Source organism: Bradyrhizobium sp. RT6a, from assembly GCF_040547675.1.
In the GTDB taxonomy this organism is placed as follows: domain Bacteria; phylum Pseudomonadota; class Alphaproteobacteria; order Rhizobiales; family Xanthobacteraceae; genus Bradyrhizobium.
This window is the reverse complement of the sequence record NZ_JBEPQC010000002.1, coordinates 1,350,640-1,459,784: the sequence shown is the minus strand read 5'-3', so window position 1 is coordinate 1,459,784 and position 109,145 is coordinate 1,350,640. Positions and strand designations below refer to the sequence as shown.

The following is a 109,145-nucleotide window of genomic DNA, read 5'->3' as shown; positions in this document are numbered from 1 at the left end:
TAGCCATCCATCGTACCGATCAAGGATCCGTTGACAACCATCAGTTGCTCCAACTGGATCCTCAAATCTATTAGATTGCTGCGGGCCTTACGCGCGGCCGCGGCGTCATATCCCTGCACTCCAAGAGCAGTGAGGTGAGCAATGCTATCACCAAATTTGGACAAAGCTTCTGCGGACTTCGCCAGAAGGTCACCCAGGGCTGCTATCAAAGCAATCTTTTCATCCGTGGATGCCGCCGCTCTTGCCGGCCCTGCGAATGATCCATAAAGCAAAACTAAAAGGCCGAACTTCAGTAAGTCTCGGCGCTTAACGATCATTGCGGCCTTCCTAATCGACAGTCCCTCGCGATATTCACGCAACCCTATCATAAATAGTAGAAACCTTGCGCAGAATCCTTCGACGAACTTCTGCATTTGGGCCCAAGCCGTCCTTACCACCACCACTCGCCTCCGGTCCGCTTCCGGCTGGAAATCGGACCTTCCCTTCGCAGTCCTGAGGGGAGCGCACGCGCTAGGGCTGCACCACTACAACGCATTCGGCCGTCACAGTGGGCTGGAGAATGCTGAAGGGCGCGCTGCTGCCGCCTTGCGCTATACCGTTGAACGACGCGCTCGAAGCGCCTTGAGACGCTGAGAGGTTATTGTAACCGGCGTGACCGAAGGCGCCACCGCCACCAAGGCCGCCGCCGCCAGAGTCGCTATAGACGTAACCGGCGGCCCCGTTGATAGTGATCGCGCCATTCGAAATCGAGATTGTTCCGGACGGAGTATACGGCGGCAAATTCGAGAGATTCAGATTGCGGGTTTCATTTTGGTTGGCGCTCGCTGCGTTAATCGCATTGAAGCCGGTGCCATAGACTGTGCTGGTAAAACGACCAGCCGTATTGCCAAGAGGCGCGTCTCGTCCGGCTATCCCGCGCCCTCGGCAATCCTTCACCCCGACCGTCGTGTTGCTGCCACCAGAACCATATCCCGTCGTGAACACCGAGATGGGTTGTGCTCCATTGGCAACCGCCGTCTGCGACATCACTATCGTCGTGCTGGTCACGCTCGTGATCGTGGTGCCGGCCTGCACGCCGGTGCTCTCGACCGGCATGCCAGGTCCAAGACCATCGGTATTGGCTACGCTTGTGATCGTATTATTGCCAGCGGTCAGCGTGCCGGACTGAGTTCTCGTCACCGCCGTCGTGTATGCCGGGTAAGTGGATCGAGCTATGGCCTGGCCGTAACCATAAAGCGTCTTTGGCGGCAGCGTCGCGTAGTCGCCGTACAACACAGTGGCAAGCGGGACAGCTGGATTCGTGACCGCGGAACCGTCGGCCCTAGTGATGCTTATTAATTGCCAGTTGCCGCTCCCGAGATAGAGCGCGTCGGCGATATCACCAGGCGACGTGGTGTAACTCTGTGCGCCGGGAACGATCAGTGAACTCGCATTGTACGTCAGAGGCGTCGCGGAATTGAACCTGAGCGTTTTGCGGATGCCGACGGCCGCACAGGTCGAACCAAAGCTCGTAATTGGTGTGCTCCCGGAGACATTGTGAACGGCCGCAGGCGCCGCGCAAATGTCGGTAGTGCTATTCGCCGTGACGCTCGCAATGCCGCCGCCGACTGGAGGCGACCACAAATGGTTTGCCGCATCGATCGCGCCAAGAACGATCCATGCCGTCCCGTCATATTGCTTCAGCAGATTGGGGGTGACCGAGGTGTCGACCCAGAACTGACCTTTGACAGCGGCGCCGCTGCAATCCGTCGCCGGCGCCGATGATCCGGAGTTGCTCGAGATCAGCGCTGCCAAGCCGGCGTTGATATCCTGCGCAAACGTCAACCCCGACACAGTACCCGTAGTCGGCATGCAGCCGGAGCCTTGTGCCGCGATCGCGGGCGAGCTCAGCACGAAAAGTGCAGCGATAGCGAGAATTGTTCGGATCTTCATGGACGGATGTCCCATTTGCATTCGCTGAGCGTCGTGTTGAGATAGTCGGGGCAGCCCTGCACCGAGGGCTGCGGCCAATGGACGACCGCGGCGACGGCGAGAACTCCGAAGAGGCCGAGCAGCATAAGTGTGCGCATGTGTTCACCCTCTGTTGAGATGGCCGCGCGAGCGCGTCGCGTGGCGGATTTCCTCTTGTGCGACCTGGATCATGGTCTGGGGACCGAGCGCGCGATCGCCGCGGCATCCGTCGGCGACGTGCCTTCCGGACAGAACTTTGAATGCCACCGTTAAAGTGGATCTCGCCGCCGCCTGAGGATCCAGCGCTCGACGCTCCGCGGTCCCGTGGAGGCTTACGCCGAGCCGCCCGTCGGAGCCGCGGCGGAGTGGCATCACTGCCTCTGGCCCGGCTTCACCCATGAGGCCTGTGCCGCCGTTTGCCATTGGGAAGAGCGTCGACCTTGGCCTTGGCCGCGCGGACGTAACCGCCAGAATGCCGTCGACCGTCACCCTCAGGCTGCTCAATGCGACGCCGGCATTAGCGCACCTCCGGGATATTGCCGGCGGCGGCCTGACTGAGAAGGACCGCCGCCGGCTCAGCGCCAGCCTCACCGGCCCGCGTGCCAGTAAACCGGATTGGAGGCGGCAGCTGTGGATGTCGAACGTTGATGGCTTCAATTCCGCCGTCGGTCGACCTGTCGATCTCGAATTCGACGATCAGCCCTTTATGCGGATGCCCGAGCCCGGCAACGTGAAACCAGATGGACCTGCATAGAACGTCGTGGTCTCGACTTTTGCCGGCCGGCGTGAGCAGCACCAGACGATAGGCTTCACTTTCAAATGAGACAGTCCCGATGATACTCATCGCACCACCGCCGGCTTGCGGCGCAGGCTCGACCTCGGCCGGCATGCCTCGACGCGCTGCTCGGCGTCGGCGAGAGCCTTAGCCTTCGCACGACGGCCCATCCTGGTGTCAGCCTGCACCCGTAGGAGATGGCGCAACGCAGCAGCCATCGCTCGATTGTCCTGAGGCATCAGCGCCGCGCCTCCGCATCCAAGATTGCTCGATAGTGATCGCCAGGCGCCGGATTTTTTGCCCGTTCCTCGGCCATGATCGATCGAAATGCGGCACTCGATCTTCCGGATGCAGTCGCTTGCGAGGCGGATATCGCGGTTTCGATCGAGCCGATTTGATCCACCATTCCAACCGCTTTTGCGGCCTCGGCGAGAAGGCAGCTTCCTTGACCAAACCGATCCGCGACGACAGATGACGTCACCTCACGGCCGCGCGCGACCGTCGTGACGAATTTCCTCGCAATGGCGTCGATGTCGGCTTGCTCTCGCTTTCTCGCCTCGGGATCGAGCGGCTGATAGGGATTCCGATCGGCTTTTCGCGGAGAAACCTTACTTGTTAGATAGGTCGGCTTTACTCCAGCCTGCTTCATTGCCTCGCTGAAGTCCATGTGTAGCGCAATGACGCCGATGCTGCCGGCTGCTCCACTCGGAGTGATGGTGATCGTGTCGGCCTGGCTCGCGATCCAGTAAGCCGCGCTAGCCACCAGCCCGTCGCAGTAAGCGACGACGGGCTTGGTCCGTTTGGCGCTCGCGATCGCGGCCGCTGTTTCCTCGCAGCCTGTCACCACGCCGCCGGGGCTGTCGACGAACAGCACGATTTTGTCGACCGACCTATCGACAACGGCCTGCGCGACCAAGGAGCGGATCCGGTCATATGATGCGAAGCCGAACAGCTCGCTTAGGAAGGAGCCGCGCTTCATCAACGGCCCGATAATCGGAATCATCGCTACGTTTTGCGCAGGCGCCGCCGGCCGCTTTGACGTTGCTGGGGCGCTCGCTTGGTGCGCCATGCGCGCAACTATGCCGTCGAAAGCCCGCGGATCTAAAGCCCAAATGTCGCCTTCCGCGCGAAGCAGGTCAAATGCGGTCCGGACTTCAGTCATCGGAAGACCTACTGTCGTGTTTCGCGATGCCGAATGGAGCACTCCAGCCTCTTTCGGGGTGCGCTTTGGGACGGCCCTCATACCAAGTGTCGCCACGGCCGTAACTGCTCTGTCCGCCAGTCGATCGATGCTTCTCGTGAAACTTAATTCTGCCTTCGACGTGATAGTTTGCCGCTTCGAGCATCAAATCGCTTAACGGGTGGCCCTCGCCATAAGGCCGATGCTGCGCGGCCAAATGCGCAGCCCAACGCTCGCGGAGCGCCGCCAGTTCGTCGCGCGTCGGCGACTTGTTCGTCGCCTCGAACGCGTCGAAACAGTCTTTGCCAATCTTCTCGCCCGAGACTCTGGCATCGTTTTCCCGGCTCATGGACGTGCTCCGATCACTGATCAATAAATCCGACGTGCTGCCCCCAGCGGATCCATTCGCTACCGAGCGAATTCGGCAGGCCCAGCAATGCCGACCGCCATGCCCCTCCAAAATTGGGGAGATAGTCGACACCCGGCATCTCAGCTAAAAAATCGATGTGGATCTGCTGCTCAGCGGCGACAGCCTTGCTCAATGTTTCCAGGGCTTTCGCAATTTCGCGCACCGCCTTTTTGTGGCGCGGCTGATATGTCGCCGCGACTTCCAGTGCGCGCCGATCGCGACAGATGCGCACGCGTTCGCGCGCAGCATCGAGGTGCGGCCATATCTCTTCGAGTTGATCTTCGGCTTGATCAATCTGAACTATTGCGCGCCGCTCGTTCCGCGCCAACCCGCTGTATTGTTCAGCACCGGCGTAGGCGTCCGGGCCGGCGTCGCGATTTTTGCCGTGCCGCTTTATGGCGATCGCGAGCTTGATTCCGTCGCGCATCGCGATCAGTTCGTTGAAGCGTTGCGTGACCTGCTCGAGGGCAGCAACCTCGAGGTCGAGATCGAGCGGCTCGGACAACATTGCTGCGCCGTTGAGCGCGTCGGGGTGTTCGTGTAATTGGTTGTCGGTGGCCACCGAGAGTTGCTCCTGCACCGCTCGATCGCGGCACCAACAGGCCCGCTACGGCGACGCTCGAATCGTTCGGTGATTTGCCGGTTAAAATGAATAGCGTTGCAAATTAACCGCGGAGAACCGTCTTCACGTAGGCTGCGGACTTGACACCTCCGAGCTTGAAGATCGCGAACAGGTCACCCGTCTTCGTGCCGCGATACCGTTGGGGCGTTGAGCCTAGGTGCTGGTGAACACGCCACAGGCCGGCGCGATATCTTGCCCCTTCTGCTGCGATCATATCAGAGGCGCTCCGTTCTGACAGTCTAGAATGCCAGCGCGCTCTGTACTTTCGGATAAGCACTGCGCAATCGAATTTGGTCTCGTCCGGCGGCGGCTTCAGTCCCGACGTGAGATAGATCAAAACCCACTGCATCTCCTCGGGCGGCACCTTCTCGATCGCATTGATCGCGCGGAGCGCAAGCCGGCGTCCGGTGATCATGTTCGGTCATCCTTCAGCGGCACCTCGCGCGCTCGACCGGCTCGTGGCCGCCTGGCGCACACAGCGCGCGATCCAAGAGACTGCAATAGTGGTGCGGATCGCGCCACTGCACGCTGTCAAGGCCCGCGACGCAAGCCCTGACGTACTCTAGATTGATCTGCGGCCGCTGCTCACGTCGGTCTATCGCGATCGCAAACACCGCTTCCAGCTTAGCCGCAGCGAATCTGCGCGCTTCCGGCGCCCAGCTCGGATTGTTGATGATCTTCAGCAGTCCCTTGGGATCGACTTCCGTGAACACGCGGTCGATGTCGCCGCGGACGACGACAAGACGTACCTCGTCTTGGCAGTCGTCAAGCTCTACACCGCGATGATTTCCATCCTTCGGGATAGTGTCTCCGCTCATGCTCGGCCTCCATTTATGATTTTCAAGGCCCTGCGCGTGACGGCGTCGAGCTCGGCGGTTGGCGGCTCGCTTGTTTGCCGGTTCGTGCTCCCTGGCTTCCGAAGTTCGCGTACTGCAGCGAGTCGAGCCGCCGCCGGCGCGGAGCTGTCCGCCGCGATTTCTCGGAGAATTTGCTCAGGGTCGACCCCTGAGAGATCGACGCCCTTCAGGGCTTTTTTGCTCGCCGCCGCTCGGGTCGGCCGCCCGCGTTTGCGCTTGCCAGGCCGCTTCGTGGTCTTCGCCATATTTTCTGCTCCGTTGGATTTTCTGCGTTTTCGATTCCGCGCGCGCGTGGTGCGCCCGTGCGACCCATAGCGGTCGGCGCCCCTACGTTCGATCGGGAAATTGATGCCCCACCCCTCACCTCGCCCGACGGGGTCGCCGGTAGGCTGTTCAACCCACACCGCGCTTCCTCCCGGAGATATCGAGAGTAGTGTGGGTTTCCCCACCATGGCCTGTAGTGTGGGGTTCCCCACTATGGACTGGTTGTTTTCGGTGGGGGTTTTCCACCCTGAAACTTGGTATTTTCCCACACTGGGATTTTGTTTTTTTGGGCCGCTTGGCTGCTCGAGCACATCTGGCGATCTCGGCCGCCTCCTCGATCGACTGGATCCGCCGCCACTCGTTAGTGCCGTACCCTCGTTCACCCTTGCTAGGTCGATAGGTCAATCTGAACAGGTTCGGCTGCCGCCACTCCGCGTTGCCAGCCCTGCCCTCCTGGGTGATCTCCGTGAACCCCAGGCCGATCGCTTCTTGAATGGCCGGCCTAATCGCCTGCCGGTCGATCCCGTACTCTTGGAACTGATCGTACGTGACTGGTAACCGACCGTTTTGCTGCGGCTGCCCGCCGTGATGGGCGAGTTCGATTTCGAGGCGATCTAAGACCCGACGTCCGGACAGGCTCAGGACACGCCAGGCAGGCGACTCCAGCATCTCGATGGTCCGAGGAGCAAACTGCCCCTCGATGCTTCTGCGGCGTTCCCTTGCCATCAGCGACTGCCTCCAGGCGCGTCCATCACGGTGCGCCAGAGTGCCGTTCGGATGGCAGTTTCCATGCACCGCGCCTCACGGAGGATTAACTCCTCGCCAATGCCTTTGCGCCGCATTGCATCGACCTGGATCTGGACCTGATGGCGGACGTGGCGCTCGCCAGCGTCAGCATTGAGTTCTGCTGCGCGCATCGCTTGGCGCTCGATAAAGGCCCTCCGGTGGATGTAGGGGAAAGGCACGATTCTGGCGGTGGTCACCGCTTGGCTTCGTTCCGACACGACCAAATTCTCCTTTCGGTTCAATGTGCGCCCGAAAAGGGGGAATATCGGAATGGCGATTGAGACTGCTGCCGCTACCGCAGACTTTTAATCACGGGGTCCTGGGTTCGAGCCCCAGCGCGCTCACCAAGCAAAATCAAGCGCCTAGCCGAGAAAACAAACCTCCTACCCTCCTCCCGAAAATCTCATGTGCACACACCATGCACACGGGAGAGCAGCTTTGACAGCGCTCGTGGGGCTCATCCGTCGGATGGTGCGGGGTCGTGTGCGAACTCGCGAGCAGATGGAGCAAGTCTGCCGTGAATGGGCTGAGAGGATTCAGCACGAGCCGAGTCGAGCTGCGCTTCTGGAAGTTGCCGAGAACTATCGCAAGGCCACCTGCTAGGACAGAGCCCAAGTTATCGTCCGTGCAACAATGCTCCCTAAAAAGTACAGCCAAGCCGCCATGGAAAAAAGGATACCGAACCCGAAAGTTAGGGCGATGGCTATGTCCGTCAATCTGGCCTTTGATGATGTTTCCGGCGCTGCCTCGCCGATCTGTTCCAAAGCATTCATTACGCCACCCCCGCGCGATCGGGAAAAAGCGGCAACCGGGAGGAAAGCAGTTCGTTCCTAAAGCAGTTGAGTAATCACGGGTAACGCCTCGGTGAATGAAACCATTCGCCGCTTCCGCGAAGCACTGACGAAACATTGGGGGCTCAGTCTCCCCTCGCTCACGAGGGGATCTCAAAATGATCGTATTCAACACCTTTGCAGTCGTTCTTGGTGCCGGCGTCCTTTTCACGATGTACTCCGGTGACCTGGGCACGGACGTGGTTCTCGCCATCGCCGCCTGCTTTGCATAAGGCCCGCCGGCGTGAATCTCGTCCATACGAGAGGCCGCCCACTGAGGCGGCCTTACCTTCCTCCCGTCACGACACGAAAACGACGGGCCGCCAGTTTGTCAGGCGGCACGCGAACCGGATTGAACTTTGTATCGTTCCGCTGAGCGCGCTTGCAGTGGGGGCAGACGAAAAGGTGGGCGATGATCTCTTCCTCTTTGCCGCGGACTAGCTCCGAGCGAAACCATCTCATGGTGACGCGGCAATTCGGACACTCCGGGGGTTCAAGTTGCTCCATTGCTTTCTTTAGTAGGTCCATGCCACGCCCCCTGTTCGGGAAACAGTAGCAAAGCGTATCCGAGCGCGACGTATCAAACGATACAAAGGGGCGATCCTGAACGCGAAAACTTCTGACTCCAAAATAACAATTGTTGTGGCTGGAACATAGGCGACCGGGAAAACTAGGCAAGCGGGTGAGCCTGCCGATTGTGAAATAGATCATATTGCGAGCCAGAGATGCCGCGATACGATCATCGCACCGGGGCTGGCTGCATATTTCACTAAGACCTTTTTCACTCGGCTTTTTTGACAATGAGGCCGCAGCAGCTCCCTGCTGCGGCCTTCGTGTTCACGGCGCTTAGTACCAATGAGTTCGGCGTTCTGTGCCATGGAGAAGGTATTGTGTCCAAAGAGAAAAATTGCTTGATCGTTCGTGCTGCCGGAAGACAGCTGGATCTTTTGCGCGGCGAAGCCTCCCGCATCGCGAAAGGCAGTAACGTCGATTGGTGGATCGATCAGGCGGAGATCGGCACTCGCTTCTGCTTCGAAGATGCAAAGGCAAAAGAGTCATTCGCTCTCGCTTGTGACAACTTCGGTATTCCCTGCCAAGACGCCTAGCCCCCGCTTTGGCAACTGACGAGTAGGCCCACCAGCGTGAACCGGCGGCCCTGTGGCACGGGCATTGCTCATATCTAGTTGGCTGGGGATTAAGAGGACCCAGTTTGGTACAGGGCGCCGCCGGGACGCTTCATTTCGAGCCCGGCGGCGTATCTTTCTGGAACATCAAAGGCGATGCAGCGCTTGCTGAGCAGAGCAAGGTACATACTGGCCCTTAGGGCGTAGCGGGTCAGCCGCAACCGGTAGCGCATGAGCAGGAGCTGGATCAGGCGCATGGAGGCTCCCCATGCCAAGCGGCTCGGTAGTTGCGCTCCAGCTTGTCCAACATTTCGGACAAGTGAAACACGGCAAAGCACAGCTCTGTCCGCTCGCTGGACCCGTGAAACTGCTCACAGGCGATTGCGTAGCCGGTACGGCCTTGGGCCGGAACGATCGTCCGGCCGGACGATTGCTTCCTCTTTGAGTAGGAGTTGCGTCATGCGTCATGCGCCGTCGATTGTGCCGCTGGATCGTCTCGACCGGGACATTTACCTGGTGCTGGAAGACTTCGGCGCACGCGCCGGCTGCTCCTGGCGCGAGACCGACGAGCAGGACACCGACGTCGAGACCATCATCCGCGACCTGCTCTCCGGGCAGTACGCCTATCCGGTCCGTATTGTCGCCTTCAACGCGATCGAGGGCCGATCTCGCGATGCCACCAGCGAGATCGCAGATGAGCTTGCCGAGCGTGTCACGAGTAGCGAGATCACGCCGGCCTTGCAGGCCTTCGTCCAAGCAAATGCTTCCCGACCTTTTGCTGTACAACTGGCGCTGCCTCTACGGGGAGCCGCCTGACATCAAATCTGTGATCGTGATGTTGCGTGGCAACGCAGTGACGGTGCACGACAGGCACAGTCGTCGGAAGTTCGCGCTTCCCCTTGGCTTTATTTTCTGGTACCAAATAAAATGAAACCAGCAAAAAAGATTCGTACCCAAAAACATCGCGGCCGCCCCGCTACTGGTCAGGGCGTCCAGATCGGCACGCGCTGGCCGGAATCGACTGTCGCTCAGATCGACGCATGGGCGTCGTGGCAGGAAGACACTCCGGCTCGCTCTGAATCCATTCGTCGGCTGGTCACGATTGGCTTGGGCAAACCCGCCCCGGCCGTCGCGGTCACGTCGGCCGCCAAGGCCTCCTCCGAGCGGGCTCGGGAAATGGCGGGTAAGGCGATCGACAAGCTCAAAGACAACAAAGCGAGCCCGGATGACCAGGCCAGCCGCAAGGGGCGGCTCGTCAAGGGGCCCGAGGGATTCCAGAACGTTCGACGCGACCGGCCAAATCGAAAATAAATTGACCGGCGACCGCTTGGTCAATCTCGGCCTGAAGGCAATAAGCAAATGATCAAACCCAAACGGTCGGCCGAGCAACAAGTCGCGGACGAAGCCAATCGAAAGACCCTCAATCCGATAGGATCGAGACAGACCATAGCGGACAGTCAAGCCACTCCGGAGTTTCAGGAGAACCTCAAACGCCTGAAGTCCGAGCGGCTGGAGCGTGAGGCTAGACTGAATCCGAAGCGCAAGGTCTGATTCGAGCTCATCGACCTTTCGCCTCGCCTGATTGGGCCGGTCAGGCGAACGGGCCGCGTTGGATGGAGGGTGCAGAAGGTCATGGGAATGTTGAAGCGACGGTGGATGATCTTCCTGCTGGTTTCCGTGGTGCTTGTTTGCTCGATCTATGCAAGCGCTCGGTACTATCTCAGCAAATGTCATGGCATGGATGCGTGCGCGGCCGCCGAAGCCGAGAACCATGAGCGTGATAAGCCAGCCGAGCCACAATAGTTTTCGGGTGAAAAGCCGGCTGCAAAGGCGGCGCCTGGGCCGCGGCGGTACAAGGTCGACGGTCACTCGGCCGGGGTGAAACCTCAGCTATTCACATCGGGTTCATGCGTTCCAAGTCACTCTGCGATCTCTGGAGGCTTCCGATGATTATGACCGTTCTTGCAGCCGCATTGATGATGGGACCGGCCACGTCCGATACGGGCCCCCGACCTTCCATCCAGCAGATCCAATATGGTATCCCCAGACACCCGCCCCCGTGCGGTCACGGCTGGGATCTGAGTTCGCGCGACGGGCTTTGCTATCCGAATGGCGCTCTGCCACCAGAGGAGCAAGCCGGGCGCCGGCCCTACTACTATCGAGGCGATGGAGGATACGGCTATCCCCGCTACGGCTCCGGCAGATACCCGGTGCCCTGCGGCGGCGACGGCGTCGATCTCGACGTTCGAGACGGCCAATGCTACCCAACGGGAACAGTGCCCCGGCGCTTTCAGAACAGGCCGCATTATTACTACCGGTATTGAGCCATGGCGTGGCCCGCCAGTGTGAACCGGAGCGCAGATTAAGGTTGGTCCATCTTGCGTCGGAGCTACTCGACGACTGCTCGTTGTTCCTCGACCCCACACACCCGCACCACCTGGTTTGCTTCCGCCCCACTGAGCGCGTGCGCCCGACGGATACCGAACCCGAGTCGCGGCCGGTCCAACGTCGAGGGTGCTAATCCACCGTTTTACAACATGGGGAAAACTGCCTGCAGGTCAGCGCGCCTGCATTTTTCGAATCGCCCGTGCGTGCTCGCTGCCTGAGCGTGTTCTGGTTGTGGAGGGGCGCGTGAGCCAGTTTTTGTCCGTGCTGCTGCTGGCGACCGCCATGACTCTGACCCTGTGCTTGGGGGTGGCAGCGTGGCGCCAATCGGCAGTGAAAGACGTCGATATCACTGCCACCATTGCTCATCAGGAAAACGGCTGGCGAGCCAGGCCGACGAACTGAACGTTTTAGCCGGCAACCGTGATCAACGTAGAATGGTGGTGACTCCTCCGCTAGACATGGTGGCGGGCGATGCGATCATCGAGGTCCTGGTTGACTCCCGGGTTCACCCACGGCCGAAGACCGACACGCCGCCTGCACCCTTGCCAAACTCAGGATAGGCCTGCCAGCGTGAACCGGCGGGCCCAATTGCTGCGTGAGCAAGTCAGGATTTAATCGTCTCGGTGCCTCTAATCGTGCCTCAACCGCAGCTTTCACACGTTGCTCTATGGATCGCGCAAAATCGGTGAGGCCCACGAATTGAGCACCTACCAGAACATCCCGAGATCGTCACCCCAGCCATCGGTGATCACCCACTCGTCATGCAGGCTGGGGAGCTTGTATCTCAGATCCTTAAGTGAAGCCCAGAAGCCGTGGGTCACGCTGTCGCCTACTCAGCGCGATGCACGCTAAGCGTACCGGCGGGCCCCGCTACGATGCTCTCCTTTTGGTAGAAGCTCGCGATGCAGTCGTTCGGAAGTCGGCTGGGGTCATTGGTCACATCGCTGTTCATCAACGTCGTTGGGTGAACCGTGTGCTGCGCCACCACCAGCCGTTGCTCAGCTGACAGGGTCAGACGCGCATGACGCTCCATGCTCTCAAGCCAAAAGACACCGAAGCTGTCTCGCTCCGACCGAATTTGCGTGCCGACTTTGCTGTAGTTCAACGCTACTGCCAAGCTGGCGCCGAATATCAAAGGCACAGCAATACCCATGACCGATGGAGGCAAAGGTGAGGCGGCGAGGAGCTTCGAAATTCGGTCTCGATGCGATCGGGCAAAAAGTGTGGCGCTCATGGTCAGACTAAATAGCACGAATGCCAGCACCTCATTCTGCGCCCTCTCCACAAGACGATTCCCGGTCGCATATTGGTGCACGAAATATCCGAAATAGGCGCCGCCTATACCAATGAACGCAACTCCTACGGCCAAGAACTTTCTGTTTCTCGAATCCACGTATTTCGGCTGCGGCAATGCGGTGGTGACCAACGCTACAAACAAAAGCCACGTGCCCGTCGCGGGCTCTCTAAACAGGCGACCTAAGCCGATCAAGCCGAAAAGAAACGCCTCCCTTCAGTGAGTTCGAAAAATCACCCGCCATCGGAAACTGACTCATGCGCACGGAATTGCCAGGCGCCGAGACTACGACGGCGAGACCAGTGAGGATCGCGAGACCAATCCACGAATGTGCAGCGACCTGGAGGCGTTGCGTAAATAACCAGCGAGCCAGTAGCGAGCAGGAGATCATGCCTATCAGCCAAGCCGCCGTGAACTCATTGCACATAGCCGCGACCAAACCACCGAATGCCATCATCGCCGTCGATGCGCGCGAGAGATTTACTCCATTTTCCGTGGCATTTATGAGTTCAGCAAACATCAAGAGGACGATCGCCGCAGCAACGGTGTAACAAGCGACACCTGGCAACCAGTAGAACATTTGCTGCAGGCTCGGAGCCTCGCTCCCGAGCACAGCCGCGAAGGCCAGCCCGAGCGCAATCTGCTGCAAGATGGTTGTGTCAGGCTGAATCCGTCGCGCGAGAAATATCATCGACACCACAAAGGTGACCATGAAAGCAACCATGATCAGCACGTAGCAGATGAAAAGATCTATGCCTGTCAAGGTGCGGAGGACAGCAGGAAGCTGCATCAGCAGCAACGGCGTGATACGCCCTATCGCGCTGTGGTAGAATACGGAGACCGTTCCGACGAGGCCGTATTGGTTGTTCGTATAAAAGAAGCAAAAATCGTCGGACTCTGGGATCGAATATAGCGCCAAGCTTAGTAGCTTCAGGATGAACGCGCCCGCTACAACAACGACAATGGTCCACGCAGCCAGTTGCAAACGCGCACATCGAGCATCGGCGTATGCAAAATTGACGTTGGTGTGCATGCATTGTTCTTTGAAAGAAATCGCACTTCTGGTTGTTCAATGACGCATGACAGCGCCTAAAGGTTGAGCTGTCAATAAGGGCGTACACTCTTACACAGTGCATGAGCCGCGTTGCCACGCCTAGCCGTGCATGCAGGCGGGGCCGGCCGCGTTTGCTGCTGGAGCGGGTATTGCTCAAAACTACTCGCAGTGATACACGCGCATCCTGAGATTGAGGAAGGCCAATGGATTCCAAGTTGCCTGGCATTCAGGTTGGTCGCGCGATCGCCGCGATCTCAGTGTTCTATTTTCATTCCTACATCGGCCTGACGTATTTTGATAAGGTAAGCCTCCACACCTTCGACTGGCTGGCCGTGCAGGGCGGATCTGGGGTAGATTTGTTCTTCGCGATTTCTGGGTTCATCGTCTGCTATGTGGCGGCACGGCCCGACTTCACAACCGGCTCTTTCCTGTTAAAGCGGTTCTTCCGCATCTATCCACTGAACGCGCTTGTCACGCTGATTGTGGCCGCCATCTGTTTTGCCAACATCCGGATATCTGACGATACCAGCTTCTCGCATATCATTTGGTCCATCCTGATCCTGCCGCAGAAAGCACCGGTCAACTCCGTCGGATGGACTTTGGAATACGAGGTGGCGTTCTACCTTGTTGCAGCCATCCTTCTGCCGCGCGGCGGGCCGGCGGTCCTTCTTGCCTACTGCGCCGCCTCTTACGAGCTATACTATCTGGTGCTGCCGGAAAGCCCGTTTATCCTGCGCTTTGTCACTGAACATCACGCGGCTTTCGGCGCCGGCGTATTGGCGTTCATGATTATCACCCGACTCCCTGTGTTGCCTATCATGGCAAGATGGTTGTTGTCGGCGGCGCTTGCGGCAGCCGGTGTAGCGGTATTTCTATGGGCATACAATTTTTTCAACAGCCCGTTGATCAGGCCGGCTGCGTGCATGCTTGCCGTGATTGGCGCCGCTCTTTTGCCGTCTGCCCCGAGATGGGCCGTGCGCTTGGGAGATATCTCATATGGATTCTATTTATTGCATTGGCCAGTGGTCTGCATTTCCTATTGGACGGCCGCTTCCATCGTTAAGCCAAACCCCGCGGCCGGTGAACTTTGGCGCTGGGGCTTGTTTCTCGTGGTGCTGGCATTGGCCAACCTCTCGTGGGTGTTTTTCGAGAAGCCTCTAAATCGTATGGCGCGCCGCCTAACAAATCGCACCGTAAACTCAGAAAACGGTGTCGGCGATTATGTAGCCAGTAGTCGCCGCACCGGAATTGTTCAGCGTGTTGGTGCAGCCGACTGACATGCCGATGCCGATGACGTTGACCTTGGCAATCGGACCACCTTGTCGCGTTAGCAACCGGACAAAGCCCCCCCCACACACACCGCGCCGCATCTGCGGATGAAGTCGCGGCCGCGAGCGAAGTCAGGAGACCGCGACGGCGGATTACACCACGCCGCCGAAGTCGATGCCTTCCTTGGCGAGCGCCTCAGCTTCCTCGGCGGACGCTGTCGGCTTCGTCTCGAGGTAGGGGAGCTCAGTTGCTGGCAGAATGGTGCGGATGTTCTGGCCGTCTGTCCGCGTGATGCGAGCAACCCACCGCTTGGGCTCGTGCTCAAACCGTTCGATATGGTACTGCTTGTACGTAATCATGGCTTTCGGACGCAACTGACGCTGACACAGGCTTTGTTGTATCCAACATAGCACCGCCGTCCAACAGTTTCTTAAAGCTAGGTTAAGACCCGCGCGCGTGGACCGCCGGATATCAGGCAAAAAAGCGGCCTCAGGGACACCCCCGAGGCCGAGAAGGCGATTTGCTCGATCTGACTTCAGCTCTCCGGGGCCGAAACTGGAGCAGGCACACTCAGCGGCGCACCCCCCACCGAAACCGGCCCTATATATTTCGGCTGCCGGGCGATCCGTTTGCGGATCGCTGCGGACAGTCCATAGCGCGCATGCGCTCTTCGAACGGAGGACGTGACGTCCGACATCATGGCATTTTGCAGCGAGTCGATCTTCGCAATCAGCGTGGACAGCTGCGAAGATACCTTCCTCACATCGACCCGTTCGTCCGTGATGCTCTGTCGCAGCGAAAGCAGCACCATCGAATCCGCCTGCAGCACAGCCGCGTTTTGTTGCAATGCCTGATTGCTCTCCTGCAGCGAAGCCGTGTGTTGCTGCTGGGTCGACTGAATATCCTTCAAGGCAGCGACAACCGGATCCGGCTTTGGCGCCGAAGCTTCTTGCCGCGGCAGCAGATCAGCCAGGCTGCTCAGATTCAGCGATGGCAAGCCGGACGGCCATGTGTAGATCGCCGCCGCGCCGTTGATGGCCAGGGCACACACCGATAGCGCCATGATCGACGTCCGGCTGGACCGCTTGATCGGTTCTGGAGCGTCCAAGATTTCGGGTTCGTGGGCCGCGATGGCCGCAGCAAGTGCTGCAGGGTCGAGCTGTTCGACAAGGCCTTGGCTTTCGAAAGTCGTGGTCATGGCATTGACCCCAATGAGCGAGCAACAGGAAGCCGTCGCCGGAACGTCCTCGCGACGGCTCCCTTACGCAGCACCCATCTACAACTGTCTAAAATTGTGAGCTTTTCAGCTTAATTCCACGTTAGCGGCCGCGGCCCGCTGCAGACTCCGCACCCCGGCCGACTACGGGGGTCTGTGCGACGGACATGACTCGCATGCCGGTGCAAGAGCTCCTCAGATCCCGGGACGCCGTCGTGGGCCTGATGCGGATTCTCCGAAGTTGGCAACTTACCCCCGTTTTGCCCGACGAGTCAACCGGCGTCTCCGCCGGATGCAAGACCGCTTTGTGCCAAAAAGAAAGCGTTGCGCCAGCGGGACTTAGCTACTGTGCATGGGGTTGTTTTCGCGTTTTTGACCGGCGCCTGCTCGTGCGCCGGGCCCCTGCCCCAAAAGCCGCGAGACAACCCGCTCAAAAAGTGTAGGATTCGACAAAACAGGGAGGAGCGGCATGTTTGAAATCAGCGGTTTCGACACGGCAGGAATCGTCAGCCTCAAGCGGCTGTCACTCACCGCCGCCCTCAAGAAGGCGAAGGAGCTTATCGCCGACGGGTGCTGGGGCGTTCAGGTGATTGGTCCAGGGGGCCAGGTCTACACCTCGTTCGAGGAGCAAGCCGCCTAGTCGCCCGCCTTCTGCATCAGCCTTCGGCATCATTCGGAAAGCACCGGACCGATCGCGCGTCGCGCGCTCTGCTGTTGCGGTGATCGACGTGAAAACCCCAGCGCCTGGTGGAGCGCCGGGGCGTTTTCAAAATATCAATTGGTCAAGCAATGAGGCCTTCGTAGCAGCGATCTCGACCATTGCTTGTGAACTGCTTCACACAGGCTTCGATCTTTCCACACCTTGACGACGCTCAACTGCCGCGCGCCGTGCCGTTGCCAATCAACTCGTTTGGGAGCACGCTCTCTCCAGGCGCGCAGACGCCGCTCAGGGAGAAAGCCATGAAGGACACGGGCCTGGATCATCGCCACCGCGACAAGGATGGCGCGATCAGCAAGAAGCACGGCAACACGCTGGTCGGTACGTTGCGCAAGATCTACGGCAAGGGTTTTGCTGCCGGTTATCCGGATACGACTGAACTCAGCGAGGTCTTGCACCAGCTGAACGAGACGTCGCTGAGCCAGTTGCGTCGAGATCACGACACCGGGCATCTCGGCCACAAGATCGACCACGTCCCGAAGTGACGGACCTCCCTCGTCCCAACTTCAGGTAGATGAATTCAACTTCGCTGCCGGTCGACTCGGCGAATTTGCCGTTTGAGCCCTCGCAGAGCGAGCGCTAGGATGAGCCTTTTACGGAGGCTCATTTGAAACAGTTCATTATCATCACCGCCGTTGCACTCGCCGTGACGGCTCCCGCCCGCTCGCAGGCGCTCGTCGATCCCAACAAGGTTGCTCCCGAATACCGCGAGGCGGCCGAGAAGCGGAGGGCCGAGCAGATGCGGCAGCGCGAATGCGCGCTGAAGGCGGACCTCGAGAAGGTGCTGCCCAGGGATCGCACCGTCTATCTCAACCATTGCCTGGACACGATAGCGGCGAAGCAATAGCGGCTGATCGAGCGGCATGAAGTCGCCGACGCGTTCAAGCTTTCTTCAGACAATTGGGGTCACCTGACGATCCATTTCCATCAGTCATTGTCGATCGACCGCGCATGAGTTTCGTCCAGATTCAGTGCACGCGCTGCAAGACCGTATTCCGCGACCGCGCGGGACGGTTGCAGGACGGCTATTTCAGGCAATGTCCGAGCTGCGAGGTGGTGCTGTTCTTCGCGGAGGATTCGCCGAACCCTCAGGTCAAGCAGGCCATGAAGCGCGCGCGCAAGGCCCGCAAGGAGCAGCGCGAAACCGAAATGGCCAGGGTATCCGCGCCGCAAGCGCGCGGCAATTTCTCGCGGGCCGTCGCCGGACGGATACAGCACTCGTCGGAGGACGACGAGGCCTAGCTCACCCGCGCTTCCGCGGAAACAGGCGGTCGCGGATATAGCGCGAGGTCGGCGTCAGGCGGATGCCGCGCGGCTTCTGCCAGACGGCGCGGTCGATCTCGTTCTTGTCGCCGATCGCGAGCCTGCCCTTGGCGCCCTTGGCGATGAAGATCGCGTCGCTCATCTTGCGGCCGGAGCGCTTGTTCCTGGCCGTCACTTCCTTCCAGAGGCTGATCCGGCCAAGCTTCAGCTTGGGCAGCTCCTCCTTGATCTCCCGCCGCAAGCAGTCCTTGTCCGACTCGCGCGCGCGCTTGCGGCCGCCCGGGAACATCCACAGGCCGTCCGACCGGCGTCTGACCAACAATACCTTGCCGCGCTTGGCGGCAACCAGTTTGGAAGACTTCGCCATGTCCGCCGTAATCGAAAAAAGAATCGAGCCCATGGTAACTTGTCTAGTTGGATAGACAAGTTCCGGATGGATCTTGATCTCACGGGCAAGGCCATCAGGTCTGATTGGACCCGGCAGGCCGATCCCGCCGTTCGAGGCGCCCGGTCAGCCCTCGCCCGCCGCTGGCCCCGCTCTTGACCCCGCCTCGGCCCGGTCCTCCGTCCTGATCCAGGCCATCATCATCTCCCAGGCCACCGACAGGATGATCGGGCCGATGAACAGGCCGACGATGCCGTGGGCGAGCGTGCCGCCGATCACGCCGACGAAGATAACGATGGTCGGCGTGGTCAGGCCGCGCCCCATCACCAGCGGCTTCAACATGGTGTCGAGGAAGCCGACGACGACGAGAAACACGGTGAGCAGCAGCGCGGTGGTGACGTCCTTGGCGGTCCAGATCCAGATGATCACCGGCAGCAGCACCAGGAAGGCGCCGATCTGCACGATCGAGAGCAGCAGCACGATGAAAGCGAGCAGGCCTGCGCTCGGCACCGCGGCAAGCTTGAAGCCGATGCCGGCGAGCAGTGCCTGCACGATCGCGACGCCGATCACGCCTTGCGCCACGGCGCGGATCGTCGCGCCGGCGAGCCCCAGAAAATGCTCGGTTTGTTCGGGCACGATGCGAAACAGGAAGCCGCGGCCGGCCGCGACCAGCCTCGGCCCGTGCGGAAACAGGAAGCCGGCCACGAACACCGAGACCAGGAACTGGAGCGTGCCGACGCCGGCGTCTCCCGCGAGCCCAAGCAACGGTCCCGCCAGCGGCTGGAGATACGGCGCTACCTCGCGCAGCACCGCGCGGATGTTGTTGTAGGCCTGCTCCCAGAGGTCGAATAGCCAGGGGCCAACGAGCGGCCACGACTTGAGCTGCTCCGGCGCCGACTGAAGCGCGAGGTCGCCGGTGCCGAGCTGGTGCGCCAGTTCGCGCACGCCATCCACTGCGCTGATTCCGAGCCAGGTCGCAGGACCGATGACGATCCCGAGCGTGATCAGGGTCAGGATCGCCGCCGCGGTCTTGGGCCGGCCGCCGAGGATCTTGGCGACCCAGCTGAAGGCCGGGTAGAACGCGACGGCGAGCACGCCGCTCCAGGCAAGGATCGGCACGAAGGGGCGGATGATCAGGAAAGTCCAGATGATCAAAAGGCCGAGCAGGCCGACGCGGATCACGAGCTGGATGATGTCCTCGCCGGTCAGGAGCTGACGCAGACTTTTCACGGGCACGGCTTTCCTTGCGGCATCGACGCGGGTTCCGGCACTTGCGCGGTCCAGCGTTATTGCCAGCCGCGCACCCGGCGTCAAGACGACGGGGCCGGCCCGAGCCGGCGATTAGGAACGCATCGGGCCATTCCGCATTCCGAGACGATGGCACGCCGTCCCAGAGAGCCTGGCGCACATGCGGGAATTCACCGCGGCATCCACTTTTCGCTGAAGCCAAACGCCGCACCGGGCTATTGGCGCTACGCCTATGCCGTCGGCGACAGAGCCCGCTCCGGGCGCGTGCAAGGCAGGCTGCCCTTGCTCGCCATCAGGCGCGTACAGATGCGCATCGACCGGGACATGCGGAGCATCCGGCCCGGCGATGCGGCGGCGCCGCGCGTCGAGCGCCGGCAAGGCCCGCAACCGACGGCTGGCTTGGCTAACAACGATTAACCGGATTTCGGCCGACCGGTTTACGCTGTTGCAAAGGCGGGCATCTACGCTTCCATCGAGGTCCCCCAAACCACTTTCGGTGCAATGGCCAATACCATCTGGACGATCGAAGAATTCACCTGCGCGGGTTGCAGCATGAACTACACCGCGACAAGGGAGGAGCACGCCGAAGCGCATTCCGGCAGCTTCAAGTGCAGCATCTGCAGCGGCGTGGTGCACACCTGGTCCGGCAAGCACCATTTCTTCGGTTGGGAAGCGGTGAAGACCAAGCCACCCGTGTTCGGAAGGCGCTGGGCCGGCGCGGGCTGGTAGACTGCTTCCAGCGGACCCAGACCCGCTACTCCCGTCAACGCTGCCTGCCCGAACTGCGGCTTCTGCTACTTTGCGGCACCGGTTAAACTCCCCGCCCCGCAACTGAAGCCGATACGCAATGACCGCAGCTTTCGTTCCCCAGATTGCCCTTTACCGCACCTGGCTCGCCGAACAGCGCGGCCTTACCTTCGCCAGCTACGAGGACATGCGGCAATGGTCGGTGCGCGATCTTGACGGCTTCTGGCGTAGCATCTGGGACTATTACGATCTGCAATCGCCGACGCCGTTTGCGGCCGTGATCACCGAACGCAAGATGCCCGGCGCGGTCTGGTTTCCCGGCGCCCAGGTCAACTATGCCCGGCAGGTATTCCGCCATGTAGACGCGGCCGACGCCGCCGGCTTGCCCGCAATCGTCAGCTGTGGCGAGGACGGCAGGCTTTGCGAGACGAGCTGGCCGGAGCTGCGGCGCAAGGCGGCTGCCCTCGCACTGCATCTGAAAGAAAAAGGCATCAAGCCCGGCGACCGCATCGCCGCCTATCTGCCCAACATCCCCGAGACCATCATCGCGTTCCTGGCGAGCGCCAGCATCGGCGCGATCTGGAGCGTCTGCGCGCCCGACATGGCCGCGCCCGCCGTGATCGACCGCTTCAAGCAGATCGAACCGAAAGTGCTGATCGCCTGCGACGCCGTCACCTATGCCGGCCGCCGGCACGATCGCAAGGATGTCCTCGCCGAACTGCAGCGATCGCTGCCGACGGTCGAACACGTCATCCTGCACAGCGAGGCCGCCGCGCCCGCAGCGGCGGACGCCCTGCTCTCCGACATCGTCGCAGCAACGGGCGCCGCGATCGACGCGTTCGAGCCGGCGTGGCTGCCGTTCGATCATCCGCTCTGGATCGTCTATTCCAGCGGCACCACCGGCCTGCCGAAGCCGATCGTTCACGGCCATGGCGGCATCGTCATCGTGGTGCTGGCACTGCTGGGATTGCACAACGATCTCGGCTGCTCCTACCACGAGAACTCGTTCGGCGAGCGCTATCACTGGTACTCTTCGACCGGCTGGATCATGTGGAACAGCCAGGTCGGCGGCCTGCTCAGCGGCACCACCTGCTGCATCTTCGATGGCAGCCCCGGCGGCACCAGGAACAAGCCGGATTGGACCACGCTGTGGCGCTTCGTCGCGCAATCGAAAGCGAGCTTCTTCGGTGCGGGCGCGGCGTTCTTCGCCAACTGCGCCAAGGCCGAGATCAATCTCGCAGCCGCCGGCGATCTCTCACAGCTTCGTTGTCTCGGCTCGACCGGCTCTCCGCTGAGCGCCGACACGCAAGGCTGGTTCAACAACCGCTTCGCCGCGCTCGCGAAGAGCAACGGCAGCAAGGCGCAGGCCGATATCTGGTGGGCCAACATCTCCGGCGGCACCGATTTCGCCGGCGCCTTCATTGGCGGCAATCGCGAACTGCCGCAGACGCCGGGCGCGATGCAGTGCCGTCTGCTGGGTGCCGCCGTCGAAGCCTTCGACGAACAGGGCCGCGCCGTCATCGGCGAGGTCGGCGAGCTCGTTTGCACCGAGCCGATGCCGTCGATGCCGCTCTATTTCTGGAACGACAAGGGCGGTGCGCGCTATCGCGCGAGCTATTTCGAAACCTATCCGGACAATTTCGACGGCAGCGGCCGCGGGCCGGTGTGGCGGCACGGCGACTGGCTCAAGGTCGACCCGGACGGCTCCTGCATCATCTATGGCCGCAGCGATGCCACCATCAACCGCCACGGCCTGCGCATGGGGACCAGCGAACTCTACTCCGCGATCGAGGCCTTGCCGGAGGTGCTGGATTCCCTCGTCGTCGATCTCGAATATCTCGGCCGTGACAGCTACATGCCGCTGTTCGTGGTGCTGCGCGACGGCGTCGCCTTCGACGGCGCGATGCAGGCGAAAATCAATAAGGCGGTCGAGGCCGGCCTCTCCCGCCGTTTCCTGCCCAACGAGATTTTTGCGGTCGCCGAAATTCCGCGCACGCTCTCGGGCAAGAAGCAGGAGCTGCCGATCAAGAAGCTGCTGCTCGGCCACCCGGTCGAGAAGGTCATCAACCGGGAGGCGATGGCCAATCCCGCCTGCCTCGACTGGTACCTCGCCTTCGCACGCGACTATCTGGCGCGGACCGGGACTTGAGGGGAGATCGCCCCAATTGCGCCGATGCCGTTTGGACTCCGTTCACCGATCGCCGCTAGAGCAGGATGGATCTTCCGCAACGAACGCGCGCCATGGCCGATCTCAACGCCGTCCTCACCAGGCTCAACGACCGTCTGCTCCGCCTCGAGGGCGAGCTGTTCGTGCTGCGCTCGCTGGCCCGCGCGACGCTGACGGCGGGCGATGACCATGCGGCGCGGATGCGCAAGCTGGTCGAGGCCGCAAAGGTCGCGCTCGACGACGAGGCCACGCGTCCCCTCGACAAGCCGACGCGCAAATATGTCGATGCGGCGACCGCGCTGGTCGAGGAATTGCTGGTCGAGCCGACCCCAGCGCGGCCGTTGTTCACCGTCATCGACGGCGGCCGGCGCGACTGAACGTCAAACTGGCCGGCCGTCGTCCGTCGCGGCGACATCGCCCGCCTTGAGCCGGCTGAGACCGGCTTCGATGATCGCGATCTCCTCGTCGATCTGGCCGATCGGCAGGCTGAAGTCGTAGCCGGACCTGCTCTTGAGATCGACCGCAAGCCGCTGTCTGTGCATCATCAGCTCGTCGAGGCCGCGCCGGTTCTTCAGCCGGACATAGACGTCGACGATCTGCTCAATCGCGCTCGGCATGAAATAGGTCCCGGCGAAAAAGCCCGCACGGCGCACCCACGCCGGCGGGACGATCTCGGTGTCGCGGTACGCAATACAAATCCGCGACGGATTCGTCGATACGCCAAGCTGGTTGAGATCATGTTACCGTCAGATGATTTCGTGATGGCCGAGCACGAAAAAGCCGCTGGCGATCCCGCCAGCGGCCAAATCCGGGTTCAAAAACGCATGCGGGTTGAAATGTCGCCAGCCCCGGTGGGTCCACCTTCTAACGCCAAATCCTGGATCTCTCTGTTAAGAACGAAACACAGGAACCGGCCTATCTCCACTTGCCGCCCGACCGTGTTGGCGCGGCCACGTTAGTCAGAAACGCAGAAATATTTGCGCGGCAGCCTGCGGTAGGCGCTGTAGCGGTAATGCGGCCGGTACGGTAGCCCCGATAGAGTGCCGGCGGCTCCTCGCCGTAATAGGCGCCGTGATAGAAGTTGATGACCGGCCCTTCCGCGCAGCGATAGGTGTCCCAGCTCGGGCCGATGAAGGGTGCCACCCCAACTTCGGGCGGAACCGCGGGATAAGGTGGTCCGCCGGCGCGCGCCGGATCGGTTGCGACCAGGGCCGCGAAGGACAAACCACGCGCTCCGCATGCGTTCGCTCCGAGCCGATGCCATGCGCGCATGGAAGCACCGGACCGGCCGACGCCGCAATCGCGGAATTCATCGCGCACCCCTCGCCCGGTGCATTGTTGATAACCGGCGCAAACCCGGCGCGGGTGGTGACAGGACGTCCGGACGTGTTATCGGGAGATGACGCAGTTGCGAGACGGATCGGACACTCATGCGCATTACCCTCGTCGGCTCCCGCCATTTCGGCGTGACCACCCTGAACATGCTCCGGGAGCACGGTGTCTCGATCGTGCGGGTCGTGGTGGCCGACGCCGAGGATCGTCTCGCCGCGACAGCCAAGGCGGCGGGCATCGAGGTCGTGGTTCAGGCCAATCCCAAGCTGGTGGTGGCCTCCGAGATCGCCCCCGATACCGATCTGATCGTCACCGCGCACAGCCACGCCCGGATCGGCAAGGACGCGCTCGAGGCGGCGAAGCTGGGCGGCATCGGCTATCATCCTTCGCTGCTGCCGCGCCACCGCGGCAAGGCGGCCGTGGAATGGACCATCAAGGAAGGCGACCCGATCGCCGGCGGCACGATCTATCACCTCGCCGACCGCATGGACGCCGGCGCCATCGCCGCCCAGGAGTGGTGCTTCGTCAAGAAGGGCGAGACGGCCCGGGAGCTGTGGGAGCGCGCGCTGGCCCCGCTCGGGCTCAAATTGCTGGCCGACGTGATCGATTACGCCAAGGTCCACAAGGCGCTACCGTCCAAGACCCAGGACGAGCAGTTCGCGACCTCAGCGCCAAGTCTTTCCTGAGACCTCTTTCCGAGCCCCTTTCCTGAGTCGATTTCCTGACGTTTACTCTTAACGTGAAGGGGCGTTGATTCTGCTTCGAAAATTGCAGCCGGAAACCCAAATAAACCATTGTTCCCACAGGAACAATTTTCAATTTGGCACCGCACCAAATTTCCGTCACATTTTGTCCGAATAAGCGTCAGCATATCAGACAGATTCAAGGACGGATTTTATGCGTTTTGCTCGCATTGCGGCGTTCTGTGCCGCTTCAGTTATCACCCTCGCCGCTCCCGCTTTCGCCCAGACTCCTTATGACGGCAACTGGCAGGTCACCATCGTCACCAAGAGCGGTTCTTGCGAGCCGACCGCCAGCTCCTTGCTGACGGTTGCCGACGGCAAGATCACTGCTCCCGGCGCTAACGTTTCCGGCACCATCGGCCGGGAGGGTCTTGTGAAAGTTTCGATCAATGGTGCATATGCCAACGGTCAACTCAGCGGCAACGCCGGATCGGGGAAGTGGAATGGAGCATCTGCAGGCATACCGTGCAGCGGGCGGTGGGAAGCATCGCGCCAATAGAAAAATCGTGACGAGTGGACTAAGCCGGCGGCTGCTGATCGCGGCCGCCGTTATGTTCGCGGCCGGAATTGCCAGCTCCGAGAGCAAGGCCCAGTCGGGCCCGTTCGCCCCGCTGGCGGGCAGCTGGAGCGGCTCAGGCACGGTCACCCTGGATGACGGTTCGACCGAGCGGATCCGCTGCCGGGCCAAATACGCTCCGATCGGACCGACCATGGAGTTGTCTCTGACCTGCGCCAGCGACGCCTACAAGTTCAACCTCGGCGCCAACGTCAAGGCTGAAGGCAGCGCCATCGCGGGCAGCTGGTCCGAGGCCAGCCGCAATATCAGCGGCTCCCTTTCGGGCCGTGGCGCCGGTGGAAACTATGAGCTGCTCGCCTCCACCGCCGGCTTCAACGCCAACATCTCGCTGAAGACGTCCGGCAACAAGCAGAACGTCACGATGCGCGCCGACAGCCAGTTCCGCGGCGCCAACATCTCGCTGTCGCGCTAAGCCGATACGAGTAGATATGCAATCGACCCGGCGATCTCGCCGGGTCGATTTTTTATGTGCCCGGCACGAACGCCGTGACCTCGATCTCGACCTTGGCCCGGTCGTCCACGAGACCGCCGACGTAGAGCAAGGTCGAGGGCGGGAAATTGCGGCCCAACGTTTCCTTCCAGGCCGCGCCGATGCCCGCCCCGGCGGTCTCATATTCGCTGCGGCTGGTCAGGTACCAGGTCAGGCGGACGATATGCTCGGGGCCGGCGCCGGCCTCGCCTAGGAGCGTGATGATCCGTTTCAGCGCGGTCCCGACCTGCGCGGCCATGTCAGGCGCGTAATTGCCGGTCTCGTCGCCGCCGGTCTGCCCGGCCAGCACCACCCAGCGACCCGGCCCCTCGACCACGACACCATGGGAAAAGCCGCGCGGTTTTTTCCACTCGGCCGGCTGCAAGATATGCATGAGCGAAGATCTCCCGATTTTTCTCGTTGTTCAGTGATGCCTTAGCACGCCGCCATGCATCGCTGCACCGGCAGATTTGGCCGTTGCAAACGGCGACGATGTCGCCGATACCGGCCCTCCCTCAGGACCCTCGCCTCCCAAACCTCCGCCCATGAACACGACACCGTCCAAAACGATGGCTGCCCTGTGGATGGCGGGCTGGCTGTCGCTGATGCTGGTCATGGCGGTCGCCGGGCGCGAGACCACGCGCGAGCTGAATGTATTTCAGATCATGGAGGTGCGTTCACTGATCGGCTTCCTGTTGCTTTCGCCGATCATCTATCGGGCCGGCAGCTTCAAGGTGCTCAGGACATCGCGCCTGCCGCAGCACGTCGGGCGCAATTTGGTGCACTATGTTGCGCAGCTCGGCTGGTTCTTCGCGCTGACGCTGATCCCGATCGGCCAAGTGGTGGCTATCGAGTTCACCATGCCAATCTGGACGGCGCTGCTCGCAGCGAGCCTCCTCTCCGAACGCATGACGCCGTGGAAGATCGCCGCCATCGCGCTTGGCCTTATCGGTGTGATCGTCATCGTCCGACCCGCCACCGGCGAAATCAATCCCGGTCAACTCATCGCACTAGGCGCCGCGATGGGCTTTGGTGTGTCCATGGTGCTGGTTAAATCGCTGACCCGCACCGAAAGTGCACTGTCGATCCTGTTCTGGATGCTGGTGGTGCAATCGGTCGCAGGCTTCATTCCGACGCTGTTCGTCTGGACGTGGCCCTCCGCCAATGTCTGGGCATGGGTCGGCGTGATCGGCGTCTGCGGCACGTTTTCGCATTACTGCCTCGCCAGTGCGATGCGCTATGCGGATGCGACCATCGTTGTTCCCATGGACTTCCTGCGGGTTCCATTGACCGCGACCGCTGGCTGGCTGCTGTATTCGGAGCGGCTTGACACCTGGACGGTGGTCGGCGCCGCGCTGATCCTGTTCGGCAATCTCCTAAATCTAAAACCAGCTCCGCCGGTTCCTGCTCCTGCACGCTGAACCTCGCGCCGCCTCGCGCGACAAAACCAAGTGGCCGTGTGATTTGGATCACGTTGGAGCGGCATTCCATCGTGCACATTCTGCCACACAGCAGCGGGTTGAACGCGACGAACTGCCGTTTTGGTGGCGCCAAGTCGGGCACTTCGTGTAAGTTCGTTGCCAATTTGTTGCTGCCTGCAATTCGATTCTGTTGGGGATTCCAGATGCGCACTCTCACCCTCCTTGCGTCGCTGATGTGCATGGCACTGTCGATCAGTGCCGCGAAGGCCGACCGCCGTGTTGCTTTCGTCGTGGGCAACGGCACCTACAAGAACGTCGCACAATTGCCGAACCCGCCGATCGACGCCAAGGCGATGGCGGCAACGCTGCGCAATGTCGGCTTCGAGGTGATCGAAGGTTCGAACCTCTCGCGCGACCAGATGACTGAGAAGCTGCTGGACTTCGGCCGCAAGGCACAGGGCTCCGATGTCGCAGTGTTCTATTATGCCGGTCACGGCATCGCGGTCGGCGGCTCCAACTATCTTCTGCCTGTCGACGCCGACATCAAGTCGGAGATGGACGTCAAGCTCGGTGCCGCCATCAACATCGATCTGACGCTCGAGCAGACCATGGGCGACGCCAAGGTCAAGCTGGTCTTCCTTGACGCCTGCCGCGACAATCCGTTCGCCGCCAAGATCAAGTCGAACTCCGCGACCCGCAGCGTCAACGTGCAGAGCGGTCTTGCCGAGATGAAATCCGGCGAAGGCACGCTGATCGCGTTCGCCACCGGCCCGGGCCAGACCGCGCTCGACGGTCAGGAGGGCAACAACAGCCCGTTCACCCGTGCGCTCATCGACAACATCACCAAGCCTGGCATCGAGATCCAGCAGGCGATGACGTCGGTACGCGCCCAGGTCAACGAGGAAACCCACAAGGGTCAGTTGCCCTGGGGCCACACCAATTTGATCGGCGCGGTCTATCTCAGCCAGGCTCCGACGACCCAGGTCGCCAATGCGGCACCGACTGCTGCTGGCAGCGTGCCGATGGCGACCGGCGGCAATTCGGACGGTGTCGAGCTCGAATACTGGCGCTCGGTCAAGGAGAGCAACAAGTCGGAAGAGCTCAACGCCTATCTCTCCGCCTATCCGAACGGCCAGTTCAAGGCGCTGGCGCTGGCACGTCTCGCGGCCATCAAGAGCGGCCCCTCGACCGCGACGCGTACCCTCACCGCTGGCGTCGATCCCGCGACCTTCACCGATGAGGCCAGCCAGCTTACCGAGGACCAGATCGGCCTCGACAAGAACCAGCGCCGCGACGTTCAGCGTCGCCTCGGCGGGCTCGGCTTCGACAACAAACAGACGGGCGTGTTCGGCGACGAGACCCGGTCGGTGCTCAAGCGCTGGCAGGCGGCGCGCGGCTATCCCGCGTCAGGTTACCTGAACAAGCTCCAGCACAAGGCTCTGCTTTCGGAGATCGTGGCCGGCCCGCCGACCGCGAGCGACAACAGCCAGAAGGCAGCCCGCCGGGCCGCCGCCCCCGCGGCCAGCAGCGCGCCCGCACCGGCTCCCCATCGCAGCAGCGGCGGCGATCCTGCCGGAGCGGCCTTCGTCGGCGGTGTCGTCGGCGGCATGATGGGCGGCATGTTCCGCCGCTGAGGCGAGGCCAATCGCAAATATAAAAGCCCGGCTCGCGCCGGGCTTTTTCGTTGCGAGTCGCCCAACATCGGCGCCTACTTCCCCGCGGCTTTCCGCAGCGCCTCGTTGATGCGGTCCTGCCAGCCGGGGCCGTCGGCCTGGAAATGCTCCAGCACGTCCTGGTCGATCCGCAGCGTGACCTGCTCCTTGATCCCCGGTGTGACGTTCTGCTTTGGCGGCGCCGCGGCGACCTTCGCCGTCACCTTCTTGAACGCCGCCTCGGCCTCCGTTCTGGCATCGCCCAACGTCCGCGGCCGCCTCGGTGGTTGATCCGCCATGTCCTAAATTCCCTCAAACAGAGCCGTCGAAAGATACCGCTCGGAGAACGACGGCACTATAGCCAGGATCGTCTTTCCCGCAGCTTCCGGCCGCTTGCCGATCTCGAGGGCCGCGGCGATCGCGGCACCCGAGGAGATGCCGCCCGGAATGCCCTCATGCCGCGCCAAGGCCCGCGAGGTCTCGATTGCGGTCGTCGAACTGATCTTCGCGATCTCGTCGATCACCGAGCGGTCGAGGATGTCAGGGACGAAGCCCGCACCGATGCCTTGGATCTTGTGCGGCGTGTGCTGGCCGCCCGACAGCACCGGACTTTCCTCGGGCTCGACCGCGACCACGCGCAGCGTGGGCTTGCGCGGCTTCAGCACCTGGCCGACGCCGGTGATGGTGCCGCCGGTGCCGACGCCGGCGACGAAGAAGTCGATGTTGCCACCGGTGTCGTTCCAGATCTCCTCTGCAGTGGTGCGGCGGTGCACCTCGGGATTGGCGAGATTCTTGAACTGCTGCGGCATCACCGAATTCGGCGTCGTCTTCAACAGCTCTTCGGCCGTCGCGATCGCGCCCTTCATGCCTTGCGCGGCCGGTGTCAGCACCAGCTCCGCGCCCAGAAAAGCCAGCATCTTGCGGCGTTCGATCGACATCGACTCCGGCATGACCAGCTTGAGCCGATAGCCGCGCGACGCCGCGACGAAGGCCAGCGCGATGCCGGTATTGCCGGAGGTGGGTTCGATCAGCACGGTGTCGGGCTTGACGATGCCGGCCTTCTCCATGGCGATGATCATGGCCGCGCCGATGCGATCCTTCACGCTTGCGGCGGGATTGAAATATTCAAGCTTGGCCAAAATGGTCGCGTTCACGCCGTGCATGCCCGGCAGCCGGCGCAAGCGCACGATCGGCGTGTCGCCAAAAGCATCGACGATCGAGTCGTAGATCCGGCCGCGGCCGGGCTGGTGCGCTGCACCCGTGGTGGACGATGCGTCCATGATCAACTCCCTGTGGCGACGATTTGCGCTTCTGTTGCAGCTCTTGCGCAGTTACAGACAGCCTGCGGCGACACGCAAGCGGCATGGCGGTACATGTTAAATACGCTGCATCGCAAAATCGCGTGAGCTGCAATTATCAGAAAACCAACGCATTTGTGTTGCGACCTCGTCAACTGATTCTGCTTATGTTAGACTTAGGTCTCAAAGCTGAGAGGTCACCACGATGTCAGCAGTCGCTGAAGTGTTGTCGACCGCCGCATCGAACCGCGCTCCGCGGTGCAGTGAGTTGCCCACCTGTCCCGTCTGCGCCGACTCCATGGTCGCCGCCGAAGGTTCTGCGTATGTGTCGGAACACCTCATCAGCTATCTCTGGACCTGCGACAATTGCGGCTACGGCTTCGTGACCAAGCACGCCGTCAAGCAGCGGATCGTCTGCAACTGACGTTTCCTCTTCATCCGACCTTGCGGAATTGACCTAGCGCGGGGCGATGTCGCCCCTCGCCCAGTCTTCGCGCGTACGCCGATAGAACGCCTCGAACGTGCCCTGTGCGACCGCGTCCCTGATGTCCTGCATCAGGAACTGGTAGTAAGCGATATTGATCTCGGACAGCAGCATCGCGCCCAGCGTCTCGCCCGCCTTGACGAGATGATGCAAATAGGCGCGCGCGTAGCTGCGCGCCGACGGCCAGGAGCTCTCTTCGTCGAGCGGACGGGGATCGTCGGCGTGGCGCGCGTTGCGCAGATTCACCTGGCCGAAGCGTGTGAAGGCAACGCCATGCCGCCCATTGCGCGTCGGCATCACGCAATCGAACATGTCGATGCCGCGCTTGACGGCCTCGAGGATGTCGTCCGGCGTGCCGACGCCCATCAGATAGCGCGGCCGCTCTCTGGGCAGCAGCGGCGCTGTCTCGTCGATCATCGCCAGCATCACGGCCTGCGGCTCACCGACGGCGAGGCCGCCAATGGCATAACCATGGAAACCGATCTCGATGAGGCCTTGCGCGCTGGCATGGCGAAGCTGGGGGATGTCGCCGCCCTGCACGATGCCGAACAGCATGTAGCCTTCGGGCGCGCTCTCGAAGGCGCGCTTGCTTCGCTCGGCCCAGCGCAGCGACAATTGCATCGCGCGGTCGATGTCGGCGCGCTCGGCGGGCAGTCGCACGCATTCGTCCATTTGCATCGCGATGTCGGAGCCGAGCAAACGCTGCACCTCGATCGAACGCTCCGGCGACAGCTCGACCTTGGCGCCGTCGATATGCGAACGGAACGTCACGGCCTGCTCGCTGACCTTGCGTAAATCCGCCAGCGACATCACCTGGAAGCCGCCGGAATCCGTCAGCATCGGCCCGTTCCAGCCGGTGAATGTCTGCAAGCCGCCAAGTGCTGCGATCCGCTCGGCGCCGGGACGCAGCATCAGATGATAGGTGTTGCCGAGCACGATGTCGGCACCGGCCTCATGGACCTCGCGCCAGTGCATGCCCTTCATCGCGCCGGCGGTACCGACCGGCATGAAGGCAGGCGTGCGCACCACGCCGTGCGGCGTGGTCAGGCGCCCGGTGCGCGCGGCGCCATCAGTGGCGAGCAGTTCGAAATGATTGGGCAGACCGGTGTCAGGACGATTCATGACGGTGCTTATTGCGTGTCGGAGCAGGCCGATCAACCCGCTCAGGCGATGCTTCGGCCGGCTGATGCATCAGACTGGGACAATGGACACTGATATCCGACACGGAATTGTGCGCCCGCAGCGCTTGTTAAACAAAACGATACAGTGTAGTTTCACCTTGGGGGTTGGACGAGCTGCCGCGGCGACGTTGCCGGCGGCGGTAAATGCGTGATCGCCAGCCACCGACAATGTCCTTCCCCTCAAGTTCGACTGACACGGCCGGCCCAGGCGCCCGCCTGTTCGGATTGCTGGTCCTGACATGCAGCCTGGCGCTCGGCGCCTGCACCTCGCTGCCCCGCACGCCCTATACGGCCACCGAAGCCAGCACATCGCGCGTGCTCGACATCGATGGCCTCCGGCTACGCCGACGAACCCATCACGAAATTCAGCTTCGAGAAGGACACCAGCACCGCGACTAAGTCCTACCTGGCCCTGTCAGGCGGCGGCGCGGATGGCGCCTACGGCGTCGGCGTGCTCAACGGCTGGACCGCGGCCAGATCCCGTCCCACGTTCTCGGTCGTCTCGGGCGTGAGCACCGGCGGCCTGATCGCACCCTTTGCGTTTCTCGGCTCGCGATATGACGACACGCTGAAGGAGGTCTACACCAGCGGCGTCGCCGAGAGCCTGCTGAGCGATCCCAGCATCATGCGCGTGCTGTTCGGATCCGGCCTGTTCGGCAACACGCGTCTGCGCGAGCTCGTCGCCCGCTATGTCGGACCGGAGATCATGGCGCAGGTCGCGCGTGAGAACGCCAAGGGCCGAAGGCTGCTGGTGGTGACGACCGATCTCGACACCCAGCGCACCGCGATCTGGGACATGGGCAGGATCGCGGCGGTCGGCACGCCTGAGGCGCTCAAGCTGTTTCGCGACGTGATGGCGGCCTCCGCCAGCATCCCGCTGGTGTTTCCGCCGATCATGATCGACGCTGAAGGCGAGGGCCGCAGGTTTCAGGAGATGCATGTCGACGGCGGCGTGACAGCCCCGGTGCTGACACTGCCGGAAGCCCTGCTTTTCCAGGGCAGTCGCCTTCCCGGCCCTGCGAAGCTGGACATCTACATCCTCGTCAACAAGAAGATCGAACGCAATTTCGAGCTCGTCTCCAACAGCACCATCGACGTCGCCTCACGCAGCCTGTCGTCGATCACCCAGTCGCAGACCCGCTCGATCATCTTCTCGACCTATGATTTCGCGAGGCGCAACCGCCTGGGCTTCCATCTCTCCTATATCGCGCGCGACTATCCGGCCGCCCCCTCGGAAGGGTTCGACACCGCCTATATGCGGGCGCTGTATCAGTACGGATATGAGAAGGCCGCTTCAGGCCAAGCCTGGACTTCGACGCTTCCGTAAGCGCTCGCTGAGGAACGGGGCGGTGCCGAGACGGTTGACGATGCGGCCCATCCGGCCAGATTAGCCATGACGCACCCGTTGCTGCGCGTTATAGAGCAATCACTGATGTCACGACCGCGCAGGAATCATTGGGCATGGGATTGACTGCGACCAAGACAAGACCGGCAGCTCAGCGGCGCGAGGTGCCGAAATCGCGCGGCGGCCGCCCGACGAAAAGCGCCGCGATCGAGCGCGATCAGCGGCTGATCGAGGTCGCCACCCGCCTGTTCCTGGATCGCGGCTTCGACGCCACGTCGCTCGATGCAGTCGCGGAAGCCGCGCGCGTGAGCAAGCCCACCGTCTATGCCCGTTACGGAGACAAGCGCGGATTGTTCGCCGCCGTGCTGCGGCGCGAGATCGCGCGATGGCTTGCACCGCTATCCGCGGCCGCCGAGACGCAGCTCGGCAGCGCCTCGGACATCTCGGTCGAACAGCGGCTCGTCGAGATCGGGCGCGAGATGCTGAGCTTCACCTGCGGTCCCGATGCCGTCGCCTTCAGCCGCATGATGACGTCACAGGCCATCAACTTCCCCGATATCGCCAAGCTCGGCAAGGAAGAAGGCTGGCTCAAGGCCGTCGCCACCACGGCGCGCTTCTTCGACCATCTGGTGGCGCAAGGCGCGCTCGACATGGAAGACACCACGATCGCGGCCGAGGTGTTTCTCGACGTCGTCGTGGGGCACACCCACCGCATGGCGACGTTCGGAACGACGCTCGAGCTGAAAGACGCCGAAAAGCGAATGCGGGTTGCCATCAAGCTGTTCCTGGCCGGTGCGCTTGGCCCCCCGGACCGCCTCCAGGACGCCGCCAAGACCACGCGGCGGCGGCGCCCGTCGCGCTGACAATTCCGTGAGGTTGCGATCTTTCCAGGGAATCCCGCGCCCGCGCCGTTGACCAAAACAAAACGATACGGTATGGTTTAATTATAGGGCGATGCGGATCGCTTTTTCATCAGCCCCAAAGAGGTCCGCACCGCCTCGATCGCCGCGGCGGTACAGCCCGTCACGACGCTCAGCGGCCGACCGATGCCCAAGGTCGGCCGCAAATTCTTTACGATCATCCGGCACACTCGCTGGCCGAGGGTTTCGAGCATGACGACAGCCAAACGACGGATCTCGGGATTGCTCGCGATCGCCCTGTCCGCACTCCTCCTCGCAGCGCCGGCGCGAGCGATCGTGAGCACGGGCACACCGACCGCCCTTCACAGCGACACAGATGGTGACGCCGAGATCGACCGCCAAGCGGTCAGTCGCGAGATCGAGCGCTTCCGCAGCTCGTCGATCTCGATCAACCAGGCCATGGCGATTGCGGAAGCCCGCCACGCCGGTGCCACCACGGCGGATGTGAGTTTCGACGGAGCCTCCGGCGTGCCGGTCTACCGGGTGAAGACCCTGCACAACGACCGGATCTGGCGCCACACCATCAATGCCGCGACCGGTGAGCTCGTCGGCGGCGAAGCCGCTCTCCCCCTCGCCGAGCTCGACCTCGACGACCGCAGCAACCTCGCAGCGCTCGGTGCCATCAAGCACCGCCTTGCGGATGCCGTGCACGTCGCCGAACGTGCGGCGTCCGGCAAGGCGATCAGCGGCGGGCTGGTACGCGAACGCGGCCGGCTGAATTTCGCGATCGTCGTCATCAGTGGCGACAACCTCAAGGAGGTCATCCTCGAACCGCCGGGCGCCCGGACCAAATAGCGGCGGCCCATCCCGCCGAAAAGCCATTGACGGGCGCAAAACTCTCCCGCATAAGCTCCCGCCATGTTCACGACCACCAAACGCACGACTAAAACCACCACGGCCTTCGGGGCCCGGGGAGGCGTGCGCGTGTAGTCGTCGACTAGAACGCAATCCACTCTACCGAAGCCCCGCCCTCGTTGGTCCGGGGCTTTTTTGTTGTCTGAATTCTCAAATCAATGGAGGACAAAGTGAGTAACGATCCCGTCGTCGCGATTGTCGGCGTCACCGGTGCAGTGGGCGCCGAATTCATCGCCACCATGGACAAGCGCGGCTTTCGCGTCGGCAAGCTCAAGGCGCTGGCCAGCGCCCGCTCGGCCGGCAAGACGGTGTCGTTCCGTGGGCAAGACGTCGTCATCGAGGAGCTGACCGAACGCGCCTTCGAAGGCGTCGACATCGCCCTGTTCTCCGCCGGCGGCAGCATCTCCAAGAAGTTCGCGCCAATCGCGGTCAAGGCAGGTGCCGTCGTCGTCGACAACTCCTCCGCCTTCCGCATGGACCCGAACGTGCCGCTGGTGATCCCCGAGATCAACGCGAACCGCATCCGCGACCACAAGGGCATCATCGCCAACCCGAACTGCGCCGCCATCACCGCGCTGGTGCCGCTGTGGCCGATCCACCAGAACAACCGCATCAGGCGCGTGATCATCTCGACCTACCAGGCGGCCTCCGGCGCCGGCGCTGCCGCAATGGACGAGCTGGTCGAGTCTACCCGCGCCAACCTCAACGGGCAGGTTTATACGCCGAAGGTGATGCCGCATCCTTACGCGTTCAATCTCTTCAACCACAACACGGCGATCGACCCCGACACCGGCTACAACGACGAAGAGACCAAGGTCATCAACGAAACCCGCAAGATCTTCGAGGACGACAACATCGCGATCGGCGTCACCTGCGTGCGCGTGCCGGTGTTGCGGGCTCATTGCGAGGCCATCACCTTTGAATGCGAGAAGCCGATCAGCGAGGATCAGGTCCGCGCCATCATGGCGCGAGCGCCCGGCGTCAAGATCGTCGACGACCGTGCCAGGAACTACTTCCCGATGCCGATCGACGCCTCGGGCCAGGACGATGTCCTGGTCGGCCGCATCCGCAAGGACCTCAGCGACCCCTCCGGGCATTCGATCTCGATGTTCGTGGCGGCGGACCAGCTGCTCAAGGGCGCAGCGCTCAACGCGGTGCAGATCGCGGAGCTGCTGCCGCAGCGGGTGATGGCGTAACGGGAGGTGCGTAGGGTGGGTTAGCGACAGCGTAACCCACCACTGTCTCTACCGCGTAAACAGAAGCGGTGGGTTACGCCTTACGGCTAACCCACCCTACGGTGCCCGAAACAACAAACACGCATCGCCATAGGAATAGAACCGATAACCATGCGCGATCGCGTGTGCATAGGCCTGTTGCATCGTCTCCAGCCCGGAGAACGCCGACACCAGCATGAACAGTGTCGACTTCGGCAAATGGAAATTGGTCAGCAAGACATCGACGGCGCGAAAGCGATAGCCGGGGGTGATGAAGATCGACGTCTCGGCGGCAAACGGCTCAATGGTGCCGTCCTCGCCGGCTGCGCTTTCGAGCAGACGCAACGACGTGGTGCCAACCGCGATGATGCGCCCGCCGTTCTTGCGCGCGGTGTTGAGCCGCTCCGCCGTCTCGGCCGAGAGCGTGCCCCACTCGGCATGCATCTTGTGCCCTTCGGTGTCGTCCACCTTCACCGGCAGGAAGGTCCCTGCCCCGACATGCAGCGTGACGCGATTGATGCCGACGCCGCGCGCGTGCAGCGCCTGCTCCAGCGCCGGGGTGAAATGCAGGCCGGCTGTCGGCGCGGCAACGGCGCCCTCATTCGCGGCGAACATGGTCTGGTAGTCGGCGAGATCCTGATCGTCAGGCGTGCGTTTCGAGGCGATGTAGGGCGGCAGCGGCGGGCTGCCGAGATCTGCGATGGCCTGATCCAATGTCGGGCCGTGGAACGAAAATGACAGCGTCACCTCGCCTTCTGCGCCCTTGGCCTCGACTTCGGCGTCCAGATGGCCGAGCAGGCAGACCTTGCCCTCATTGCCAAAGCGGATGCGGTCGCCGGCCATGAGTTTCTTGGCGGGCTTCACCAGCGCCTGCCAGCGCGAGCCGTCGAGGCGTTTGATCAGGGTCGCCTCGATCTTCGGCTCGGTCTCGCGGCCGATGCGACGGCCTCTCAATTGCGCCGCGATCACCTTGGTGTCGTTGACGACGAGCTGGTCGCCCGGCTTCAGCCATTGCGGCAGCTCGGCGATGACCTGGTCGCGCAGCGTGCCGTGATCGACAACCAGCATCTTCGCGGAGTCGCGCGGGCTCGCCGGGCGCAATGCGATGCGCTCGGCGGGCAGGTCGAAATCGAAGAGATCAGTACGCATCGCGTGCTCGGGGCCGCACAGTCGCTCCTCATCCTGAGGAGCGCGGAACGCGCGTCTCGAAGAATGAAGGCCCCGCTGCTGCCGCTCGGCCTTCATGGTTCGAGACGGCGCAACGCGCCTCCTCACCCTGAGGGTTGAACGCCTACTCCGCGTCAGCCGCCATCCGCGCCTTGACGATCTTGTCGGGGTTCTGCACGGGCTCGCCGCGCTTGATCTTGTCGACGTTCTCCATGCCCTCGGTGACCTTGCCCCACACCGTGTACTGGTTGTCGAGGAAGCGGGCGTCGTCGAACACGATAAAGAACTGGCTGTCGCCGGAATCCGGGCTGGCGGCGCGCGCCATCGAGGTGGTGCCGCGCACATGCGGCTCCTTGTTGAACTCGGCCTTCAGCTTCTTGCCGGAGCCGCCGGTGCCGGTGCCCTGCGGGCAGCCGGTCTGCGCCATGAAGCCGTCGATCACGCGATGGAACACGATGCCGTCGTAGAAGCCCTCGCGCACGAGCTCCTTGATGCGCGCGACGTGGCCGGGCGCAAGATCAGGCCGCATCTCGATGGTGACGGGGCCCTGCGTGGTCTCGAGGATCAGGGTGTTTTCGGTGGCGCTCATGCTCGTCTCTCTTGGGTTGGGGGTGAAGTCCTGTCAGGTGAAGTTTTGCGGTTGCGAAACTGGATCGCGAATGGACGCCCCGCAGCGGCGCCGGCCATCGCATCGGTAAATGGCATCGGCGTGCAGCGTTGCAATGCCTCCATCACCGCGACCCGGTATTGCAGCCGGTCATCGTCGGAGGCCTCCGCGGATTCATAGGTAATCCTCGGATGGCCCAGAATGTTTCCAGCCCGGTTAAAGCTCACGACGACGGTGATGTCGATCGGGCGGGCCCTGGCGGCGGGCGGCGGTTTCCAGCAGGTGCGCAGATGCCGGAAGATGTCCTGGATGGTGTTGACCTGTGCGTCCTCGGCGACCGCGCCGGGGACGCCGAGCAGCAGCACCGCGGCAATTAGCAGGAGCTTGCCACCGCTGCGCGCCATCGCCTCTCCTACTTGATGTCGGAAGCGACCTGCACCTTCACCATCTTGTCGGGATCGGTGACGGTGCCGCCGCTTGATCCGGGAGGTGCCTTCTTCAGCTTGTCGACGACGTCCATGCCCTGCACGACCTCGCCGATCACGGTGTACTGGTTGTCGAGGCTGCCGCCGTCGGCGAACATGATGAAGAACTGCGAATTGGCGGTGTCGACGCTGTCGCCGCGCCGGGCCATGCCGACGATGCCGCGCGCAAAATGCACCTTGGAGAATTCCTGCTTCAGGTTCGGATATTTCGAGCCGCCGGTGCCGTTGAAGTTCTGACCGTCGCCGGTCTGCGCCATGAAGCCATCCACGACGCGGTGGAACGGCACGTTGTTGTAATAACCCTCGCGCGCGAGCTGCTTGATGCGCTCGGCGTGCTGGGGCGCAAGGTCCGGCCTCAGCTTGATGACGATGCGGCCCTTGGTGGAGTCGATGACGATGGCGTTGGCCTTGTCGAGGCCGGCCGGCAAGGCTTGCGCGAAGGCCGGCACCGCGAACAGAACCGCGGCAACAAATGCGAGAATTCGGATCATGATAACTCCGGATCAGAGATGAGACAGGAAACGCGCCGTTATCAGGCGAATTTTGCCTTGAGCAGCGCCGCAACCAGCGGCGGGACGAAGGCCGAGACGTCCCCGCCCATGGCAGCGATCTGGCGCACCAAAGTGGCGGTGATCGGGCGGACCATGGGAGAAGCCGGCAGGAAGACCGTATGCACCTCGGGCGCCATGGCCTCGTTCATGCCGGCGAGCTGCATCTCGTAGTCGAGGTCGGTGCCGTCGCGCAGGCCCCGAATCATGATCGTCGCACCGTGCTTGCGCGCCGATGTCACCGACAGATCGTCAAATGTCGCGGCTTCGAGCACGCAGCCGGCCTGGGCCGCCACCGGCCCACAGACGTCATGGAGCATCTTCAGCCGCTCCTCAGTCGAGAACAGAGGCTTCTTGCCGGGGTGCACCCCGATCGCGACAACGAGTCTGTCGCACAGCGACACGCTGTGGCGGACCACGTCCAGATGGCCGTTGGTGATGGGGTCGAAGGAACCTGGATAGAAGGCAATGCGGGGCATGGCCACGTCCTACCGCGCCCTGCCCGGCCCGGCAAGCCGGTCCGGTTCCCTGGCGGTTTTTCCGCAAGAACCGCGTCGGAATGCGCCCAATTGTTTCGTCCTGAGGGCGGCCACGAAACAAAACGGAGCGCGAACGAAACCATTTCCCGCGTTCGCGAAGACGTCCGGAAACTGGCCATGGTTACTAATCCGGCCAACGAACGACGGGCCGCACACTGGGCGTAGCGGCCGCATCACAGGGGACTGTCATGATCAAGGCTCTTTCGGCGATCGCCATCTCTGCGTGTGTTGCTGCCGCCCTCACCCTCCTGCCCGGCTTCGCCCCGACCGTCGAGGCGAGCGTGCCGCAGCCGCTCGCCAAGAGCGACCGGCTCGATATCCGCACGGTCGGCAAGGACTGCTCGCAGCAGGCCTGGCCGAACTTCGAGGCGTCTTGCCTTCGGCAGGCCGGCACCAAAGCCAATATCCGCGAGGCTCGCCTCGTGACTGCCAACCGCACTCCGTAGCCGGGTCTGTCAGTTTCGCGTCAGGAATCCTCGCGATAAGTCCCAACGACAAACCCCAAAGATAACCCATGGATATTTGCGACGTCCCGTCGCAGACTGCCTGATGCTCGCGCCCGTCGGAATGACCCGTCGGGCGCGATCCCATCGGGGGGTCGCCATTGTCCAGTACGCCCGCGGTTGCCTCCGGCCATCAACCTGATCCACTGCCGCTTGCGATGACCATGGGCGCCCTCGGGGTGGTCTATGGCGATATCGGCACCAGCCCCCTCTACGCCCTGAAGGAAGCCGCCAAGGCCGCCGCCCACGGCGGCACATTGACGAACGATGCCGTTCTGGGCGTTGCCTCCTTGATCCTCTGGGCATTGCTGCTGATCATCTCGCTGAAATATGCGCTGTTGATTCTGCGTGCGGACAACCGCGGCGAAGGCGGCATCGTCGCCCTGCTGGCCTTGCTGCATGCCCGCAACGCCCAACCCGGCACCTGGCGCGCGCATCTGCTGGTCGTCGGCCTCGTCGGCGCCGCGCTACTGTACGGCGACGGCGCGATCACGCCGGCCATTTCCGTGCTCAGCGCCATCGAAGGTCTGAAGGTCGACGCCCCCTCGCTCGCGCCGGCGGTCGTGCCCGTGACCATCGTCATCCTGATCGGACTGTTCATGATGCAGAAGCAGGGCACCGGCTTCATCGGCCGCATCTTCGGACCGGTGATGCTCGCCTGGTTCTTCGTGCTGGCAGCGCTCGGCATCCACGGCATCGTCAAGGCGCCGGCGGTGCTGGCGGCGCTGAGCCCGCTCTATGCGTTCGACTTCCTGATCCACCAGGATTTTCATGTCTCCTTCGCGATCCTGGGTGCCGCCTTCCTCGCCGTGACCGGCGGGGAGGCCATGTATGCCGACATGGGGCATTTCGGCCGCCTGCCGATCCGGCTGGCCTGGTTCGCGATCTGCCTCCCCGCGCTGGTGCTAAACTATTTCGGCCAGGCCGCACTGCTGATCACCGACCCCACCATGATCGAAAATCCGTTCTTCCAGCTCTGCCCTGACGCCCTGCATTATCCGCTGGTCGCCTTCTCTGCGGTCGCGACCGTGATCGCCTCGCAGGCGATCATTTCCGGCGTGTTCTCGCTGACCCAGCAGTCGATTCAGCTCGGCTTCCTGCCGCGCATGCAGATCCGTCACACCACGAGCGACGCGATCGGCCAGATCTACGTGCCGCTGGTGAACTGGCTGCTCGCCGCCGCAACCCTCGGCGCCGTGCTGAGCTTCGGCAGTTCGGAGGCGTTGGCCGGCGCCTACGGCATCGCGGTGTCGCTGTTGATGGCGATCACGACGCTGCTCGCTGCCCTGGTCGCGATCCAGTGGGGCTATTCGCCGTGGCTCGTGGTGGCCGTGAACGGCTTCTTCTTCGTGATCGACGTGATCTTCTTCTCGGCCAATTCGATCAAGCTGTTCGAGGGCGGCTGGTTTCCACTGATGCTCGCGGGCTTCGTCGCCTTCCTGATGCTGACCTGGCGCAGCGGCGTGAAGCTCGTCGAAGCGGCACGCGCGAAGCTGCGCCAGCCCGAGGAGGATCTGATCGAGACCGCGGTCAACAAGTGCACCGCGAGACTCCCCGGCACCGCAGTGTTCCTGGCGTCGGCGGCGCGCGGGGTGCCGCTGGCGTTGACCCAGTTCGTCAAGCACAACCATGTGCTGCACGAGCGCATCGTCCTGGTCACCGTGTTGATCGAGGAGCTTCCTCACATCGCCGACGAAGACCGCATCGAGGTGATCGAGATCATTCCCGGCATTACCCGCGTCATCCTGCATTACGGCTTCATGCAGAACCCGACGATCTACGACGGGCTGACCCTGGCATGCCGCCACGGCAAGCTGCCCGGCGTCGACCTCTCCGACATCACCTATTACGTCGGCCGCGAGACCATCATCCCGCGCGAGGACGTGCCGGGCATGTGGGTCTGGCGCGAAACCGTGTTCGCCTTTCTGCAACGCAACGCCGAACGCTCCGCCGCGTTCTTCGGCGTGCCGACCAAGCAGGTGGTGGAGTTCGGGACAGAGTTGGAGATTTAGCTGGTCAGTGCACTAGCCCGGATGGAGCGACTTGTCCGCCGTCGCTCGGAGAGCGAAGGCGGAAGCGCAATCCGAGACAACCGTTCGAATGAAGAACCCGGATTTCGCTCGCGCTCCATCCGGGCTACGGGGGGTGACGCATCACTCCCCGTTTGAGTCTCCATTCGTCCCGTTCCCGCTCTCAGCCTCTTCCGTGATGTGCTCGACCGAGACGACGTGTTCGTCCTCGGCGGTGTCGAACACGATCACGCCCTGGGTCGAGCGGCCGGCGACGCGGATGCCTTCGACCGGGCAGCGGATCAGCTGGCCCTTGTCGGTGACCAGCATGATTTGATCGGCGTCTTCCACCGGGAACGACGCCACCAGGTTGCCGTTGCGGTTGTTGACGCTCATGGCGACGATGCCTTTGCCGCCGCGGCCGGTGGTGCGATACTCGTAGGACGAGGTCCGCTTGCCGTAGCCGTTGACGGAGACGGTCAGCACGACCTGCTCGGCCGCCGACATCTCGATATAACGCTCCTGGGCGAGCTGGAAACTGCCGGAGGTCTCCTCGGCTTCGGCGTCCGCCGCCGGCTCCTCGGCCGCAGCTTCGCCGGCGACCGCGCGGCGCATCTTCAGGTACGCCGAGCGCTCGTCGGACGTCGTCTCGACGTGGCGCAGGATCGCCAGCGAGATCACCTTGTCGCCCTCGGCAAGCGCAATGCCGCGCACGCCCATCGAGGTGCGCCCGGTGAACACGCGCACGTCGGTCACGGGAAAACGGATGCACTGGCCGCCGGCGCCGGTCAAAAGCACGTCGTCGTGCTCGGTGCAGATCTGCACGTCGACGATCGCTTCGTTGTCGTCGAGCTTCATCGCGATGATGCCGGAGCGGCGGACATCGACGAAGTCGGACAGCTTGTTGCGCCGGACGTTGCCGCCTGTCGTGGCGAACATCACGTCGAGATTGCCCCAGGTGGACTCGTCCTCCGGCAGCGGCATAATGGTGGTGATGCGCTCGCCCTGCTCCAGCGGCAGGATGTTAATCAGCGCCTTGCCGCGCGCATTCGGCGCGGCCATCGGAAGGCGCCAGACCTTGATCTTGTAGACCTGGCCGCGCGAGGAGAAGAACAGCATCGGCGTATGCGTGGACGCCACGAACAGCCGGCTGACAAAATCCTCGTCGCGGGTCTGCATGCCGGCGCGGCCCTTGCCGCCACGGCGCTGGGCCCGGTAGGCCGACAGCGGCACGCGCTTGACGTAGCCGGCGTGGGAGACGGTGACCACCATGTCCTCGCGCTGGATCAGGTCCTCGTCCTCGACCTCGCCTTCCTGCTCGATGATGACGGTGCGGCGCGGGGTCGCGAACTCGGCCTTCACTTCGGCAAGCTCGAACTTGATGATTTCAAGCACGCGGTCGCGCGAGCGCAGGATGGCGAGATAGTCGGCGATCTCGCCGGCGAGCTTGTCGAGCTCCTCGCGGATTTCGTCGCGGCCGAGTGCGGTGAGGCGTTGCAGGCGCAAATCGAGAATGGCCCTCGCCTGCTCCATCGACAGCCGGATCGTGCCGTTCTCGCTGATGCGGTGGCGCGGATCGTCGATCAGCGTCAGCATGTCCTCGACGTCCCGGGCCGGCCAGTCGCGCGACATCAGGGTGTCGCGCGCGGTGGTCGGGTCGGGCGAGGTCCGGATGACGCGGATCATCTCGTCGATATTGGCGACCGCGATGGCGAGACCGACCAGGATATGGGCGCGATCGCGGGCTTTCGCGAGCAGGAACTTGGTGCGCCGCGTGACGACGCGCTCGCGGAAGTCGACGAAGATCGCCAGCAGGTCCTTCAGATGCATGATCCGCGGACGGCCGCTGTCGAGCGCCACCATGTTGACGCCGAAGCTCGTCTGCAGCGGTGTGAACCTGTAGAGCTGATTCAGCACCACATCCGGCACGGCGTCGCGCTTCAGTTCGATGACGACGCGGTAGCCGTCGCGATCCGATTCATCGCGCAGGTCGCCGATGCCCTCGATCTTCTTTTCCTTGACCAGCTCGGCGATGCGCTCGACCATCGTCGCCTTGTTCACCTGGTAGGGAATCTCGGTGATGATGATCGCCTCGCGCTCCTTGCGGATGGTCTCGATCGCGACCTTGCCGCGCATCATCACGGAGCCGCGGCCGAGGTGATAGGCGGCGCGGATGCCCTGCCGTCCGAGGATGACGCCGCCGGTCGGGAAATCCGGTCCCGGCACGATGTTGATGAGCTCGTCGATGGTGAGCGCGGGGTTGTCGATCAGCGCGACGCAGGCGTCGATGACCTCGCCGAGATTGTGCGGCGGGATGTTGGTCGCCATGCCGACCGCAATGCCGCCGGCGCCGTTGACGAGGAGATTCGGGAACTTGGCCGGCAAGACCGACGGTTCGGTCTCGTTGTTGTCGTAGTTCGGCTGGAAGTCGACCGTGTCCTTGTCGATGTCGGCCAGCAGAGCCAGCGCCACCTTGGTCAATCGGGCTTCGGTATAACGATAGGCCGCCGGAGGATCGCCGTCGACCGAGCCGAAATTGCCCTGGCCGTCGATCAGCGGCACGCGCATGGAGAAGTCCTGCGCCATCCGGACCATGGCGTCGTAGATCGACTGGTCGCCATGCGGATGATATTTACCGATGACGTCACCGACCACGCGGGCGGACTTGACGTACTTCTTGTCCGGCGTGTGCCCCTGCTCGTTCATCGAGTACAGGATGCGGCGATGCACCGGCTTGAGACCGTCGCGGGCGTCAGGCAGCGCCCGCGCCACGATCACGCTCATGGCGTAGTCGAGATAGGACTTCTTCATCTCCTCGAAGATGGAGACGGGGCGAATATCCGAGGGTTGCGCCGGCTGGTCGCCGGGCTTGTCGTCGTCGTCAGCCAAGGGGAAATCCGGTGAGGTTTTATCTGGGAATCATATAGCGCATCGAGCCTCTGATAACCACCCTCGCGGCGATCTGGGAAGCGCTTTTTCCGCCTATTTTTCCAATAGCTTAAGCCCTCGCGAGCGGTGTCTCGGTCAGCCCCCGCATCGACCTTGCAAAATTGCCGGTCACGCGTGGAAAACCGCGCGCCGAGCCTGCCCCATCAGCGCGTTTGCCAAGCCGCAATCCGAACTCAACCCAAACAGGAAGCGGGCCCGGAAATCCCGAGCCCGTCCTGCCGATTAGCGGGATTTTCTGACACGAGATGAGAAGCGCCGCCCATCCGGCCGGCGCGTCCGCATCGAGACGCCGCGTTCTCAGAACGGTATCGCTCAGAACGGGATATCGTCGTCCATGTCGCTGTTGCGGCCACCGCCGCCGGCTGCAACAGGGCGCCGCGGCGCGCTGCTGACGGGACCGGGGGAGCCGAAATCGCCGCCCGGCTCGTCGCCGAAGCTGCCGCCTCCGCCGCCGCCGCTACGACCGTCCAGCATCGTCAGGGTGGAGTTGAAGCCCTGCAGCACGACTTCGGTGGAGTACTTTTCGACGCCGCTCTGGTCGGTCCATTTGCGGGTCTGGAGCGCACCTTCGACGTAAATCTTGGCGCCCTTCTTCAGATATTGTTCGGCGACCTTGCAGAGCCCTTCATTGAAGATCACGACGCGGTGCCACTCGGTCTTTTCCTTGCGCTCGCCGGTCGCCTTGTCGCGCCACGTTTCCGAAGTGGCGACGCTCAGATTGGCGATCGGCCGCCCGTCCTGGGTGCGGCGGATTTCGGGATCCTTGCCGAGATTTCCAACCAGAATGACCTTGTTGACGCTTCCCGCCATCTCCGCTCTCCGCTCCGAATGTCACTGAATTCAAGAAGGCCGGTCCGCTCCCCGCGTTCCGCCGTGCCCGTTGAGGCGACCCTATACGCTCGCCGAACGCTTGCGGACGCCGATCCGTCCGTCACCCCTCGGGTTATCCCCACATATAGCATCGACCTCCAGTTCGTTCCAGATTTGTTCTTGGCGAACGACAGCACTGAATGTGTGGGATCGATCGCCAATGTGCTGTGAAAAGGCACGCCCCAAAAGGCACCTTGTGGGTTCCCGGAAAGGAAGAAAGGCTTGCCCTCTATGGGAACAATAGGTCAGCAACTGCACCATTTTCAGGCTGCTGTGGCTTTCCAGTGACACAACTTGCGGCTTCAATGGTGTAAGTACGGCCTCAGTTGGGCAAGTGAGTCCGATGCCCTTCCCTATCGTGGAAGGCACAATCAGAAACTGGGACTGGGATTAGTTGAAAATGAAAAAGGTTTTGTTGGCTTCGGCCTGTTTGTTCGCTCTCGCTGCCCCGGCTTCGGCCGCTGATCTCGCGGCGCGCCCCTACACCAAGGCCCCGGTGGCCATGGCTTCGGTCTACAACTGGACCGGCTTCTACCTCGGTATCGTTGGCGGCGGCGCTTGGGAAGACTCCTCGACCGACCCGAAGGTGAAGGGCGGTTTCGTCGGTGGCACCGCCGGCTACAACTGGCAGACCGGCAACGTTGTGTTCGGTCTCGAGGCCGATGCTGCATGGGCTGACCTCAGCGCGTCGGCGCTGGTGGGCGGCCTCACCCTGTCGAACAAGATCGACGCACTGGGCACCGTGCGCGGCCGCATCGGCTACGCCGTCAACAATGTCCTGTTCTACGGCACTGGTGGTTACGCCTGGATCGACAACAAGCTGACCCTCAGCGTCCCCGGCGTGAGCGTTTCTGACACCAAGCTGCGCTCCGGCTGGACCGTCGGTGCGGGCGTCGAAGCGTTCTTTGCCCCTCAGTGGTCGGTCAAGGGCGAGTACCTCTATCGCAGCTTCAGCGGCGAGACGTACTTCTCCGGCATCGGTCTCCCGTTCAACACGGGTACGGACAGCTTCCACACCGTGCAGGTCGGCGTGAACTATCACTTCGGGGGCCCGGTGGTCGCCAAGTACTGAGCTCAGTACTTAGCTCCAACGCCATCCGCGTTACGAAAGGCCGGCCTTGCGCCGGCCTTTTTGTTTGACCGGCCGCTCCTGCGCAGTTCCGCAAGGCCCTGCTCCTGCCAGATGCCGCCAGCGCGCCAACAATCGGTTGACGATTCGCAAGTCCCACTGGAAATCCGTCCTCGTTCTTCCTACGTTCGCTTACAACCCCATCGGCGCCGATCCCGGTTCCGGGCGAAGCGCGCCTATTCAGTTGGCGCGATCGCGCGCTCTTGGATTCCCTGAGGACCACCAGGATGGACGAAGTGATCAAGGCGAAGCGCCAACAACAGAACGTGGGATCAAACCTGCGCGCAATTACCATCCGTGGCGCGCGCGAGCACAACCTCAAGAACGTCGACGTCGAGATTCCCCGCGACAAGCTGGTGGTGTTCACGGGGCTGTCGGGCTCCGGCAAATCCTCGCTCGCGTTCGACACCATCTACGCCGAGGGCCAGCGCCGCTACGTCGAATCTCTGTCGGCCTATGCCCGCCAGTTCCTGGAGATGATGCAGAAGCCCGACGTCGACCAGATCGACGGCCTATCGCCGGCGATCTCGATCGAGCAGAAGACGACGTCCAAGAACCCGCGCTCCACCGTCGGCACGGTGACCGAAATCTACGACTACATGCGCCTGCTGTGGGCGCGCGTCGGCGTGCCCTATTCGCCCGCCACCGGCCTGCCGATCGAGAGCCAGACCGTCTCGCAGATGGTCGATCGCGTGCTGGCGCTGCCCGAGGGCTCGCGGCTCTATCTGCTCGCGCCCGTCGTGCGTGGCCGCAAGGGCGAGTACCGCAAAGAACTCGCCGAATGGCTCAAGAAGGGCTTTCAGCGCGTCAAGATCGACGGCGCCTTCCACGAGCTCGCGGAAGCGCCTGTTCTCGACAAGAAATTCCCGCACGACATCGACGTCGTGGTCGATCGCATCGTGGTGCGCGCCGACATCGGCCAGCGCCTCGCCGAAAGCTTCGAGACCGCGCTCAAGCTCGCCGAGGGCCTCGCCGTCATCGAATTCGCGGACGCGCCGGCTGCAGCAGCCCCCGCGGAGGAGAAAAAGAAGACCGCAAAGATCCACGACAAGAGCGGACCCGAGCGCATGCTGTTCTCGGAAAAATTCGCCTGTCCGGTGTCCGGCTTCACCATCCCCGAAATCGAGCCCCGGCTGTTCTCGTTCAACAATCCCTATGGCGCCTGCCCGGCCTGCGGCGGCCTCGGCGTCGAGCAGCATGTCGACGAAGACCTCGTCATCCCCGACAAGGAGCTCGCCATCGGCAAGGGCGCGATCGCGCCCTGGGCCAAGTCGTCGTCGCCCTATTACATTCAAACGCTGACTGCGCTCGGCAAGCACTACAAGTTCACACTGACCACCAAATGGAAGGATCTGCCCAAGAAGACGCAGAACGCGATCCTCCATGGTTCCGGCGAGGACGAGATCAAGTTCTCCTACGAGGACGGCGTCCGCTCCTACGACACCAAGAAGCCGTTCGAGGGCGTCATCACCAACATTAACCGCCGCTATCGCGAGACCGAGAGCGAGTGGGCGCGCGAGGAGCTGGCGAAGTATTTCCACGACGTGCCCTGCGAGGGTTGCAAGGGCTTTCGGCTGAAGCCCGAGGCGCTCTGCGTCAAGATCGGCGGCAAGCATATCGGCAACATTTCCGAGATGTCGGTGAAGGGCGCCGGCGCGTGGTTCGAGACCGTCCCGGAGGCGCTGAACACCCAGCAGAACGAGATCGCCGGCCGCATCCTCAAGGAGATCCGCGAGCGCCTCACCTTCCTGCTCGACGTCGGCCTCAACTACCTCACGCTCTCCCGCTCCTCCGGCACGCTCTCCGGCGGCGAGAGCCAGCGCATCCGCCTGGCCTCGCAGATCGGCTCGGGGCTGACAGGCGTGCTCTATGTGCTCGACGAGCCCTCGATCGGCCTGCACCAGCGCGACAATGCGCGCCTGCTCGACACCCTCAAGAGACTTCGTGACCTCGGCAACACCGTGATCGTGGTCGAGCACGACGAGGACGCAATCCTGCTCGCCGACCACGTGCTCGACATCGGCCCCGGCGCCGGCATGCATGGCGGCAACATCATCGCCGAAGGCACGCCCGCCGAGATCATGCGCAACCCCAACTCGCTGACCGGCAAATATCTCACCGGCGAGCTCGAGGTCGAGGTGCCGGAGCGGCGTCCGCCGAACCATCGCCGCACCATCAAGGTGGTCAACGCGCGCGGCAACAATCTCAAGAACGTCACGGCCGAAATCCCGCTCGGCCTGTTCACGGCCGTCACCGGCGTCTCCGGCGGCGGCAAGTCGACGCTGCTGATCGACACGCTCTACAAGGCGATCGCGCGCAAGCTGAACAATGCCAGCGAAGGCGCGGCGCCGCACGACCGCATCGAGGGTCTCGAGCACATCGACAAGATCATCGACATCGACCAGTCGCCGATCGGCCGCACGCCACGTTCCAACCCCGCGACCTATACCGGCGCCTTCACGCCGATCCGCGAATGGTTCGCCGGCCTCCCCGAGTCGAAAGCGCGCGGCTACGAGCCCGGCCGCTTCTCCTTCAACGTCAAGGGCGGCCGCTGCGAAGCCTGCCAGGGCGACGGCGTCATCAAGATCGAGATGCACTTTCTGCCCGACGTCTACGTCACCTGCGACGTCTGCAAGGGCAAGCGCTACAACCGCGAGACCTTGGAAGTCCTGTTCAAGGGCAAGAGCATCGCCGACGTACTCGACATGACCGTCGAGGAAGCCGCCGAGTTCTTCAAGGCGGTCCCACGCGTGCGCGAGACATTCCAGACGCTGCATCGCGTCGGCCTCGACTACATCCATGTCGGCCAGCAGGCCACGACGCTGTCCGGCGGCGAAGCCCAGCGCGTCAAGCTGGCCAAGGAGCTGTCCAAGCGCGCCACCGGCCGCACGCTCTACATCCTGGACGAGCCGACCACCGGCCTGCATTTTCACGACGTCAAGAAGCTTCTGGAAGTGCTGCACGAGCTGGTCGCGCAGGGCAACACGGTCGTCGTCATCGAGCACAATCTCGAAGTCATCAAGACCGCCGACTGGGTCATCGATCTCGGCCCCGAAGGCGGCGACGGCGGCGGTGAGATCGTCGCCTGGGGACCGCCGGAGGACATCGCGAAAGCGCCGCGGAGCTACACGGGCAAGTTTCTGGCCCCGGTGCTGGCGAAGGCGCGGAAGCCGAAGCGGAGGCGCGCGGCGAGCGAGGCGGCGGAGTAGCCCACCTGGAATGTGCAGAAGCATTTGTCTGAAGGAGATCGCGTTTGCCTGCAGGACTTGTGCAAACCTATCGTGCGTTCGCCCACAATAATGCTTGGGCAAACCATCGGCTGCTTACTGCTTGCGCCGCGCTGTCTCAGGCTGACTTCGAAGCCGCACGAACCGGCTTCTTTCCAAGCTTGCAGCGCACGCTCAACCACATCCATGTCATTGACCTCTTCTATGTCGATGCGCTGGAGGGCGGATGGCTGGGACCGGCGGCTTGGAAGAACCAGGTGCCGCACCTTTCACTTGCCGCGCTGAAGCCCGCGCAATCCGCGATCGACAAGCGCTTGATTGCTGTCTGCGATGCGCTGACGCCCGAGAATCTCGACGGCATTGTGCGGATCAACCGCGACACGCGGGCCCAGACCGAACGCCGTGATCGGCTACTCATGCATCTGTTTCAGCACCAGATCCATCACCGCGGACAGGCGCACGCGATGCTCTCTGCAACAAGTATCGCGCCGCCTCAGCTCGACGAATTCTTCGCCGAGGGAGAAGCACCGCTCAGGGCTTCCGAATTTGACCAACTCGGATGGACCGAGGAAACCGTGTGGAAAGCCTAGCGGTGTAGCCTCGCCTCCATGCCCTACTCCCTCGCCATCTTCGATCTCGACGGCACGCTGGCCGACAGCTTTCCGTGGTTCCTGCGCACCATCAACGACGTCGCCGATCGCTTCGGCTTCCGCCGCGTCGCGGATGAAGATGTCGAGGGGCTGCGGCATGCTTCGTCGCGCGAGATTCTCAGCCGGCTCGAGGTGCCCTTGTGGAAGCTGCCGGCGATCGCCCGGCATGCGCGGCGGCTGAAGGCCGAGGCTGCGGCGGAGATTTCGCTGTTTGCGGGCGTCGAGGCGATGCTGCGGACGCTGGCGGAGAACGGCGTGCAGCTCGCGCTGGTAACCTCGGACAGCGAAGCCAATGCGCGCGAGAAGCTCGGCGATTGCGCGGCGCTGTTCGCGCATTTCGACTGCGCGGCCTCGCTGTTCGGCAAACCGTCGAAATTCCGACGGGTCATGCGGCGCGCCGGCGTGGAACCGGGCAAGGTCATCGCGATCGGCGACGAGGTGCGCGACATCGAGGCGGCGCGGGCCGTGGGGATCGCCTGCGGTGCGGTGGCCTGGGGTTATGCGGCGCCGGCGGCGCTGCGGGCGCTGGCGCCGGATCATATGTTTGAGCAGATGGATGAGATTGCGCGCACAGTGCGCCCGGCGTCGTAGCCCGGATGGAGCAACGCGCAATCCGGGAAAGTGTCCCCGCATTCCGCTTCGCTCCATGCGGGCTACACGCCCCTACTCCGTCCTGCGCAAGAACGCCCCGAACGCGCGCGGGCCGTCGCCGGTCTTGACTTCGCCGATCACTTTCATCTCGGCCGCGTCGATGATGCTGAGTGTATTGCTCTCCCAGCAGGCGACGATGACGCGTTTGCCGTCCGCTGTCGCGGCGATGCCTTCGGGGTAGTCGCCGACATTGATCCGCTTGATCGGCTTCAGCGTCGCCAGGTCGAACACGCTGACAGTGCCGCCATACTGGTCGGTGACGAAGCCGCGGCCCCGCGCCAGCGCGACCGCATAGGGGCGCATCCCGACCGGCACGCGGCCGGTCTCGGCCCCAGCGGCGATGTCGATCACCGAGACATCGTTGGAGCCGACATTGGCGGTGTAGGCGCGTTTGCCCTCGGCATCGACGGTGACGCCGAACGGACGCGTTCCAACCTTGATGGTCGCCCTGCGCTGGCGCGTCGCGGTGTCCACCACCGAGACGCTATCATCGTCGCGATCGGCTGAGAGCAGCAGCTTGCCATCCGGCGTCACTGCGAGCCCCGACGGCGAGGCGCCGACCGCGATGCTGGCTGTGACGCTGCGGCTCGCCGCGTCGATCACCCGCACGGCCGCCGCGTACCAGTCCGCGACGTAGACGGTGCGGCCGTCCGGCGCGACGGCAATGCCAAGCGGTCCGCCGCCGACCTCGATCCGCCCCACAAGCTGCCGCGTTGCCGCGTCCACCACCGTCACGGCCTTGGCATCCGGGCTCGTGACATAGGCAAAGCGCCCGTCCGCGCTGACGGCGACGCCGGCGGGCTTGCCGCCGATCGGGATGATGGCAACGCTGCGCGCGGTGGCGAGATCGACGACCATCAGATCGTCGCTGAGCTGGTTGGTGACGAACGCCTCTTCGGCGGACACATGGGCAATGCCGGCAAGGCAAAGGCTGGCGGCGAGCGCCGCCAGGACCAGCGCCCGCACCGTCAGCTTCCGCTCTCGATCTTCTTCTTCAGTGCCTCGAGGCCGGCCTGATACAGCCCCTTCACCGCCTTGACCGCGGCTTCGTCACTCAGCTCCGGCGGCGGGTCGTTGTTGGGAAAGCCGCGGTAGAACGCGCCGGCCCATTCCAGCGTCGAGCCCTTGCCGTCGGCACTCGGCGTCACCGTCAGCGTCGAGGAATAATTGGCCACCGGCAGCACCTTCACGTCCACATTGGTGATCCGGTAGGAATAGCTCATCGCGGCGGCGTCGAACTTGTAGAGCTCCTCGTCGACGGTCGCGCCTCCCGTCAGCGTCAGCTTCCGCGTCGCGCCGATCTCGTTGCCCTTCTCGCCCTCGGTCTTGGTGACCGGCGGCAGCCAGCTCATGTCCTGGAAATTGCCGATTGCGGCCCACACCTTGGCCGGGGCAGCGTTGATCTCGATGGATTCGCGCACCTTCTGCCGGGTCGGCCCGTGGGCCCAGGCCGATGTCAAAGCCACCGCGCCCGCGGCAGTGAGCACCGCGGCCAGGACCGTGCGCCGTCCAATCGTCACCCTCATCTCGTTTCCTCATGCGTCTCATTGATCATGCGCGACTTGAAGCGCGCTGGGATCATGGTAGCGCATTTTGCGGCCGAGGGGAGACCCGTTCGTGGCCGCGTTGCGGCGGGCGTCCGGGCGCCCCACAACCCCTTGCCGCCCGGCGGGCAAAACACCCAAGCAGAGGGTCAATCACGGCTCGCAAAAATATTTCTCTTTATCCGTATTTCGGTTTATCGTATAGACGACCATCCCAACCCGGCCGAGGGGCGGATCGCGATCGTCACGAACGCGGGATGGGACGTGGTGGACGCAGGCGGCGTCGGCGCGAAGGGCTTTGCAGGGCGGGAAACCGTGAGCGAAGGCGTCGCGCACACGACCGGTGCAGCCTGCGTACGGCAAAATCGTGTGGTCCTGGCGCCCGGGGTCTGTGCGCCAAGTCTTGCGGTGATGTGGCGGCCCGACCGGGCGCGCGCATCAGCCATCCGCAAGGCGACGGGGGCAATAGTGCATCGCTCCCCGGGGAGAGCGCGACATAAGCCGTAAAACCACTGCGCAGGGAAGGCCGTGTGTTGGGCTTCACCTGTATGCCGCTGTGCAGCCTCTTGTAGCGCAACCTTCGCACAGTGGACCGTGGGTGCCAGCCGGCACCCGGCCTTCCCTGCGCCCTCGGCATTTTTGGGGGCGACCGTACTGGCAAAGCTCGGGCGCGATGCCGCGAGGAGGCGAAGATGTGTCTACGATTCAGAAGCGAGTTGGTGGAGAACAACGAACGCTTCTCGCGCCGTCATTGCGAGCACAGCGAAGCAATCCAGAGTACCTCCGCGGAGAGACTCTGGATTGCTTCGTCGCAAGCGCTCCTCGCAATGACGACCGAGACAGTGAGTGGCTGTCGCGTCCCTCGCTCACTCCCTCAGCGTCGCCTCCACGAACCCGCGCGGGTCGTCATAGAACTCCCGCATCACCCGGTAATGATCGGTCTGCTCCACCGTCGTCGGCTCCAGGCCGTATTTCCCGAGCCGGAGCAGCTGTGCGTTGGGATAGGCCATCAGCATCGGCGAATGGGTTGCCATGATGACCTGGCAGATGCGGGACTCCTCCATGCATCTCAGCAGCTTCAGAAATTCGATCTGGCGCGCAGGCGACAACGCCGATTCAGGCTCGTCGAAGATGAAAATGCCCTGGCGCTGGCAGCGCTCCTCGAAGAAGCGAAGGAATCCTTCGCCGTGGGAATGCGACAGGAAATCGGGGCCGACCTGCCCGGCATCACGTGCGGCCTTGTCGAGATATCGCGCCACCGAGAAAAAGCTCTCGGCGCGAAAAAACCAGCCATTGGTAATCTTCGGCAGCCAGCTTGCGCGCAGCGCCCTGGAGAGTTGGCCGCCCATCGTCTCCCTCGCTTCGGAGTGATCGACGGGCATATAACCCTTCCCGCCACCCGCATCGTCGTAGCCGGCGAGCGCGGCAATCCCCTCGAGGATCGTCGACTTCCCGGTGCCGTTCTCGCCGACGACGATCGTGATGGCGGCGTCGAAGTTGAGCTCGAAATCGTCCGGAAAGATGGGTAGGCAAAACGGATAGACTTCGCGATCGTGGACCTGCAACGGGTCGAGCCAGATCCGCTTCAGATAAGGCGCCGGCAGGTTGATCGTTCGACCACGTCTTCGGCTCATGCCCGGCCCTCAACCCTTCCCACCGATCTCTCAACCTGAACATATCAGGAACGAAACCCTCGCGAAAGCTGCATCTGAGAAACAGATGGAAACAAACGGCACAAACCCGATATGCGCCACTTGGACGCAAATTATAACCTCAGATTATGGGCCGAATTCATCATTGGGATACGCAGCTGAGACAGTTTCCTGGCATGAGGCCAGCCCCCACCTCGCGACCCCGCAATGATTGACGGACGTCCGGGACTGTAAGAGCCGCGAGGAGTGCGCGATGGTATCAACGTATTTCAGTTACAGCTACATCGCGCGCAATCTCAAGCAGTCCCTGACGCGGGTCGAACAGCAACAGGACGTGGCGCGAGAGGCCGCCTACTACAAAGCCCACATCGGCAAGGTGAAGTCCATCGACGACTTCATGAAAGACTATCGCCTTTATCACTATGCAACGAAGGCATATGGTCTGGAAGACATGGCCTACGCCAAGGCCTTCATGAAAAAGGTGCTGGAGAGCGACCTCTCCGACGCAAACAGCTTTGTCAACAAGCTGGTCGACAAGCGTTACCGCGAGTTCGCCGCGGCATTTTCCTTCAATGGCAGCGCCACGCCGGTTGCGCAATCGGAGAACCAGACGGATGAGATGATCGGTCTGTATACGGCGACCAGGAAGAGCCAGGTCGATGCACTTACCGGCGACTCGAATTACTACAGCGCCGAAATCGGCAACATCAGCAGTGCAGACCAGCTCCTGAACAACGACCGTCTTCGCAACTATGTCTATTCGGCGTACGGGATCGATCAAGGCAAGTCGTCGCGTGACACGATAAGTCAGGTCTTGCGCAGCGATCCATCCGATCCCAGCAGCTACGTCAACACCACTTTCGCCTCTCAGCTGAGTGGCCTCAACGCCGACCTTGCTCAGGCCCGATCGGATGTCACCGCAGCCAATTCAAGGATCGCCGACTACACCGCCCAACTCTCGCAACCGGGCGCGAACGTGACCCAGTTGAACGTCCAGATCCTGGTCGAAAAGTATCACCTGGAGTCATATGCGAACAGCATTTCCAGCCTCAGCGACCAGATAGGGACGATCGGCGGGTTTGTGGACCTCGCCGGCGCGTTCGAGTTTTCCTCCGACGGGTCGCTTCCGTCAGGCGTATCCGCGCAGAGTGCTGCAAACGTCACGATCACGAAACAGAGGTTCGACGACAGCAAGTCCGACGTCTATTCGGCGGCGAGCCCGTTGAACGAAGCTTTTGCGATCAGGCAATTCAGAACAGCCATCCTCAAGATCAATTCAGTCCAGGCGTTCGTATCGACACCAGGCGTGTATGATTTTGCGCTGGGAGCTGTCGGCCTCGATCCCGCAAACGTCTCGGCGGCGACTGTCACGGCCGTGCTCGAAAGCGATCTCAACGACCCCAACAGCTACGTCTATACCCTCAAGGACAATCGATATCTGGAGCTGGCACGCGCCTTCAACTTCGACGCAAAGGGCAATCTAACGACCCCCTTGGTGGCCCAGGACTCGGCTGAAGTCCTCCAGATCGCGAAGGACTATGTCGTTGCAGCGGTGAAGAGCGCAAGCACGGCAACTCCCCAGCAGCAGGCGGCAGTTCGGGCACAGGCCACGAAGGATGCGTCGGAATATCAGCAAGCCATCACCGGGATCGACAGTGTTTCCGATCTTCTCGCAAACAGGCCGATGGTTGATTTCATCCTCCTGGCAAAGGGCTTGGACCCCAGGAAGGTCAGCACGGAATTTCTCAAGAATATCTTCAGCTCCGACCTGAACAATCCAAAGAGCTTTGCGAACACCGAGAACGATCCTCGCTTTGCCGAAATCGTCGCGTCGTTCAATTTCGACAGCAAGGGCAACGTCGCGCGCCCTCCGATGATGGGTCCGCAGAAGCGGGATCAGTTTCGGGAAACACAGGCGAATTATGTCGAGCAAAGCCTGGAGCAGCAGCAAGGGGATGCGAATCCCGGCGTGCGCCTGGCGATCTATTTCCAGCGGAAGGCGGGGGACATCACGTCCGCGTACGACATCCTTGCCGACAAGGCGCTTTCGGAGGTGTTCAGGACCACCTTCGATCTGCCTGACTCGATGGCGGCGATGCCGATCGATCAGCAGGCCAAGTTCGTGGACAGATTCATGAAGATCAAGGACCTGTCCGATCCCGCGAAGGTTGCAAAGCTGCTGAACCGTTTCTCCGCCATGTATGACATCAGAAACAGCCAGAGCACCGGCCAGGGTCAATCCCCCCTGCTCAACCTGTTCCAGGGATCCGGTTCGGGGATCAGTGACTCCACATACTTGGCCATTGCCAAGCTACGCACCCACTGATGATCGCTCTTCGGGGCTAGCCCAACACCTCGAGCACCAGCTCCATGGTCATCAATACGGGATTATCGCCACGGATCAGACGGCCCTCCGCCATGCCGCCGGTGTAGTCGATCAGCGCAACCTCGAGTGCGGCTTCGAGGGCGCCGGAGAGGCCGGCCGCAATCGTGCCGGCGGTTACTGCAAGCTCGGTCGCGAAGGGCTCGGTCACACCGCCATGAGTAAATCGGGCGCCGATGGTCGAACCAACACCGCCATGAATCTTCCCGCGCGCGATGCCCTGCGCGCGACAGAAGTCTTCGAGACAGCCGGCAAAATCCTGATTGGGGCGCAGCCGCAGCGCGAAAGCGCGGCTGGTCGTGCGCGCGCCGGTGCGCGCAGCCGTCACTGGCCCGAACAGCTTGAAATTGGTCTCGGGATCGAGCTCGGCGCTGAACATCGCACCATCGAGACCGAAGGCCTCGACCTCGAACGGCTCGGCGACATCGGTCTCGTCCGGCAGCATGTGGCCGCCACTGGCGCGGCCATCGGCCTCCGTCCACAGCCCATGGCAATGAAAGAACGGCGCGCCGTCGCGCATGCCCAGCGTCATGCTGCCGAGCCTGGTGCGCGTCACGCCGCTTGGCCGGAATGTGTCGCTATAGAACGCGGCGTTCTCGCTGGTCTTCGACAGCGCCGGCATGACATAGCCGAACGGCCCGAGCGTGCCGTGCCCGAAGTTGAGCACGCCGCCGGCAAATCCCTCCGCGGCAAACCCGCGGCGCGCCGCCTCCAGCAGCGGCAGACCTGCTTGAAGCGTGAAGGAGAAAGCGCGTCCCCTCGCCTCCACCCATTGGATGCGTTTGGCGACCGGCGCACCGGGCTGCTTGATGCTGCGCATGACCTTCGCTCAGCCCGTCCGTATCTTGTCGAGATCGAGCAACCCGCGCGCCTCGAGCTCGTCGCGAACCATCCGTTTGGGAATTTTGCCATAGCCGGATTTCGGCAAGGCCTCCCAGAAGAAGAACCGCTTCGGCATCTTGTAGCGCGGCACCTTGGGCGACAGGAATGCCGCCATCTCCGCTTCGCTCACCGGCTTCGCGCCTTCGCGGGCGACGCAGACGGCAACGCCGACCTCGCCCCAGGTCGCATCGGGCACGCCGAGCACCGCGACCTCGCCGACGCAAGGATGGGTCAATATCTTCTCCTCGATTTCGCGCGGATAGATGTTGGAGCCGCCGGAGATATACATGTCGGAGGCTCGTCCCGTGATGTAGACGAACCCCTCCTCGTCCATGTGGCCGAGATCGCCGGTGCGGAACCAGCCGTTGCGGAACGCCTTCGCGTTGGCATCGGGATTGTCGTAGTAGCCGGCAAGGACCGCGGGGCCGATCACGCAGATCTCGCCGCTCTGGTTGGCGCCGAGTTCGCGGCCCTCGTCGTCCTGGATCGAAACCTGCATGCCGGTACGCTCGAAGCCACAGGTGCCGATCTTCGCGTGCGGCCCGTCCTCGGGGTCATGCAGCGCCGCCGGCAGCACCGTGATGTTGCCGGTCACCTCGCCGAGGCCGAAATACTGCACGATGACCTTGCCGAGCTTCTTCAGCGCAGCCTTCTGGTCCTCGCGATACATCGGCGCACCCGCATAGATTACCTGGCGCAGCGAGGAATGATCGTATTTGTCGGCGGCGGGATGCTCGACCATCATCTTCAGAATGGTCGGCACCACGAAGAGATTGCTGACCCGATGCGCCTCGATCAGGCGGAACGCCTCGTCGATGTCGAATTTCTCCGTCGGCAACAGCACGGTGCACACGCCGCGCGCGGTCTGCACCAGCTGATGCACTCCGGCGCCATGCGACAGCGGCGCCACCACCAGCGAGGCATCCGCTTCGGTGACGCCGGGGGTGAGATCGGCGAGATGGTTGGTGACGACAAAACCCATCTGACCGTGGGTGAGCACCGCAGCCTTGGAGCGGCCGGTGGTTCCCGATGTGAAGAAGAACCAGCAGGGATCGTCGTGCTCGACCGCGACGTTCTCGACCACCGTGCCTGCGCGCAAAGCGACGGCATCCGCAATCGACGTCTCGGCAAATGGCGCCCGACCGTCAATGCTCCAGGTGAATTCCAGCTCTGCATCCTTCACCGCCGCGGCGTGCTCGGGAAAATCGACGTGGCACAGAAACGCCTTCGCGCCGGAAGCCTGCGCGAGATAGGCGACCTCGTCCGGCATCAGGCGGAAATTGGTCGGTACCCAGACGGCGCCGAGCCGAAACGCGGCGAACATCGAGAAGAACATCTCGTCGCCGTTCTTGGAATGGACGAGGATGCGGTCGCCCTTCGCGATGCCGCGCGCCGCGAGGGCTGCCGCCAGCGCCGAGACCTGCGCGTCGATCTCGCGCCAGGTCCAGGATCTGTCACCCCAGACGAAACCGGGACGCGCCCCATGCCGCCGCGCATTCTGGGTGAGCATGTGAGCGAGATTCATGACGCGGCGGGACATGCGCAGGGGCTGCATCGGGTTTCCTCTTCGGCGGCGGACGGCACACGAACCGCCCGCTCATTGCAGCCCATTTATCGCCATCGCCAGTACCCCTGCAAGGCTGCCGGGCGCGGCGCAGCCCACCCAACCGTTCAGGAAATTTTAAACATGATCGGCGCAACCTTCGTCAGTTCTCGCGTAAAGAGTGCCTCATCATGGTCAAAGCGCCCGCCCTCCTCCTGCTATCGCTGGCGCTTGCCGGGTGTGCCGTGGGCCCACAAGCGCACTTCGCCTCCGATCCCGCCTTCAAGTCTACGCGCTATGCCTGGGACGGCGCCGGCGAGAATCCCAATCACCCGCGCGCTGCCTCAGAACCAGCACGGACCGCCCGATCCGAGCGCAACAGATCGCAAGCCGGGCTTCAGCCCTATTCAAAGGAATGGTGGCAGGCGCAGGACGGCATCGAGGCTGAACAGGACGCCAGGGTCAACCGTTCCCTCGTCATCTGTCAGGGATGCCTGCGCCCGCAGCTGCAGCCCGAGGATTCCAGGCTCGCCAAAGCGACCGATTGAAGCATCCGGACTATCAGGACCCGGAGGAACTCCGACCCCGTCGTCGCGAGAAGCGACCGAGAGCTACAACGCCCCGAGCTTGCGCAATGACTCCTGTGCGGTCTGCAGGCCCGGTTTCAATTCCAGCGCCTTTCTGAAATCGGCAATCGCGCCCTGTTTGTCGCCGAGCCGCAGCTTAGCCTGTCCGCGATTGTTCCACGAGAACACGTCGGAGGGATCGTATTGCAGCGCCTTGTCGTAATCGGAAACGCCGCCCTTGCTGTCGCCCTGATAGAGCCGGATCATACCGCGATTGCGCCAGCCCCGCGCGTCGGTCGGCGCAACACGGATCGCCGAACCATAATCGGCGGCGGCGCGATCGAGCTGCTCGCTGTCGCGATAGACGTTGCCCCGGTCGATATAGGCGAGCACATCGGGCGCGAGCTTGATCCGCGTCGTGTAGTCGGCGATGGCGTGCGCCATGTCGTGCCTGCGGTAATGAACCAACGCACGATTGGCATAGGCCATGGCGTATTTGGGATCGCGCTTGATCGCGGCATCAAAGTCGGCGAACGCACCGTCGAGATCGCCCTTGTTGAAACGCGACTCGCCGCGATTGCCGTAGGCCAGCGCCAGCGACGGATCGAGCTTGATGGCCTGGTCGTAATCGGCGATGGCGCGATCATAGTCGCGCTTGGAACTGTAGACACGGCCGCGATTGTTGTGGGCGCAGGCATAACCGGGGTCGAGCCTGACCGCCTCGTCGAGATCGGACAACGCCGCCTCGAGCTCGCGCTTCTCGGTGAGGCCATGACCGCGATTGCAATAAGCGCCGGCGAGCCGACGTCCGCTCTCGCTGTTCGTTTCGATCACGATCGAGCAAGCCGTGATCCGCTCGTCCGGCGTGCTGGTCAAGCCGACGCAAGCCTCCCAGGCCGGACCGCCTGCCGCCGCAGCCGGCGCCGGCGAGATCAGTGCGGCGAGCAGCGCCAAGAGGCTGAGCGGGACACGCATTTTCCGGATATCTCCCCTGCGAACCTCTCTTGGTCGCACCTTGGCAAGGGCCGGTTCAGGCGCCTAAATCAGAGGCAAGCAGCATGTCGGGAGGATTTTGCATGGCGCCATCGGTACGGGACAACAAGGACAGAAGCCGCTTCGAGCTCGATGTCGGCAGTGAAATCGCCTTCGCCAATTACCGGCTGACGCCGTCGGCGGTGATCATCACCCACACCAAGACGCCGCGCGCGCTGCGCGGCCGCGGCATCGGCTCCGAGCTGGTCAAGGGCGCGCTGGAATTGATCCGCCGCGACGGCAGGAAGGTGATCGCCGGTTGCGGCTTTGTCGTCGACTATCTCGACAGGCATCCGGAAGATGCGGATCTCGTCGCCTGAATGCAAAAGGGCCCGCGCGATCGCGGGCCCTTGGGTTACGACCGGCGATCTCGGTCAGTGCTTGATCTCCGGCGGCAGCTTGCCGCCGTTCGCGGCGAGCTTGGACATCACCTGCTTGTGCAGCCAGACGTTCATGCTCGCGGAATCGTTGGTGTCGCCGCTATAGCCGAGCTCCTTGGCAAGGTCCTTGCGTGCAGCAAGGCTGGAATCAATGTCGAGCGCCTTCATGAGGTCGACGATCGAGGTGCGCCATTCCAGCTTTTCGCCCTTGTGCGCGGCGACCGCCGCGTCGACGATCGAGGCAACGTCCACCGCTGGGGCCGATCCGCTTGGCGCCGCCCCCGCGGGCGCGCTGCCCGATGGTGCGCTGCCTGCGGGCGCCGCGGAAGCTGGATGGCTACCGAAGATCGCGCCCATAATTTTCCCGAAAATGCTCATGTCTGCTCCCCGAAAAGGACCCGTGGAAGGGCCTTGAGTGGCCCTTATAGACCAAGTTGCGTCATTGCGCCCGCGAAGTTCCGCGAACCAACACGCAGCATCAGCTTATCTGCGGCGAAATGACGACCGAATGACATCGTCGAGGTTGCGCTGCGGCATCGAATCTCACCCAAGCGTGAGGGACAGGACTCGCAAATGGGCGTACGCTTCACGTTCAGTTCGCGATGCCATCCAGAATCGGGTCTGGTTGAGATCGCGAAACTCAGAACAGCGGCCGCTCGCGCCGTTTGCTGGCGCCAGATGCGGCCGCATGGCAAGGGAGCTAGCGACCATGGCCACACTCTACCAGGGCAATGTCCCCACCATGGCCCAGACCGCCGAAGCGGCTGGACCGGTGATCCGAACCATCCAACTCTCCGATCTGAACGATGCGCTCAAGCGCGGCTGGGAAGATTTCAAGGCGGTGCCGAGCCACGCCATCATCCTCTGCGTGATCTATCCTGTGCTGGGCCTTGTGCTCGCCCGCGTGGTGATGGGCTATTCAGTGCTGCCGTTGTTGTTTCCGTTGGCCGCGGGCTTCGCGCTGATCGGCCCGTTCGCCGCTCTCGGTCTGTACGAGCTCTCCAGCCGGCGCGAGCGCTATGAAGAAGCCAGCGCTTGGGATGCCATGGAGGTGCTGCGTTCGCCCTCCTTCGGCGCCATGCTCGGCCTCGGCGCGCTGCTGCTGGCCCTGTTCGTGACCTGGGTTGCGACCGCGCAGGCGATCTACGTCGCCGCTTTCGGCTATGAAGGCGCGTCCGGGATCTCGGATTTTCTGACGCGCGTGCTCACGAGCCGGCAAGGCTGGTGGCTGATTGTGGTCGGCTGCGGCACCGGCTTCCTGTTCGCCCTTGCCGCGCTCTGCATCAGCGCCGTGTCGTTCCCGCTGATGCTCGACCGCCATGCCGGCGCGTTCGAGGCAATGGTGACGTCGCTGCGCGTCGTCGCGAAGAACCCGGTGCCGATGGCGGCCTGGGGCCTGATCGTGGCCGTCCTGCTGGCGCTGGGCACGATTCCCGCCTTCCTCGGCCTTGCCGTGGTGGTCCCCGTGCTCGGCCATGCCACCTGGCATCTCTACCGCAAGGTGATCGCGGCCGATCCGGGCGCGCGCCCGGTGCCGCCTCCACCGCATCGTCCACGCAAGCCGGCTGCCGATTTCCCCGCCAACCTCTTCCCCTGGCGCAATCGGACCGACGCCTGACGATATCGTGACGTGCGATCCTGCCCCGGTGCGGGCAGGATCGCGCACCGCCATGCGCCTTGCTTTGGCCGCGGTTTCCACCGAGATTGCGCCCGCCGTTCAGATCACTTCACGGAATTTATTTGCTCGAATGACCCCGACGATTTCTCGTCTCGCCCTCGCAGCCTTAGCCATCACCGCGTCCATCTTATCCGCTCAGCCGGCGCTCGCCGCTGTTGCCTGCGGTTCAGGCAATTTCGACGCGTGGCTTGCAGACTTCAAAACCGACGCCGCGGCCAAAGGCGTTTCGCAACAGGCCATTTCCGCCGGGCTCGCCGGTGTAACGCTCGATCAGAGCGTGCTCAACCGCGACCGCTCGCAGAAGGTCTTCAGCCAGAGCTTCGAGGAGTTTTCCGGCCGCATGGTGCCGCCGCGCCTGACGCGCGGCTCCAACATGATGAAGCAATACGGCTCGGTGCTGTCGCGCATCGAGCAGACCTACGGCGTGCCTGGCGAGGTGCTGGTCGCGATCTGGGGTCTCGAGACCGATTTCGGCGTCAATACCGGTAAGTTCGCGACCATCCGCTCGCTGGCGACGCTGGCCTATGACTGTCGGCGCTCCGAGCAATTTCGCGCCGAGCTGTTGGATGCGCTCCGCATCGTCCAGCGCGGCGACCTCGCACCGGCCGACATGAAGGGCGCCTGGGCCGGCGAGCTCGGACAGACCCAGTTCATGCCGTCGTCATGGATGAAATACGCCGTCGATTTCGACGGCAATGGCAAGCGCGATCTCCTGCACAACGCCCCTGACGTGCTCGCCTCCACCGCGAACTATCTTGCCGGTTATGGCTGGCAGAAGGGTAAGGATTGGCAGCCGGGCAGTCCAAACTTCGCGGTGCTGCAGCAGTGGAACAAAAGCGAGGTCTACTCGAAGACCATCGCGTATTTCGCCACCCAGCTCGCGCGCGCCCCTTAGCAGCCCCTCGTCAAAACGCGGAAGGCCAATCGCCTGGCGACCGGCCCTCTCTGTGCGTTTTTACCCCTATTTGCCCATGGTGGCGTGCATCGCCTTGTTCAGATGCGCGCCGCACGCCCCCATTTTGCCGTTGAGCAGCGAGTCCTGCGCGGCTGCGATCTCCTTTTGCGCGACGAACTTGCCGTCACCATCGGCCATGTTCTCGATCGCGGTCTCGGTCTTCTCCAGATTGGCCGAGCTGCAGCCGCCGGCGGCGTGCTTGGCGGCTTGGGCCGGCGCGACGGCGAACGCGACAGCGGCAATAGCGATAACCCCGAGTAACTTCGTCATGACGTTACCTTCCTTCTCTTGTTCTTGGGCCAGAGCCAGCGACATTGCCGGATTCTGCGACATCACCTTCCTCCGGGCGCGGCAACTTGACGCAATGAATTCCCCGCGAGAATTGCGTGATGTTGCGCGCCACGCAGAGCCACATGCAAAATTTCTGATTTTCATTACACGTTTGTAATCAACGCCACACGTTCAGCGTGTGTGCACCGCGCCCGGGCGGCGGTTGGGGCTGACCAAGCGGAATGAATTCGTCCCTGCCTGGCAGCCGTTTGTCACGTCGATCCAGGCGAATCGCTGGCCGCAGTGGAAAGGTACCGCACAGACTAGCGAGATGAACACAAATTCACTTTTTTCACTCCGCCCATCATGCGATTCGCGCATGCGAGACTTGGGTATAGGAGCTAGTCAATCATCTTACGACGACCGGAAAGCAGCCTATTTGACCTCTGAATGGAACCGGCTGAGCCAAGACAAATCCGTGAATTAACGGGCATTTTTAGCGCGATGTCCTCTGTTCCGCCTACCCTTTGGGCGGGAGTGCTTCCGGGTTAATCGTCCGTTACCAATGCCATGCATTGAGCGCTTAGCTGCATCGCAACACAGGAACTTTCGCACTGCACCACTCTCACCTATATTCATTCCAACGATGAGGCTCGGGCAAGAGCTGAATCGAACTACAGGAGACTACCAATGCTGCTCTCGCTCATCCGCATGATCCAGGCTTTCCGGGACTATCAGCGCAATGTTGCCGAGCTGTCCCAGCTCAGCGATCGCGAGCTGGCCGACATCGGCCTCGATCGCTCGGACATCCCGCGCGTTGCCGCCGGTCAGTATCAGGGCTGATATCGTTCAGCCCTTAACCGGACGAACCGATAGCGCCCGCCTCGTGCGGGCGTTGTCGCATCCGGAGGCAGAAAACTCGATCTCGGCGATTCCACTGATCGCCGAAAAGCGCTACCTGTCCGCCCCATGACAGGACCCCAATCAAATACCGTGCACGTGATCGGCGCAGGCCTTGCCGGCTCCGAAGCCGCCTGGCAGGTGGCCAAATCAGGCGTGCCCGTGGTGCTTCACGAGATGCGGCCGACCCGCATGACCGAGGCACACCGCACCGATGGGCTTGCCGAGCTCGTCTGCTCCAATTCGTTCCGCTCGGACGATGCCGCCAACAACGCCGTCGGCCTGCTGCATGCCGAGATGCGCCGCCTCGATTCGCTGATCATGCGCGCAGCCGACGCCAACCAGGTGCCCGCCGGCGGCGCGCTGGCGGTGGACCGCGACGGCTTCTCAGCGGCCGTCACCAAGGCGCTGAACGATCATCCCCTGATCGAGATCGCCCGCGGCGAGGTCGCAGGCCTGCCGCCGGCCGAGTGGAGCAACGTCATCGTTGCGACCGGCCCCCTCACTTCGGCGCCGCTGGCCGACGCGATCAGAGAGTTGACCGACGAGAACGCCCTCGCCTTCTTCGACGCGATCGCGCCTATCGTGCACCGCGAATCCATCGACATGTCGGTGGCCTGGTTCCAGTCGCGCTACGACAAGGTCGGCCCCGGCGGCACCGGCGCCGACTACATCAACTGCCCGATGACAAAGGAGCAGTATGACGGCTTCGTCGCAGCGCTGGTCGCCGGCGAGAAGACCGAGTTCAAGGAATGGGAGACCAACACGCCCTATTTCGACGGCTGCCTGCCGATCGAGGTCATGGCGGAACGCGGCCCCGAGACTCTTCGCCACGGGCCGATGAAGCCGGTCGGCCTCACCAATCCGCACGCCCCCACCACAAAGGCCTACGCGATCGTGCAGCTGCGCCAGGACAACAAGCTCGGCACGCTCTACAACATCGTCGGCTTCCAGACGAAACTGAAATACGGCGAGCAGCAACGCATCTTCCGCACCATCCCGGGGCTGGAGAAGGCGGAATTTGCTCGCCTCGGCGGCCTGCATCGCAACACCTTTCTCAACTCGCCAAAGCTGCTCGACGGCCAGTTGCGCCTGCGCGCGCAGCCGCGGCTGCGCTTTGCCGGCCAGATGACGGGCTGCGAGGGCTATGTGGAATCCGCCAGCGTCGGCCTGATTGCCGGTCTCTATGCGGCAGCGGAGGTGCGCGGCGAGACGCTTGCGAGTCCGCCGGTCACGACGGCGCTCGGATCCCTGCTTGGCCACATCACCGGCGGTCATATCGAGACCATCGAGCCCGGCACGCGCTCGTTCCAGCCGATGAACATCAATTTCGGCCTGTTCCCGCCGCTCGCCAGCGCACCGACGAAGAAGCCCGACGGAAGCCGACTGCGCGGAAACGAGAAGACGGTGGCCAAAAAGCAGGCGTTGAGCGCGCTGGCGCTCGCCGATCTCGATCGCTGGATCGCCGATCACCTGCGCATTGCCGCCGCGGCGTGAGTTTTCGATGAACCTTCCCAACGACGACGCCGCAACACTCTCGGCGCGCTGGACCGAGGGCGTGCTGCTCAAGCGCGACGTGTTCTCGACCGTCGAGCGCGGCCGCTTCCGCGACGATGACGGCGAGGTCGACGCGGTGCTGCGCCGCCTCGACGAGGTGCCGTGGTGGTCATTCCTCTTGGCGCGCCATCTGTTCGCCCGCGAGAAGCATGCGCTGGCACTCGCCAAGGGACTCGATGTCGGCCCGGAGCTGCTGTGGGCCGGACGCCGCGCGCTGGTGCGCAGCTTCGTCGATGGTGTCGCACTGCATCTGGCGAAACCGCATGGCGACCTCGCCTATTTTCGCTCGGCCAAGGCCGCGCTGCGAAGGCTGCGCCGCGCCGGTATCTGCCACAACGATCTTGCCAAGGAACAGAACTGGCTGGTCGGCCGCGACGGTCGCGCCTATGTGACCGACTTCCAGCTCGCGGCCTGCTTCGACCGTCGCGGCCGGCTTTACCGCGTCCTGGCCTATGAAGATCTCCGGCATCTGCTCAAGCACAAGCGCTCCTACGCGCCGGAGGCGCTGACGCCGCGCGAGCGCAAGATCCTGGCGAAGAAGTCGTTCGCCGCCAGTCTGTGGCTCGCCACCGGCAAGAAGGTCTATCGGGCAATCACGCGCGGCCTGTTCAACTTCACCGACCGTGAAGGCGGCGGCCGAAGGCTCGTCAACGACGCGCCGGTGCTGGCGGAACTGATCCGCAAGAACCCCGCCGTGCGCGACACCGCTATCGTCGCCTTTGCCGATCGACGCTCCGGTGTCGGGCTCTATGCCTTCGTCGAAGCCGATCAGGCCGCGCTCGAAGGCCAATTGCGGAACGAGCTCACAGCCGCCAAGGGGCCGAAGCCGCCGGAACACATCCAGGTCGTGCACGCGCTGCCACGCAACGCCGACGGCAAGCCGCGCACAGAGATCCTGCAACTGGTCGCCATGAACCAGCTCGATCTGATCGAGCCCATGATGAAGAACGACCAGGACCGTGCTTTCCTCAAGGACATCCTGGAGCAGCGCAAGAACCTGCGCGACCGCTTCAATTTCGAGGCCGACCTGCCGGCGGGCTAGCGTGGATCACGCCTTGAAGCGTCCACATTGGCGATAGAGAAGCGATCCGATAATTCGAGCTTGGCGGGGGGACTTGGCGGGGTCATGGGCACTCGGGGGACGATGATGCATCGTGTGGTTGGCGGCCTGATCGCCGGCCTTCTGCTGTTCGCCACCACGTCCGCAATGGCCGAATCCCCCGCCGACCTGATCTCCAGCTTCCGCCTCAAGCATGGTGAGGTCCGCGTCGTCCGCGATTCGACCCTCGACCGCATCGCCATGGACCAGGCGCGCGCGATGGCGACGAAGGACGACCTCAGTCACGACGCCCTCGGCCCGTTCAACCGCCGCGTCGCACCTGCCGGCGCAGGCCGCGCTGCCGAGAACATCGCCTACGGCTACGACAATTTCGAGAAGACCCTCGGACAATGGATCGACTCGTCCGGTCACCGCAAGAACCTGCTGCTGCACAACGCGTCTCGCGTCGGGATCGCGAGCGCGAAGAACGCCAGCGGCAAACGCACCTATTGGGCGATGGTGATCGCCGGCGACTACGAGCCGAAGGGCAAAGGCAAAGGCAAGAAAGACGGGGAGCCTCTGGTTGCCGTGAAGCGCGAGGCCGCGCCTGCGAGCAAGCCGAAATCCAGCGGCTGCCACATCAAGCTGCTCGGCCTCTGCATCTGAGATCAAGCCCAGCCATCTTGCCCGCTTCCCTCGACGCGTTTAATCCACGCACGAGGGTCGCGAGACGCGGAGGCATGGATGATGGATATCGACCGAATTCGTCGCGAGACGCCGGCTGCCTCTCGGCTCGCCTATCTTCATAACGCGGGCGCGGCGCTGATGCCGGCGCCGGTGGTTGCGGCGATGAAGGAACACATCGACCTCGAGAGCGAGATCGGAGGCTATGCCGCTGCCGATCGGGAGTCGCGCCGGCTTGAATCCGTTTACGGCTCGGTCGCCCGCCTGCTGAATGCCGCGCCTGATGAGATCGCGCTCATGGAGAACGCGACGGTTGCCTGGCAGATGGCTTTCTACGCGCTTCAGTTTCGCGATGGCGATCGGATCCTGACCGCGGAGGCGGAGTACGCGGCCAACTATGTCGCCTTTCTTCAGGTCGCCAAGCGCACAGGCGTCGCGATCGACATCGTGCCGAGCGATGCCAGCGGCGAACTCGACCTCGCCGCGCTCGAACGCATGATCGACGAGCGCGTGAAACTGATTGCGATCACCTGGGTTCCGACCAATGGCGGGCTGGTCAATCCCGCAGCAGCCGTCGGCAAGATCGCGCGAGCACGAGGCATTCCTTATCTCCTCGACGCCTGCCAGGCCGTCGGACAGATGGCGGTCGATGTCGAGGCCATCGGCTGTGACATGCTGTCGGCGACGGGCCGCAAATTCCTGCGCGGCCCGCGCGGCACCGGCTTCCTCTACGTCCGCCGGGCAATGCTGCACCAGCTCGAACCGCCAATGATCGACCACTTCGCCGCACCCTGGGTCTCCCGGGACGCTTATCGGCTGCGTGACGATGCGCGCCGCTTCGAGACCTGGGAGAACAACTACGCAGCCCGGCTTGGGCTCGGCGCCGCCGTCGATTATGCCCTTGATATCGGGATCGGCCCGATCGAGCGGCGTTGCCGCATGCTGGCGGACCGCCTTCGGGGCGGCCTTGCGTCCATTCGCGGCATCAGAATTCGCGACCTCGGACGCGCTCCGGGAGCCATCGTCAGCTTCACGGTGGAAGGGTACGAGGCGGAAGCGGTCGTCAGCGGCTCGGCCGCAGCCGGCATCACGATCGGTGCCTCAGATCCGTCGAGCACGCGCATCGATGCCGAAATTCGCTCGCTGCCGCCGGTGGTGCGCGTCTCCCCGCATTACTACAATACGGAAGCCGAGATCGATCGGCTGATCGCCCATTTGGCGGGTTTGACGCCGCGATAGCGGCGGGCGCGCAGAGCTCAGGTACAGCGCGCACTCAATCCGGATGCGCCAAGCTTCGCCATGACCTCGTCGAGATGGGCGCTGTCGCGGGTCTCGATCACCAATTGCAGCAACGTCGCCTTGGCCGGAAGATCCGAAAACGTGCGCTGGTGCGAGACCTCGATGATGTTGGCGCCGGCCTCGGCCAGCAGTGCCGCGACCGCAGCCAGTTGGCCGGGCCTGTCGGGGATGTCGAGCGACAATTGGGTGAGCCGCCCCTCGCGCGCCAGCTCGCGGGTCAGGACCGATGCGATCAGACGTGTGTCAATATTGCCGCCGCTCAGCACCAGCCCGACCTTCTGGCCGGCGAAACGGGACGGGTCGGACATGAGCGCGGCGAGGCCGGCGGCGCCGGCGCCTTCGACGACCGTCTTCTCGATCGAGATCAGAGTAGCGACCGCGCGCTCGAGCTCGGCTTCGTTCACCAGTGCGATATCGTCGACGAGGCGGCGGACGATTTCGGCCGTGATCTTGCCGGGCGTTTTCACCGCGATGCCTTCGGCGAGCGTGTCGCCGCGTGCCGGCAGATTGCCGTCGTGGATGGCGTTGTACATCGAGGGGTAGAGCCAGGCCTCGACGCCGAGGATCCGCAGCGACGGCTTGATCGATTTCGCAGCAATGGCGATCCCGCTGATCAGGCCACCGCCGCCGATCGGGACGACCAGTGTATCGAGCTCCGGCACTGCCTTGAGTATTTCCAGCCCGACCGTGCCCTGCCCCGCGATGACGAGCGGATCGTCATAGGGATGGACGAAGATCATGCCGCGGGCTTCGCCGTGGCTGCGCGCAAACGCGGCCGCCTCCTCCAGCGTGGCGCCCGTTACCACCACCTCGGCGCCGTGATGCCTGGTGTTCTCGATCTTCACCATGGGTGTGCCGACCGGCATGACGATGGTTGCGGGAATGCCGAGCCGCTTGGCGTGATAGGCGACGCCCTGCGCGTGGTTACCCGCCGACATCGCGACGACGCCGCGCGCGCGCTCGTCCGGCGTCAGCGTCGTGAGGCGGTTGAGCGCGCCGCGCTCCTTGAACGAGGACGTGAACTGGAGGTTCTCGAATTTCAGCCAGATGTCGCAGCCGCAGATATTGCTCAGCGTGCGGCTGTAGCTACAGGGCGTCTCGACGACGGCGCCGCGGATGGTCGCGGCGGCGGCATGAATGTCGCTCAGCGAGACCGGAAAGGCGCCGAGATCCGTGGCGATACTTTGGGACAACTCAGCCATGGGACAGCATAGGTCATTTGGCCGTTCGAGGCGATAAGCCAACCGCTATTTGGTAAACTTTGGGGAACGCGAGGCCCGCCACAGCGTCCACAGCGTGCGCAGCCGCGACGATGGCTGCGGCGTAAAGGGATCGCGCCCTGGCTGCGACAGGCGCTCGAGGTCGGCCCGTACCTGGCTCAAAGGCAGAAACGCTGGCCGTGCCGACACCGGCACCTCGGGCAACAGCGACAAGGCCGTGGTCAAATGCTGCTTGGCCTCGCTCGCGAGCTGGTCCAGGACGGCGCGCAAATTCGGCGTCTCCTTGCCGGCGAACACGTCCTCCATATTGCAATTGTGGCTGGTCAGCAGCTGCTGCGGCAGGAACAATTGCCGGTGCGCCGCATCACGCGGCAAGTTCGTGATGACTTGCGCGATGCCCTGAGCCAACCCGGCATGCCGCGCGAGATGCTCGGCTGGGTCTAGGGGTGACGCCATGATCCGCGCCGCGAGAGCGAACAACGCCGCGCAGGTCGCGGCCAGATAGCCTTCTAGAGCCGTCATGGTCGGCATTGGGTCGTTGTAGAGATCGAATTGATGCTCGTCGGCGAGCAGCGACAGCGGCTCGACCGGCAGGCCGAAATCACGGATTGCGCGGAGCAGCTCCGCCGCCACCGGATTGCCCTCGGCGCTGCCATGGACCTGGCCCGACAGCATGTCGGTCCACCATTGCAGGCGGATTTCACCGGGCAAGGGCTGGCTCACCTGATCGCGGACGCGGACGATCTCGACATTGAAGGCATAGAGCGCCAGCAGCGCGCGGCGCTCGGCAGCGGGCGCGAACAGGGTCGCGGCATAGCGCGGAAAGTCGTGGCTGCGCACGAGGTCAGCACAGAACGCAGCAGAATCCGGCGGCGGCGCGGAGCCACTCATGGCACGGCGATCAGCGCGGCCGCGACGCGCCGCCGTTCGCCGATCATGATGTTGTAGGTACGCACGGCGGGACCGGTCTGCATCGTATCCAGAACCACCCTCGCCGCTTTAAGCGCCTGGCGCAGTTCCGCCGGCGGCAGCCAGACCCCGGTTCCGGTGCCGATCAGGAGCGTGTCGATACTGTTGGCGGACTTGAAGACTCGATCCAGCGAATAGCGGTCGATCTTCGCGGGGTCCGTTATGTCCCAGGCCCAGATCGCGTCGGGCAGGCAAAGCAGAGATCCCCGATGCGACATGCCGGCAAAGGCAAAGCCGCCCTTGCCGTAAGCTTCGATCGGCGCCGAGCGGGGGAAATGCGGTGCGTTGGGATCGCCGGCCATGAGCTTCATCCGAATGAGCTTACTGCCCTCGCAAACTCCTGCGAGGGCATGCGGTTCGGATCATGCCTTGCTTTTCTTCGCGGGCGTAGCGCTATCGACCGCATCTTCACGATGCTCGCCGACGCCGAGATAGATCAGGATCGGGGCCGCGATGAAGATCGAGGTATAGGTACCGACCAGCACCACGCCGAACATCATCACCGCGGTGAAGCTGTGGATGGCATGGCCGCCGAACAGCAGCAGAGCCAGCAGCGCCAGCGTCACGGTGAAGTGGGTGATGATCGAGCGCGACAGCGTCGAGTTGATCGATTCGTTGAGGAGCTGCGGCATCGGCATCTTCTTGTAGCGCCGTAGCATTTCACGGATACGGTCGTAGATAACGACCGTGTCGTTCAGCGAATAGCCCAAAATGGTCAGAAGCGCCGCGATGCTGGTCAGGTCGAAATCAACCTGGCTGATCGACATGAAGCCGATCGTCAGCACGATGTCGTGCACGTTGGCGATCATGGCGCCGAGCGCGAACTGCCACTCGAAGCGGAACCAGAGGTAGACCAGGATCGAGACGATCGCCAGCATCAGGCCGAGCATGCCGTACGCGAGCAATTCGCCCGATACGCGCGGTCCCACCACCTCGACGCGGCGATAGTCGACGGAATCGCCAAGCGCGGTGCGGACCTTCTGCACGGCCTCCTGCTGGGCGGCGTCGCCGCCCGGCTGCTCCGCGACGCGGATCAGGACATCGGCGGGACCACCGAATTGCTGCAACTGGACTTCGCCCAGACGCAAGCCATCCAACGTCGTACGCATCGCCGCGATATCAGCGGTGCCGGACTTGGCCTGCACCTCGAGCAGCGTGCCGCCGCGGAAGTCGATGCCGAAATTCAGGCCATGGGTGAAGAACAGCGTGATCGCGACGATCGACAACGCCGCCGAGATCGGGAAGCTGATGCGGCGGAACCGCGTGAAGTCGAAATGGGTATCGTCGGGGACGATGCGCAGCGACGGCAGCCACCCGAGTGCAGCAACCACGGTGAGAATGGCAATCAGGACGCCGAGCCCGATGAGAACGGTGTGATTCACGATCAGGCTCCTAGATCGGCACGCTCTGCGGCCGCTTCCACCGCACCCACCAGGCCACGATCAGCCGGGTCAGGGTGAAGGCGGTGAACACCGTGGTGATGATGCCGATTCCGAGCGTCACGGCGAAGCCGCGCACCGGACCGGTGCCGATGTAGAACAGCACCGCGGCGGCAATGAAGGTGGTGATGTTGGAATCGAGGATGGTCGCCAGCGCCCGCTTGAAACCGGCATCGATCGCCGAGATCGCGTTGCGGCCGCCACGCAATTCCTCGCGGATGCGCTCGTAGATCAGCACGTTGGAATCGACCGCGATGCCGACGGTGAGCACGATGCCGGCGATGCCGGGCAGCGTCAGCGTCGCGTTGAGCAGCGACAAGAGGCCGAAGATCATGGCGACGTTGATCGCCACCGCGATGTTGGCGAACACGCCGAACAGGCGGTAGGTCAAAAGCATGAAGATGATGACGAGGATCGAGCCGACGTAAGCCGCAAGCTCGCCCTTCTCGATCGAGTCCTGGCCCAGGCCCGGACCCACGGTGCGTTCCTCGACCACCGTGAGCGGTGCCGGCAGCGCGCCGGCGCGCAGCAGGATCGCGAGATCGTTGGCCGATTGCACGGTGAAACTGCCGGAGATCTGGCCCTGTCCGCCAGTGATCGGTTCGCGGATCACGGGAGCCGAGATGACCTTGTTGTCGAGCACGATCGCGAAAGGCAGCCCGACATTCTCTTGCGTGGCCTGCGAGAACTTGCGCGCGCCTGACGTATTGAACTTGAAGCTCACGACGGGTTCGCTCGTGCGCTGGTCGAAGCTCGCCTGCGCGTCGGTCAGATCGCCGCCGGCGACCAGCACCTGCTTCTTGACCACATAGGGCGTGGGCGGCGGCGACGCGCTCATCAGAAGCTCGGATTCCGGCGGCAAACGTCCCTGCTGCGCCTGATCGGGCGGCACAGACGCATCAACCATGCGGAATTCCATCTTCGCGGTCTTGCCGAGCAATTCCTTCAGACGGGTCGGGTCCTGGAGGCCAGGGACCTGCACCAGGATGCGGTCGTTGCCCTGGCGCTGGATGACGGGCTCGACGGTACCGAGTTCGTTGACGCGGCGTTCGACGATCTGGATCGACTGCTCGATGGTCTTGCGCATGCGGTCGAGCATCGCGGCCTGCGGGATGGTAAGGCGGATCACGCCGCCGCCGGCGTCAGTCACCTCCAGGTCGCGCTGACCGCTGGATCCGACCAGTCCGCCCAGCGGCTGGGACAGCTCGCGCAGCTTGGCGAGCGCAGGCTGCAGGTCCGATTCCTTGGTGATCCGAACCTCGGCCGCGTCGTTGCGCACGGTGACGCCGCCGGTGAAGCCGATCTTGGCATCGCGCAGCGTCCGGCGAACGTCGTCGCGGACCTGGTCGAGCCTTTCCTTCTTCACATAGTTGCCGTCGACCTCGAGCAGCAGATAGGAGCCGCCTTGGAGATCGAGGCCGAGCACGAGCCGACGCTGCGCCCAGGCGGGCCAGGTCTTGACCTGCGCTTCGGGAAAGAAGTTCGGGACCGCGCAGAGGCACACGATCAGCGCCGTCAGGATAATCCCGAGCGCCTTCCACCGCGTGAAATACAACATCGACTGGACCTGTCAGATCAGGAGATTTGAGAGACTCGCGGAAGCACTCACTTCGACGCGGCGTCTTCCTTGGCGCTTTCCTTGGATTCCTTGGCCGGCTCGCCCTTGGCGCGCACGCCGGAGACCATCGAGCGCATCTGCCGCACGCGCACGCCATCGGCGATCTCGAATTCGATCTGGTCGTCGTCGACGACCTTGGTGACCTTGCCGACGAGACCGCCCGAGGTCACGACGGTGTCGCCGCGGCGGATGTTCTTCACGAGGTCGGCGTGGTCACGGACCTTCTTCTGCTGCGGACGCAGAATCAGGAAGTACATGATCACGAAGATCAGGGCGAACGGCAGCAGCGACATCAACATGCCGCTGGTGTCGCCGGCGCCCGCAGCCTGGGCATACGCAGGGGTAATCAGCATTCGGACGATCCTCGTGAGAACGGGGGAAAACCGGTCAGGCCCAAATGGCGACCGGTTCGGTCAAATTCGCGCGGACTATAGCGGCCATTGCCCCAATTGCAACGCTGCCAGACCGCCCTTTTAGCCACCTTGCGGCGCGCGCTCAGGCCCGATAAGGCTGCATTCTCAGGAACTTCGGACATGCCCCAAAAACCAAGCAAAAGCCCGGCCGGCAAAGGCCCCCGCACCCCTGCCACGAAGCCAGCCCGCGTCGCGGCAAAACGTCCCAAGGCGGCCCTCAAAGCGGCTTCCAAGATGATTTCCAAGACGACGTCCAAGACGAACCAAAGCGTCTCCCAGGAGCGCATCGTTCGCGCGCTGGAGATGATTGCGGCGCACCTCTCCGCTCAAGGCAAGCCCGCCGTCGAACGCGAGACGTTCAAGCAGGCGGATGCTTTCGTCTGGCACCCGGACGGCCGCCTTGCGGCGGTGCCGCGCGTCAGCCGCGTCGAACTGTTCCTGCTCAAGGGCATCGACCGGATGCGCGACATCCTGATGGAGAACACCGAGCGTTTCGCCAACGGATTGCCCGCCAACAACGCGCTGCTCTGGGGCGCACGCGGCATGGGCAAGTCGTCGCTGGTGAAGGCGGCGCACGCCAGCATCAACGCGGAGCGCAAACCGGCCGACAGACTGAAGCTGATCGAGATTCATCGCGAGGACATCGAGAGCCTGCCCGCCCTCATGGAGCAGCTTCGCGCCTCGTCCTTCCGCTTCATCGTGTTCTGCGACGATCTCTCCTTCGACGGCAACGATGCATCCTACAAATCGCTCAAGGCGGTGCTCGAAGGTGGCATCGAGGGTCGGCCGGAGAACGTCATCCTCTACGCCACCTCCAACCGCCGCCATCTGCTGGCGCGCGAGATGATCGAGAACGAACGCTCGACCGCGATCAATCCCGGCGAAGCCGTCGAGGAGAAGGTCTCGCTGTCGGATCGCTTTGGCCTATGGCTCGGCTTCCACCGCTGCAGCCAGGACGAATATCTCGCCATGGTGCGGGGCTATTGCAGCCATTTCGGCGTCAAGGTCGACGATAACGCGCTGGAGCGCGAGGCACTCGAATGGTCAACGACGCGCGGCTCGCGCTCGGGCCGGGTCGCCTGGCAGTTCGTGCAGGAGCTTGCGGGACGGCTCGGCGTGAAGCTGGCGGCGACGTAGCGGGAGCTGTAGCCGCACTCACAATTGTCATTCCCCGCGCAGGCGGGGAATCCAGTATTCCAGAGACGGTTTTGATCGATCGAGACGCTGCGGCGTACCGGGTCGCCCGGTCAAGCCGTGCGACGACACCGCGTTTGTTGCGAAGGCGCGCCCGACTTCAGGCTCACGCCCCGTTCAGGAATTGAAGCGGGTCAACCGGGCTCGATCCCTTACGGATCTCGAAGTGGAGCTGCGGCGACGCCACCTCCCCGGATTGACCCGACTTGGCAATGACCTGACCGCGCTTGATGGTATCGCCGCGCTTCACCATCAGCTCACTCGCATGGGCATATGCGGTGACGTAGCCGTTGGAGTGCCGAACCAGGACGAGATTGCCATAACCTTTCAGCTCGTTGCCGGAATAGGCAACGACACCGTCTTCAGCCGCCTTGACCGGCGTACCCTCGGGCACCGCAAGATTGATGCCGTCGTTGGACTTGCCATTGGTCTTGGCGCCGTAGCTCGTGACCACCTTGCCACGCACCGGCCAGCGGAAAGTCGGCAACGCGCTGGTGGTCTCCGCAGCTTTCGCCGGAGCTTCCGCGGCCTTCTCCTCGACATTGGCCGTGGCCTGGGCCAGGCGCGCGCTTTGCACCGGCGCGACGGCCGCCATTTTGGTGGCGGGCGCAGGCGCGGCCGCAACGGGCTGCAGCGTTCCCGCGACGGGAGCGGCTCCGACCGGAGCCGCGGCAAGCGGTGCTGCGACAGCGGCGGTCTTGGCGCCGGGCACGGCCAGCCTGGTGCCGAGCTTGAGCTTTGCAGAGGGATCGAGGCGGTTGGCGCGGGCCAATTCGGCCGCCGAGATATGGTTCTTGCGGGCAATGCTGGCGAGCGTGTCGCCGTGGTTCACGAAGTGCGTGCTTGACGGCGCGGCAACGGCCGCAACCGGCCTCGCGGCAGGCGCCAGCGCGGGGGCAGCGGCGACGGGAGCCATGAGCGGCGCGGGCGCGGCGGCCGTAGCCGGGTGCGGGATGATCAGTTGCTGGCCGGGCGAGAGCGCGCGCGGCCCCTTGTAACCGTTGGCGGCGAGGATCGCCTGCGGCGTGACGCGATAGCGTTTGGCAAGCAGGTCGAGCGTATCGCTGGTGCCGACGATGATCTTGGTTCCACCGACCGGCTGGGCGGCTGCGACCGAGCGCGGCGGCACGGTGGCCGTGGTCTCGAGGTGCGGCTGCGCCGGGGGTGCGTAGGAGCCGACACCGCGGCCGCCTCCGGACACGCCGCCTGCGGCAACCGGATAGGATTGCGGCGCGGACACCGCCGGCGGCAAAGGCTGCGACTGATAATAACCGGGCTGCGTCTGCGGCCGCGAATATTGCGGCAGCTCACGCTGCGGCGGCGGTGCCTGCTGCACCGAACCGGTCGATTCCTGCGCGAAGGGATTGGAGAAGTTCGACTGGGACATGCGCGACGACATGTCGGCGCTGCACCCTGCGAAGCTGAAGGAGATCAGCGCCAGCACCGCGACCTGCGGCACACGGCGCGAGTAAAGCAACTCGGCGGCAACGGACATGGTTACTCACTCGTACGCAACAGAACTGGTGTTTTAAGTAAACACGCGCCGAGTAAATAACGGCTTAACCCTCCCAATAAGATGTTGGCAGCACAGCCAATCCGGAATTCTACAGCTCCCGCGCCACACCGGGCAGCGCCGGCACGAAGCGGACCTCGACGAGTTCCTTGCGCTCGATCCCGGCTTCGGTCCGGCTCAGCCGGATCAGCGTCTGCACGCCCTGATGGGGGCCGACGGGCCCGATCAGGATGCCGCCCACCTCCAGCCGCTCGACTAGATTCTCCGGAAGCTGCTCCATCGCCGCCGTGACGATGATGCGATCGAAGGGGCCGATATTGGGGGGCAGATTGAGTCCGTCGCCCAGCATCACCTCGACGTTGTGATAGTCGAGCTTTTCAAGCCTGATACGTGCGGCATCGGCAAGCTTGCGATAGCGCTCGACCGTCAACACCTGGCCGGCGAGCCGCGACAGCACCGCCGCCTGGTAGCCCGAGCCGGCGCCGATCTCGAGCACGCGGTGCTTCTTCTGAAGCTGGAGCTGCTCGGTCATGTAGGCGACGACGAAGGGCTGGCTGATCGTCTGCCCGCAGGCGATCGGCAGCGCACTGTCGCGATACGCGCCGTCGCGATCGGCGTCGTCGACGAATTGATCGCGCGGCACCTCCTCCATGGCCCGCAGGACCGCCTGGTCGCTGATGCCCCGACGCCTCAGCGTGAGCTGAAACATCATCTTTTCCGGCGGGTGCTGATGGGAGGTCATTGCCTGCTTGCGCTGTCTTTTGGTGTCCGGGACGCCAACCTGGGCCGCGAGATTCTTGTTCCGGCTTAGGGAACCCATGATAGGCTTCGGATGGCGTAGTTGACCACAAATTGGCTTGCAACGGGCGAGCCGCGACGGCCATTTTCAGGCATCCGTTCGTCGAAACGCGCATTGCGTCGATTCATGTTATCTGCGAACGTTTTTGGCGATGGGCAAGGACTCGACCATGACTGCGACGGGGCTTACCGGCCGCTCTGTATTCCTCGTCGAAGACGAGGTGATGATCAGGATGATGGTCGCGGACATGCTCGAAGAGCTTGGCTACAAGATCGCAGCCGAGGCTGGTGACATCACCGAAGCCATGCGGCTCGCCCAGGCAACCGAGTTCGACATCGCTATTCTCGACGTCAACGTCAACGGCAAGGTCATCTCGCCGGTCGCCGATGTCATCAAGGCGAAGGGCTGCCCGTTCATCTTCGCCACCGGATACGGTTCCTCCGGCCTGCCCGAGCAGTACCGCGATCGGCCGGCGCTTCAGAAGCCGTTTCAGCTCGATGCCCTCGGCAAGACTATCGAAGCCGCGCTTCGCGGCGGCTAGGCTACTTCACTTCAGCGTCGCACTCAGCGCGTCGGAAAACGCCTCATTGGTGCGGTCGAGCCTGAGCGGCGTGACGGAGACGTACCGTTCGCGGAGCGCCGCGAGATCGGTGCCTTCAGCGGGCGTATCCAACATCGCGGTGCGCTCGAAGCCGATCCAGAAATACGGATTGCCACGGCCGTCCCTGCGCTCGTCGATCTTGAGGAATCCGAGATTGCGCTTGCCCTGCCGGGTCACGCGGATGCCCAGCACATCCTCCGGCGCGCAGGCCGGGAAGTTGACGTTGATGACGGTGTCCTTTGGGATCCCGGCGGCGATCACCTTGCGCAGGATGCCGGGCCCGAATTTACGCGCGGTGTCCCACAGCGGCCGGTCGCGGGTCTCGACGCTGAATTCCTGCGACAGCGCGAACGACGGCAGCCCCAGGATGGTGCCTTCCAGCGCGCCGGCGATGGTGCCGGAATAGACCACGTCCTCGGCGACGTTGCGGCCCTTGTTGACGCCGGACAGCACGACATCGGGCAGCTTGGCGCCGAGGATGTGGCGCGCGCCCATGATGACGCAGTCGGTCGGCGTGCCGCGCACCGCGAAGTGCCGCGGACCGACCTCGCGCAGACGCAGCGGATCGTTCAGCGACAGCGAATGCGACACGCCGGACTGGTCGAGCTCAGGCGCGACCACCCAGACGTCACCGGACAATGCGCGCGCGATCTCCTCCAGGACCTTGAGGCCGGGGGCGTGGATGCCGTCGTCATTGGTGCAGAGAATGCGCATGGGAAAGGTCGATTCCTGAAGCGGGTCTCAGCCGTCTTATCCGGCCGGGGCCGATCAGGCAAACCGGCCGACCGGGACCGGACCCCCGTTGCCGGCTTGGCCGACTATCGGCGGACGCGCCATTGCGGCAGAAAGCGCGCCAGCCGGCCCTCCGCGTGCAATTTCATCGCCGGCACGACAGGGCTCACGATCGGTGCCTCGATGACGCCGAGCGCCTCCAGCTGTGCGACGAACGGGTCCGCCACCGGCGCCTGCGGAAAGCGCTCGCGTGCCAGCGTCAGTGCCTGGTCGAAATCCACGGCATTCACACCGGGCTTGGCCCGCCGGCTCTGGATCAGATCGTTGTCCCAGAGCCGCGTGATCTCGATGTCGAGCACGCCACGCAGCCGCTGATCGACGGCCTGGATGCCGGCACCCGTCACCGCCCATTGTCTGCCGACCCAGAAGATGTCGCGGTGCAAGGCCATGAACGATGGGTTCGCGTTGTCGGGTGGCCGGCAGGATAACCGGCCGCCCGATCTTCGCACAAACGTTTCTCCATTTCAGATGGGCAACGCGCCTAGTCGCGTGCGACCACCTTCAGCCCGCCCATATAGGGCTGGAGCACGCTGGGGACCGCAATCGAGCCGTCCTCCTGCTGATAGGTCTCCATCACGGCGATCAGCGCGCGGCCGAGCGCGGTGCCGGAGCCGTTGAGCGTGTGCACGAACCGCGGCTTGCCATCGGGGCCGCGCGAGCGCGCGTCCATCCGGCGGGCCTGGAAATCGCCACACACGGAGCAGCTCGAGATCTCGCGGAATGCCCCGCCGTCGCCCTGGCCCGGCATCCAGACCTCGATGTCATAGGTTTTTTGCGACGAAAAACCCATATCCCCGGTGCACAGCGTCATCACGCGGTAATGCAGGTCGAGCCGCCGCAGCACTTCCTCGGCACAGGCGAGCATGCGCTCGTGCTCGTCCTTGCTCGTCTCCGGCGTCGTGATCGAGACCAGTTCGACCTTGGTGAACTGGTGCTGCCGGATCATGCCTCGGGTGTCGCGCCCAGCGGCGCCCGCCTCCGCGCGAAAACATGGCGTCAGCGCGGTCAGCCGCATCGGCAGCTGCTTTTCGTCGAGGATGGATTCGCGGACGAGATTGGTGAGCGCCACCTCCGCGGTCGGAATGATCCCGAGACGCTCGGTCCGGAGCCGCTCATGGTCGGGCGCGGCTAGCAATTCGCCCTTGATCGCCCAGAACTGGTCGTCCTCGAACTTCGGCAATTGTCCGGTGCCAAACATGATCTCGTTGCGCACGAGCAGCGGCGGATTGATCTCGGTATAGCCGTGCTCGTCGACGTGTAGATTCAGCATGAACTGACCGAGAGCGCGTTCGAGCCGCGCCAGCCCCTTCTTCAGCACGACGAAGCGCGCACCGGAGAGCTTTGCCGCCGTCTCGAAGTCCATGTCACCGAGCGCGGCGCCCAGATCGTCATGGGGTTTTGGCGCGAACGCGTACTCGCGCTTCTTGCCAAAGACATGGCGCTGCACATTGCCGTGCTCGTCCACACCATCGGGCACCTCGGCGAGCGGCAGATTGGGGATCGCCGCCAGCTCCTTGGCTAGCTCGTCGTCGGCAGCCTTCGCGGTTGCCTCGAGCTCCGGCATCGTCGTCTTGAGCTCGGCGACCTCCGCCATCAGCTTTGCCGCGCGCGCCTCGTCCTTGGCCTTCTTGGCATCGCCGATTTCCTTGGAGGCCGCATTGCGCCGCGCCTGCGCCTGCTCGGACGCCAGGATCGCCGCCCGCCGCGTCTCGTCGATCGCAAGCAGCGATGCCGACAACGGCTTCAGGCCGCGTCGGGCGAGGCCGGCGTCGAAGGCTTGCGGGTTGTCGCGGATCGATTTGATGTCGTGCATGGCCGTGGTCCTGGGGCTTGTTGCAACCCTGCAAATCCGGGATTTGCATTCATGCAAATGGCTGCTTCCCCTAGCACGGCTGTCATCGCCCGCGAAAGCGGGCGATCCAGTATTCCAGAGACATCACTGATTCCCCGATAGGCCGCGGCGTACTGGATTCCCCGCTCCAGTGCGCAATTGCGAAGGCGGGGAATGACAGCGAGGGGTGTGCCCCTACTCCGCCGGATTAGCCGGCGTCGATACGTCGGTGCCGCTAGAGGCTTGCGAAGCTGCCGCCTTCTTCTCCACGATCCCCACCGCGATGATCGAGCCCTCGTAGAGCAAGAGCAAGGGGATCGCGAGCGAGCACTGGCTGAGAACGTCGGGCGGGGTCAGAACGGCCGCGATGACGAAGGCGATGACGATGAAATAGCGGCGCTTCTCGCGCAGCATTTTTGACGTGACGATGCCGATACGGCCGAGCAGCGTCAGGATCACCGGAAGCTGGAAGGCGATGCCGAAGGCGAAGATCAGCGACATCATCAGCGACAGATATTCGCCGACCTTGGGCAGCAGCTGAATCTGCGCGGTCTCGTCACTGCCGGCCTGCTGCATGCCGAGCGAGAAGCGGACCAGCATCGGCAGCACGACGAAATAGACCAGTGCTGCGCCCAGCACGAAGAAGAACGGGGTCGCGACCAGATACGGCAGGAAGGCCTGCTTTTCGTGCTTGTAGAGGCCCGGAGCGACGAACTTGTAGATCTGCGTCGCGACGATCGGGAACGAGATGAAGCCGGCGCCGAACAGCGCGAGCTTGAGCTGAGTGATGAAATATTCCAGCAGCGCCGTGTAGATGAATTTCGAATTCTCGGGACCAGCGACCCACACGAACGGCCAGACCAGCACGTTGTAGATCTGCTTGGCGAAGAAGAAGCAGAAGATGAACGCAATGCCGAAGCCCAGCAGCGCTTTGATCAGCCGCGAACGCAGCTCGATCAAATGGTCCATCAGGGGAGCTTTGCTGGCCTCGATATCGGCGGCGCTCATGACGCTTTGGCGTCCTTGATGGCGTCGGCCGGCGCAGTATCCTGGGTGACCGAACCTTGCGCGACCGAACCCTGAGTGATCTGCGCCTGCTCGACCTCACGGGTGATGGCGAGCGGCTCGTTCACGGCCGCATGTGCCTCGGCTTCCACGAAGGTCTCGGGCGTCGGCGCTTCCGGTGTGGTGGGCGTCGCCGGCAAGTCGCTTGAAGTCGCCGACGGTTCGATATCGGTGGTGCTCGAGGTCTCGGCCGGCTTGTCCAGCGCATCGACGCGGAGCGCGTCGCTGACGTCCTTCTGGAGCGAGGTCATCAGATTGTTGCCGGCAAAGCCGGAAGCCGCTTCCTTGACCTCGTCGAAGCTCTTCTTGAGGTCGGCCATCTCGGCTTCGCGCATCGCTTCCTGGAACTGGCCCTGGAATTCGGCGGCCATCTTGCGCGCCTTGCCCATCCACTGCCCGACCATGCGCAGCACGCCCGGCAGCTCTTTCGGGCCGATGGCGATCAGGGCCACGACCCCGATCAGGACCAGTTCACTCCACCCGATGTCGAACATGAGGTCTTCCGTTCACGCCAGCCGCAGCCGGCCCAATCCCTCGCGCGCAGGATCGGGTCCGCTACCCGCGTCTCGCGTGCTCTCTGGCTCAGACGGCCTTGCTGCCGACGTCGGACCGTGCCGCGGTTGGCGCGGCATTGTTGTGCTCGATGGACTTGGCCGGCTCGGGCTTGTCGGCGACCTTGTCGTCGTCCTGCATGCCCTTCTTGAACGCCTTGATGCCCTGCGCCACGTCGCCCATCAGATCCGAAATCTTGCCGCGACCGAACAGCAGCAGGACCACTGCGATCACCAGGACCCAGTGCCAAATGCTGAGTGAACCCATCCTGCAACCCTCCAAACGCGCATGGCCGGGGACCGGCCGATCTTCACCGAAACCTAGGCTTGGCAGGTGTCAAAAACAAGGACCAAGGCAGCGCCAATTCGCTGTTGGCGCTACGTAATTTTGCTAGTGTTAACTGGTCGTAGGGGGCCCGTAAAAGGCCGGGACGTCAGTCTTCGCTGCCGCCCTCGCCGCCCTCATTGCCGCCTTCCGGCGGCGTCTCGGGCTCGACAGCAGGCGCCAACGCGAGATCAAGGTCCTCGCCCGGTTCCAACGGATCCTCGTCCTCACGCAAAGTCGGGTCATCCGACGGCGTCGGCACGCTGAATCCGGTCGGCAGGCGCGAATCCAGGAGGCCCGTGCCCTTCAGCTCCTCCAGACCCGGCAGATCGCCGAGCTGTTCCAGAGTGAACTGTGACAGGAAGTCCTCGGTGGTTCCGAAGGTCAAGGGACGGCCCGGCGTCTTGCGACGGCCGCGCGGCTTGATCCAACCGGTTTCCAGCAGCACGTCCAGCGTGCCCTTCGAGGTGATGACGCCGCGGATCTCCTCGATCTCGGCGCGCGTCACCGGCTGGTGATAGGCGATGATCGCCAGCACCTCGATCGCGGCGCGCGACAGGCGGCGGGTCTCGGTGCTCTCGCGGGTCATCAGCCAGGCGAGATCGCCCGCGGTGCGGAAGGTCCATTTGTTGGCGACCCGCACGAGATTCACGCCGCGCAGGGAGTAGTCGGCCTGCAACTGCTCGAGCGCGGCCTTCACGTCCACGCCCTCGGGCATGCGCTTGGCCAGCGTCGCGGTATCCAGCGGTTCATTCGAAGCGAACAGCAGCGCTTCCAGCAGCCGCAATTCTTCGGGACGTGCCTGGGACTCGTTCTCCATCGGCTCGGCCTCTTCTACCCGCACTTCAGCCAGGCTTGCCATGGCAGATTCTCCTTGTTGCACTTAAGCGACCGGCGCATCGGGCGCAGGAGCTGCGTCCATGACCGGCTTGGGGCGCCCCTTCCGGAAATAGATGGGCGCAAACGCCTCTTTCTGATTCAGCTCGAGCTGACCTTCGCGCACCAGCTCGAGCGCAGCCGCGAAACTCGAGGCGAGCACCGTCGCGCGCTGCGTCGGATCGGCGACATGCTGAAGCAGAAAATCGTCGAGAACGCCCCAATCGTCTTGCTCGCTGATGCTGCCGACCAGCCGCTCCAGCGTGGCGCGCGCCTCGGCGAGCGACCACACCGTGCGCTTGGCCAGATGCACGCTCGCCAGCACGCGCGACTGGCGCTGCGCGGCATAGGCGGTGAGCAGGTCATAGAGCGTTGCGGTGTATTTCGGATGCTTGATCTCGGCGATCTGCTCGGGCTCGCCGCGCGGAAAGATGTCGCGCAGCAATTGCTGCCGATTCATCAGCCGGTTGGCGGCTTCACGAATGGCCTCCAGCCGGCGCAGGCGGTTGGCGAGCGCCGTCGCCATCTGCTCGGCGCTGGGGCCTTCCGCACTCGGCGGCTCCGGCAGCAGCAGGCGCGATTTCAGGAAGGCGAGCCAGGCCGCCATCACGAGATAGTCGGCGGCAAGCTCCAGGCGGATCTTTCGCGCGGCTTCAATGAAGTGGAGATACTGGTCGGCGAGCGCCAGGATCGAGATCTTGGCGAGATCGACCTTCTGCTGCCGCGCCAGCGCGAGCAGCAGGTCGAGCGGACCTTCATAGCCCTCGACGTCCACCACCAAAGCCGGCTCACCCTCGGCGAGCTCTGCGGGCCGCCCGGTTTCAAACGATAGGATTTCTGCGGTCATGCCGATGCCGTGTTTGCCCGTGCGATCAATGCGTCCAGTTCGGCGCGTGCGGCCGCGCGATCGAAGGGCTGCGGTCCCTTGCGCGCCGCGAGCGCGGCCTTCGCCCGCTCCAGCGCCCTGCCCGCCAGTTCGGGTGTCTGGCCGGCGACCTCACGCATCTCTTCGATCTTGCCGTTGCAATGCAGGGCCATGTCGCAACCGGCCGCGAAGATGGCGCGGGTCCGCTCGGCGATATTGCCCGACAGCGCGTTCATCGACACGTCATCACTCATTAACAAACCCTGGAACCCGATTGTGCCGCGAATCACCTCAGCGATCATTGTCGCAGATGTCGTCGCCGGATGGGCGGGGTCGACCGCGCTAAACACAACATGTGCAGTCATGGCCATCGGCAAATCCGCCAACGGTTTGAATGCCGCGAAGTCGGTGCGATCCAGCTCATCTCGCGACGCGTCGACCGTCGGCAGCTTGAAATGGGTATCGGCCGTAGCTCGGCCATGGCCGGGGATGTGCTTGAGGACCGGCAGCACGCCACCCTCTTCCAGGCCTTCGGTGACCGCGCGAGCGATCGCGGCGACCTTTCCCGGTTCGGTGCCGTAAGCCCTGTTCCCGATGACGGCGTCGGCGCCAGCCACCGGCACGTCGGCCAGCGGCAAGCAATCCACGGTAATGCCGAGATCTGCGAGATCGGCCGCGATCAGCCGCGCGCTGAGGCGCGCTGTGGTCAGTCCGAGCGCCGAATCAATATCGTAGAGGCCTGCGAAAATTGCGCCCGGCGGATAGGCCGGCCAATGTGGCGGCCCGAGGCGCTGCACCCGTCCGCCTTCCTGGTCGATCAGGACAGGGGCATCAGGAGAGCCCGCAACCGCCCGCAATTCCGCAACGAGTGCAGCAACTTGAGCCGGGGTCTCGACGTTGCGCTTGAAGAGAATGAAGCCCCATGGGCGTTCGCTGCGGATAAACTCCCGCTCGGCGGCGGTTAGTTCCGTTCCGGAAACGCCGGTAATGAAGGCCCGCGTGCTCATACGGCCGATTAACCCTGACCCGCGAGAGGGTCAAGGAAACGGCCGTTAATTCCTCTGGACGAAGCAGGCAGACAGGCCAGCAGATTTCAAACTGTTGCAGGCCTGGTTCGCCTCTTCGACCGAGCCGTAGGGCCCAGCGAAGGCGCGGTAGACGATTCCCTTGCCCTTGTCGGTCAGGTCGACCCGCTTGACCACCGGTGCGCGGGAGCCAAGCACGCTGCCGTACTTGCTCTGAAGCACCCGGTAGGAGGCGTGGGCGCTATCCTCGGTCTGCTGCGAGGAAACCTGCACGACGTAGCCGCCGCCACCGCTGCTCGGGGGCGCAATTTGCGTCGGATTGGTCGCAGCCATCCGCTGCGGCGGCTCCGCAGCCGGCGCCGATTGCGGCGACAGCGAGAGCGGCTGATTGGCGCTGGCATTGGCCGAGGTCGGCGGCGTGCGCGGTGCAGCCGGTGCCGCAACGGGCTTCGGGAGAGCTGCCGGCTTCGCGGCCGTGGCGGCTTGCGACGCCGTGGCATCGGTCTGATCGCCCTTCACGGCCACAGTCCTGATCGCGCGTGGCGAATTGTTCGGCAGCGTGCCGTTGCTCGGGATCGGCCCCGCACTCGACGCCGGGATGCTGGACGGCGACACGCTCGCGACCGGCGGCGGGTTCGCGTTCTGGTTCAGCGGAGGGAATACCACGCGGGGACCTCCCGCCTTGGCATTGACGTCGACAGGCGCCTCCTCGCGCGGCACGATCTTCTCGGTGCCATCACCGGTGACCATGCGGTCCGGCACCTTGGTCGAGGAGTCCGACGGCGCCGGCACGATTTTGGTCGGCGTGTTGTCGGCCTTGATGATCGGCGGCTCGCCGCTGCGGGGCGAGCCCACATAGGTCTTGTAGGCGAACGCAGCGCCGGTCCCGACCACGGCAAGCGCCAGGATCGCCGCGACTGTCATCATGCCGCCGCGCTGCTTCTTCGGCTCGTCGAGGTCGGCCTCGGGGTAGTCGCTCTGGAATGCGTAAGGATCGTCGGGATAGGCGGGATCGCGCTGATAGTCCTGCTCGCCCGCCTCCAGCCGTCCGTAGAGCGCATCGTCATAGCGCGCCCGATCGGGCTGCTGATAGGCCTGCTCCTGGTAAGCCTGGTCGTGCTGCTGGTAGGCCTGATCCTGATAGGCAGGAGCTTGATAGACAGGAGCTTGATAGGCCTGATCCGGATAGGCCTGCGGCTGACGAAAATCAGGTTCGGGCTCGGGCGCAGTCGGCTGGGCTGAATAACGATGCAGTGGATGAACCGGGTTTACGGAAGCGGGATAGGCAGGCTCAGCTGGCGCCGTCTGCGGCTGCACATTGGCGCGCCGCATCCATGAGGGCGGTCCGGGCGGCGGCGCCTGCTCGGCATAATCCTGCTGGCCATCGTCCTGGCGGTAGTCGTCGTCCTGATAGCTCTGGGCGGGCGCAGGCGGTGCAGGCGGCTGCGCACCCGGCCGCCCTTGCGCTGCGAACGGATCGGTCTGCCCGATCAGGCGGGCAAGTTCGGCCAAGGGATCGCCGCCCCCATGCTGATCGCCACCGCGACCATAGTCATCGGAAGGAAACGGTCTGTCCTGATATCGTTCGGCCATCGTGATGATGCGTCCCTTCGGGAAAGCCGCGCGCCCCTCGACCAAGGCACGGCCTTCGACCCACAAGGCTTTCAACCAAGTCTAAGCGATCCGGCTTCTGCCGGTTACCCCCGAAATCCCTTAAGTAGTTCGCCCCAAACTACCGCATCTCGTCCGGAGCATGGACGCCGAGGATGGCGAGGCCCGATGCCAGGACAGAGACGACGCCCTGGACCATGGCCAGCCGCGCCTTCGTTAGATCTGCATCATTATTGATAATGAAGCGTAAATAGGGCAAATCGCGCCCCTTCGTCCAAAGTGCGTGAAATTCGCTCGCTAAGTCATAGAGATAGAAAGCAATTCGGTGCGGCTCGTGGGCGCTTGCCGCCGCTTCCAGCATGCGCGGAAAAATTGCGAGACGCTTAAAAAGGTCGAGTTCAGCCGGGTCCGACAGCCGTTCCACGGCCGACTCACCGAGCCAGGCAATGCGCTTTTCGGTTTCCTCCGGGAGTTCCGGGAACACCTCGGCCCGGGCGTTGCGAAAGATCGAATGGCCGCGGGCGTGGCCGTACTGGACATAGAACACGGGGTTGTCGCGCGACTGTTCCATGACCTTGGCAAGGTCGAAGTCGAGCACCGCGTCGTTCTTGCGGTAGAGCATCATGAAGCGGACGGCGTCCTGGCCGACTTCATCCACCACCTCACGCAAAGTGACGAAGTCCCCGCTCCGCTTGGACATTTTCACCGGCTCGCCGTTGCGCAGCAATTTCACGAGCTGAACGATTTTGACGTCGAGCGCCCCCTTGCCGGAGGTCGTCGCCTTCACCGCCGCCTGCATGCGCTTGATGTAGCCGCCATGGTCGGCGCCCCAGACGTCGATCATCTCCGCGAAACCACGGTCGAACTTGTTCTTGTGGTAGGCGATGTCGGCGGCGAAGTAGGTGTAGGAATTATCCGACTTGATCAGCGGGCGATCGACGTCGTCGCCATAGGCGGTCGCCTTGAACAGCAACTGCTCGCGATCTTCCCAATCCTCGGCCGGGGCGCCCTTTGGCGGCGGCAGACGGCCCTGGTAGATGTCGCCCTTGGCGCGCAGGAAATCGATGGTCTCGGCGACCTTGTTGTTGCCGGCGTCCTGCAGCGAGCGTTCGGAGAAGAACACATCGTGACGGATGTTGAGCGCGGCGAGATCGTCCTTGATCTCGTCCATCATCATCGCGATGGCCTTGGCTCGCACCGTCGGCAGCCACGCGCCCTCGCTCATTGCGAGGAGCTTGCCGCCGTGCTCCTGCGCCAGCGCTTGCCCGACCGGCTTCAGATAGTCGCCGGGATAGAGGCCTTCCGGGATCGCGCCGATGTCCTCGCCGAGCGCCTCGCGATATCTGAGGAACGCGGAGCGGGCGAGCACGTCTACCTGCGCGCCGGCGTCGTTGATGTAATATTCGCGCGTGACGTCACGGCCCGCGAACTCGAGCAGGCTCGCCAGCGCGTCGCCGAACACGGCGCCGCGGCAATGGCCGACATGCATCGGTCCGGTCGGGTTGGCGGAGACATATTCGACGTTGATCTTGGAGCCGCCGCGGACGCGGCCGTAATCGGCGCCCTCGCGCAGCACGGTCCGTAGCGCCTCGGCCCATGCGGCCGGCTTCAGCGTCAGGTTGATGAAGCCGGGACCGGCGACGTCGACCTTGGCGATCAGGGCATCCGCGCGCAGCCGTTCGGCGATCTGCTCGGCGAGATCGCGCGGCTTTGCCTTTGCCTCTTTCGCAAGCACCATGGCCGCGTTGGTCGCCATGTCGCCGTGGGAGGCATCGCGCGGCGGCTCGACCACCACGCGCGAGAAATCGATGCCCTCGGGCCAGCTGGCTTCCGCCGCGAGCGCGCGGCAGACCGCGTGCACGCGTGCGAGCACGTCGGCGAACAGGTGCAGTGCTGAGGATGTGTCGGGCATGGGCGCCGCCTAACGCAAATCCGGGGTCGAGTCAAAGAGCCGCTGGTGCTCGGTCAGGGCGAAACGGTCGGTCATTCCAGCAATGAAATTCCCGATCCGGCGGGCCCGGTCGCCCTCATTGTCCGCCTCCGCCCCGACCAGCCATTCCGGCGGCAGCTCGCCGGGCGATTTGAGGTATTTCGCGAACAGGTCGAACAGGATCTGTTCGGCCTCGCCCATCACCCGCATGACCCGCTTGTGGCGGTACATGTGCTGATAGAGAAAGCGCTTGATGGCGGCTTCCTCCTCGGCGACCGCGGCGGGGAACGCGATCAATGCCCGGCTCTGCTGGCGGACGTCCTGGGCGGATTGCGGTTTCACGGCGGCAAGGTTTGTCTGCGCCTCGGCGAACACGGCACCGATCAGGTGCGAGATCAGCTCGCGCACCAGCTCGGCGCCGCGCCTGACGTCTTCCAGATCAGGGTAATGCGCCGAAGTCTCGGCGATGATCTCCGCGGTCAGCGGCATCACCTTGAGGTCGTCGAGGTGAAACAGGCCGGCGCGCAGGCCGTCGTCGATGTCATGGGCATCATAGGCGATGTCGTCGGCGATCGCGGCGACCTGTGCCTCCAGCGAGGCGAAACTCCACAGTTGGAGATCGTACGTCTTGATGTAGTCGGCGATGCCGACGGGAATGCCGTGCTCGCGATAACGCCCGACCGGCGCACCGCTGCGATCGGTCAGCGGACCGTTGTGCTTGACGATGCCCTCCAGCGACTCCCAGGTCAGGTTGAGTCCGTCGAATTCGGGATAGCGGTGTTCCAGCGCCGCAACGACGCGGAGCGTCTGGGCGTTGTGGTCGAAGCCGCCAAAATCCTTCAGGCAGGCGTCCAGCGCCCGCTCGCCGGCGTGCCCGAACGGGGGATGACCGAGGTCGTGGGCGAGCGCGAGGGTTTCCGTGAGGTCCTCGTCCAGCCCGAGTTGCCGCGCCAGCGCCCGGGCGATCTGCGCCACCTCCAGCGAATGGGTCAGCCGGGTGCGGTAGTGGTCGCCTTCGTGGAACACGAACACCTGGGTCTTGTACTTCAGCCGGCGGAACGCGGTGGAATGGATCACCCGGTCGCAATCCCGCCGGAACGGGCTGCGGGTCCGGCTCGGCGGTTCCGCGACCAGCCGGCCGCGACTGCGCTCGGGATCACAGGCATAGGGCGCGTGGGGGGCAGCCATTCCGACGGACACGGCGAATTTAGTCCCTATCCATTTGATTCTGCGTATGGTGGCACTTAACTATGCCGGACGCGGGATACCAACTGAATTGGGCAAGCGACCTTCAGGTGCCCTTGGTGTGACTGCGGGGCTATCGGAGACGAACGATGACGACTGACGTGACCATCAGTGACAAGGCCGCTCGCCGGATTGGGGAGATCCTCAAGGGCGAAGGGTCTGGCGCGATGCTGCGGATCTCGGTCGAGGGCGGCGGCTGCTCCGGCTTCCAGTACAAGTTCGACATTGACCGTGCCCGCACCGACGACGATCTCGTGATCGAGCAGGACAATGCGGTGGTGCTGGTCGATTCCGCCTCGCAGCCGTTCCTGGCGGGGTCGCAGGTCGATTTCGTCGACGATCTGATCGGCGCCTCGTTCCGCGTCAACAATCCCAATGCCACGGCGTCCTGCGGCTGCGGGACCAGCTTCTCGATCTGACGTTGCCGGCTAAGCGCCGGTGACCTGCCTTTCCTCGTCCGTCCAGTCCGCCTCGACCGGCATCTGCTCCGGCTGAAGCGGTGCGTCCTCCGACACCCATTGGCCGTCCAGCGCACGCAGCAGCGCCGTCACTAGCGCGGGCTTGCGCAGCGGTTTGGCCAGGAAGTCGGACATCCCCGCCTCGCGACAGATCTTGACGTCCTCGGGGAAGGCATTGGCGGTCAGCGCAATGATCGGCAAGGCCGCGAAGCGTCCGCCCTCGGCGCGGATCGCGCGGGTCGCGGCAAGGCCGTCCATCTCGGGCATGCGGACGTCCATCAGCACGATATCATAATCGCCCTCGGACACGGCCGCGACGGCCTCGACACCGTCGGTCACGACGCGCAACTCGACATCGAAGGCACCGAGCATCTTGCTCACGACCATGCGGTTGACGGCGTCGTCCTCGGCAACCAGCACCTTCAGCGGTCGATCGAGGCCCGCGATACGCGCCTTGAGATCGTCGGCTTCCTCGCGGCCTGCGTCGTGATCGGACGTTTGCACCTGGCTCCACGGCAGCACCAGCGTGAAGCGGAAGGTCGAGCCTTCGCCCGGCGTCGAGGTGACGCCGATGGTGCCGCCCATCTGCTCGATGATGCGCCGGGAGATCGCAAGCCCAAGCCCGGTGCCGCCGAAGCGGCGGCTGATCGAGGCGTCGGCCTGGGCGAAGTCGGAGAAGAGCTGGCCAAGCTTCTCGGGAGCGATACCGATGCCGCTGTCGGTCACGCTCCATTCGACGGTGGCGAGCAGATCGCGGCGGGCCTGACAGACGGCCGCGATCGTGACTTCGCCTTCGTCGGTGAACTTCACCGCGTTGGCGGCGAGATTGAGCAGGACCTGGCGGATACGCGCGACATCGCCGCGCAGCGTCGGCGGCAGGTTGGGATCGAGCTCGACCTTGACCGCGAGCCCCTTGCTCTTGGCGCTCGCGCGCACGACGGTCGCCACCGCTTCGACAAGCGCCTGCGGCGCGAAGTCGATCACCTCGAACGCGAAGCGTCCGGCCTCGAGCTTGGAGAGGTCCAGGATGTCGTTGAGGATGCGCTGGAGATTGTCGCCGGACTCGCGGATCGTGGTGACGGCCTCGTGCTGCTCCGGATCGAGTTTTGTCTCCAGCAGCATGCTGGCAAGGCCGAGCACGCCGTTCATCGGCGTGCGGATCTCGTGGCTCATCACCGCCAGGAAATCCGATTTGGCACGGCTCTCGGCCTCGGCCTTTTCCGCGCGCCAGCGCTCGGTCACGTCGCGGCCAAAGCCGCGATAGCCGAGGAACTGACCGTCGCGGTCGTAGGCCGGCTTCGCAGTGAGCGACCACAGCCGCGCCTCCCCGCCGGCGACCACCTTGAGGTTCATCTCATGCAGCGGTTCGGCGTGCTCCATCAGGCCGACGACGTTGTAGGCCGCGCTCTTGTCTTCGGGGCACAGCATGTCGAGCACGTCGGCGAAATGCGCGCCTTTCAGCAGCGGCAGTGGGAGCTGTGCTACGGCGGCGAAGCGCTCGGGCACGTCGACCAGATGCCCTTCGGCGTCGGTCTGCCACAGCCAGTCGCTGGCGTTCTCCTGAAAATCCTTCAGCAACAGCGAAATGATCTCGGTCTGGCGCTCGAGCTCGAGCTGGGCCTTCAGATTGCCGAGGAACAGATTGCCTTGCGAGACGATGTTGCGCGCCATGAAGAACGCGAACAGCAGCAGGAACACCGCGGTCACGAGGTAAGGCCCGGTGCCGCACAACAGCAACGCCCCGGCGCAGGCGATCGTCGTCGTCGCGAGATAGACGAGGCCCGCGCGCGGGAAGGTCGAGAGCGTGAAGGCGCCGCCGGACATCATGCCGACCATCAGGCAGGCCAGAATGAGCTGGCTGGTCGGCTCGATGCGGCTGAACAGCGCGACTGGCAGCGTGCCCCAGATCGCGGCCAGGAAAAACGCCTGCCGCAACATTTGCCGCGCCGCGCGAGGCGAGGCTTCCTGTGGCGGGCTCTGGTGGGAGCGCCGCCACGCGCGCACCGCGAGCGAGGCGGCGGTGGCGAGGGTCATGCCCCAGATCGCGAGAAAGTCGTTCCAGCCCCTGCCCCAGAACAGTATCAGCACAACGGCGACGTTGAGCATGGTGACAGCCATGGTCACGGGGATCAGCTGTATCACCGCGTCGATCTGCTTGGCGCGGATGCGGCTCAGCTCTCGCTCGCTGAGACCGGCGGTCAGACCGTCCTCGATCTCGTAGCCGCCGAGCCAGTACAGGAACGCGCCGATCAACCCGTGGCGGGGCTCGGTTCGCTTCATGGATTTGTCCGGCCGTCCCATTCGAAAAACCTTTTCACGATCAATGGCCCAGCCCCGACTTAAGCCGGGTTAATTTTGTGGGAGATTTCGCAGCGTCCTTGACGGGCGTGTTTGCATTTTGTTCTAACCATGGCCCCTGCCCGGAGCCGCCAAGATGCCCATCAGAATAGCCACCTGGAACGTGAACTCGGTCCGGCAGCGGATCGACCTGTTGCTGACCTGGCTGAAGGAGTGCCAGCCGGACATCGTCTGCCTCCAGGAGATCAAATGTGTCGACGAGGCCTTCCCGCGGCTGGAGATCGAGGCGCTCGGCTACAACGTGGTCACCCATGGGCAGAAGACGTTCAACGGTGTCGCCCTGCTCTCGAAGCTTCGGTTCGACGAGACCAAGTCGGGGCTGGCCGGCGACGACGAGGATGCGCATGCCCGCTTCCTCGAAGGCGTGGTGACGCTCAAGCGCGGAGTGCTGCGTATCGCCTGCCTCTATCTGCCCAACGGCAATCCGGTCGGGACCGAGAAATATCCCTACAAGCTCAAATGGATGTCGCGGCTTCTTGAGTATTCGAAGGAGCGCCTCAAGACCGAGGAGCCGCTGATCCTCGCAGGCGACTTCAACGTCATCCCGCATGCCCGGGACGTCCATAATCCCGCCGCCTGGACCGAGGACGCCCTGTTCAAGCCCGAGACGCGGGAGAGTTTTCAGTCCCTGCTCGGCCTCGGCCTGACCGATGCGCTTCGGGCCGTCACCGACGAGCCCGGGCTCTATACCTTCTGGGACTACCAGGCCGGCGCCTGGCAGAAGAACCACGGCCTGCGGATCGACCATCTGCTCCTGTCGCCACAGGCCAGCGACCGGCTCGCCAATGTCGGCATCGACAGCTATGTGCGCAGCTGGGAGAAGCCGTCGGACCACGTGCCGGTGTGGGCGGATCTCGATCTCGAGGCGGCGTGAGGCCGCCTCGACCCATCACTCCCGGCGGCCTTGCACCCACTGCTCCAGCATTTGCAGGCACATGGCGCGATCGTCGTCGGAGGCCTTTGCGAAGGCGCGGTTGTAGTTTTCCTTGATCCAGGTCTCGTCGCTGCCTGCGCTGTCCCGCGCCAGCGTCAGCCACATCAGGCCGCGCGCGGCCTGCCGCGGCAGGCGGTCGCCGTTGAACAGCATCTGGCCGAGCAACGCCTGGGCCTCGTGCTGGCCCTTCTGCGCGGCGAGCCCAAGCCAGCGCGCGCCGTAGCGGAAATCCTCGCGCGAAGCGTCCGGCGTCTTGAGGTACAGGCGGGCGAGATCGTATTGCGCATCCGCATTGCCGAAATAGGACGCGGCATAGGAGAACATTTCCCGCGCCCGCTCGTGGTCCGGCTTGACCTTCGAATTCGGGATGCCGCTGAGATAATAGCGGCCGAGCGCCACAAAGGCGTTGGCGACGATCTGCGCCTGCGGCGCGGACGGGCTGTCCTCGGCATGCGCGTTGGCGATGCGGGTGAAATACTCGAACGCGCGCACATCGTCCTGGGCGACGCCGTCGCCATTGGCGTACATGCGGCCGAGCTTCCACTGCGCGATGGGGTGGCCCCCCTCCGCGGCATATTGCAGGGCGCTGAGCGAGGTTTCCTGGCGCACGACTGGCGGTACATTGCGCACCTTGCCTGCTGCGCCCGGCAGAGTCGTGACCACCGGGATGGTCGCATCCTTCTGGCTGACGGGTGCGCCGTCAAAGGCGAGCGCCGGCGCGGCCAGCGCGGTGGCCCCTAACACAAACGCAACGATTGTACGCCTAGATGTCCGCATAGCACTGTTTCTCGTGCGCGCCGCCCGGATGGGTCACTGCCCCACCGACCGCTGGTCCAACCTGCTGAGCATATTTCCAGAGCGCGCCCGTCGTGTGGTTAGTCGCGCGAGCGGTCCATTTGGTCTTGCGCTGGGCAAGCTCCTGGTCGCTCAATTTTACGTTAAGGGTACCGGCGACCGCGTCGATCTCGATGATATCGCCGTCCTCGAGCAGCCCGATCGGGCCGCCGATGGCGGCTTCCGGCCCGACATGGCCGATGCAGAAGCCGCGGGTGGCGCCGGAGAAGCGGCCGTCGGTGATGAGCGCGATCTTGCCGCCCATGCCCTGGCCGGTCAGCGCCGCGGTGGTCTGGAGCATTTCCCGCATGCCGGGACCGCCCTTCGGCCCCTCGTAGCGGATCACGATGACTTCGCCTTCGCGGTAGGTGCGCTTCTGGACGGCCTCGAAAGCATCCTCCTCACGGTCGAAGCACCTGGCCGGACCGGTGAACCTGAGGTTGGACATTCCCGCGACTTTCACGATCGCACCTTCTGGCGCCAAATTGCCCTTCAGACCAACCACACCGCCGGTGACGGTGATGGGCTTGTCTGCCGGGTGCACCACGTCCTGGTGCGGATTCCACTTCACGCTTTTGAGGTTTTCGGCGATCGTTCGACCGGTGACGGTCATGCAGTCACCGTGGAGAAATCCGTTGTCGAGCAGCGTCTTCATCAGAAGCGGTATGCCACCTACTTCAAACATGTCTTTGGCGACATAACGGCCGCCCGGCTTCAAATCCGCGACGTACGGTGTCTTTTTGAAGATTTCGGCGACGTCGAACAGGTCGAACTTGATGCCGCACTCGTGCGCGATCGCCGGCAGGTGCAGTGCAGCATTAGTCGAGCCACCGGACGCGGCGACCACGGCGGCGGCATTCTCCAACGCCTTGAGGGTGACGATGTCGCGTGGCCGGATGTTTTGGGCGATCAGCTCCATGACCTGCTCGCCCGCGGTCATGCAGAAGGCGTCACGAATTTCATAGGGGGCCGGAGCTCCAGCCGAGTACGGCAGCGCCAGCCCGATCGCCTCGGAGACGGTCGCCATCGTGTTGGCGGTGAACTGCGCGCCGCAGGCACCCGCCGAGGGGCACGCCACGCGCTCGATCTCGTCGAGGTCCTCGTCGGACATCGCGCCGACGGAGTGCTTGCCGACGGCTTCGAACATGTCTTGCACGGTGACCTGCTGGCCCCGGAAATTGCCGGGCAGGATCGAGCCGCCATAGATGAAGATCGAGGGCACGTTGAGGCGGACCATCGCCATCATCATCCCCGGCAGCGACTTGTCGCAGCCGGCGAGGCCAACGAGGGCGTCATAGGCGTGACCGCGGATCGTCAATTCGACGGAATCGGCAATGCATTCGCGTGACGGCAGCGAGGAGCGCATGCCGTCATGGCCCATGGCGATGCCGTCGGTCACGGTGATGGTGCAGAATTCCCGCGGCGTGCCGCCGGCGGCTGCCACGCCCTTCTTCACGGCCTGCGCCTGGCGCATCAGGGAGATGTTGCAGGGCGCGGCCTCGTTCCAGCACGAGGCGACGCCGACGAAGGGCTGGTGGATCTGCTCGGTGGTCAGACCCATGGCGTAGAGGTAGGAGCGATGGGGCGCGCGCGCAGGGCCTTCCGTCACGTGACGGCTCGGCAGCCTCTTCTTGATGTCGGTCTTCGCGTCCATCGCAAACCAGTTTCCCCGGCCAACCCTTTCAGACCCGAAAAATCAGAGCCAAGATTTGAATCGACCTTTTGGATCGACCTTGGGGATTTCCGTCGCCTTCGAGGACCACCGACTGCCGCTAAAACATTAGAGTGATTTTATTCATGTTCGGGTGTGGCCAAAAAGCGGCGTTGATGCGAATGGACAGAGATGATGGTTAAATCCGTGGCGAGTGTTGCGCGGACGGCACAATCGTGGCCTGGAGGACACGGGCGAGCTTACTAAGATACCCCTGCTAGGAGGACGATCCACAACTTAAGGTTTTCAGCACGCGTGCGACGCCTCATTTCGGCGCGCTAAGAGGCCCGCCAGGTGAGTCGGCGCCTTCAGCATCGCCCACCGCGTCTCCCACACGCGCTAAGGGCGCTTGACGTTTGCTGCGCGCGTCGGGGGCACCAGAGCGAGTGTGGCGCACACTCTCTCCACATCGTCGCAGCGAAGCAATCCAGAATCCCTCCGCGGCGGCAGACTGGATTGCTTCGCTGCGCTCGCAATGACGGAGTATGAGGCGGCAGTGCCGCTCTTCCAGTTCGCATTTTGATTTGCAGACACGGCTTCGCAGCCTCGCGGCGCGTTTCGCCCGAGCTTTGCTTCGTCGCTCCACCCTCTTATCCAAGAGGGCGCAGGGAAGGCCGGGTGCCGGCTGGCACCCGCGGTCCGCTGCGCGAAAGCACACGCAGGAAAACCGCACAGCGGCATACAGGTGTAGCCAATCACTCGGCCTTCCCTGCGCGATGGTTGGACGGCTTATGCCGTGCTCTCCCGGGAGCCGAGTTCCTGCTGGCCTCCCTCGCCCTCGCGAAAGTCGCCGACACCGCGCCGGTTGACGCGCATGCCGCATCCGCAAGAGCTTGACCGTAGCAACGACGGCCAGGACCAAACGGTTTTGCCGTACGCACGGCTCGCCATTTCGCCACCGGTTTCGACGACGTTGTGCACGTTGCCGCCGACCTGATGACGAGACGAAGCCTAGCAGCGCCGCTCGTCGGAACGAAGCCTTGGGCTCACGGAGAGCAATCCGCCCTGCCCACGCCTCTCGCACCCGAACGCTGCCGCGTCCACCGCAAGCCCGGCTCGCGAACGTGACGACCACAAGATCGCCCCTCAAGGATGAGCCGGGATAGGCGACACATACGCCATTTCCGAATTTCGGTAAAGTGGAATATTTTTGCAGATGCGCATTGACACTGACGTGTCGAGGATTGGTCAGATGTTTTGCCCGACGGTCAACCGTGACAGCTTCATGGCGCCTGGCCGTTTGGGTTCGTCGGAAACGGTCTGGACGGCAGTCGCGTTGCGGCGCTGGGTTCCATCATCGCCTTGACTCGACCTCAGCGCCTCACCCTCTTGTCCTTGAACGGGCGGGCTACGCTCGCCCTCTTGCGCGCTGGGCCTGAGCCCAGGCCGTGGTGACGTCCCGCGGCGGGACGTCGACGCGCCGGATCGGCGTCAGCTCGCCGGAGGCGGAGATGATCGCGGTCTCCTCGCGGCGGCAGCGCGGGCACACGAAGCGGACCTCGTTTGGCGAAGCCGACCAGCTCGAACGTTTCACATTGGCCGCCATCGGCCAGGCCGCGCAATGCGAGCATGACACCAGGAACCGACCGGGATCGAGCATACCCATTCCAAAGGACTCCGCGTCCTGCCATCCCTTCAATGATTAATCCATGTGAATCGTTCCGGTGCCAAAACACCGTCAAGGCACCGTCGGCCCCAAATTGGGGGGCGGAGCGGCTCAGTGGGCGCCCTTGAGCGTGCACGACGTGCTGCAGGTGACGGTGTTGCCGTGGTCGCACGCCTTGCAGGCAGCGACGCACTGGTTCATGTCGCGGGGATTGAAGGACGTGTAGTTCCGCATCGCGCAGACCGGGGTCGAGCCGGTGATGTCCTGCTCCTGGTTGCAGGCTGCCGTCATGAGTCCAAACATGATGACCGCAAGGAGGCGCATGGGATCGCCCTGTGAGGCACGCAAAACAATCTCGCGAGGCGCGCTGCACCGCAACGTGCAACGGCATTCCCTCAGCGGAGAAGCACAGCAAGCGTCCCCGCATCTGCATTGAGGATGCGCGCCAAGTGTTAAGAACGGATTGCCGGCGTCAGGCCGCAGCTTTGCTCGCGATGGCCTGCCGCATGTCCACCGCCAATTGGCGGTACTGCTCCGATAGCTTCAGATAAAACTCGCGCTTGGTGCTGTCGGTGGCAAGCCTGGCGATCAGCTCGCATTCGGCGGTGAGCGTCTCGAAGCGTTCGAGCCTGTTCTCAAGTTCTGTCATCGGCGTGTCCCCATCAAACGCCTCAAGGACACCAAACCTAAGCCCGGGAAATAGGTCACGGCGAACATCGTTATCAAGTAGAATCAATTTTTCCCGCGGGGCCGGCTATTTCTGCTCAAGCCGCCAGGCGCCGTCCCAGCCCTCGCCCGGCGGATTGGCTTCGAACTGCGCAATACGGGCAAGCAGCGCGCGCGAAGGACCGTCGCCCGGGACCGCTTCGAGTGCCCCGTTGAAGGCGGCACGGGCTTCGTCGAAGCGGCGGGCGCGATAGGCGGCGAGGCCTCCGGCGTAGTGCGAACGCAGGCTCTCATGCGCGGCCGTGAGCACGCCTGCCCTGCCCATCACCTCGAAGATCGCTTGCGGCGCGCTCTGGCCGGCGACCGCAAGACGGTCGACCTCGCGCAATTCGAGCTGCGAGCCGATCGCATCCGCCGTTGCCTGCGAGATGAGGATACGCGTGCCATAGGTCTTGTTGACGGCCTCCAGCCGCGAGGCGAGGTTCACGGCATCGCCCATCACGGTGAAGCTCATCATCAGCTCGGAGCCGATGCTGCCGGTCAGGACCTCGCCGGTCGCGATGCCGATCCGCAAATCGCACAATGCCGGCATGGCGCGGATGCCGAGCAGATCCGGCAATTGCTTCTGCAGCGCGGGCACCTGATCAGCCATGTCGATGGCGGCAAGGCCTGCGAGCAACGCCGGCTCGTCCTCCTCGATGAAGGGCGGGCCCCAATAGGCCATGATGGCGTCGCCGATATATTTGTCGATGATGCCGCGGTTGCTCCTGATCGGACCGGACATCATCGTGAAATAGTGGTTCATCACCCTGACCAGGCCGCGCGGGGTCATGCCCTCGCTCATCGCGGTGAAGCCGCTCATGTCGCAGAACATGATGGTCATGACCCGGCGCTGGCCGTCGATGGCGACCTCCGGCCGGTCGATCAGGCCCTGCACGACCTTGGGATCGATGTAGCGGCCAAAGGTCTCGCGGATGCGCTCGTTATGCCTGAGCTGTTCGGTCATGCGGTTGAAGGCTGCGGCCAGCTCGCCGATCTCGTCCTGGGTGGAGACGGTGATGGTCTTGTCGAAGCGGCCGGCCTCGACCTCGCGGGTGCCGGCGAGCAGCAGCCGCACCGGGCGCGTAATGCCGCTGGACACCAGGAGCGCAAAGGCAAATCCGAGCACCGCTGCCAGCAAGGTCACGACTCCCGACACGATAATCGCCTGGTATTGCCGACTGATCACCTGCGACGTCGAGAAGAAGACCTGCGTCAGCATGTCGCCGCGGATCGCGTCGACCTTCCGGTTGAACGCATCGCGCATCGAGTCGAGCTGTTCCAGCGTGCCGCGGGCCTCGGCCATGTCCTTGGCCTCGATCTGCTTGAGCAGTTTCGTATTGCCCTCGTCCAGATTGCGCCGCAGCTCGGTGACAGCGCTCTCGATACGAACGTCGAGCCGTGCCAGTGCGGCGTTGTCGGAAGAGGTCCTGGGGTCGTCGATGATGGCGTTGATGAGCTTGCGCGCGGTCTCGGCCTCCTCCTCGAACTTGCGGTCCAATGCCTCGAAATCGCGAAGCCGCGCCGCGTAGGCCTCCTCGTCCGACGCCGTTCCCATCCTCGTCATGACCATTCGCCGCAGCGCCAGCGCCCGCTCCAGCGAGCGGATATTGGCGCGGGCGAGATGGCTGTACGCCGGGATGTAACGGTTGGTCAGCTCGTCCAGGAGGACGCCGACCTGGCTCGACATCACCATCGACAGGATCGAGGTGACCAGCATCAGGACGATCAATCCGAGGGCGATGCCGACGATCTTGCGCCGGATCGACTGGTTGAAAAGCGGCATGGGGTGTGGGCAATGGGCTGAAGGAACTACTATGGAACCCAATACACGCTATTTAGCCGCGGGAATACGCACAATCAGGCCGCCGTGGCGCCGAGAGCCGCCCGCAACCGTCGCGCGAGCCTGACTGGTTAACAAAGGTTAAGAGTCTCGCCGTCACACGAGTTCCCGGCCTCATCCGTATTTTGCCGCATTGTTGCGGGAGCGTGAGGAATGCGAAACGATGTCGTGTCACCGTTTTTGACGCCGTTTTGATTCTCGAGCCGCATATCGTCGCGGACTTTGGTTTGTACTGGTTTCGCAGGGGGACCACGGAATGAACCAGTGCCTACGCTCGCTCGCGTGTGTCGTTGCCGTGGCCGCCTTGGCCTTCATCCCTACCGAGCTGGCAGCGAAGAGCAGTCACAAATCGTCAGCGCCGAAGAAGACGCATGAGGCGAAAGCCGGCAAGCAGCGCCACGCCTCCACCGGCAAAGCGCGGCACGGCAAGCACGCCGAGGCCAAGCGCAAGTCGAAGAAGCAGGACGACGCGCCTTCGGACAAGCCGGCGGCCCCGCCGCTGACCGGCGACCTCGCCGCGCTGAAGGATGCCATCGATCTTGCGCGGAAGGGCAAGACCGAAGACGCAAGTGCGGCGCGCGACCGCATTGCCGACCCAGTCGGACAGAAACTCGCCGACTGGTTCATGCTGCGCCATTCCGAGAGCACGGCGAATTTCAAGCGCTACGCCGCCTTCCTCGCCGCCAATCCGGACTGGCCTAGCAGCGCGCTGCTCCGCCGCCGTGCCGAAGCGCGGCTTTGGCAGGAGAAGGCCGACGCGGCGACCGTGCACAAATTCACCATGGACCGGCCGACCAGCGCCAAGGGCAAGTTCGCGCTCGCCCGCGTGCTGATGACCGAGGGCGACAGCGACAGGGCCGCGCGTCTGGTGCGCGATGCCTGGCGCACCGACGAATTGTCCGAACGCAGCGAGGAAGATGCCTACGAAGCGTTCCGCGATCTCCTGACCACCGAGGATCATCGCGCCCGCATGGACAAGCGCCTCGGCGCCAAGGATTATTCGGGCGCACGGCGCGCAGCCAAGCGGCTCGGCGAGAATGCGCTCGCGATCGTCAAGGCCTGCGCCGCGGTCACCGGCAAGGCCAGCAAGGCCAAGGATTATCTCGAGGACGTCTCAGCCGAGGCGCGCCGCGACCTCGGCTATGTGCTGTGCCGCGCGCAATGGCATCTCCAGAATGACCGCATCGACGACGCGGCCGAGGTGATCCTGGCCGCCGCGCCCGATACGATGGCTGCGCAAGACACCGACGCCTGGTGGCGCGAGCGCCGCCTGCTGGCGCGAAAGCTGCTCGACCAGGGCAAGTTCAAAACCGCCTATGATTTGGTGCGCTCGGCGGCCGTGCCCGCGATGGAAGTCTATCGTGTCGACCATCACTTCATGTGCGGCTGGATCGCGCTGCGCTATCTCGACGATCCCAAGGCGGCGATGACGCACTTCGCCGCGATCGACGAAGGCTCGGCCAACCCGATCGCGCTGTCGCGCGCGCATTATTGGCGCGGCCGCGCGGCCGAGGCGATGAACGCAACCTCCGATGCGCGCCTGAGCTATCAGGCGGCGGCGCGCTATCCGACCGCCTATTACGGCCAGCTCGCCCGCGCCAGGCTTGGTCTCGACCGCATCGAACTGCGCGCGCCCTCGCCCGTGCTGGCAGCAGTCGATACGCCGCCCACGGACGAGCGCGTGCGTGCCGCCGACATGCTGTACGGCGTCGGTGAGCGCGACATGGTGTTTTACTACGCCGAGGATTTCGCCAGGGAGAGTACCGACGTGGCGGCACTCGAAGCGCTCGGCGAGCTCGCCGGCCGGCGCAACGATGCGCGCGTGATGCTGGAGGTCGGCAAGTCGGCGCTGGCGCGCGGGCTCGCGCTCGATCACTACGCCTTCCCGACCATCGGCATCCCTGAACATAAGCAGGTCGCGCCGGCGATCGAGCCCAGCGTGATCTATTCGGTGGCGCGCACCGAAAGCTCGTTCGACCAGCGCGACAAATCGGCCGCCAACGCAGTCGGGTTGATGCAGGTGACGCCGGAAGCGGGCCGCGACACCGCAAAGCGCTTCGGCCTGACCTACGACTGGGACAAGATGGTCTCCGATCCCGTCTACAACACGCAGATGGGCGCGGCCGAGCTCAGCGCGCTGATGTCGGAATACCGCGGCAATCAGATCATGACCTTCGCCGGCTACAATGCCGGCCGGGGCCGCGTGCGCGAATGGGTGCAGGCGCGCGGCGACCCCAGGGATCCCAAGGTCGATCCGGTCGATTGGGTCGAGCGGATCCCGCTGTCGGAGACGCGCAACTACGTTCAGCGCGTGATCGAGAACGTGCTGGTCTACCGTGCGAGGTTTGAGGCCAGCAGCGTCGTCGCGGCGAAGTCCGAGCAGCGCGTTACGACGCCGAACGTGGGCGCGATGCCGACGGCATCGGCCGCAGCCGCCGCGCCCTAGCTTCGCGACGCCGGGGCTGGACGCGGCGTGAAGCTGGATGCAGTGACTGCGACCGACCTCTCTGCGCGGGTCCGCATCGTTTGGCGAGCCGTCACCTCCTTCCGTGGTCAGAGGGTTCGTACGCGCGCAGAAATGCTTCCGTCAGCGAGCGCGAGAGCGCGCCCGTCTGCAGTATCCGGTTCCAGCTCGACACCGTAATCGCTTCGAGCGAACTGCGGTAAGGCCAGAGCATTTCCACCGTTGTCTGCTGATATCGACGGTAGCAATCATAGTCGCAGTACCGCCGCTCAGCGGGCACATGGCGGACGTAACTCGCGCCCAGCGGCTGCGCGCACGCGCTGCAGGTACCGCCGTGGCGAGGCCCTTCCTGATTGACGAGCATGAATCTCATCGTCATGTCCTCTCACCCTGACGGCAGATCCACCGCCGGTTTCGCTCCCCTGCCGCTCAAGACGCCGCTCGTGTGCGCCCCTCGATCAGCGGCGCAGCTTCGCCATGAAGCGCGTAACACTCGTAGCCGCAGTAGGGCAGCAGCGTCTTCGCATCGCGCAGATAGCCGCCGCTGATCTCCTCGCAGCACCAGAGGCAGAACGTTTTGCGGAAAGGGGTCCTGCCGTTCACCAATATGAACCTCATGTGGCACCTCCGAGCGCAAAGCAGTAGACCGTGTCGACGAGAGAGGCGGACGGCGGCGGCGCGCAAAGATGGTTGCGGCCGTCGGGATTATCCCTGTTTCGCTCGACCTTCTGAGGCGGAATGAGGATGTATTTCCCGTCTTCCCGGCGCAGCGCGTAGATGCTCCCCTCGACTCGCCGTATCTCGGTCGGGTAGCAGTCGGCGTTGTTGCAGCAAGTCAGCACCGGATTATCCGGCATGTGCCAACTCGAATAGAACTGCTCGTGCAGGAGCAGATCCCGAGGCGGATGACGACGATGTGCGCCATCCTGTCCGGCCTCGTCCGCCTCCGCTCCCGTCATCAACGAAAGCGGCAGCGTGATCGCCAAGAGGAGCTTGCAACAACGGTTCAACGCGCAGCCTCCCGATCCAGAATCGCCGAACGCAGCGGATCCGGTGACTGGTGCTTACGCCGCCTGGGACCGAAACAGCCATCGGCGATCGCGTTCGCGGCGCGCCCTGAAGCGATCGAGACATTTCCGGGAGCAAAGCGGCGCTCGCCAGGAATAATACCGGATCAGGCCGAACTTCCCGCTGCAGACGGCGCAGCTTTTTGCGGCGGAAGGGCGCTCGGAGTGTTCGGGCTTATCGCACATGATCCTCTCCTCCTGGCCTCTGATGGGCGCCTCTGGCGGTCGAGGATCCCACGGGCGCTGATGCACAATCATCACGTTCGTCAACGAAATGCGGCTTCTCAATCGTGACCAGCCAGATCATCGGCAAGTCAGCGCCGGCGGAGGCGAAGCTGGCCTCTTGAGTGCACGACGCCGCGCTACTCGACTGTTCATGCGTCGCGATCGACACCACTGGATTGCCGGTGAGACTAGTCCCCATGTGACGGGCCGCTCAATTGTACGGAGGTAAATGCAGCGTATGACTAGGATTGCGCGACCTATACATAGGTTTGTCCGGTGATTTACCGGAGTTTCGTCCGCTCGCAACGAGACGGCGCAACACTGGCAAGCTGCACGGAGCCCGCGAACTTTCGATGCGGAATCCTGCTTCGATCAGGGAATTGCCCCTGCTGTCGCAAAGTGCTCTACTCGCCCTGCCCCACGCGGGCCGGGACGCTTGCGATGATGCCTGGCCAGATCGCAAAATTAGGGAATTCGGCCGCGCAATTCCTGCTCGGCGGCCTTGCGGCGCTTCGATCTCTCGGCAATGCGGCGAAAGACAAGCCCGCGACTGGAGAAGGCTGGCGGCAGGACAATGCCGACCTGCGCGACGCCGTGAAGCAATGGCGACAAGTGTTCGAGCACAATCCGGTCATGTATTTCATGGTCGATCCGGCCGGAACGGTGCTCAACGTGAATACATTTGGCGCCGCGCAACTGGGCTACACGACGGCCGAGTTGACCGGCCAATCTGTGCTGAACGTCTTTTTCGAAGAGGACCGCGATTTCGTTCGTCGCTGTGTCGGGCTGTGCCTGGAAACCGTGGACCAGTCGCACACCTGGGAGATTCGCAAGATCCGGAAGGACGGCTCGGTTCTCTGGGTCCGTGAGAACGCCAAGGCCATGCAGCGCGGCGACGGCACGCCGATCGTGCTGGTCGCCTGCGAAAACATCACCCAACGCAAGGAGGCGGAGGATGCGCTGCGGCAGAGCGAGGCCTACCTTGCCCAAGCGCAGGAGTTGAGCCGCACCGGCAGCTTCGGCCTGAGCCTGGCAACCCGCGAGGCCGTCTGGTCCAGGGAGACCTTTCGCATCTTCCAGCGTGACCCGCAGGTCAAACCGACGCTCGATTTTGTTTTCCAGCGCATCCATCCGGAAGATCGCAATGCGGTCAGCAAGACCCTTGATGGGGCCTTCCGTGACGTCGGCGATTTCGACCATGAATATCGCCTGCTGATGCCCGATGGATCGATCAAATATCTCCATTCCGTGGCACGCGCGGTGAGACATGGATCCGGCCACATCGAGTTTGTCGGAGCGGTCACTGACGTCACTACGGCAAAGGAAACCGAACAGCGACTGCGTCGCAGCGAAGCCTATCTGACCGAAGCCCAGCGCCTCAGCCACACGAGCAGCTGGGCCTGGGACGTGCGCCGTCAGGAATTCGCTTACCGATCGGCCGAACTCTATCGCCTGTTCGGATTTAACCCGGACCAGATTGATCTGTCGGCGCAGGCTTTCCAACAACGGATCCTCGCCGAAGACTTTAAGCGGATCGTCGATGTGGAACGTCAGGCAATCCGGCAAAAGCAGCCTTTCGAAGTTGATTTTCGGATTGTGCGTCCGGACGGTTCGGTACGACACGTCCATACGGAGGGGCATCCCGTCGTCGGCGGGGACGGCGATGTGACGGAGATCATCGGCACCCACGTCGATGTCACTGAGCAGTTTGCCGCAAGACAAGCGCTGCAAAAAGCCTTTGACGAGCTCAAGCTGTCCGAGCAGCGATTTCGCGACTATGCCGAAACCGCCTCGGACTGGTTTTGGGAGAGCGGGCCGGACCACCGTATCACACGGATTTCGGAACATGCCGACACGGCCGGTCCCGTGCCCACGGGCGTGATCGGCCTCGCCCGTTGGGACATTCCGCCCGACGCCGAGCTCGAGCCAGAGAAGTGGGAGCGGCATCGCGCGACGCTCGATGCCCACCTTCCGTTTCGCGACCTGGTCTACCGAAGCAAGGATCGCAACGGATCTCCGATCTACGTGCGCACCAGCGGCAAGCCCTTGCACGACGCGAACGGCAACTTTCTCGGCTATCGTGGCGTCAGCAGCGACGTGACGGCGGCCATCCGCGCCGAGCAGGCCGAGGAAGCACTGCGCAAGGCGCAAGCCGAGCTTGCTCACGTTACGCGCGTCACGATGCTCGGCGAACTTACGGCCTCGATCGCCCACGAGATCAATCAGCCCTTGGCCGCCGTGATCTCCAATGCGGATGCCTGCATCGGATGGCTCGATCGCGAACCGGCCGACCTGAATGCCGCGCGCCGTTCCGTGGAATGGATCGTCGAGGACGCCAATCGCGCCAGCGAGGTGATCCGCCGGATCAGAGCGCTTGCGAAAAAGACCGAGATCGAGATGGCTCCGGTCGACATGAACCAGCTCGTCAGGGAGACCGTGGCGCTCGTCCGGCGCGAGCTTGCCACCCATGCCGTGTCGGTGCGAATGGAGCTGGCGTCCGCTCTGCCCAGAGTCTGCGGCGACCGGATCCAGCTCCAGCAGGTGCTGATCAACTTGGTCATGAACGGGATTGAAGCCATGCACGCCAATGCGGAACGCCCGCGCGAGCTTGCGATCCGCTCCAGCCAGGTGAGCGAGCACGGCGAAGGTCGCATGCTCTTGACCGTGACAGATCGCGGGGTCGGCCTTGGCAACAGCGCGACGGAGCGCATCTTCACACCTTTCTTCACGACAAAGCCGAGCGGGCTGGGGATGGGACTGTCGATCTGCCGATCGATCATCGAGGCTCATGCGGGCCGGCTCTCGGCCCTCCCCAATGACGGAAGCGGAGCAACATTCCAGATTGCCCTGCCCTTGCCGATCGAGGACACGTCGTGACCGACATTCCCAAGGCGGCGACGGTGCAGACGAGTTCCGACGATCCGATCGTCTTGATCGTCGACGACGATCCATCGATGCGCCGTGCGCTCACCAACCTCTTTCAATCCGTCGGTCTCAAGGTCGAGGCTTTCGGCTCCGCGGCGGAGATCATGGAAGCCAAGCCACCGGCGGTCCCCAGCTGCCTTGTGCTCGACATCCGCCTGCCGGGCTCAAGCGGCTTTGACCTGCAGTCGGACCTAGCGAAGGCGAACATTCACACGCCCATTATCTTCATCACCGGTCATGGTGATATTCCGATGACCGTCAGGGCCATGAAGAGCGGCGCGATCGATTTTCTGACCAAGCCGGTGCGCGACCAGGACATGCTCGATGCGGTCCGGGCCGCGATCGAACGGGATCGCAAGCGACGCAATGCAGAGGAGTCGGTCGCGGGAGTGCGGTCC

General features: G+C 63.5%; 115 protein-coding genes, 1 tRNA gene and 1 pseudogene (2 of these 117 only partly in view). 48 read left to right on the top strand and 69 right to left on the bottom strand.

What is annotated here, in order from left to right; translation table 11 throughout:
- The 11 genes from ABIC03_RS16985 to ABIC03_RS16930 form a co-directional block, all read right to left on the bottom strand.
- A protein-coding gene (locus ABIC03_RS16985) for a hypothetical protein (RefSeq protein ID WP_354059315.1) crosses the window boundary here: on the bottom strand, positions 1–413 show its 5' portion. 346 nt of this gene lie to the left of the window's left edge; 413 of the gene's 759 nt are visible here — the first part of the coding sequence; it begins with the start codon at positions 411–413; its stop codon lies beyond the left edge, outside the window.
- 97 nt (positions 414–510) lie between these two features.
- Complete coding sequence (locus tag ABIC03_RS16980) at positions 511–1,932, bottom strand: hypothetical protein (protein WP_354059313.1); 1,422 nt, start codon at positions 1,930–1,932, stop codon at positions 511–513.
- A complete protein-coding gene (locus ABIC03_RS16975; RefSeq protein ID WP_354059311.1) occupies positions 1,929–2,069 on the bottom strand; it encodes a hypothetical protein in 141 nt (46 codons plus the stop codon). The genes ABIC03_RS16980 and ABIC03_RS16975 overlap by 4 nt, the downstream gene beginning before the upstream one ends.
- Positions 2,070–2,467: 398 nt before the next feature.
- A complete protein-coding gene (locus ABIC03_RS16965) occupies positions 2,468–2,839 on the bottom strand; it encodes a hypothetical protein (protein ID WP_354059309.1) in 372 nt (123 codons plus the stop codon).
- Between the two features lie 124 nt (positions 2,840–2,963).
- A complete protein-coding gene (locus ABIC03_RS16960) occupies positions 2,964–3,929 on the bottom strand; it encodes a S49 family peptidase (RefSeq protein ID WP_354059307.1) in 966 nt (321 codons plus the stop codon).
- The gene (locus ABIC03_RS16955) at positions 3,880–4,254 is read right to left on the bottom strand and encodes a hypothetical protein (protein ID WP_354059305.1); all 375 of its coding nucleotides are present in this window, start codon (positions 4,252–4,254) and stop codon (positions 3,880–3,882) included. Before ABIC03_RS16955 ends, ABIC03_RS16960 begins: the two co-directional genes overlap by 50 nt.
- A 13-nt stretch (positions 4,255–4,267) precedes the next feature.
- Positions 4,268–4,876, bottom strand: a complete 609-nt coding sequence (locus ABIC03_RS16950; RefSeq protein WP_354059303.1) for a hypothetical protein — start codon at positions 4,874–4,876, stop codon at positions 4,268–4,270.
- A gap of 103 nt (positions 4,877–4,979) precedes the next feature.
- Complete coding sequence (locus ABIC03_RS16945) at positions 4,980–5,351, bottom strand: hypothetical protein (protein ID WP_354059301.1); 372 nt, start codon at positions 5,349–5,351, stop codon at positions 4,980–4,982.
- A 13-nt stretch (positions 5,352–5,364) separates the two neighbouring features.
- On the bottom strand, positions 5,365–5,754 hold the full coding sequence (locus tag ABIC03_RS16940) for a hypothetical protein (RefSeq protein ID WP_354059299.1): 390 nt from the start codon (positions 5,752–5,754) through the stop codon (positions 5,365–5,367).
- A 432-nt stretch (positions 5,755–6,186) separates the two neighbouring features.
- Complete coding sequence (locus ABIC03_RS16935; protein ID WP_354059297.1) at positions 6,187–6,783, bottom strand: hypothetical protein; 597 nt, start codon at positions 6,781–6,783, stop codon at positions 6,187–6,189.
- Complete coding sequence (locus tag ABIC03_RS16930; RefSeq protein ID WP_354059295.1) at positions 6,783–7,061, bottom strand: DUF6074 family protein; 279 nt, start codon at positions 7,059–7,061, stop codon at positions 6,783–6,785. The genes ABIC03_RS16935 and ABIC03_RS16930 overlap by 1 nt, the downstream gene beginning before the upstream one ends.
- 40 nt (positions 7,062–7,101) lie before the next feature.
- Between ABIC03_RS16930 and ABIC03_RS16925 the strand changes: the two genes are divergently transcribed.
- Together ABIC03_RS16925 and ABIC03_RS16920 are read left to right on the top strand one after the other, a co-directional pair.
- Positions 7,102–7,190: transfer RNA gene (locus tag ABIC03_RS16925), tRNA-Lys, on the top strand.
- 1,373 nt (positions 7,191–8,563) lie between these two features.
- Complete coding sequence (locus ABIC03_RS16920; RefSeq protein ID WP_275171140.1) at positions 8,564–8,779, top strand: hypothetical protein; 216 nt, start codon at positions 8,564–8,566, stop codon at positions 8,777–8,779.
- A gap of 89 nt (positions 8,780–8,868) precedes the next feature.
- Here the strand turns inward: ABIC03_RS16920 and ABIC03_RS16915 are convergent, their stop codons facing one another.
- Entirely contained in the window at positions 8,869–9,054 is a 186-nt protein-coding gene (locus ABIC03_RS16915) for a hypothetical protein (protein ID WP_275171141.1), read from the bottom strand.
- Positions 9,055–9,256: 202 nt separating this feature from the next.
- Here ABIC03_RS16915 and ABIC03_RS16910 point away from each other — a divergent pair, with 202 nt between their 5' ends.
- The 5 genes from ABIC03_RS16910 (at position 9,257) to ABIC03_RS16890 (ending at position 11,587) form a co-directional block, all read left to right on the top strand.
- Positions 9,257–9,613: a hypothetical protein gene (locus ABIC03_RS16910; protein ID WP_275171142.1), complete on the top strand. Its 357-nt coding sequence runs from the start codon at positions 9,257–9,259 to the stop codon at positions 9,611–9,613.
- Between the two features lie 111 nt (positions 9,614–9,724).
- Positions 9,725–10,108: a hypothetical protein gene (locus tag ABIC03_RS16905; RefSeq protein WP_354059292.1), complete on the top strand. Its 384-nt coding sequence runs from the start codon at positions 9,725–9,727 to the stop codon at positions 10,106–10,108.
- Between the two features lie 48 nt (positions 10,109–10,156).
- Positions 10,157–10,348 (top strand): hypothetical protein, encoded by a 192-nt coding sequence (locus ABIC03_RS16900; protein WP_084777559.1) that lies wholly within the window; start codon positions 10,157–10,159, stop codon positions 10,346–10,348.
- Positions 10,349–10,417: 69 nt separating this feature from the next.
- Entirely contained in the window at positions 10,418–10,600 is a 183-nt protein-coding gene (locus ABIC03_RS16895; protein WP_354059290.1) for a hypothetical protein, read from the top strand.
- 828 nt (positions 10,601–11,428) lie between these two features.
- Positions 11,429–11,587, top strand: coding sequence for a hypothetical protein (locus ABIC03_RS16890; protein WP_354059288.1), 159 nt, complete (start codon positions 11,429–11,431; stop codon positions 11,585–11,587).
- 427 nt (positions 11,588–12,014) lie between these two features.
- Here the strand turns inward: ABIC03_RS16890 and ABIC03_RS16885 are convergent, their stop codons facing one another.
- A complete protein-coding gene (locus tag ABIC03_RS16885; protein WP_354059286.1) occupies positions 12,015–12,611 on the bottom strand; it encodes a hypothetical protein in 597 nt (198 codons plus the stop codon).
- A gap of 37 nt (positions 12,612–12,648) precedes the next feature.
- A complete protein-coding gene (locus ABIC03_RS16880; protein WP_354059284.1) occupies positions 12,649–13,512 on the bottom strand; it encodes a DUF6056 family protein in 864 nt (287 codons plus the stop codon).
- Positions 13,513–13,736: 224 nt separating this feature from the next.
- On the opposite strand from ABIC03_RS16880, the gene ABIC03_RS16875 reads away from it, so the two are divergent.
- Positions 13,737–14,810 (top strand): acyltransferase family protein, encoded by a 1,074-nt coding sequence (locus ABIC03_RS16875; protein WP_354059282.1) that lies wholly within the window; start codon positions 13,737–13,739, stop codon positions 14,808–14,810.
- A gap of 144 nt (positions 14,811–14,954) precedes the next feature.
- On the opposite strand, the gene ABIC03_RS16870 is transcribed toward ABIC03_RS16875, so the two are convergent.
- Together ABIC03_RS16870 and ABIC03_RS16865 are read right to left on the bottom strand one after the other, a co-directional pair.
- The gene (locus ABIC03_RS16870; protein WP_275171148.1) at positions 14,955–15,161 is read right to left on the bottom strand and encodes a hypothetical protein; all 207 of its coding nucleotides are present in this window, start codon (positions 15,159–15,161) and stop codon (positions 14,955–14,957) included.
- 176 nt (positions 15,162–15,337) lie between these two features.
- The gene (locus ABIC03_RS16865) at positions 15,338–16,000 is read right to left on the bottom strand and encodes a hypothetical protein (RefSeq protein ID WP_275171149.1); all 663 of its coding nucleotides are present in this window, start codon (positions 15,998–16,000) and stop codon (positions 15,338–15,340) included.
- Positions 16,001–16,487: 487 nt separating this feature from the next.
- Between ABIC03_RS16865 and ABIC03_RS16860 the strand changes: the two genes are divergently transcribed.
- The 4 genes from ABIC03_RS16860 to ABIC03_RS16845 all read left to right on the top strand — a co-directional run bounded on the left by ABIC03_RS16860 (position 16,488) and on the right by ABIC03_RS16845 (position 17,978).
- On the top strand, positions 16,488–16,658 hold the full coding sequence (locus ABIC03_RS16860; protein ID WP_007590796.1) for a hypothetical protein: 171 nt from the start codon (positions 16,488–16,490) through the stop codon (positions 16,656–16,658).
- Between the two features lie 320 nt (positions 16,659–16,978).
- Positions 16,979–17,221 (top strand): hypothetical protein, encoded by a 243-nt coding sequence (locus ABIC03_RS16855; protein WP_007590794.1) that lies wholly within the window; start codon positions 16,979–16,981, stop codon positions 17,219–17,221.
- A gap of 122 nt (positions 17,222–17,343) precedes the next feature.
- Positions 17,344–17,583, top strand: coding sequence for a hypothetical protein (locus ABIC03_RS16850; protein WP_354059279.1), 240 nt, complete (start codon positions 17,344–17,346; stop codon positions 17,581–17,583).
- Positions 17,584–17,687: 104 nt separating this feature from the next.
- Positions 17,688–17,978, top strand: coding sequence for a hypothetical protein (locus ABIC03_RS16845; protein WP_354059277.1), 291 nt, complete (start codon positions 17,688–17,690; stop codon positions 17,976–17,978).
- Between the two features lies 1 nt (position 17,979).
- Here ABIC03_RS16845 and ABIC03_RS16840 read toward each other — a convergent pair whose 3' ends face one another.
- Positions 17,980–18,366 carry an NUDIX hydrolase gene (locus ABIC03_RS16840; protein ID WP_027518066.1) on the bottom strand — a complete coding sequence of 129 codons (387 nt, stop codon included), beginning with the start codon at positions 18,364–18,366 and terminating at the stop codon, positions 17,980–17,982.
- A gap of 144 nt (positions 18,367–18,510) precedes the next feature.
- Positions 18,511–19,620, bottom strand: coding sequence for an AI-2E family transporter (locus ABIC03_RS16835; RefSeq protein ID WP_354059275.1), 1,110 nt, complete (start codon positions 19,618–19,620; stop codon positions 18,511–18,513).
- Positions 19,621–20,133: 513 nt separating this feature from the next.
- Between ABIC03_RS16835 and ABIC03_RS16830 the strand changes: the two genes are divergently transcribed.
- The 3 genes from ABIC03_RS16830 (at position 20,134) to ABIC03_RS16820 (ending at position 22,923) form a co-directional block, all read left to right on the top strand.
- Positions 20,134–20,361 (top strand): hypothetical protein, encoded by a 228-nt coding sequence (locus ABIC03_RS16830; protein ID WP_007610605.1) that lies wholly within the window; start codon positions 20,134–20,136, stop codon positions 20,359–20,361.
- Positions 20,362–20,479: 118 nt separating this feature from the next.
- A complete protein-coding gene (locus tag ABIC03_RS16825) occupies positions 20,480–22,528 on the top strand; it encodes an acetoacetate--CoA ligase (protein ID WP_354059273.1) in 2,049 nt (682 codons plus the stop codon).
- A gap of 92 nt (positions 22,529–22,620) precedes the next feature.
- Complete coding sequence (locus tag ABIC03_RS16820; RefSeq protein ID WP_354059271.1) at positions 22,621–22,923, top strand: hypothetical protein; 303 nt, start codon at positions 22,621–22,623, stop codon at positions 22,921–22,923.
- A gap of 3 nt (positions 22,924–22,926) precedes the next feature.
- Here ABIC03_RS16820 and ABIC03_RS16815 read toward each other — a convergent pair whose 3' ends face one another.
- Entirely contained in the window at positions 22,927–23,163 is a 237-nt protein-coding gene (locus ABIC03_RS16815; protein WP_007610615.1) for a hypothetical protein, read from the bottom strand.
- Positions 23,164–23,976: 813 nt separating this feature from the next.
- Here ABIC03_RS16815 and ABIC03_RS16810 point away from each other — a divergent pair.
- The 3 genes from ABIC03_RS16810 to ABIC03_RS16800 all read left to right on the top strand — a co-directional run bounded on the left by ABIC03_RS16810 (position 23,977) and on the right by ABIC03_RS16800 (position 25,610).
- Positions 23,977–24,564, top strand: coding sequence for a formyltransferase family protein (locus tag ABIC03_RS16810; RefSeq protein WP_027567035.1), 588 nt, complete (start codon positions 23,977–23,979; stop codon positions 24,562–24,564).
- 211 nt (positions 24,565–24,775) lie between these two features.
- Positions 24,776–25,120 carry a hypothetical protein gene (locus ABIC03_RS16805; RefSeq protein WP_007610621.1) on the top strand — a complete coding sequence of 115 codons (345 nt, stop codon included), beginning with the start codon at positions 24,776–24,778 and terminating at the stop codon, positions 25,118–25,120.
- A complete protein-coding gene (locus ABIC03_RS16800) occupies positions 25,065–25,610 on the top strand; it encodes a hypothetical protein (RefSeq protein WP_354059268.1) in 546 nt (181 codons plus the stop codon). Before ABIC03_RS16805 ends, ABIC03_RS16800 begins: the two co-directional genes overlap by 56 nt.
- A gap of 52 nt (positions 25,611–25,662) precedes the next feature.
- Here ABIC03_RS16800 and ABIC03_RS16795 read toward each other — a convergent pair whose 3' ends face one another.
- Complete coding sequence (locus ABIC03_RS16795; RefSeq protein ID WP_354059266.1) at positions 25,663–26,061, bottom strand: RidA family protein; 399 nt, start codon at positions 26,059–26,061, stop codon at positions 25,663–25,665.
- A gap of 151 nt (positions 26,062–26,212) precedes the next feature.
- Between ABIC03_RS16795 and ABIC03_RS16790 the strand changes: the two genes are divergently transcribed.
- The gene (locus tag ABIC03_RS16790; protein WP_354059264.1) at positions 26,213–27,088 is read left to right on the top strand and encodes a DMT family transporter; all 876 of its coding nucleotides are present in this window, start codon (positions 26,213–26,215) and stop codon (positions 27,086–27,088) included.
- Positions 27,089–27,291: 203 nt separating this feature from the next.
- A complete protein-coding gene (locus tag ABIC03_RS16785) occupies positions 27,292–28,722 on the top strand; it encodes a caspase family protein (protein WP_354059262.1) in 1,431 nt (476 codons plus the stop codon).
- A gap of 74 nt (positions 28,723–28,796) precedes the next feature.
- Here ABIC03_RS16785 and ABIC03_RS16780 read toward each other — a convergent pair whose 3' ends face one another.
- Together ABIC03_RS16780 and cysK are read right to left on the bottom strand one after the other, a co-directional pair.
- Positions 28,797–29,039: a BrnA antitoxin family protein gene (locus tag ABIC03_RS16780; RefSeq protein ID WP_354059260.1), complete on the bottom strand. Its 243-nt coding sequence runs from the start codon at positions 29,037–29,039 to the stop codon at positions 28,797–28,799.
- 3 nt (positions 29,040–29,042) lie between these two features.
- Positions 29,043–30,020 (bottom strand): cysteine synthase A, encoded by a 978-nt coding sequence (gene cysK / locus ABIC03_RS16775; protein WP_354059258.1) that lies wholly within the window; start codon positions 30,018–30,020, stop codon positions 29,043–29,045.
- Between the two features lie 223 nt (positions 30,021–30,243).
- Between cysK and ABIC03_RS16770 the strand changes: the two genes are divergently transcribed.
- Positions 30,244–30,462: a hypothetical protein gene (locus ABIC03_RS16770; RefSeq protein WP_275171163.1), complete on the top strand. Its 219-nt coding sequence runs from the start codon at positions 30,244–30,246 to the stop codon at positions 30,460–30,462.
- Positions 30,463–30,495: 33 nt separating this feature from the next.
- Here ABIC03_RS16770 and tgt read toward each other — a convergent pair whose 3' ends face one another.
- A complete protein-coding gene (tgt, locus tag ABIC03_RS16765) occupies positions 30,496–31,644 on the bottom strand; it encodes a tRNA guanosine(34) transglycosylase Tgt (RefSeq protein ID WP_354059256.1) in 1,149 nt (382 codons plus the stop codon).
- A 227-nt stretch (positions 31,645–31,871) separates the two neighbouring features.
- Here tgt and ABIC03_RS16760 point away from each other — a divergent pair.
- Positions 31,872–33,030 (top strand): annotated as a pseudogene (locus tag ABIC03_RS16760) (patatin-like phospholipase family protein).
- Between the two features lie 134 nt (positions 33,031–33,164).
- Positions 33,165–33,911, top strand: coding sequence for a TetR/AcrR family transcriptional regulator (locus ABIC03_RS16755; protein WP_354059254.1), 747 nt, complete (start codon positions 33,165–33,167; stop codon positions 33,909–33,911).
- Positions 33,912–33,988: 77 nt separating this feature from the next.
- On the opposite strand, the gene ABIC03_RS16750 is transcribed toward ABIC03_RS16755, so the two are convergent.
- On the bottom strand, positions 33,989–34,162 hold the full coding sequence (locus ABIC03_RS16750) for a hypothetical protein (protein ID WP_354059252.1): 174 nt from the start codon (positions 34,160–34,162) through the stop codon (positions 33,989–33,991).
- On the opposite strand from ABIC03_RS16750, the gene ABIC03_RS16745 reads away from it, so the two are divergent.
- Both ABIC03_RS16745 and ABIC03_RS16740 read left to right on the top strand, forming a co-directional pair.
- A complete protein-coding gene (locus tag ABIC03_RS16745; RefSeq protein ID WP_354059250.1) occupies positions 34,161–34,763 on the top strand; it encodes a PepSY domain-containing protein in 603 nt (200 codons plus the stop codon). The genes ABIC03_RS16750 and ABIC03_RS16745 overlap by 2 nt on opposite strands.
- Positions 34,764–34,981: 218 nt before the next feature.
- Entirely contained in the window at positions 34,982–36,019 is a 1,038-nt protein-coding gene (locus ABIC03_RS16740) for an aspartate-semialdehyde dehydrogenase (RefSeq protein WP_354059246.1), read from the top strand.
- 96 nt (positions 36,020–36,115) lie between these two features.
- On the opposite strand, the gene queA is transcribed toward ABIC03_RS16740, so the two are convergent.
- From queA to coaD, 5 genes are all read right to left on the bottom strand, one after another.
- The gene (gene queA, locus ABIC03_RS16735) at positions 36,116–37,186 is read right to left on the bottom strand and encodes a tRNA preQ1(34) S-adenosylmethionine ribosyltransferase-isomerase QueA (protein ID WP_354059244.1); all 1,071 of its coding nucleotides are present in this window, start codon (positions 37,184–37,186) and stop codon (positions 36,116–36,118) included.
- A gap of 142 nt (positions 37,187–37,328) precedes the next feature.
- A complete protein-coding gene (locus tag ABIC03_RS16730; RefSeq protein ID WP_007590736.1) occupies positions 37,329–37,793 on the bottom strand; it encodes a peptidylprolyl isomerase in 465 nt (154 codons plus the stop codon).
- Positions 37,790–38,215 (bottom strand): UCP034077 family protein, encoded by a 426-nt coding sequence (locus ABIC03_RS16725; RefSeq protein ID WP_354059241.1) that lies wholly within the window; start codon positions 38,213–38,215, stop codon positions 37,790–37,792. Before ABIC03_RS16725 ends, ABIC03_RS16730 begins: the two co-directional genes overlap by 4 nt.
- Before the next feature lie 8 nt (positions 38,216–38,223).
- Positions 38,224–38,787: a peptidylprolyl isomerase gene (locus ABIC03_RS16720; protein ID WP_354059239.1), complete on the bottom strand. Its 564-nt coding sequence runs from the start codon at positions 38,785–38,787 to the stop codon at positions 38,224–38,226.
- 41 nt (positions 38,788–38,828) lie between these two features.
- Complete coding sequence (coaD, locus tag ABIC03_RS16715; protein ID WP_275171172.1) at positions 38,829–39,323, bottom strand: pantetheine-phosphate adenylyltransferase; 495 nt, start codon at positions 39,321–39,323, stop codon at positions 38,829–38,831.
- Between the two features lie 248 nt (positions 39,324–39,571).
- Here coaD and ABIC03_RS16710 point away from each other — a divergent pair, with 248 nt between their 5' ends.
- Together ABIC03_RS16710 and ABIC03_RS16705 are read left to right on the top strand one after the other, a co-directional pair.
- Positions 39,572–39,829: a hypothetical protein gene (locus ABIC03_RS16710; RefSeq protein ID WP_275171173.1), complete on the top strand. Its 258-nt coding sequence runs from the start codon at positions 39,572–39,574 to the stop codon at positions 39,827–39,829.
- Between the two features lie 215 nt (positions 39,830–40,044).
- Positions 40,045–41,898: a potassium transporter Kup gene (locus ABIC03_RS16705; protein ID WP_354059674.1), complete on the top strand. Its 1,854-nt coding sequence runs from the start codon at positions 40,045–40,047 to the stop codon at positions 41,896–41,898.
- A gap of 141 nt (positions 41,899–42,039) precedes the next feature.
- On the opposite strand, the gene gyrA is transcribed toward ABIC03_RS16705, so the two are convergent.
- Together gyrA and ABIC03_RS16695 are read right to left on the bottom strand one after the other, a co-directional pair.
- Complete coding sequence (gene gyrA, locus ABIC03_RS16700) at positions 42,040–44,784, bottom strand: DNA gyrase subunit A (protein ID WP_354059236.1); 2,745 nt, start codon at positions 44,782–44,784, stop codon at positions 42,040–42,042.
- A 372-nt stretch (positions 44,785–45,156) separates the two neighbouring features.
- Complete coding sequence (locus ABIC03_RS16695; RefSeq protein ID WP_354059234.1) at positions 45,157–45,654, bottom strand: single-stranded DNA-binding protein; 498 nt, start codon at positions 45,652–45,654, stop codon at positions 45,157–45,159.
- A gap of 460 nt (positions 45,655–46,114) precedes the next feature.
- Here ABIC03_RS16695 and ABIC03_RS16690 point away from each other — a divergent pair, with 460 nt between their 5' ends.
- From ABIC03_RS16690 to ABIC03_RS16675, 4 genes are all read left to right on the top strand, one after another.
- Positions 46,115–46,786, top strand: coding sequence for an outer membrane protein (locus ABIC03_RS16690; protein WP_275171175.1), 672 nt, complete (start codon positions 46,115–46,117; stop codon positions 46,784–46,786).
- Positions 46,787–47,070: 284 nt separating this feature from the next.
- Positions 47,071–50,052 (top strand): excinuclease ABC subunit UvrA, encoded by a 2,982-nt coding sequence (gene uvrA, locus ABIC03_RS16685; RefSeq protein WP_354059232.1) that lies wholly within the window; start codon positions 47,071–47,073, stop codon positions 50,050–50,052.
- 44 nt (positions 50,053–50,096) lie between these two features.
- On the top strand, positions 50,097–50,660 hold the full coding sequence (locus ABIC03_RS16680; protein WP_354059230.1) for a DinB family protein: 564 nt from the start codon (positions 50,097–50,099) through the stop codon (positions 50,658–50,660).
- Positions 50,661–50,678: 18 nt separating this feature from the next.
- A complete protein-coding gene (locus ABIC03_RS16675; RefSeq protein WP_275171178.1) occupies positions 50,679–51,311 on the top strand; it encodes an HAD-IA family hydrolase in 633 nt (210 codons plus the stop codon).
- Positions 51,312–51,383: 72 nt separating this feature from the next.
- Here the strand turns inward: ABIC03_RS16675 and ABIC03_RS16670 are convergent, their stop codons facing one another.
- The 3 genes from ABIC03_RS16670 to ABIC03_RS16660 all read right to left on the bottom strand — a co-directional run bounded on the left by ABIC03_RS16670 (position 51,384) and on the right by ABIC03_RS16660 (position 54,549).
- The gene (locus tag ABIC03_RS16670) at positions 51,384–52,337 is read right to left on the bottom strand and encodes a YVTN family beta-propeller repeat protein (protein WP_275171179.1); all 954 of its coding nucleotides are present in this window, start codon (positions 52,335–52,337) and stop codon (positions 51,384–51,386) included.
- A 2-nt stretch (positions 52,338–52,339) separates the two neighbouring features.
- Complete coding sequence (locus tag ABIC03_RS16665; protein ID WP_354059227.1) at positions 52,340–52,897, bottom strand: SRPBCC family protein; 558 nt, start codon at positions 52,895–52,897, stop codon at positions 52,340–52,342.
- An 884-nt stretch (positions 52,898–53,781) separates the two neighbouring features.
- Positions 53,782–54,549, bottom strand: a complete 768-nt coding sequence (locus ABIC03_RS16660) for an AAA family ATPase (protein ID WP_354059225.1) — start codon at positions 54,547–54,549, stop codon at positions 53,782–53,784.
- Between the two features lie 271 nt (positions 54,550–54,820).
- Between ABIC03_RS16660 and ABIC03_RS16655 the strand changes: the two genes are divergently transcribed.
- On the top strand, positions 54,821–56,893 hold the full coding sequence (locus ABIC03_RS16655) for a DUF1217 domain-containing protein (RefSeq protein ID WP_354059223.1): 2,073 nt from the start codon (positions 54,821–54,823) through the stop codon (positions 56,891–56,893).
- Between the two features lie 16 nt (positions 56,894–56,909).
- Here ABIC03_RS16655 and ABIC03_RS16650 read toward each other — a convergent pair whose 3' ends face one another.
- Both ABIC03_RS16650 and ABIC03_RS16645 read right to left on the bottom strand, forming a co-directional pair.
- A complete protein-coding gene (locus ABIC03_RS16650) occupies positions 56,910–57,770 on the bottom strand; it encodes a PCC domain-containing protein (protein ID WP_354059221.1) in 861 nt (286 codons plus the stop codon).
- A 9-nt stretch (positions 57,771–57,779) separates the two neighbouring features.
- Positions 57,780–59,387, bottom strand: a complete 1,608-nt coding sequence (locus tag ABIC03_RS16645) for an acyl-CoA synthetase (RefSeq protein ID WP_354059219.1) — start codon at positions 59,385–59,387, stop codon at positions 57,780–57,782.
- Positions 59,388–59,566: 179 nt separating this feature from the next.
- Between ABIC03_RS16645 and ABIC03_RS16640 the strand changes: the two genes are divergently transcribed.
- Positions 59,567–59,923, top strand: coding sequence for a hypothetical protein (locus ABIC03_RS16640; protein ID WP_354059217.1), 357 nt, complete (start codon positions 59,567–59,569; stop codon positions 59,921–59,923).
- A 63-nt stretch (positions 59,924–59,986) separates the two neighbouring features.
- Here ABIC03_RS16640 and ABIC03_RS16635 read toward each other — a convergent pair whose 3' ends face one another.
- A complete protein-coding gene (locus ABIC03_RS16635; RefSeq protein WP_354059215.1) occupies positions 59,987–60,916 on the bottom strand; it encodes a tetratricopeptide repeat protein in 930 nt (309 codons plus the stop codon).
- Positions 60,917–61,017: 101 nt separating this feature from the next.
- On the opposite strand from ABIC03_RS16635, the gene ABIC03_RS16630 reads away from it, so the two are divergent.
- On the top strand, positions 61,018–61,293 hold the full coding sequence (locus ABIC03_RS16630) for a GNAT family N-acetyltransferase (protein WP_354059213.1): 276 nt from the start codon (positions 61,018–61,020) through the stop codon (positions 61,291–61,293).
- 54 nt (positions 61,294–61,347) lie between these two features.
- Here ABIC03_RS16630 and ABIC03_RS16625 read toward each other — a convergent pair whose 3' ends face one another.
- Complete coding sequence (locus ABIC03_RS16625) at positions 61,348–61,731, bottom strand: DUF3597 domain-containing protein (RefSeq protein WP_275171186.1); 384 nt, start codon at positions 61,729–61,731, stop codon at positions 61,348–61,350.
- Between the two features lie 331 nt (positions 61,732–62,062).
- Here ABIC03_RS16625 and ABIC03_RS16620 point away from each other — a divergent pair, with 331 nt between their 5' ends.
- Both ABIC03_RS16620 and ABIC03_RS16615 read left to right on the top strand, forming a co-directional pair.
- Positions 62,063–62,971: a DUF2189 domain-containing protein gene (locus ABIC03_RS16620; RefSeq protein WP_275171187.1), complete on the top strand. Its 909-nt coding sequence runs from the start codon at positions 62,063–62,065 to the stop codon at positions 62,969–62,971.
- Between the two features lie 130 nt (positions 62,972–63,101).
- Positions 63,102–63,926 (top strand): lytic murein transglycosylase, encoded by an 825-nt coding sequence (locus ABIC03_RS16615; protein ID WP_354059210.1) that lies wholly within the window; start codon positions 63,102–63,104, stop codon positions 63,924–63,926.
- Between the two features lie 66 nt (positions 63,927–63,992).
- On the opposite strand, the gene ABIC03_RS16610 is transcribed toward ABIC03_RS16615, so the two are convergent.
- Positions 63,993–64,319, bottom strand: a complete 327-nt coding sequence (locus ABIC03_RS16610; RefSeq protein WP_354059208.1) for a hypothetical protein — start codon at positions 64,317–64,319, stop codon at positions 63,993–63,995.
- 627 nt (positions 64,320–64,946) lie between these two features.
- On the opposite strand from ABIC03_RS16610, the gene ABIC03_RS16605 reads away from it, so the two are divergent.
- From ABIC03_RS16605 to ABIC03_RS16585, 5 genes are all read left to right on the top strand, one after another.
- Positions 64,947–65,099, top strand: coding sequence for a DUF1127 domain-containing protein (locus tag ABIC03_RS16605; RefSeq protein ID WP_007590701.1), 153 nt, complete (start codon positions 64,947–64,949; stop codon positions 65,097–65,099).
- Positions 65,100–65,225: 126 nt separating this feature from the next.
- Positions 65,226–66,653, top strand: coding sequence for a methylenetetrahydrofolate--tRNA-(uracil(54)-C(5))-methyltransferase (FADH(2)-oxidizing) TrmFO (trmFO, locus tag ABIC03_RS16600; protein WP_354059206.1), 1,428 nt, complete (start codon positions 65,226–65,228; stop codon positions 66,651–66,653).
- A gap of 7 nt (positions 66,654–66,660) precedes the next feature.
- Positions 66,661–67,755, top strand: a complete 1,095-nt coding sequence (locus ABIC03_RS16595) for a serine/threonine protein kinase (protein WP_354059204.1) — start codon at positions 66,661–66,663, stop codon at positions 67,753–67,755.
- Positions 67,756–67,860: 105 nt separating this feature from the next.
- Positions 67,861–68,418 (top strand): CAP domain-containing protein, encoded by a 558-nt coding sequence (locus ABIC03_RS16590; RefSeq protein ID WP_275171192.1) that lies wholly within the window; start codon positions 67,861–67,863, stop codon positions 68,416–68,418.
- Between the two features lie 78 nt (positions 68,419–68,496).
- Positions 68,497–69,675 (top strand): aminotransferase class V-fold PLP-dependent enzyme, encoded by a 1,179-nt coding sequence (locus ABIC03_RS16585; protein WP_354059202.1) that lies wholly within the window; start codon positions 68,497–68,499, stop codon positions 69,673–69,675.
- 17 nt (positions 69,676–69,692) lie between these two features.
- Here ABIC03_RS16585 and ABIC03_RS16580 read toward each other — a convergent pair whose 3' ends face one another.
- Genes ABIC03_RS16580 through yajC form a run of 6 tightly spaced genes read right to left on the bottom strand, consistent with a single transcriptional unit; the run spans position 69,693 to position 75,334 of the window.
- A complete protein-coding gene (locus tag ABIC03_RS16580) occupies positions 69,693–70,937 on the bottom strand; it encodes a threonine ammonia-lyase (RefSeq protein WP_354059200.1) in 1,245 nt (414 codons plus the stop codon).
- A 45-nt stretch (positions 70,938–70,982) separates the two neighbouring features.
- On the bottom strand, positions 70,983–71,846 hold the full coding sequence (locus ABIC03_RS16575; protein WP_354059198.1) for a phytoene/squalene synthase family protein: 864 nt from the start codon (positions 71,844–71,846) through the stop codon (positions 70,983–70,985).
- Positions 71,843–72,226, bottom strand: coding sequence for an Mth938-like domain-containing protein (locus ABIC03_RS16570; RefSeq protein ID WP_007590678.1), 384 nt, complete (start codon positions 72,224–72,226; stop codon positions 71,843–71,845). The genes ABIC03_RS16575 and ABIC03_RS16570 overlap by 4 nt, the downstream gene beginning before the upstream one ends.
- A gap of 60 nt (positions 72,227–72,286) precedes the next feature.
- Positions 72,287–73,306: a protein translocase subunit SecF gene (secF, locus tag ABIC03_RS16565; RefSeq protein WP_354059195.1), complete on the bottom strand. Its 1,020-nt coding sequence runs from the start codon at positions 73,304–73,306 to the stop codon at positions 72,287–72,289.
- A 10-nt stretch (positions 73,307–73,316) separates the two neighbouring features.
- Entirely contained in the window at positions 73,317–74,921 is a 1,605-nt protein-coding gene (secD, locus tag ABIC03_RS16560) for a protein translocase subunit SecD (protein WP_354059193.1), read from the bottom strand.
- A gap of 47 nt (positions 74,922–74,968) precedes the next feature.
- On the bottom strand, positions 74,969–75,334 hold the full coding sequence (gene yajC / locus ABIC03_RS16555; RefSeq protein ID WP_007610701.1) for a preprotein translocase subunit YajC: 366 nt from the start codon (positions 75,332–75,334) through the stop codon (positions 74,969–74,971).
- A 180-nt stretch (positions 75,335–75,514) separates the two neighbouring features.
- Between yajC and ABIC03_RS16550 the strand changes: the two genes are divergently transcribed.
- Complete coding sequence (locus ABIC03_RS16550) at positions 75,515–76,531, top strand: ATP-binding protein (protein WP_354059191.1); 1,017 nt, start codon at positions 75,515–75,517, stop codon at positions 76,529–76,531.
- 163 nt (positions 76,532–76,694) lie between these two features.
- On the opposite strand, the gene ABIC03_RS16545 is transcribed toward ABIC03_RS16550, so the two are convergent.
- Both ABIC03_RS16545 and ABIC03_RS16540 read right to left on the bottom strand, forming a co-directional pair.
- A complete protein-coding gene (locus ABIC03_RS16545) occupies positions 76,695–78,083 on the bottom strand; it encodes a LysM peptidoglycan-binding domain-containing M23 family metallopeptidase (protein WP_275171199.1) in 1,389 nt (462 codons plus the stop codon).
- A gap of 109 nt (positions 78,084–78,192) precedes the next feature.
- Positions 78,193–78,843 (bottom strand): protein-L-isoaspartate(D-aspartate) O-methyltransferase, encoded by a 651-nt coding sequence (locus ABIC03_RS16540; protein ID WP_354059189.1) that lies wholly within the window; start codon positions 78,841–78,843, stop codon positions 78,193–78,195.
- A 226-nt stretch (positions 78,844–79,069) separates the two neighbouring features.
- On the opposite strand from ABIC03_RS16540, the gene ABIC03_RS16535 reads away from it, so the two are divergent.
- Positions 79,070–79,441 (top strand): response regulator, encoded by a 372-nt coding sequence (locus ABIC03_RS16535; protein ID WP_007590670.1) that lies wholly within the window; start codon positions 79,070–79,072, stop codon positions 79,439–79,441.
- Positions 79,442–79,447: 6 nt separating this feature from the next.
- Here ABIC03_RS16535 and surE read toward each other — a convergent pair whose 3' ends face one another.
- The 12 genes from surE to ABIC03_RS16475 form a co-directional block, all read right to left on the bottom strand.
- Positions 79,448–80,215, bottom strand: coding sequence for a 5'/3'-nucleotidase SurE (gene surE, locus ABIC03_RS16530; RefSeq protein ID WP_354059187.1), 768 nt, complete (start codon positions 80,213–80,215; stop codon positions 79,448–79,450).
- Positions 80,216–80,319: 104 nt separating this feature from the next.
- The gene (locus ABIC03_RS16525; protein ID WP_354059185.1) at positions 80,320–80,682 is read right to left on the bottom strand and encodes a hypothetical protein; all 363 of its coding nucleotides are present in this window, start codon (positions 80,680–80,682) and stop codon (positions 80,320–80,322) included.
- A gap of 92 nt (positions 80,683–80,774) precedes the next feature.
- Positions 80,775–82,106 carry a serine--tRNA ligase gene (serS, locus tag ABIC03_RS16520; protein WP_354059183.1) on the bottom strand — a complete coding sequence of 444 codons (1,332 nt, stop codon included), beginning with the start codon at positions 82,104–82,106 and terminating at the stop codon, positions 80,775–80,777.
- Positions 82,107–82,319: 213 nt separating this feature from the next.
- Complete coding sequence (gene tatC, locus ABIC03_RS16515; RefSeq protein WP_354059181.1) at positions 82,320–83,132, bottom strand: twin-arginine translocase subunit TatC; 813 nt, start codon at positions 83,130–83,132, stop codon at positions 82,320–82,322.
- Positions 83,129–83,683, bottom strand: a complete 555-nt coding sequence (tatB, locus tag ABIC03_RS16510) for a Sec-independent protein translocase protein TatB (RefSeq protein ID WP_354059179.1) — start codon at positions 83,681–83,683, stop codon at positions 83,129–83,131. Before tatB ends, tatC begins: the two co-directional genes overlap by 4 nt.
- A gap of 88 nt (positions 83,684–83,771) precedes the next feature.
- Positions 83,772–84,008: a twin-arginine translocase TatA/TatE family subunit gene (locus tag ABIC03_RS16505; RefSeq protein WP_007610722.1), complete on the bottom strand. Its 237-nt coding sequence runs from the start codon at positions 84,006–84,008 to the stop codon at positions 83,772–83,774.
- Between the two features lie 166 nt (positions 84,009–84,174).
- Complete coding sequence (gene scpB, locus ABIC03_RS16500) at positions 84,175–84,927, bottom strand: SMC-Scp complex subunit ScpB (protein WP_275171206.1); 753 nt, start codon at positions 84,925–84,927, stop codon at positions 84,175–84,177.
- A 21-nt stretch (positions 84,928–84,948) separates the two neighbouring features.
- Positions 84,949–85,788, bottom strand: coding sequence for a segregation and condensation protein A (locus ABIC03_RS16495; protein ID WP_007590654.1), 840 nt, complete (start codon positions 85,786–85,788; stop codon positions 84,949–84,951).
- The gene (nagZ, locus tag ABIC03_RS16490) at positions 85,785–86,813 is read right to left on the bottom strand and encodes a beta-N-acetylhexosaminidase (RefSeq protein ID WP_354059176.1); all 1,029 of its coding nucleotides are present in this window, start codon (positions 86,811–86,813) and stop codon (positions 85,785–85,787) included. The genes ABIC03_RS16495 and nagZ overlap by 4 nt, the downstream gene beginning before the upstream one ends.
- A gap of 45 nt (positions 86,814–86,858) precedes the next feature.
- Entirely contained in the window at positions 86,859–88,424 is a 1,566-nt protein-coding gene (locus ABIC03_RS16485; protein WP_354059174.1) for an SPOR domain-containing protein, read from the bottom strand.
- A gap of 139 nt (positions 88,425–88,563) precedes the next feature.
- Positions 88,564–90,354 (bottom strand): arginine--tRNA ligase, encoded by a 1,791-nt coding sequence (gene argS / locus ABIC03_RS16480; protein ID WP_354059172.1) that lies wholly within the window; start codon positions 90,352–90,354, stop codon positions 88,564–88,566.
- A 9-nt stretch (positions 90,355–90,363) separates the two neighbouring features.
- Positions 90,364–91,572: a deoxyguanosinetriphosphate triphosphohydrolase gene (locus ABIC03_RS16475; RefSeq protein WP_354059170.1), complete on the bottom strand. Its 1,209-nt coding sequence runs from the start codon at positions 91,570–91,572 to the stop codon at positions 90,364–90,366.
- A 134-nt stretch (positions 91,573–91,706) separates the two neighbouring features.
- Between ABIC03_RS16475 and erpA the strand changes: the two genes are divergently transcribed.
- On the top strand, positions 91,707–92,036 hold the full coding sequence (gene erpA / locus ABIC03_RS16470) for an iron-sulfur cluster insertion protein ErpA (protein ID WP_007610737.1): 330 nt from the start codon (positions 91,707–91,709) through the stop codon (positions 92,034–92,036).
- A gap of 9 nt (positions 92,037–92,045) precedes the next feature.
- On the opposite strand, the gene ABIC03_RS16465 is transcribed toward erpA, so the two are convergent.
- Positions 92,046–94,376 carry a hybrid sensor histidine kinase/response regulator gene (locus ABIC03_RS16465; RefSeq protein WP_275171211.1) on the bottom strand — a complete coding sequence of 777 codons (2,331 nt, stop codon included), beginning with the start codon at positions 94,374–94,376 and terminating at the stop codon, positions 92,046–92,048.
- Between the two features lie 133 nt (positions 94,377–94,509).
- Here ABIC03_RS16465 and xth point away from each other — a divergent pair, with 133 nt between their 5' ends.
- On the top strand, positions 94,510–95,307 hold the full coding sequence (xth, locus tag ABIC03_RS16460) for an exodeoxyribonuclease III (RefSeq protein ID WP_247462342.1): 798 nt from the start codon (positions 94,510–94,512) through the stop codon (positions 95,305–95,307).
- A 15-nt stretch (positions 95,308–95,322) separates the two neighbouring features.
- Here xth and ABIC03_RS16455 read toward each other — a convergent pair whose 3' ends face one another.
- From ABIC03_RS16455 to ABIC03_RS16430, 6 genes are all read right to left on the bottom strand, one after another.
- Positions 95,323–96,144: a tetratricopeptide repeat protein gene (locus tag ABIC03_RS16455; protein ID WP_354059167.1), complete on the bottom strand. Its 822-nt coding sequence runs from the start codon at positions 96,142–96,144 to the stop codon at positions 95,323–95,325.
- Positions 96,131–97,855, bottom strand: a complete 1,725-nt coding sequence (gene ilvD, locus ABIC03_RS16450; RefSeq protein WP_275171213.1) for a dihydroxy-acid dehydratase — start codon at positions 97,853–97,855, stop codon at positions 96,131–96,133. Before ilvD ends, ABIC03_RS16455 begins: the two co-directional genes overlap by 14 nt.
- 1,405 nt (positions 97,856–99,260) lie before the next feature.
- Positions 99,261–99,518: a hypothetical protein gene (locus ABIC03_RS16445; RefSeq protein WP_275171214.1), complete on the bottom strand. Its 258-nt coding sequence runs from the start codon at positions 99,516–99,518 to the stop codon at positions 99,261–99,263.
- 111 nt (positions 99,519–99,629) lie between these two features.
- Positions 99,630–99,842 carry a hypothetical protein gene (locus tag ABIC03_RS16440; protein WP_275171215.1) on the bottom strand — a complete coding sequence of 71 codons (213 nt, stop codon included), beginning with the start codon at positions 99,840–99,842 and terminating at the stop codon, positions 99,630–99,632.
- Positions 99,843–99,990: 148 nt separating this feature from the next.
- On the bottom strand, positions 99,991–100,167 hold the full coding sequence (locus ABIC03_RS16435) for a hypothetical protein (RefSeq protein WP_007590638.1): 177 nt from the start codon (positions 100,165–100,167) through the stop codon (positions 99,991–99,993).
- A gap of 105 nt (positions 100,168–100,272) precedes the next feature.
- Positions 100,273–102,009: an adenylate/guanylate cyclase domain-containing protein gene (locus ABIC03_RS16430; protein WP_354059163.1), complete on the bottom strand. Its 1,737-nt coding sequence runs from the start codon at positions 102,007–102,009 to the stop codon at positions 100,273–100,275.
- Between the two features lie 313 nt (positions 102,010–102,322).
- On the opposite strand from ABIC03_RS16430, the gene ABIC03_RS16425 reads away from it, so the two are divergent.
- On the top strand, positions 102,323–104,512 hold the full coding sequence (locus ABIC03_RS16425; protein WP_354059161.1) for a lytic transglycosylase domain-containing protein: 2,190 nt from the start codon (positions 102,323–102,325) through the stop codon (positions 104,510–104,512).
- Positions 104,513–104,603: 91 nt separating this feature from the next.
- Here the strand turns inward: ABIC03_RS16425 and ABIC03_RS16420 are convergent, their stop codons facing one another.
- Genes ABIC03_RS16420 through ABIC03_RS16410 form a run of 3 tightly spaced genes read right to left on the bottom strand, consistent with a single transcriptional unit; the run spans position 104,604 to position 105,516 of the window.
- The gene (locus ABIC03_RS16420; protein ID WP_354059159.1) at positions 104,604–104,909 is read right to left on the bottom strand and encodes a hypothetical protein; all 306 of its coding nucleotides are present in this window, start codon (positions 104,907–104,909) and stop codon (positions 104,604–104,606) included.
- Positions 104,910–104,959: 50 nt separating this feature from the next.
- Positions 104,960–105,148, bottom strand: coding sequence for a hypothetical protein (locus ABIC03_RS16415; protein ID WP_007590634.1), 189 nt, complete (start codon positions 105,146–105,148; stop codon positions 104,960–104,962).
- Positions 105,145–105,516, bottom strand: a complete 372-nt coding sequence (locus ABIC03_RS16410; RefSeq protein ID WP_275171219.1) for a hypothetical protein — start codon at positions 105,514–105,516, stop codon at positions 105,145–105,147. The genes ABIC03_RS16415 and ABIC03_RS16410 overlap by 4 nt, the downstream gene beginning before the upstream one ends.
- Before the next feature lie 747 nt (positions 105,517–106,263).
- On the opposite strand from ABIC03_RS16410, the gene ABIC03_RS16405 reads away from it, so the two are divergent.
- Positions 106,264–108,699 (top strand): PAS domain S-box protein, encoded by a 2,436-nt coding sequence (locus ABIC03_RS16405; protein WP_354059156.1) that lies wholly within the window; start codon positions 106,264–106,266, stop codon positions 108,697–108,699.
- Positions 108,696–109,145, top strand: partial view of a response regulator transcription factor gene (locus tag ABIC03_RS16400; RefSeq protein WP_275171221.1) — the 5' portion only. Its footprint extends 222 nt past the window's final position; the window shows 450 of its 672 coding nt (coding positions 1–450); the start codon lies at positions 108,696–108,698; its stop codon lies beyond the right edge, outside the window. The genes ABIC03_RS16405 and ABIC03_RS16400 overlap by 4 nt, the downstream gene beginning before the upstream one ends.

Bases quoted from the DNA above. Each gene is read 5' to 3' on its own strand.
- ABIC03_RS16955 (WP_354059305.1), bottom strand. From the start codon at position 4,254: ATGAGCCGGGAAAACGATGCCAGAGTCTCGGGCGAGAAGATTGGCAAA.
- nagZ (WP_354059176.1), bottom strand. From the start codon at position 86,813: ATGAGCACGCGGGCCTTCATTACCGGCGTTTCCGGAACGGAACTAACC.
- ABIC03_RS16550 (WP_354059191.1), top strand. From the start codon at position 75,515: ATGCCCCAAAAACCAAGCAAAAGCCCGGCCGGCAAAGGCCCCCGCACC.
- ABIC03_RS16420 (WP_354059159.1), bottom strand. From the start codon at position 104,909: ATGACGATGAGATTCATGCTCGTCAATCAGGAAGGGCCTCGCCACGGC.
- ABIC03_RS16650 (WP_354059221.1), bottom strand. From the start codon at position 57,770: ATGCGCAGCATCAAGCAGCCCGGTGCGCCGGTCGCCAAACGCATCCAA.
- scpB (WP_275171206.1), bottom strand. From the start codon at position 84,927: ATGGCAAGCCTGGCTGAAGTGCGGGTAGAAGAGGCCGAGCCGATGGAG.
- ABIC03_RS16740 (WP_354059246.1), top strand. From the start codon at position 34,982: ATGGAGGACAAAGTGAGTAACGATCCCGTCGTCGCGATTGTCGGCGTC.
- ABIC03_RS16795 (WP_354059266.1), bottom strand. From the start codon at position 26,061: ATGCATATCTTGCAGCCGGCCGAGTGGAAAAAACCGCGCGGCTTTTCC.
- ABIC03_RS16915 (WP_275171141.1), bottom strand. From the start codon at position 9,054: ATGCGCCTGATCCAGCTCCTGCTCATGCGCTACCGGTTGCGGCTGACC.
- ABIC03_RS16755 (WP_354059254.1), top strand. From the start codon at position 33,165: ATGGGATTGACTGCGACCAAGACAAGACCGGCAGCTCAGCGGCGCGAG.
- ABIC03_RS16610 (WP_354059208.1), bottom strand. From the start codon at position 64,319: ATGTCGCAGAATCCGGCAATGTCGCTGGCTCTGGCCCAAGAACAAGAG.
- ABIC03_RS16455 (WP_354059167.1), bottom strand. From the start codon at position 96,144: ATGCGGACATCTAGGCGTACAATCGTTGCGTTTGTGTTAGGGGCCACC.
- ABIC03_RS16655 (WP_354059223.1), top strand. From the start codon at position 54,821: ATGGTATCAACGTATTTCAGTTACAGCTACATCGCGCGCAATCTCAAG.
- ABIC03_RS16705 (WP_354059674.1), top strand. From the start codon at position 40,045: ATGACCATGGGCGCCCTCGGGGTGGTCTATGGCGATATCGGCACCAGC.
- ABIC03_RS16445 (WP_275171214.1), bottom strand. From the start codon at position 99,518: ATGGGTATGCTCGATCCCGGTCGGTTCCTGGTGTCATGCTCGCATTGC.
- ABIC03_RS16910 (WP_275171142.1), top strand. From the start codon at position 9,257: ATGCGTCATGCGCCGTCGATTGTGCCGCTGGATCGTCTCGACCGGGAC.
- ABIC03_RS16575 (WP_354059198.1), bottom strand. From the start codon at position 71,846: ATGAGTGGCTCCGCGCCGCCGCCGGATTCTGCTGCGTTCTGTGCTGAC.
- ABIC03_RS16695 (WP_354059234.1), bottom strand. From the start codon at position 45,654: ATGGCGGGAAGCGTCAACAAGGTCATTCTGGTTGGAAATCTCGGCAAG.
- serS (WP_354059183.1), bottom strand. From the start codon at position 82,106: ATGCACGACATCAAATCGATCCGCGACAACCCGCAAGCCTTCGACGCC.
- ABIC03_RS16465 (WP_275171211.1), bottom strand. From the start codon at position 94,376: ATGGGACGGCCGGACAAATCCATGAAGCGAACCGAGCCCCGCCACGGG.
- coaD (WP_275171172.1), bottom strand. From the start codon at position 39,323: ATGCCCCGCATTGCCTTCTATCCAGGTTCCTTCGACCCCATCACCAAC.
- ABIC03_RS16720 (WP_354059239.1), bottom strand. From the start codon at position 38,787: ATGATCCGAATTCTCGCATTTGTTGCCGCGGTTCTGTTCGCGGTGCCG.
- ABIC03_RS16880 (WP_354059284.1), bottom strand. From the start codon at position 13,512: ATGCACACCAACGTCAATTTTGCATACGCCGATGCTCGATGTGCGCGT.
- ABIC03_RS16415 (WP_007590634.1), bottom strand. From the start codon at position 105,148: ATGAGGTTCATATTGGTGAACGGCAGGACCCCTTTCCGCAAAACGTTC.
- ABIC03_RS16945 (WP_354059301.1), bottom strand. From the start codon at position 5,351: ATGATCACCGGACGCCGGCTTGCGCTCCGCGCGATCAATGCGATCGAG.
- ABIC03_RS16840 (WP_027518066.1), bottom strand. From the start codon at position 18,366: ATGGCGAAGTCTTCCAAACTGGTTGCCGCCAAGCGCGGCAAGGTATTG.
- ABIC03_RS16630 (WP_354059213.1), top strand. From the start codon at position 61,018: ATGGCGCCATCGGTACGGGACAACAAGGACAGAAGCCGCTTCGAGCTC.
- ABIC03_RS16820 (WP_354059271.1), top strand. From the start codon at position 22,621: ATGGCCGATCTCAACGCCGTCCTCACCAGGCTCAACGACCGTCTGCTC.
- erpA (WP_007610737.1), top strand. From the start codon at position 91,707: ATGACGACTGACGTGACCATCAGTGACAAGGCCGCTCGCCGGATTGGG.
- ABIC03_RS16405 (WP_354059156.1), top strand. From the start codon at position 106,264: ATGATGCCTGGCCAGATCGCAAAATTAGGGAATTCGGCCGCGCAATTC.
- ABIC03_RS16980 (WP_354059313.1), bottom strand. From the start codon at position 1,932: ATGAAGATCCGAACAATTCTCGCTATCGCTGCACTTTTCGTGCTGAGC.
- ABIC03_RS16830 (WP_007610605.1), top strand. From the start codon at position 20,134: ATGGCCAATACCATCTGGACGATCGAAGAATTCACCTGCGCGGGTTGC.
- ABIC03_RS16535 (WP_007590670.1), top strand. From the start codon at position 79,070: ATGACTGCGACGGGGCTTACCGGCCGCTCTGTATTCCTCGTCGAAGAC.
- xth (WP_247462342.1), top strand. From the start codon at position 94,510: ATGCCCATCAGAATAGCCACCTGGAACGTGAACTCGGTCCGGCAGCGG.
- ABIC03_RS16710 (WP_275171173.1), top strand. From the start codon at position 39,572: ATGATCAAGGCTCTTTCGGCGATCGCCATCTCTGCGTGTGTTGCTGCC.
- ABIC03_RS16965 (WP_354059309.1), bottom strand. From the start codon at position 2,839: ATGCCGGCCGAGGTCGAGCCTGCGCCGCAAGCCGGCGGTGGTGCGATG.
- ABIC03_RS16440 (WP_275171215.1), bottom strand. From the start codon at position 99,842: ATGCGCCTCCTTGCGGTCATCATGTTTGGACTCATGACGGCAGCCTGC.
- ABIC03_RS16675 (WP_275171178.1), top strand. From the start codon at position 50,679: ATGCCCTACTCCCTCGCCATCTTCGATCTCGACGGCACGCTGGCCGAC.
- ABIC03_RS16495 (WP_007590654.1), bottom strand. From the start codon at position 85,788: ATGACCGCAGAAATCCTATCGTTTGAAACCGGGCGGCCCGCAGAGCTC.
- ABIC03_RS16595 (WP_354059204.1), top strand. From the start codon at position 66,661: ATGAACCTTCCCAACGACGACGCCGCAACACTCTCGGCGCGCTGGACC.
- ABIC03_RS16730 (WP_007590736.1), bottom strand. From the start codon at position 37,793: ATGAGCGCCACCGAAAACACCCTGATCCTCGAGACCACGCAGGGCCCC.
- uvrA (WP_354059232.1), top strand. From the start codon at position 47,071: ATGGACGAAGTGATCAAGGCGAAGCGCCAACAACAGAACGTGGGATCA.
- ABIC03_RS16605 (WP_007590701.1), top strand. From the start codon at position 64,947: ATGCTGCTCTCGCTCATCCGCATGATCCAGGCTTTCCGGGACTATCAG.
- ABIC03_RS16435 (WP_007590638.1), bottom strand. From the start codon at position 100,167: ATGACAGAACTTGAGAACAGGCTCGAACGCTTCGAGACGCTCACCGCC.
- queA (WP_354059244.1), bottom strand. From the start codon at position 37,186: ATGCGTACTGATCTCTTCGATTTCGACCTGCCCGCCGAGCGCATCGCA.
- yajC (WP_007610701.1), bottom strand. From the start codon at position 75,334: ATGCTGATTACCCCTGCGTATGCCCAGGCTGCGGGCGCCGGCGACACC.
- ABIC03_RS16940 (WP_354059299.1), bottom strand. From the start codon at position 5,754: ATGAGCGGAGACACTATCCCGAAGGATGGAAATCATCGCGGTGTAGAG.
- ABIC03_RS16815 (WP_007610615.1), bottom strand. From the start codon at position 23,163: ATGCCGAGCGCGATTGAGCAGATCGTCGACGTCTATGTCCGGCTGAAG.
- ABIC03_RS16635 (WP_354059215.1), bottom strand. From the start codon at position 60,916: ATGCGTGTCCCGCTCAGCCTCTTGGCGCTGCTCGCCGCACTGATCTCG.
- ABIC03_RS16580 (WP_354059200.1), bottom strand. From the start codon at position 70,937: ATGGCTGAGTTGTCCCAAAGTATCGCCACGGATCTCGGCGCCTTTCCG.
- ABIC03_RS16690 (WP_275171175.1), top strand. From the start codon at position 46,115: ATGAAAAAGGTTTTGTTGGCTTCGGCCTGTTTGTTCGCTCTCGCTGCC.
- tgt (WP_354059256.1), bottom strand. From the start codon at position 31,644: ATGAATCGTCCTGACACCGGTCTGCCCAATCATTTCGAACTGCTCGCC.
- ABIC03_RS16525 (WP_354059185.1), bottom strand. From the start codon at position 80,682: ATGGCCTTGCACCGCGACATCTTCTGGGTCGGCAGACAATGGGCGGTG.
- ABIC03_RS16825 (WP_354059273.1), top strand. From the start codon at position 20,480: ATGACCGCAGCTTTCGTTCCCCAGATTGCCCTTTACCGCACCTGGCTC.
- ABIC03_RS16430 (WP_354059163.1), bottom strand. From the start codon at position 102,009: ATGCCGCTTTTCAACCAGTCGATCCGGCGCAAGATCGTCGGCATCGCC.
- ABIC03_RS16505 (WP_007610722.1), bottom strand. From the start codon at position 84,008: ATGGGTTCACTCAGCATTTGGCACTGGGTCCTGGTGATCGCAGTGGTC.
- ABIC03_RS16845 (WP_354059277.1), top strand. From the start codon at position 17,688: ATGAGTTTCGTCCAGATTCAGTGCACGCGCTGCAAGACCGTATTCCGC.
- ABIC03_RS16790 (WP_354059264.1), top strand. From the start codon at position 26,213: ATGAACACGACACCGTCCAAAACGATGGCTGCCCTGTGGATGGCGGGC.
- ABIC03_RS16805 (WP_007610621.1), top strand. From the start codon at position 24,776: ATGCGTTTTGCTCGCATTGCGGCGTTCTGTGCCGCTTCAGTTATCACC.
- ABIC03_RS16725 (WP_354059241.1), bottom strand. From the start codon at position 38,215: ATGGCGCGCAGCGGTGGCAAGCTCCTGCTAATTGCCGCGGTGCTGCTG.
- trmFO (WP_354059206.1), top strand. From the start codon at position 65,226: ATGACAGGACCCCAATCAAATACCGTGCACGTGATCGGCGCAGGCCTT.
- argS (WP_354059172.1), bottom strand. From the start codon at position 90,354: ATGCCCGACACATCCTCAGCACTGCACCTGTTCGCCGACGTGCTCGCA.
- ABIC03_RS16750 (WP_354059252.1), bottom strand. From the start codon at position 34,162: ATGCTCGAAACCCTCGGCCAGCGAGTGTGCCGGATGATCGTAAAGAAT.
- ABIC03_RS16905 (WP_354059292.1), top strand. From the start codon at position 9,725: ATGAAACCAGCAAAAAAGATTCGTACCCAAAAACATCGCGGCCGCCCC.
- ABIC03_RS16590 (WP_275171192.1), top strand. From the start codon at position 67,861: ATGCATCGTGTGGTTGGCGGCCTGATCGCCGGCCTTCTGCTGTTCGCC.
- ilvD (WP_275171213.1), bottom strand. From the start codon at position 97,855: ATGGACGCGAAGACCGACATCAAGAAGAGGCTGCCGAGCCGTCACGTG.
- ABIC03_RS16745 (WP_354059250.1), top strand. From the start codon at position 34,161: ATGACGACAGCCAAACGACGGATCTCGGGATTGCTCGCGATCGCCCTG.
- ABIC03_RS16875 (WP_354059282.1), top strand. From the start codon at position 13,737: ATGGATTCCAAGTTGCCTGGCATTCAGGTTGGTCGCGCGATCGCCGCG.
- ABIC03_RS16620 (WP_275171187.1), top strand. From the start codon at position 62,063: ATGGCCACACTCTACCAGGGCAATGTCCCCACCATGGCCCAGACCGCC.
- ABIC03_RS16780 (WP_354059260.1), bottom strand. From the start codon at position 29,039: ATGGCGGATCAACCACCGAGGCGGCCGCGGACGTTGGGCGATGCCAGA.
- ABIC03_RS16900 (WP_084777559.1), top strand. From the start codon at position 10,157: ATGATCAAACCCAAACGGTCGGCCGAGCAACAAGTCGCGGACGAAGCC.
- cysK (WP_354059258.1), bottom strand. From the start codon at position 30,020: ATGGACGCATCGTCCACCACGGGTGCAGCGCACCAGCCCGGCCGCGGC.
- ABIC03_RS16860 (WP_007590796.1), top strand. From the start codon at position 16,488: ATGTTTGAAATCAGCGGTTTCGACACGGCAGGAATCGTCAGCCTCAAG.
- ABIC03_RS16865 (WP_275171149.1), bottom strand. From the start codon at position 16,000: ATGACCACGACTTTCGAAAGCCAAGGCCTTGTCGAACAGCTCGACCCT.
- ABIC03_RS16975 (WP_354059311.1), bottom strand. From the start codon at position 2,069: ATGCGCACACTTATGCTGCTCGGCCTCTTCGGAGTTCTCGCCGTCGCC.
- ABIC03_RS16665 (WP_354059227.1), bottom strand. From the start codon at position 52,897: ATGAGGGTGACGATTGGACGGCGCACGGTCCTGGCCGCGGTGCTCACT.
- ABIC03_RS16640 (WP_354059217.1), top strand. From the start codon at position 59,567: ATGGTCAAAGCGCCCGCCCTCCTCCTGCTATCGCTGGCGCTTGCCGGG.
- tatC (WP_354059181.1), bottom strand. From the start codon at position 83,132: ATGAGCGCCGCCGATATCGAGGCCAGCAAAGCTCCCCTGATGGACCAT.
- ABIC03_RS16645 (WP_354059219.1), bottom strand. From the start codon at position 59,387: ATGCAGCCCCTGCGCATGTCCCGCCGCGTCATGAATCTCGCTCACATG.
- surE (WP_354059187.1), bottom strand. From the start codon at position 80,215: ATGCGCATTCTCTGCACCAATGACGACGGCATCCACGCCCCCGGCCTC.
- ABIC03_RS16425 (WP_354059161.1), top strand. From the start codon at position 102,323: ATGAACCAGTGCCTACGCTCGCTCGCGTGTGTCGTTGCCGTGGCCGCC.
- ABIC03_RS16570 (WP_007590678.1), bottom strand. From the start codon at position 72,226: ATGGCCGGCGATCCCAACGCACCGCATTTCCCCCGCTCGGCGCCGATC.
- ABIC03_RS16800 (WP_354059268.1), top strand. From the start codon at position 25,065: ATGGAGCATCTGCAGGCATACCGTGCAGCGGGCGGTGGGAAGCATCGC.
- ABIC03_RS16540 (WP_354059189.1), bottom strand. From the start codon at position 78,843: ATGACCTCCCATCAGCACCCGCCGGAAAAGATGATGTTTCAGCTCACG.
- ABIC03_RS16785 (WP_354059262.1), top strand. From the start codon at position 27,292: ATGCGCACTCTCACCCTCCTTGCGTCGCTGATGTGCATGGCACTGTCG.
- ABIC03_RS16585 (WP_354059202.1), top strand. From the start codon at position 68,497: ATGATGGATATCGACCGAATTCGTCGCGAGACGCCGGCTGCCTCTCGG.
- ABIC03_RS16485 (WP_354059174.1), bottom strand. From the start codon at position 88,424: ATGGCCGAACGATATCAGGACAGACCGTTTCCTTCCGATGACTATGGT.
- ABIC03_RS16935 (WP_354059297.1), bottom strand. From the start codon at position 6,783: ATGGCAAGGGAACGCCGCAGAAGCATCGAGGGGCAGTTTGCTCCTCGG.
- tatB (WP_354059179.1), bottom strand. From the start codon at position 83,683: ATGTTCGACATCGGGTGGAGTGAACTGGTCCTGATCGGGGTCGTGGCC.
- ABIC03_RS16625 (WP_275171186.1), bottom strand. From the start codon at position 61,731: ATGAGCATTTTCGGGAAAATTATGGGCGCGATCTTCGGTAGCCATCCA.
- ABIC03_RS16770 (WP_275171163.1), top strand. From the start codon at position 30,244: ATGTCAGCAGTCGCTGAAGTGTTGTCGACCGCCGCATCGAACCGCGCT.
- ABIC03_RS16660 (WP_354059225.1), bottom strand. From the start codon at position 54,549: ATGAGCCGAAGACGTGGTCGAACGATCAACCTGCCGGCGCCTTATCTG.
- ABIC03_RS16615 (WP_354059210.1), top strand. From the start codon at position 63,102: ATGACCCCGACGATTTCTCGTCTCGCCCTCGCAGCCTTAGCCATCACC.
- ABIC03_RS16855 (WP_007590794.1), top strand. From the start codon at position 16,979: ATGAAGGACACGGGCCTGGATCATCGCCACCGCGACAAGGATGGCGCG.
- ABIC03_RS16810 (WP_027567035.1), top strand. From the start codon at position 23,977: ATGCGCATTACCCTCGTCGGCTCCCGCCATTTCGGCGTGACCACCCTG.
- secD (WP_354059193.1), bottom strand. From the start codon at position 74,921: ATGTTGTATTTCACGCGGTGGAAGGCGCTCGGGATTATCCTGACGGCG.
- ABIC03_RS16545 (WP_275171199.1), bottom strand. From the start codon at position 78,083: ATGTCCGTTGCCGCCGAGTTGCTTTACTCGCGCCGTGTGCCGCAGGTC.
- ABIC03_RS16870 (WP_275171148.1), bottom strand. From the start codon at position 15,161: ATGATTACGTACAAGCAGTACCATATCGAACGGTTTGAGCACGAGCCC.